Origin of the sequence: Falsiruegeria litorea R37 (assembly GCF_900172225.1) — a bacterium.
GTDB lineage: Bacteria > Pseudomonadota > Alphaproteobacteria > Rhodobacterales > Rhodobacteraceae > Falsiruegeria > Falsiruegeria litorea.
Genome location: NZ_FWFO01000001.1, coordinates 1759165 through 1874507, shown reverse-complemented (window position 1 = coordinate 1874507; position 115343 = coordinate 1759165). Strand labels below are relative to the sequence as shown.

Below are 115343 nucleotides of genomic sequence, written 5' to 3'. Positions count from 1 at the left end.
TGCTGTTCGTCGATGATGGCCAGCCGCAGGTCGTTGAACGCCACATCGGCCTGAAACACGGCATGGGTCCCGACAAGGATTTGAATGTCGCCGCGCTCCAACGCCGCCAGCTTCGCGCGTCGCTCCGCGCCTTTGTCGCGGCCCGTGAGCAGCTCCAGAACCACGCCCGCGTCCTCGGCCAGGGGCTGCAACGCCTCCAGATGCTGACGCGCCAGGATTTCCGTGGGCGCCATCATCACGCCCTGTCCACCCGCCTCGACCGCGACCAGCAGCGCCATGAAAGCCACCAGCGTCTTACCCGCGCCCACATCGCCCTGCAGCAGCCGGTTCATCCGCTGGCTTGAGGCCATATCCGCCGCAATCTCTTCGATCGCGCGGGCCTGGGCTCCGGTTGGTCGGTATGGCAGCTTGGACAAGACGCGCGATTGCAACTCGCCCGTGGCGACGCTGATCACACCACGCGTCTTGCGTTCGCGTTGCCGCGCAAGGGCCAGTGTCATCTGATGCGCCATCAACTCGTCATACGCCAGCCGCATCCGCGCTGGCGAAAATGGGCTGACATCATCCAGGCTTGAGGGGTGATGCGCGGCCTCCATCGCCATGGTCCAATCGGGCCAACCTTCGCGCTCCAGATGCGCGAGGTCGATCCATTCGGCCAGTTCCGGCGCGCGGGCCAGCGCGCTTTGCGCCGCCTTGTAAGCCGTCTTTTGCGTGACCCCCTGGGTCAGATGATACACCGGCTCGAACTCGGGGATATCGCCTGCCTCACCCACCGGCAGGATGTGATCGGGGTGAACCATCTGCGCCATCCCATCAAACAGCTCGAGTTTACCCGACACCACCCGCACCGCCCCCTGCGGCAGAACGCGGTTGAGGTAGTCCGAGCGCGCATGAAAGAACACCAGCTGGAAATCCATCTGCGCGTCATGCACGTGGATGCGGTACGCCCCGCCGCGATTGCGGGACGGGCGATGGCTGTCGACGGTGATCTCGACCGTCAGAGTGCTGGGTAGATCCGCGCCCTTGATCGTGTCGCGCCGGCGGCGATCCACCACCGCATAAGGCAGTGAAAACAACACGTCACGCGGTGTTTCGATATCCAGCGCGGCCAAGAGCTGCGCCGTTTTTGGGCCAACACCATCCAGTGTCTCAAGCCCCGCAAACAGCGGGTACAGAGGTTCAGGCCGTCCGCTCATAGCCCCTCGATCAGCTCCAGCCAGCCGTCTTCGTCCAAAGTCTGGATCCCCAAATCGGCGGCTTTCTTGGCCTTGGACCCTGCACCAGGCCCCGCCACCAGCAGGTCGGTTTTCTTGCTGACCGAGCCGGAAACCTTGGCCCCCAACGATTCCGCGCGGGCCTTTGCCTCGGCCCGGGTCATCTTTTCCAGCGTGCCCGTGAAGACGACGGTTTTGCCCGCGACGGGGCTGTCTTGCGTTGGCGCTTCGGGCGGCACGATGGTCAGATGGGTGCGCAAGGCATCAAAGGCCGCGCGTTCGTCCGCGTTGGCAAAGGCGTCCGACAGCGAAAGGCCCAGGGTCGCACCGATCCCGTCGATGCCTGTCAGGTCGGCCCAGGCGGCGGTGGCCTCGACCGGGATATTGGCCAGGGCCAGGGCCTTGTCGCGGGCCTCTTTCACGCGGGCCCGGCGACCTTCGGAATTGGCCGCGATCCGCTCTGCCTCTTCTGCCTCATCCGCTGCGCGATGCGCCAAGGCGGCTGGACGGGCCGTGTCGACGGCCTGCGCCATCGCGTCCCAATCCCCGTAATGCAGCGCCAGATCGCGCGCGCCGACTTCACCCACGTGGCGGATACCCAGGGCGAAGATCAGCCGGATCAACGGGATGGTGCGTTTTTCGTCGATTGCCGCGAACAGGTTGCTGGCCGAGGTATCGCCCCAGCCATCGCGGTTCTTAAGCCGCGCCAGAGTGGCTGCATCGCGAGCTTGCAGTGTAAAGATGTCTTCGGGCGTGCGGATCGGCAGCACCTCATCCCCATGAAACATCTCGATCTGTTTGGCACCCAGCCCTTCGATGTCGAAGGCCTTGCGCGAGACAAAATGTTTCAGTTTTTCAACGGCCTGCGCGGGACAGATGATCCCACCGGTGCATCGGCGCACGGCATCTCCCTCTTCGCGGGTCGCGGGGCTGCTGCATTCGGGGCATGTGGTTGGAAAGACGTAAGGCTGCGCTTGCTCCGGTCGCTTGCTAAGGTCCACATCGGCCACTTTGGGGATCACGTCACCTGCACGGTAGACCTGCACCCAATCGCCGACGCGGATGTCCTTGCCGCCCCGAATTTCATTGCCCGAGGCATCGCGGCCCTGGATGTAGTCCTCGTTGTGCAGCGTCGCATTCGAGACGACAACGCCGCCCACGGTGACCGGAGCCAGCCGCGCCACCGGGCTGATGGCACCCGTGCGGCCCACTTGAATGTCGATCTCCTCAAGCCGGGTCCAGGCCAGTTCGGCCGGGAATTTATGCGCAATCGCCCAACGAGGCGTGGTCGAGCGGAAGCCAAGCCGCGCCTGAAGGCCCAGATCGTTGACCTTGTAGACGACGCCGTCGATATCATAGCCAAGCGTCGCGCGCTGCTCTTCGATGTCATGGTAATGCGCGATCAACTCGGCAGGTGTGGCGCAGAGTTTCGTGAGCGGATTGGTCTGAAACCCCAGATCGGCCAGCTTTTCGATGGCCCCCATCTGCGTTTCCGCAAGCGGTGCGGACAGATCCCCCCAGGCATAGGCAAAGAACCGCAAAGGACGAGACTTGGTGATTTCCGCATCCAACTGCCGCAGCGATCCGGCTGCGGCGTTGCGTGGATTGGCAAAGGTTTTGCCGCCCCGCTCGGCCTGGCGCGCATTCAACGCGTCGAAATCCGGGTGGGACATATAGACCTCGCCCCGCACTTCGAGCACATTCGGCGCGTCCTGCAAAAGGTGTGGGATATCCGTGATCGTCCGGGCATTGGCGGTGACGTTTTCGCCCGTCTCGCCATCCCCCCGCGTGGCGGCCTGCACCAGAACACCCTGCTCATACCGCAGCGACAGGGACAGACCGTCGATTTTGGGTTCCGCTGTATAGGTCAGAGCATCTTTTGCCCCGAGCCCCAGGTACTTGCGAATCGATGTGTCAAAACCATCGACGTCTTCGTCATCAAAAGCGTTGCCCAGTGACAGCATCCGCACAACATGGGTGATCTTGGAAAACGCCTCGGCCGGGCCTGCACCCACCTGATCGGTCGGGCTGTCGTCGCGTTTGAGTTGGGGAAAGCGGTCCTCGATCGCTGTATTGCGCCGTTTCAGCGCATCATATTCTGCATCCGACATCACCGGATCGTCAGCAGTGTGATAGGCGGCGTTTGCCTGCCCCAGAAGATCCGCCAACCGGGCCAGTTCAGCGCTGGCTTGTTCCTCGGTCATGGCTTTGATGTCGGTGGTGTCTGTCACGGCCTCGCCCCAAACTTGATAGTAGGTCCAAGTGATAGGGCGAGGCCACGATCAGGTCCAGATGTCTTCATCGTGAGTGGTGGTGGCTGCCTGGACCAGCAGCCTGGGCTTGCCTGTGCCGATCACGCGCCAACGGCGAGGCGCGGATCGCTCATTTCATTGGGCTGCGGGTCGCGCAGCACATAGCCACGGCCCCAAACTGTCTCGATATAGTTTTCGCCGTCGGTTGCATTGCTGAGCTTTTTGCGCAGCTTGCAGATAAACACGTCGATGATCTTGAGTTCCGGCTCGTCCATGCCGCCATAGAGATGGTTAAGGAACATCTCCTTGGTCAGGGTCGTCCCCTTGCGCAGGCTCAGCAGCTCGAGCATCTGATATTCCTTGCCGGTCAGATGCACGGTCTGCCCGCCCACCTCGACCGTCTTGGCGTCCAGATTAACCGAAATCTTGCCGGTTTTGATGATCGATTGCGAATGTCCCTTGGATCGGCGGATGATCGCGTGAATGCGGGCCACCAGCTCTTCTCGGTGGAAAGGCTTGGTCAGATAGTCATCCGCGCCAAAGCCAAACCCCTTGATCTTGCTTTCGGTGTCATCAGCACCCGACAGGATCAGAATCGGCGTTTCGATTCGCGCCATGCGCAGCTGGCGCAGCACCTCGTGCCCGTTCATATCCGGCAGGTTCAGGTCCAGAAGGATCAGGTCATAGTCATACAACTTGGCCAGATCGATCCCCTCTTCGCCTAGGTCCGTTGCATATACGTTCAAGTTGGCATGCGTCAGCATCAACTCGATGCTCTTGGATGTTGTTGGATCGTCTTCAACAAGAAGTACGCGCATTTAATGTCTCCGCCTTAATCAGGTCCCGTCGTTGTGATTAACCGTGACGAATAAAGGTTAACCTCACGTTACCGTTAATGCAGTTATGGAAGATCAACTTAAAGTTGTCTATATTTTTTCAAAGCGGTCACTTTCAACGCATCTGCACCATGGTCTGCAACTGCTGACACCCAGCTGCTAAATTCCTCTTCACTCAGCCCATAGAGCTTCATCGCATCCGGCAGAGTGATCAACCCGTACAGCACCCCACGCACCACCGCGACTTTCCGTGACGCAACCCATCGTTGTGTCTCAGGCGGCGGTAAATCGGCCCGTGTCATGATGGATCCATCCGGCAGAGTTACTGATCTTGGCCCTTCCACTTTTCGCAAAAACATCACCTATCCCTTTTACTGACACCCAGACTCTGGATCAGCCTACTTAACGGGTGGTGAAACCGCCTCTTGAGAGTATGTAGGATTTTCTTATATTCCGCTGGTCTTTCCCCGTTTAAACAGGAGCCGCCCCATGGCGCTGGACACAGATGCACCGCTGAACTCGCTTGGATTTGCGAAACCCCCGTCGGAAACGCGGGTCGTTGTGGCCATGTCTGGGGGTGTCGACAGCTCGGTCGTGGCCGCGTACCTGTCCGATCAGGGCTATGACGTCGTGGGCGTGACGTTGCAGCTTTATGATCATGGCGCCGCCCTGGCCAAGAAAGGCGCCTGCTGTGCGGGCATCGACATCCATGATGCGCGCCGCGTGGCCGAGGAACGCGGCTTTCCCCACTACGTGCTGGATTACGAAAACATCTTCCAGGAAGCGGTGATCGACGAGTTCGCCGACAGCTATCTGGCAGGTGCCACCCCGGTGCCCTGCATTCGCTGCAACGAACGGGTAAAGTTCAAGGATCTGCTGGAAACCGCCAAGGATCTTGAGGCCGATTGCATGGCGACCGGCCACTACATCCAGCGCATGATGGGTGAAAACGGGCCTGAGCTGCATTCGGCCGAGGATGCCAACCGCGATCAGTCGTATTTCCTGTTCTCGACCACGCCGGAACAGCTGGATTACTTGCGCTTCCCTCTGGGCCACCTGCCCTCCAAGGATGCCACCCGCGAGATGGCGGCACAATATGGTCTGTCGGTCGCGGACAAACCCGACAGTCAGGACATCTGCTTTGTGCCCAACGGCAACTACGCCAGCGTGATCGAGAAACTGCGCCCCGGCGCGGCGGAACCCGGTCAGATCGTTCATGCGGATGGCCGCGTTCTGGGCGAGCACAACGGGGTCATCCACTACACCATCGGTCAACGCCGGGGTCTGGGCATCGGCGGCCTCAGCGAGCCGCTTTATGTGGTGAAACTGGACGTGGACACCAAGCAGGTCGTCGTCGGCCCCAAAGCGCTCCTATCGACCCGCACCATCCCCGTGCGCGAAATCAACTGGCTGGGGGATGAGCCGTTCACCTCGCAGACGGAATGGCATGTCTCAGTCAAGGTCCGCTCGACCCGCCCCCCGCGCGAGGCGATCATCCGTCCGCTCAGCGACACCACAGCCGAGGTCGAACTGCTGAGCCCCGAGGAAGGCGTGTCACCGGGTCAGGCCTGTGTGTTCTACGAAACCGACGGCAGCCGCATCTTTGGCGGCGGCTGGATCTGGCGCGGTTACTAGGCGTCGACAGGCTGTACCGCCTGCGTTCTGCGGTGCCGCGCCGAGCCGACAGGCGAGGCGCCCGGCCCAACCTAAGGAGATGTCCCGCAAGGGGCATCGACGATGGGCGGGAGGGCTTGTTTCCCTGTACCACCCAGGTACCTCACAGTAGGTCGGTGCCGCTGTCGAGCAGCACATATATCCCGGCGGCAATCATCACAAACGGCGCCAGGCGCTCAAACCGTTGTGTCCACGGGCCTGTCGCTCGTGCAGTAACCGCAAAGACCAACCCAATCGCCCCAAGGGCCAGAACCGCCACAATCGCACTGATTAGAGCCGCAATCCGGAAGAGCGGCGCAGAATCGGCCAGCACTGGCGCCATGACAGCGAAGCTGTCCATCGACAGGCTGAGAAACAGCAGGCTTGTCATCAGGAACGAACTGCCGCGCGAAAAGGTCTCGGTGTGCCCTCCGTCGTCACGGCGAAACTGCTGCCAAAGCCCACGCAGCCCCAATCCCACCGGGATCAGGCCCAGCAGGCCCACATTGCTCGGAACCAGTTGATCGGATCCCACGGCAACCACCATGGCAAGGGTCAAAATCACTGCTTGCGCGGCGGTGTAACCTGCGATGGCGCGCCATTTACCCACCACCAGCGACAGGGCCAAAAGCGCGGCAAGGTTGTCAATGTTGGTCAATAGCTGGGCAACGGCGGCCGAGACGCCAAAAGCGATCAGCTCCATCGCGTCAACTCTCTGGCAGTCGGCTCAGCACAGCCCGAGCAGCACGCAGGCCCGGCTGCTCGCCGCCCTGCCCCAGACGCTCCATCGTCACCCGCATGGCCTCTGTCTGCGCCTGAGGGTTGGCACGCACATCCGACAAAGCCCCCGCAATATTGCGGGGCAAACAAGCTGGACCAAGGCATTCAGGGATCACTCGGGTGTCGCTGACCAGATTGACCAGGGTCACGGTGTCGATCAGTGCCATGCTTTCCATGATCTTGTAGGTGAGCCAACTGAATTTGTAGGCGATCACCATCGGCGTTTGCGCGGCGGCCAGTTCCAGCGACACCGTGCCGGACGCCGCCAGAGCCAGGTCTGCCGTGGCAAAAGCTGCGCGCTTCTGCGTCGCCGCAGCATCGGCATCCTGCTTGTCCGAGGACAGCACCACCGGCTGTCCTGGCCAATGGGCTGTTTTCTGACGCACCAGCTCGGCCACATGTGGCGCAGTTGGGATGACAACACGCAGATCCGGGTTCCGGCTCAGGAAATCTTGCAAAGCGGCACCAAAGACATCCGCCAACCGCTCGACCTCGCTGCGGCGTGATCCCGGCAAAGCCAACAACACTGCCGCGTCCCCAAGCCCGTGTTCAGCGCGCAGCTGCGCAATGTCTGCCTCCGTGGCCTGCGGCTCGCCCACCACCGGATGGCCGACGAAATCGCACTCCATCCCTGCGCGTTCCATATAGGGCGGCTCGAACGGCAAAAGGGCGAGTACGTGATCGATGACCTTTGCCATCTTGTCGGCCCGCCTAGGGCGCCAGGCCCAGACACTGGGGGCCACATAGTGCACGGTGCGGATGTCACTGGCCTCTTTCACCAGCTTGGCCACCCGCAGGCTGAAATCGGGGCTGTCGATGGTGATCACCACATCCGGTTTCAGGTCCAGAATGGCCTGGGCCGTCTCGGCGATACGACGTTTGAGGTGAAAGTATTTGGGCAGAACCTCGGTCAGGCCCATGACGCTGAGTTCCTGCATCGGAAACTGGCTTTGCAGGCCTTGCGCTTCCATCAGCGGACCGCCGATGCCGTGAAACTCGACTTCGGGACGCAGGTGTCGCAGACCGGCCATCAGAGCGCCGCCCAGCCGGTCGCCCGAGGGTTCACCGGCAAGGACAAAGACGCGCATCAGGACGCGCGCTCCCGCACCCACAGGAACAGGCCCAATCGGTTGCATTCCGCCACCACGGCCTCGCGATCCAGAACCATGACGCCGCCTTTTTCGATGACAATCCCAGCCAGTCCCGCTGCCACCGCAGCAGTAACCGTGTCCGGCCCGATGGTGGGCAGGTCAACCCGACGATCCTGGCCCGGTTTGGGCAGCTTGATCATCACACCGCCGCCCGCGTCAGGGCGTTGGGTGAGCGATTGCAGCATCCAATTGGTGCCAAAGACGCCTTCGATCGCCAGCGCCTGCCCCCTGAGCACGACGCAGGCCTGGCCAATGTCGGTGGCCGCCATGGCGCGGACGATGCCGACGCCGCGATCTGCGTCTTTCTCGTCGATCTCTGACGGTTGCGCCTCGGTCAGCACACCAACCCGTGGCAACAGATCGGGCGCCAAGTCATGCGCGGCCAGAACCTCTAGTCCGGCTTGCTCAAAAATGCTGATCACGGCGCGCAAGGCCCCGTCGTCGCCAGAGACCAAAGCCTGCTGCAGGATCGGGATCAGCGGCAGGGTGGCCGCATCAATTCGCGCAGGATCAACCGCCGGGCGCCCAACGGATCCGGCCATGCAGATCCGGGTCACGCCACGCTCTTTCATCGCAACCAGCAGCGAACCCAGCGTTTCCAGGCGGAACGGCAGATCCACCTCAAGCGTGTCGGGTTCGAACCCTTCGAGCCCGCAGATCACGGGACGCTCTTCGAGACGTGCCACCAAATCGGTCGGAAGACCTCCGCCGCCTGCAATCAAAGCCAGCATGTTCAGTTCCCCGGTGTCAGGAAGGACCGGTCGGTATCGCCCACCACGAAATTCACGATCTCTTGCACGTATTCGCTGTCGAACTCATCGCTCATGCGTTGGATACGGTTCTGAAACGTGCCTTCACCCTGCGCCATCATCTGGAACGCGGCTCTGAGCGCAGTGATGTCGGCGCGCGGCACGCCCCGGCGTTTCAAACCAACCAGGTTCAACCCATGCAACTCGCCCCGCGGGGCCTGTACAAGACCGTATGGGATCACATCGTTGGTCACCATGGTCACGGCGCCAATGATCGCGCCCTTGCCGATGCGTACGAATTGATGCACGCCCGACAGACCACCGATGATCACGTTGTCCTCGATGATGCAGTGACCGGCGACAGCGGCCGAATTCACCACGATCACGTGGTTGCCGATCTGCACATCATGAGCAATGTGGCAGCCCGCCATGAACAGGTTGTCGTCGCCCACCTTGGTCAGGCCACCCCCCCCTTCGGTACCGGGGTTCATTGTGACATGTTCTCGGATGCGGTTGCGTCTACCGATCACCAGTGCGCATTTCTCGCCCTTGAACTTCAGGTCCTGCGGGATTTCACCGATCACCGAAAAAGAGAAGATGGTCGTGTCGTCGCCGATCTCGGTATCGCCGGTCACAACCACATGCGATTTCAGCTCGACCCTATCGCCAAGACGCACGTTGGGGCCGATGACACAGAACGGACCGACAATACAATCAGCGCCCAATTGTGCGCCCTCTTCAATCACCGCGCTAGGGTGTATCTGGGCCATGCCTCAGCCCTCTTGCCGGTCAATCATGGCGGTAAATTCGGCCTCGGCCGCAACCTCGTCGCCAACAACTGCCTTGCCGTGGAACTTGAAGATCTTGCCGCCTGGCTTGCCGCGCACGGTCGACACGTGCATTTCCAGAACATCACCCGGCACCACCTTGCGGCGGAATTTGCACTTTTCGATGTTCATGAAATAGATCAGCAGCTCGGTGTCGATCATGTCCATGCCTACGCCCAGCATCACACCTGCGGTCTGCGCCATCGCCTCAACGATCGTCACACCCGGCATGATCGGCGTGCCCGGAAAGTGGCCCTGGAAATGCGGCTCGTTCATGGTCACGTTCTTGATGCCGCGCGCTGATGTGAAGCCATCAATGTCTTCGACCCGGTCAACCAGCAGAAACGGATAGCGGTGCGGAAGAATGCGCTGGATCAGCTGGATGTCGGCGCTCTGAGTTTCAGTGGTCATGACGCAGGTGTCCTGTCTTAACTTTTTGTTGATATTTGACTAACAACCCCAGCCTGTTAGGGCAAGCTTTGCTATTGCTTGGCTTCGGGTGCGATCCGGCTCCCGTCGCCCAAGGCCACATCAACCCGCGAAATTGCAATCTCGGTGATGTCCGCAGTTGGGTCTGCCAGAATTACAGTGGATTGCTCAATCAGCACTGCGGCTCCCGCCTCGCGGCGCAGATCCTCAAGGATGGGCACAATCACCTGCAAGAACTCGGCCCGGGCAATATCGCCTTTTTGATTAAGCGCTTCGTACTTGCGTTTCTGCGTGGCGCGATGGCTTTGGACTTTTTGATCAAAAGCATCTGCCAAAACGCGGAACGAGTCGGCATCAATCGTATTGCGCCGCTCGGTCAATTCCTGCTCTTCCTGCTCGAGCTCGCCTTCGATGCGCCGATTTTCGGCGGCGAGCACAGCGCTTTCGGCATCGATCTCGTTGGCAACGCGCTGACCGAACTGCGACCTGGCAAACAGCGCCTCGATCGAGATCGTCAGGACCTGACTTTGCGCAACACCAAGTTGTTGGGCCTGCCCCGTTTGTGCTGCCCCCAGGCCCCAAAACACAAAACACAGGGCCAGAAAAAGACCCTGTGCGTTTGCGAAAGCGAAAATCCGCTTCATTCTCGTCTCAGAACCGGGCCTGAATGGTCAGGTCAAAGCTCTGTTCTTTGTCAAAGGTCTCTTTCTTCAGGGCCTTCGAGAAGTTGAACCGCAGCGGACCAAAGGCGGTGGTCCACAGGACCGAGAAGCCGATGACGTGACGGAACGAGCCACCCTCGCCCACGATCGTGCCACCTGCGGTGTTCACGTTCGACAGGTCCCACAGGTTACCAACGTCGTAGAAAACGCCACCACGGATACCCAGCTCTTCGGGCAGACCCAGCGGGAATTCGGCCTCAAGCCGGGCCACCGCATAGTAGTTGCCACCCAAAGCGTCGTCCTGACCGCCGGACAAATCACGCGGACCGATACCTGCGGGCTCAAAACCACGAAACACGTCTGGGCCAAAGATAAAGCGGTCGATGGTCCGGCTTGACCCGCTGCCCTGCCAGTTGAACGCACCCAGTTCCAGCGAGGCACGCAATGTCACTTCTTCATGCCAAACACGTGTTTGCGCGATGGTTTTGGCCGACGTCTTGAAGTATTTGTTGTCACCGCCCACGCCAGCAGCATCCAGCCCCAACTCAAAGCGAATGCCAGCATTGGGGTTCAGCCCCCCAAGTCGGCTGTCATAGACATAGGTTGCACCAAAAATGCTGGACGCGCGCTCGCCCTGCGCAATTTCCGACGTAATCACCGACCCGGTCGTTGTGTTGGAACGCGCCAACATCTCGCTGGCCTCCCAACGGTAACGCACCTGCAGGGTCGACAGCTCGCCTGTCCGGAACGTCAGGCCAGGGTTGAAGAATTTACGAGACGTGTCGTAGTTCGCAAAGCTCGAATTCCGCTCCGAGATCCCCAGATCCAGATCGAACCGCAGGTCACGTCCCAACAACTGCGGCTCTGAAAAGCCCAGAACATATTGCTCGGCGTCCTGCGCGGTCGACAGGGTAATCCCAAGCGTCTGACCACGGCCAAGGAAGTTCCTTTCGCTCAGGCCAATGGCGATACCAAAGCCGTCGTTGACCGAGTAGCTACCACCCAGGCTGAGCGAGCCGGTCGGCTGCTCTTCGACGTCGACGTCGACAAATACACGGTCTGGCGTTGACCCTTCGCGGGTTTCCACATTGGATTCAGCAAAAAACCCAAGTGCACGAATACGCTCGGCGCTTTCACGGATCTCACGCGGGTTGAACGGGTCCCCCTCGACCGAGCGGAACTGCTGACGAATCACGCGGTCCAAAGTGGTGGTATTGCCTTCGATGTCGATGCGCTCGACAAAGATGCGGGGGCCTTTGACCAAGGCAAATTCCACATCCAGCGTAAGGTCACGGTCGTTGCGGGTGATGCGCGGCTCAACCCGTAGAAAATCGACGCCATTGCGCAGTCCAAGACGTTCCTGACGCGCAATCGAGTTTTCAATGAGCGACGGCGAGTAGATTACACCTGGTTTGACTTTGAGCGCGTCCTGATATTCGGCGGCATTGACGCCAGCAATCTCGCTTATGGTCGTGATCTTGCCGAACGAGAACTGCTGCCCCTCTTGCACGTCCATCACCAGGAAAAAGGCATCACGCTCGCGGGTGAATTCGACGTTGGCGCTGTTGACGCGGAAGTCGATGTAACCACGTGACAGATAGAAATCGCGCAGAACCTGTTTGTCGAATTCAATCCGGTCGGCGATGAATGTGTCCGAGCGGATGAAGGCACGCAGAAAACCGGCCTGTTTCGTCTCGAGCACGCGCCGCAGGCGACGGTCGGAATAGGCCCGGTTGCCAACAAAGCTAACGCGCTCGATCTCGATGGTGTCGCCTTCGCTGATTTCAAACACCAGATCGACACGGTTGCCATCGCGACGAATGATGCGCGGCACAACAGTGGCGGCCACACGACCCTGCGCCGAGTAGATCTCGGCGATGGTCTGGGCGTCGCGTTCGGCCTGCTCGGGCGTGAACACACGGCGTGATTCCGATCCTACCGCCTCGACCAGGTTTTCGTCCTTGATCCGGCGGTTGCCTTCGAAATTGATCTTGTTGATTGTGGGATACTCGGTGACCTTGATGACCAGAGTGCTGCCGCGCGGAATGATTTCGACTGTCTCAAAAACGCCACTGTCAAGAATACGCTTGTAGGCGTCGTTCAACTGCCCCGCCGTGACACGCTGTCCACGCGCGATTCCCGCGCGGGTGACAATTGTCGACGTTTCGATCCGTTGATTGCCCTCAACCTGAACCGAATTGAAGGTGTAATTCTGGGCCGTGGCCTGAGACGGAAATACCGCAAAGGCCGCTGCAAAGACAAAGAAAAATACAAACAGTACCCGATACAACATGTAGGAGCCTGTAATCTGACAACCGCAGGATGTTCCCACGTCTCTCCCATTATTCATCTTATTATCAACCCGAATTTTTAGCAGACTTGGGAAGTTCACTAGCCGGATTGTGGCACGATGTCAAAACCAAGAAAAAGACACGCGGCCCAGAGGACCGCGTGTCTCGTGTCATACCAATTTGATGAGAATCAAAGGCTTCCCAGGTACGCTCCGAGCATGAGCGCAAATGCGATGGTGCCGAGATACAAGAGCCGGTCCCAGTTCAGTTCGAACAATAGGCTCAATCCGCGATACGATTGCTGCAGGGTTTGCATGGTCCCGATCCTCTGGTGTTCATCTTTCCCAGAAAATTAACCGGCGAATGTGGCAAGACTTGGGCACCTCTGCGGCGGCCTTGCGACCTCCTCTTTAACAGAAGAGGTCGTTACCCACAGAAAACACCATCAGGGAAAGCACCAGCATGATGCCGATGGACATCAAGATCCGCAGGGCCCGATCGCTTGGCGGTTTGCCTGAAACGGCCTCATACGCGTAGAACACCAGATGCCCGCCATCCAGAACCGGCACCGGAAAGAGATTGATCAACCCCACAGCAGTCGACAGCACGGCAATGAACCAAATAAAGCTTTGTGCGCCCTGGCTGGCCAATGCTCCCGATGTTTCGGCAATACCGATGGGCCCCGAAATGTTGCAGGTGCTGATCGCGCCGGTGATCATGTGCCAGACACCAGACAACGACCCTTCGATGATCCGCAGGGTCTGCGCCACCCCGCCCGTCAAGGCGTCGATGGGACCGGCAGCCTGGGTTGCAGGATCAAGCGCCATACCGCCCACGATGCCGATGCGCCAATGGGTCTTGAACCCGCCTTCGGCTTGCGGCTCATCCGTGCGGCGTGGAGCCAGCGCAAATTCCAGCATCGCGCCATCGCGCCATACATCCAGCAGCAGGACACGGCCGTCCGAGGTTTCCACGATGTCCTTGAGTTGCGAGAAGGCGTAAATCGGCTCGCCCTCAACCGCGGTGATCACGTCACCGGCCTTCAGCTCAATATCATAGGCCGCGCTGCGTGGAGCGACCTGTTGAATATAGGGCGGAAACAACCAAGGGCCGGTCACCGTCAGCGACTGCCCGTCGCGGGTTATCCCATAGTCCAACTGCGGTTGCGGCTCGAGCGCTTCGACAAAAGCGTCCCATTTTTCGGGTTCATCAAAGCTGGGTGTAGCAACCCCATTGATCGCTGTGATCTGGTCCCCAACCCGCAATTCCTGCACCGTATTGGGCAATGCCTTGAGTTCACCAACCGTCAGCGGGTCAGTTGCCTCGCCGCGGAACATGAAAATCGCCGCAAAAACCAGAATCGACATGATAAAGTTGAACACCGGGCCAGCGGCCACAGTGGCCGAGCGCGCCCAGAGGGGCGCACCGTGCATGGTGCGACGCAGCGTTTCGGGGTCTTCGATTGCCTCCATCGCTTCGGCATCCTTGCCGGATGCGGCGTTGGCGTCGCCCATGAATTTGACATAGCCGCCAAAGGGCAACAGCGCGACCTGCCAGCGGGTCCCGCGCTTGTCCACCCGGCTCCAGATCACCGGGCCAAAGCCAAGCGAGAAGACCTCGGGGTGAATACCGGACCAACGGCCCACGATGTAGTGGCCGTATTCATGCACAAAGACGATAACCGACAAGGCCAGCACAAAGGCCGCGATCGTGTAAATCGCGCCGCCGAATTGGGGGATCAAACCAAGAATATCCACGTTACCTACCTGCTCGCTGTGCCATTGCCTCGTCGGCCCATAGACGGGCCAGATGGTCTGTTTGGGTCACGTTATCAAGGGTCATTTGGGCATCAATAAGACCCGGATTGGCCTCAAATCGGTCCAATACCTGTTCAACCACGCACGCCATATCCAGAAAACCGATGCGCTCTGCAATAAAGGCATCCAGCGCGCGTTCCTTGGCGGCATTGAAAACTGCGCCCGACAACCCGCCCCGGTCCATCACCTCATAGGCCAGGCGCAGGGCCGGATACCGGGCATCCTCGGGCGCTTTGAAGTTCAGCTGACCCAGCTGTGCAAGGTCCAGTCGCGCGACGGGCAGATCCCGGCGTTCCGGCCAATGCAGCGCATAACCGATGGCGTGGCGCATATCAGGCGCACCAAGATGGGCCATCAAGGCGCCATCGCGGAAGCCCACCAGTGAATGAACCATGGATTCGGGGTGAATGATGACCTCGATCTGCGATGGATCGACACCAAAGAACTCTCGCGTTTCAATGACTTCGAGTGCCTTGTTGAACATCGATGCGCTGTCGATGGTGATCCGTTGCCCCATGTCCCAGTTCGGGTGATTGGATGCCTCAGCCAAGCTTGCATGTTCCAAGGCCTCAAGCGGCCAGTCGCGGAATGCACCGCCGCTGGCGGTGATTATGATCCGTTCGACGCTGGCCATATCTTCGCCCACCAGCGCCTGAAAGATCGCCGAATGCTCGCTGTCGACGGGCAACAACCGCGCGTCATGCTGCCGGGCGGTGTCCAGCACCAGCTGCCCGGCACATACCAGCGTTTCCTTGTTGGCCAGCGCCAGCGTGGCGCCTTGTTTCAGCGCCTCAAGCCCCGGAGCCAGACCCGCCGCGCCCACAATGGCCGACATGACCCAATCGGCAGGCCGCGCGCCCGCCTCGACCAGCGCTGCCTGCCCTGCTGCGGCCTCAATCCCGGTTCCGGCCAAGGCCGCGCGCAGGTCGTCCAGACGGTCGTCATAGGCGGTGATTGCAATGTCCGCCCTAAGCCGCTTTGCGTCCTCGGCCAAGAGCGCAATATTCGCGCCCCCGGTCAATGCCACGACGTCATAGGTGTTGGGATCGCGGGCGATCAGATCGACGGTGTTCTGTCCGATGGATCCTGTCGCCCCGAAAATCGAGACTTTCCGCATCACATATCTCCGGGTGCGTAAAGTAGCCCTGCAAGCAAGACAAACAAGGCCGCGCCCATCATGCCGTCAAAGCGATCCAGGAACCCGCCATGCCCCGGAATCAGGTTCGAGCTGTCCTTGATCCCGACCCGCCGCTTGAGCGCGCTTTCAGCCACATCGCCCGCTTGCGAGAACATCGAAGCCAGAACCGAAATGACAACCAGTCGAACGCCATAGCCACCATAGGCTGCAAAGGCCACTCCGACCAAAGCAGCCGCGATCCAGCCTCCGGCGGTGCCGGACCAGGTCTTTTTGGGACTGACTGCGGGCCAGAACTTGGGTCCACCAATGGCCTTGCCGGCAAAGTACCCGGCCACGTCTGTGGCCACGACCACACCGATCAGCCAGAGCATCCATTCAAAGCCCATATTTTCGCGGATCGAAATGAACCCCAGCCCTGCGCAGGTGATCCAGATGGCGAAGATGGCAAACAGCCCCCTGCGTGACCTGATTTGTCCAACGCCCACCAAGGCAGGTGCCAACAGCACAGGCAGTACAAATAGCGGCGGGATGTGATAGCTGAGCACGACGGCCGCCGCCGTTAGAATCCCCAGCTGAATGGCAACCTGCGGTTTGTCCGGATCAATCATCCGGGTCAGTTCCCAGATCATGATCCCGCACGCGGCTGCGATAAAGCTTTCAAACCACAAGCCGCCCAGCCAGACTTCGATGGCGCCGATGGCGACCAGAACGATGGCCGACCCTACACGTGCCGTCAGGTCGGCCCACCGTCCATCTTTCATGTCTTCACAGCCCCGAACCGGCGATCCCGACTGCCAAACCCACGGCACAGGCGCCCCAACTCTTCGGCGGTGAAATCCGGCCACAGCGTGTCGATGAATTCGTATTCTGAGTAAGCCGACTGCCACAGCAGGAAGTTCGATATACGCGCCTCGCCGCTGGTGCGGATGACCAGATCCGGGTCGGGCAACACCTGCGTGTCCAGATATTTGGGCAGCGTTTCCTCATCTACGTCATCCGGGTTCAGCTTGCCATCAGCCACGTCCTGCGCCAGCTGCTTGGTCGCACGGGCGACCTCATCCCGGCCGCCATAATTCAGCGCGATGGTCAGATGCACCCTGTCGTTGTTTTCAGTCAGCTCTTCGAGACTGTCCATCAGCTTGATCAACTTGGGATCCAGACGCAGCCTGTCGCCAATAAAGCGAACCCGAACACCTTCTTCGTCCAACGCCCGCGCTTCTTTCGTAATGTAGCGCCGGAACAGGCTCATCAGGCCGGCAACTTCGACCTGTGTTCGTTTCCAATTTTCCGTAGAAAAGGCAAAAATAGTCAAATATTTCACGCCGTAGTCGGGGCAAGCCTCGACCACTTCGCGGACACGTTTGGCACCGGCGTGATGGCCGAACAAACGGGGACGTCCCCGCGCCTGGGCCCAACGGCCGTTGCCATCCATGATGATGGCAACGTGACGTGGACCTGCGGGAAGGTCGGAATGTGGGTCTTTGGGCATAAATGAACCGTTCAGACCTGCATGATTTCGGCTTGCTTGGTTTCCAGAGCTTCGTCGACCATCTTGATCATCTTGTCGGTCAGCTCCTGCACCTCGGCTTCCCAGAATTTCTGGTCATCCTCGGACACGTCACCGTCGGACTTGGCCTTCTTGATCTGGTCCATCCCGTCGCGGCGCACGTTGCGCACAGAAACCCGCGCGTTTTCCGCGTAGCTGCCGGCGACTTTGGTCAGTTCGCGGCGACGTTCTTCGTTCAGCTCGGGGATGGGCAGCATGATGATGGTGCCGTTGAGCTGCGGGTTGATGCCCAGGCCGCTTTCGCGGATCGCCTTTTCGACCTTGCCCACCAACGACTTGTCCCAAACGTTGATTGTGACCATGCGCGGTTCCGGCACGTTAACGGTGCCCACCTGGTTGATCGGCGTCATCGAGCCATAAGCATCGACCATCACCGGCTCCAGCATCGAGCCCGAGGCTCGGCCCGTCCGCAAGGACGCAAATTCGGTTTTCAGATTGGCCATGGCGCCTTCCATGCGGCGCTCAAGGTCATCTGTATCAAGCATAAATTCGTCAGACATGCTGCCCACTCCCCTTAACAGGATTATCGGTTGCCAAAGCCTATAGCCTTAGCCGGATACCTTTGTATAGGTGCCCTTGCCCGCCAGAATGCCACGGAACCCACCCGGTTCGTCCAGTCCAAAGACAATCAGCGGCAAATTGTTGTCGCGCGCCAGTGCAATGGCCGAGGCGTCCATGACCTTGAGGCGCTTGGCCAGAACGTCGTCATAGCTGACCTCGTCATAGCGCACGGCATCGTCATTTGTCGCCGGGTCTTTATCATAAACGCCGTCGACGCCATTCTTGCCCATGAAGATCGCCTCGCAGGCCATTTCGTTGGCGCGAAGCGTGGCGGCGGTGTCGGTGGTAAAATACGGGTTGCCGGTGCCAGCCGCAAAGATACAGACCCGTTTCTTTTCCAGGTGACGCACGGCGCGGCGACGGATGTAGGGCTCGCAAACTTCGTCCATACGGATCGCCGAAATCACACGGGTGAACACGCCAAGCTCTTCGAGAGCGGATTGCATCCCCAGTGCGTTCATCACCGTGGCCAGCATGCCCATGTAATCAGCGGTGGTACGTTCCATCCCCTGGGCCGACCCGCTGAGGCCGCGGAAAATGTTGCCGCCGCCGATCACCATGCAGATCTCGACGCCCATATCGTGTACGGTTTTCACTTCTTGCGCGATGCGCTGAACGGTGGGTGGATGCAGGCCAAAGCCCTGGTCCCCCATCAATGCCTCCCCCGATATTTTCAGCATCACGCGTTTATAGGTTGTTTCGGTCTGCTCGTTCTCGGATGAAGAGGATGAGGTCATGTTGCGCTCCGGGCTCACACGGGGTTAATTTCCCGCGCAAAATGAAGGAAAAGGCCGTCAGGTTCAATGCGGCATGAGACAGGACAGGGCAGGAATTTCATGGGTCATCGGAAAAACACATGTCACTGCTGAGCCAACTGCCAGAAATCACCGACACCCGACCGATCCTGATCGCTGGCCCCACGGCCTCGGGCAAATCCGCCCTCGCGCTCGAGATTGCTGCGCGTCATGGGGGCGTGATCATCAATGCTGATGCCAGCCAGATCTATGACAGCTGGCGCGTGATCACCGCCTGCCCATCGGAAGAAGAAGAGGCCCAGGCGCCCCATCGCCTGTATCGCCACATCCCCTTTGATGCGACCTATTCCGCCGGGCATTGGTTGCGTGAGGTGACGCCTTTCCTGACCGGCCCTGACCGGCCCATCATCGTTGGGGGGACCGGTCTCTATTTCAATACGCTCACGCAGGGCATGGCCGCGATTCCCGCAACGCCCCCCGAAGTGCGCCACAGGGCCGATCAGATGACACGCGAAGCGTTGCTTGCTGAACTTGATCCGGAAACGACATCACGCATCGACGCGCTCAATCGCGCGCGGGTGCAGCGCGCGTGGGAGGTATTGACCGCGACGGGGCGTCCGCTGGCGGATTGGCAAGACGACACCCCGCCACCGATTCTGCCCCTGGATCAGGTGGTGCCGGTTGTTTTCGACGTCGAGAAAGGCTGGTTAAACGAACGCATCGCGCGGCGGTTCGACCTGATGCTGGACATGGGCGCACTGGACGAGGTTGAGGCCATGCGCGGCCGTTATGATCCGGCTTTGCCGTCCTGCAAGGCGATCGGAGTGCCCGAGTTGATGGCATATCTGGAAGGCGACATGACGCTCGACACGGCCCGCGGGCGGGCCACAATCGCCACCCGGCAGTTTGCCAAGCGTCAACGGACCTGGTTCCGGTCCCGGATGAAGGATTGGATTCGGATCACCCCTTAGGGTTCTTCCGCCATCGGTCACGCGGTTGTGATCGAACTGAGTGACGCGGGTCGAAATCATTGATTCCCCGGATTTTCCATGCTGTAGTTCGTGGTTAACGAGTGGGGCACTTTTTCGAACAACCTAATTGATGGCATTTAATCCAATCGAGTCGCCGCTGATCCGTCTGCGGTCCTTGGCGCAGATGACCCAAGCCGGGCACTGGCAGCTAGAGCTTCCACACGACCGCTCGGAACATGCACTGATCTGGCTGACACGGGGCCAGGGCACCGCGTTGCTGGATGGTGCAAAGGTCGGCCTGGGGGCACATAACGCAATGTTTGTTCCCTCGCGCAATTTGATGGCGGTTTCGTTGGGGCGGCAGGCCCTGGGCAACGTTTTGCTGATCCCCCCGGGAACCGCTCTGACCTTGCCAGAAGCACCGCTGCATCTGCGGATACTGGACGGGACGATTCAGGCCGAACTTACCAGCTTGTTTGACGCCATCCTGCGAGAGCAAGCCAGCGAACGCCCCTTGTCACAAAGCGCCATGCTTGCCTATTGCGGCCTGGTGGGCATCTGGTTGCGCCGCAACATCGAAACCACACCGACATCCCGCCGCGAGCTTGCATCGCGACGTCTTTCTCGCAGGTATTTCACTCAACTGACCGGGTCCTTTTCTGATGGCGGCAGCATGGCCGATCACGCGGCATCTCTTGGTGTGACGCCGACCCACTTGACCCGCGTATGCAAGGCGGAAACCGGCGAAACCGCCGCATCTTTGCTGACCGGTCGCATTCTGCATGCGGCACACCAATTACTAGGAGCGACAGAGGTCCCAATGCAGGACATCGCCCGCCATCTTGGCTTTGGAAGTGCCGCATATTTCACCACGTTCATACAACAACACACCGGGCAGTCTCCAAGAGAGCTAAGACGGTCGATCCAAATTGACCCGGCGTCCAATTGAAAAACATTCATAGAAAGCAAGTCGTTTTTTTGCGATCGAAATGTCGTTTTTTTGCACTGGAATGACGAAAGAGAACATTGACGTATCCCCAAATCTAGTGCGGAATGTCGTGCATGGGGAAATGTCACTTCCACAACAGATACATCCACGACGCAGAACGGCGCCGTTTGCCGGTTCGCGTGGTGTGAACTTCCAAAAACAAAAATGCGTCACAGGGAGAATTAGATGACACATAAAACACTCACAGGTGCACCCGTACATTGGGCCGCAGAAATGCACGCACAGGAATATCACAAAGGCGAATTGAACCGCCGTGAATTCCTGACCCGTGCTACTGGCCTAGGTGTCACCGCGGCCGCCGCCTATGGCATGATCGGCCTGCCCACACCTGTGGCAGCAGCTGAAGCCAAGCAAGGCGGCACCATGCGCATCCAGATGGAAGTGCGCGCACTGAAGGATCCGCGCACCTATGACTGGTCGCAGATCGCCAACTTCAGCCGTGGTGCGCTGGAATATCTGGTACAGTACAACTCGGACGGTACGTTCGAAGGCATGCTGCTGGAAAGCTGGGAAGTCAACGAAGACGCCACCGTCTACACCCTGAACGTCCGCAAAGGCGTCAAGTGGAACAACGGCGACGACTTTACCGCCGAAGACGTGGCCTTTAACGTGGCGCGCTGGTGCGACAAGAGCTCGGAAACCAACTCGATGGCGGGTCGTTTCGCCACGCTGGTCGACACCGAGACCGGTCAGGCCATCGAAGGCGGCATCGAAGTTGTTGACAGCCACACCCTCAAGCTGAACCTGCCTGCATCCGACATCTCGCTGATCCCGGGCATGGCCGACTATCCGGCGGCCATCGTTCACAAAAGCTTCAGCGAAAATGACCTACTCAACAACGTGGGCACCGGCCCCTACTCGATGCTCGAGCTCGAAGTGGGCGTGAAATCGGTTCTGGTCCGCAACGAGAACCACACCTGGTGGGGCGAAGCTGTCCACGGCCGTCCGCCGCTGGATCGGATCGAGTTCATCGACTACGGCACCGACCCGTCGGCCTGGCTGGCGGCGCTGGAATCCGACGAAGTCGACATGCTCTATGAATCGGTTGGTGAGTTCATCGACGTCATGGACGGCCTGGGCTATGCCAAGTCCGAAGTTGTAACCATGAACACCATCGTGATCCGTCCGAACCAGTTGGCCGAAGTGGACGGCATGAAGCCCTATGCGGACAAGCGCGTTCGTCAGGCGCTGCAGATGGCCGTCGACAACTCGGTTTGTCTGGAGCTGGGCTTTGGTGGCCGCGGCGCACCCGCCGAAAACCACCACGTCGGTCCGATCCACCCCGAGTATGCCGAACTGCCCGCTCAAAAGGTCGACCCCGAAGGCGCACGCAAGCTGATGGAAGAGGCCGGCATGGCCGATTTCGAGCACGAGCTGCTGTCGATCGACGACGACTGGCGCCGCAACACGACCGACGCCGTCGCCGCGCAGCTGCGTGACGCGGGCATCAAGGTCAAGCGGACCGTTCTGCCGGGCAACACCTTCTGGAACGACTGGGCCAAGTATCCCTACAGCTCGACCAACTGGAACCACCGTCCTCTGGGCGTGCAAATCTGGGCGCTGGCCTATAAGTCGGGCGAAGCGTGGAACGAGTTCGGCTGGGCCAACCCCGAGTTCGATGCTCTGCTGCAGGACGCACTGGCGATTGCCGACGCGGACAAGCGCCGCGAAGTGTCGGCCAAAGGCCAGGCCATGATCCAGGAAGAGGGCGTCACTGTTCAGCCTTACTGGCGTTCGCTCTATCGCCACATGAAAGAGGGTCTGGTGAATACTGACATGCATGTCTCGTTCGAGATGCACCTCTATAAATACGGTTGGGCAGCCTAAGCTGACCGCCTGAAAAATCTCCCAATCGGGGGGCCGGTCTTCGGCCCCCCTATCCAGCCGCAGACAGCCGAGTGCCAAGCACCGGTGTCAGAGGCCAGACAATGGTCCAAAACTGTACTGCGGATAGACCTGACCGACAGGGGCCATCATGGGACTGTTCATACTCCGACGGTTTGGCGTCATGGTGCTTACAGCGCTTTGCCTTACTTTCGTGGTCTTCTTTCTGACCAACCTTTATCCAAACCTGGAAAAACTCGCCAAGACCCAAGGCAACCAGCGCATGAGCGACGAACAAGTCGCCGCCTGGCTGGAAAATCGGGGCTATTCACAGCCATTGCTGGTGAAATATGGCCAGTGGCTGGGCGTCGCGCCTGGGTTCACCAATACACTGGCTGACGGCCAGGTGGTTGGAAACTGTGTCCGTCCCGGGGTCGCCCCCGAAGACACCGCCACATTCTGTGGCGTATTGCAGGGCGAATGGGGCCAATCCACAGTTTTCAAAGACGATGTGGGCAAAATCGTGTCCAAACGCCTGGGCAACACCGGCTACCTGATGTTCTGGGTTCTGGTGCTGATGATCCCCTCGGCGTTGATCGTGGGTGTCCTGGCCGGGATGAGAGAGGGATCCTTTCTGGATCGGTCGCTGTCTACCTTTTCGATCATAACCACGGCGACACCTGAATATGTGTCGGGTGTTATCTTCATCGCGATCTTCACCTCGTCCACCGTGGGCCTGAAATGGTTCAAGGGCACGGCGACTTCGGCGATGGACAATCCGACATTCGAGAACTTCTTCCTGCCGGTGCTGACCATTTCGCTTTATGGCATGGGCTATATCGCCCGGATGACGCGAGCCTCGATGACCGAGGTCATGACGGCGCAATACATCCGAACCGCGCGGCTTAAGGGGGTATCGTTCCCCAACATCGTGATGAAACACGCCCTGCGCAACGCGCTGATCGCGCCCTTTACCGTCATCATGCTGCAGTTCCCATGGCTGCTGAACGGCGTGGTGATCGTCGAGACCCTGTTCAACTACAAGGGCTTCGGCTGGGCACTGGTTCAGGCTGCGGGCAACAATGACATCCAGCTGCTGCTGGCGATCTCGGTCGTGTCGGTCTTTGTGGTGCTGTTCACGCAGCTCATCTCGGACATCGGCTATGTCTACCTCAACCCGCGCATCCGCATTTCGTAAGGGAGAAAAAGACTTATGGAACCCCTTTCGACAATGGAAATCATCGGACGCGTGCTGTATCAGTTCTCGTCCGTTTGGGTCGCGCTGATCCTTCTCTTTGCCCTGTCCGTCGCGTTCAAGCGTCGCCTGGGCCTTTATGGCAAACTCTTTGACAGCCCTATTGGCATGATCGGCTTTGGCCTTGTCATGTTCTGGGTCTTCACCGGCATCTTTGGGGCCATGGACCTGATCGTGACCCATGACCCGCTTAGCCAAGTTTCGGGCATGAAGAACAAGGTTCCGGGCACACCCCTACGTGGTGCCGAAGATGGCGAGTATGCCTGGTATCTGCTGGGCGGTGACAACCTCGCGCGTGATGTCTTCAGCCGCATGGTCAGCGGGGCCTGGATCGTGGTGCAGATCGCACCGCTAGCGACGCTCTTTGCCTTTATGGTCGGCATCACCCTGGGCCTGCCCGCAGGTTACTACGGTGGGCGTCTCGACACCTTCCTGTCGTTCCTCGCGAACCTGATCCTGGCCTTCCCGGTGATCTTGTTGTTCTACCTGCTGGTCACGCCCGAGATCGTGGCAACCGGTGTGCCGAACTACATGGCCGCCGTGCTGTTCATCTTCCCGATCGTGTTCATCGGCGTTCTGCTGAACTCGCGCTACTACACCCGCCCCAACTTCCGCACACCGCTGCTGATCGGGGTCTTGGGTGTTGCGATCTGGCTGTATCTGGCGCTGATCTCGACCAGCGGTTACGTGGTCAACAATGGCGACGTGGCGATCCCAGGCCTGCCTTCGGTGCTCGACCCGTTCGACATTCCGGGTGGCATTCTGGTGGTGTTTGTGTCGGTGGTCTTCGTCAACTCGCCTACGGTGTTCCGCATCGTGCGCGGCCTGGCGCTGGACATCAAAACCCGCGACTATGTAGCGGCGGCGCAAACGCGCGGCGAAGGTCCATGGTACATCATGCTGTGGGAGATCCTGCCCAACGCACGCGGGCCCCTGATCGTCGATTTCTGCCTGCGCATCGGCTATACCACCATCCTTCTGGGGACCTTGGGCTTCTTTGGCCTGGGCCTGCCGCCGGAAAGCCCCGACTGGGGATCGACCATCAACGAGGGCCGCAAGCTCTTGTCGATCTATCTGCACCCTGCCCTGCCGCCCGCCTTGGCGCTGCTGAGCCTGGTGCTGGGTCTGAACCTGCTGGCAGATGGTCTGCGCGAAGAAAGTCTGAAGGACTGATGTGATCGAGGCCGGGGGCGCTGCCCCCGGACCCCCGGAGTATTTTCGAAAAGATGAAGATGGGTTGATCCACCTTTGTCTGGGAGAAGCAAAATGAACAAAATGGCGGACTATGACGGCCCGATCCTGGAGATCGACAAGCTGTCCATCTCATTCTTTACCCGCCTGCGGGAAATCCCCGCCGTGATGGATTTCTCGGTCGCGGTGCAACCCGGCGAGGCCGTTGGTCTTGTGGGTGAATCCGGTTGCGGCAAATCCACCGTGGCCCTGGGAGTGATGCAGGACCTTGGCAAGAATGGCCGTGTCGTTGGTGGTACGATCAAATTCAAGGGCCGTGATCTGGCCGAGATGAGCGCCGAAGAGCTGCGCGACATTCGCGGCAACGAGATCGCGATGATCTATCAGGAGCCGATGGCCTCGCTGAACCCAGCGATGAAGATCGGCAGACAGCTGATGGAAGTGCCGATGATCCACGAAGGCGTGAGCAAGGAAGAAGCCTATGCCCGCGCTTTGGAAGTGGTCACCGACGTGCGCCTGCCCGACCCCGAGCGGATGCTGAATTCGTTCCCGCATCAGCTGTCGGGAGGCCAACAGCAGCGGATCGTCATTGCCATGGCGCTGATGTCGAAACCGGCGCTGCTCATCCTGGACGAACCCACAACCGCGCTCGACGTGACGGTCGAGGCCGCGGTGGTCGAACTGGTCAAGGATCTGGGCAAGAAATACGGCACCTCGATGCTGTTCATTTCGCACAACCTGGGTCTGGTTCTGGAAACCTGTGATCGGCTGTGCGTGATGTACTCGGGTGAGGCGGTCGAGCGCGGCTCGATCAAGGACGTCTTTGACGAGATGCAGCACCCCTATACGCAGGCGTTGTTCCGCTCGATCCCCCTGCCGGGGGCCGACAAGAACGCGCGCCCGCTGATCGCTATTCCGGGCAACTTCCCCCTGCCCCATGAACGCCCGCCCGGCTGCAACTTTGGCCCGCGCTGCGATTATTTCGAAGAAGGTCGCTGTGACGCGACCGACATCCTGATGGAGCCAGTGCCCGGCAACGACCGACACCACACCCGCTGCCTGAAGTTCCAGGAGATTGATTGGAACGCGCCTTTGGAGCTGGCCGACCAGAAAGAAAAGGGCGAGATCGGCAAGGTCGTCCTCAAGATGGACAACCTCAAGAAATACTATGAGGTCGCGGCCAACGCGCTGTTTGGCGGCGGCGAGACAAAGGTGGTCAAAGCCAACGAGACCCTGTCCTTCGAGGCGCGGGAATCCGAGACGCTGGCCATCGTGGGCGAATCCGGGTGCGGTAAGTCGACCTTTGCCAAGGTTCTGATGGGGTTGGAGACAGCCACCGATGGTCAGATCCTGCTGGACAACCGAAACATCGAAAGCCTGCCCATCGAAGAGCGTGACGCCAAGACCGTCGGCGAGGTTCAGATGGTGTTCCAGAACCCGTTTGACACGCTGAACCCGTCGATGACTGTGGGGCGGCAGATTATCCGCGCGCTGGAAATCTTTGGCATCGGCAATTCCGAGGCCGAGCGCAGGAAGCGGATGCTGGAACTGCTCGATCTGGTGAAACTGCCCCGCGCCTTTGCCGAGCGAATGCCCCGACAACTGTCAGGTGGTCAGAAACAGCGTGTTGGGATTGCCCGTGCCTTTGCTGGTGACGCGCGCATCGTTGTGGCGGATGAACCCGTCTCGGCCCTGGATGTGTCCGTGCAGGCGGCGGTGACCGACCTGTTGATGGAGATCCAGCGCGAGCAGAAAACAACGCTTCTGTTCATCTCGCATGACCTGTCGATCGTCCGCTACCTGTCGGACCGCGTCATGGTGATGTATCTGGGCCATGTGGTCGAGTTGGGCACCACCGATCAGGTTTTCAGCCCCCCCTATCACCCCTATACCGAGGCGCTGCTTTCTGCGGTTCCGATCGCCGATACATCGGTCGAGAAAGAGCACATCGTTCTAGAAGGCGATATCCCATCGGCCATGAACCCGCCGCCGGGATGCCCGTTCCAGACGCGCTGCCGCTGGAAGTCCGAAGTCGCAGGTGGCCTGTGCGAGAAAGAGGTGCCGCCGGTGCGAACCCTGGCCGAAGGGCATCAGGTAAAATGCCACCTCAGCGACGAAACGCTCGAGAAGATGCAGCCGGTCATCAAGATCGCGGCAGAGTAAGTCGTAACAACACAAATCGTGAAAGAGCGTCGGGATTTCTCGGCGCTCTTTTGCGTTGCGATGTGTCGAAACCAGATTGCGCTGACCTCACAATCCTATGATTTCTGCTTCAGCTCCGCTCAGCGTAAGCAGGCGTCACCCGATACACATGATGGCCTGAGCGCCAATTCCATTTTCAGGAGGCCGAAATTGCCCCGTAAGATAATCTCTCCTTTGGTACCGTCTTTGGTGGTGGCCAACATCCTTCTTGCCTCTACGGCCTTCGCGGACGAGGTCAAACTGAACACGCAACAGATCACCGATTTACTGGTGGGCAAAACGGTTCAGGGCCTGCACTTTGGCACGCACACGCGGCAGTACTTTGCTGAAAGCGGCTTGACCCTCTGGATCAAGAAAGGCGACTCAGCCCCGTCTGAGGCGCGCTACAAAATCGAAGACGACGCCTACTGCTCTAGCTGGAGCGGATTGTGGGCAGAGCCGGACTGGGGTTGTTTTTCGATTGTGCACGACGAGAAACAGGGTCTGTATTACTACATCGGCGACGACTTCCGTGCGCCTTTTGTCATCTCTGACGAGTTTTCGCTGTCTTTCTAATAGATTATCCCCGACCAGCAACTGGTACCGCTGGTCGGGGTCTGCTGCCAACCTGGGTCGCGTTGGCGGCGGCCCGGATGGGTTCGGGTCATCCTCCGGGCGCTGGCGCGGTCGGGGATGGGCCCCCCCGCGCCATTGGTTTACCCTTGGAGCGCGTGATTGCCGAAATACATGAACTCACTGTTCATGCCAGCGACTTCTCCCGCTTCCAATTTGAGCGACGCACTATCGAGCATCTTGTAGCTCTGTTGTCCCTTCACCCATTCATCCGCGTCCTGCAGGGTCGTGAGCGTATAAGACGTTGTCTCGCTCAGGTAATGTGTCGGGATGATCACTTTGGGTTTCAGCTTGGACACGATGTCGTCGCCCTGCCCGAAGCTCAGGATGTGCTGTGATCCATCCACTGGCAGGGTCAGCACATCGACCTGCCCGATGGCATCCCAGAACTCTTGCGGCGGGTTGTGGCGGTTGTCACCCCAGATCAGCGTGCGGATGCCACCCGTTTCCACCAGATAGACCACCATATCCATGTGGCCCACGTTGTTGGGCGGGCAGGCCTCGACCCCGAATTCGGCCAAGGCATTGGTCCAATTGTACCAGCCCGGCGCGACACAGGCGTGTTTGTCGGCAAATCCGGTGATCTTCAGGTCCGCAAACTCGAACTGTCCCGCCATCCGGTCCAGCACCATGGTCGACACCGGACGCTCGATGGCGTCGTGGTCGAAATGCGCGTGGGTGGACATGGTGATATCGACCGGGATCTGCGGAAACTCGTTCTTGAACCACAGCCCCCAAGCCCCCGACGGATCGTCACGCCAGGGATCGAACAGCACCGTCGCCCCATTGGGTGAGGTGATCTTGATCGCGCAGTGCCCGTAGTAGTCGATGCCCACAGCCCCGGTTGAAGCCTGCCCCGTGCTACCCTGCAGATCGACCACATGGTTGTTGTTGCCGGGTTGTTGCCAGGCCAGCGACTGCGCCTGCGCCGGTTTGGCCCCAATCAACCCGGCCGATGCGCCCACGCCCGCCGCCCCGGCGGCCATGAAGAACGAGCGCCGGGACAGGCCCGGGGCCATGTCATCTTTCTGGCCGTTCAGGATGGTGGGTTTCAGATCCTTGCGATCCATTTTTTGTCTCCCTGTTCTCAAGCCCCCCAAAGCGGGATGCTGGGAACAGGCTAGCCCCCAGTGAAACACAGGATCAGATCAGAAAAATCACGGGGAAATGTGGGGGGAATCCCCCTATTCGGCGATCACGAAATCGCAAGGAGATGGCTTCGCAGGTTCGACCCGCGCCCCTCCAACCCCAATTTCCGCCGAATGTTGTTGCGGTGAAAATCAATGGTCGAGGTTTCGCGCGACAGCGCCTTGGCGATGTCCTTGGTTGTCTTGCCCGCCATCACCATCTGCGCCACTTCGATCTCGGTGGGCGTCATGATGGCAAACGCCTCGGACAGTTGATCGGTCATGGCCGAGGTGATTTGGGCCAGGTTCTGTTCTGCCAGATCCAGATACGACCGCTGCGGCTCTGCCTGCCCGATCCGGTCGCGCAGCCGCTCGAAATAGGGCCAGACCATCGACCGCACCTGAGACAGGATTTCCTCGTCCCGTGCGCGGCGGTCATCCTCGACACTGCTGAGCAGAACGCGCAAGGCCGTGTTGGCCTCTTGCAAGGCGCGGGTGCGGTCATCGACGCGCTGTTCCAGATGTTCCATCGTCTCGGTCAGCTTCACCTCCAGCGCGCGGCGCAGGTAAACCTCTTGCAGCAAAGCCAAATCCTGCTCGACCAACCGCGCGAACTGGGCCAACCCCTCACGAAACAGCAGTGCCCGGCGGTTGCGGTCGCGGTCCAGCACACAGATGGTGCCAAAGATCGCCCCATCAGGCCATTTCAGCGGTAAGCCAATGTAGAACGACATGCCGTGGTCCAGATCCTCGTTGTCCTGCCAGCGGGGATCACAAGTGGCATCTTCGACCACCAGTTCGCCATCGTTTTCAAACACGCCCTGGCAATAGAGCTTGGGGTTGAGCCGAAACTCCATCCCCACCGGATAGGGGTTGTCGGGGTGTTCGCTGGTGACCAGGACCGAGTGTTCGGGGTCGTCCGTCTTCATAATCAGGCTGGCGGGCACATCCGCCAGACGGGCCACCAAATCGACCAGACGCTGCCAGTTCTTAAGCGTCTCGGGCGGGATATGGGGTACATCATGGGGCATTGGCGGACCTGCGAGCGTTGGGTAGTCTTTCCCCAACAGCCTAGGACCGCGTAAACGCAGCAATCAAGCGCGGCTTACGCCGCTCTGCGGCATAGCCTATTCATCCTCAAGCAGCGGCTCATATCTTTCGTCCGTCAGCGTTTTCAAGAACGCCACCAGCGCGTCAATCCTTTGGTCGCCCAACGCGGGCCCGTGGGTCAATTCCTTGACCGCCAAGTTCTGTGGCACCTCGGGCCAACGCCAGGGTTCGCCCGTCTCGGGGTTGATCTGGCGCGCTTTGGCTTTGGTGTTGTACTTGTTGTAGAACAGGATCACCGTGCGCAGGTCGTTGAACACCCCGTTGTGCATGTAAGGGCCGGTGACTGCCACGTTGCGCAACGTGGGCACCTTGAATTTGCCGCCTTGCGTCGGATCATCCACCAATGGGTTTGCAAGCAGCCCCAGGTCCAGCGTGCCCGCCGCAACGCCGTTCACGGCCCGCGCTTTCAGGTTCGGGGGCACGCCGATGTTGTGATAGGTGTAGTCGGTGAACGTCTCGGCCGGGTCAAGCGGGCTGGTCTTCAACTGGTGGCACTGGTTGCAGTTGGTGAACTGCTCGGAAAAGAACAGGACACGGCCCAGCTCCTCATCCCGCGTCAGTTCCACTTCGCCGCGCAGGTAACGGTCATACTTGCTGTCAAAGGGCGCAAATTGCTCGGTTGTTTCAAAGGCCGCAATGGCCTGGGTCATGGCGGCATAGGCCTGATCGGGTTGGGTCGTGACATCCACATCGAACAACGCCTGAAACGCAGAGACATAACTCGCGTCTTCGGCCAAACGCGCGGCGACGGCCGGTTTGCCTGCCATCCCCATCTCGATCGGGTTCAGCGGCGGCCCACCCGCCTGCCCGGCCAGATCCGGTTCACGCCCGTCCCAGAACATGCCCCCGACCCATTCACCGTCTTCGTTGAGGTGGAACGCAGGTGTAAGCGCCGCATAGCTCGCCGTTGGGGCATTGCGATCGCCCAGGGACACCCCGTCGTCGCCAAGCGAAACCGCCCTGCCCGCTTCCGTTTCGCGGGGGTCGGCAAACCCGGCTTCGGCGTTATGACAGCTGGCGCAAGACAGGGTGCGGTTGGCCGACAGGTTGGTGTCGAAAAACAACGCCTCGCCCAGGGCCTCGACACTGTCCAAGGGTGCGGCCGAGGCCTGCAACGTCGGAACAGCCACAGAAAAGACAGCGGCAAAGCAGAAACGGGACAAGGACATGCAAAGGGCTCCGAAGGGTCAGGCCATCAGTTAACCCAAAGCAACTACGCCGGAATTTGATCCAGCGCAATTCCCATGTGTTTTTGTCGGAAAACAGTCGAGCCGCCTCAGCTGCCCCAGATCTTTTTCACGTAGTTCTTGGTTTCTTTGTAGGGCGGCACACCACCATAGCGCTGGACCGCCTCGGGGCCTGCGTTATAGGCGGCCAAGGCCAGACGCCAGGATTTGAACTTGCGATACTGGCGCGACAGATACCGCGCCCCGCCGTCCAGGTTCTCATAGGGATCCTTGGGGTTCACCCCAAGCGAGCGCGCCGTGGCGGGCATCAGCTGAGCCAGGCCCAGGGCGCCCTTGTGCGATTTGGCGTGCGGGTTCCAGTTGCTTTCCTGCTGCACCAGACGCAGAAACAGCTCTTCGGGGACATTGTGGCGGCGCGCGGCCTTGCGCGCCATGTCCATGTATTCACCGCGATACTTACCGGTATAGCGCTTGTCGAAGGTGCCATATGCGCTTGGCGGTTTCAGTCGGGTAGAGTTTTCATATTGCGAGGCGCCGCGGGTATCCAAAAGCTTGGCTTGGTTACGAAAGATGTCGCGACGGTTCTTGTTCGAGAACATATCAGCATGGACCGGAACCGATGTCAGCCCTATCGACGCAATCACTATCCCAAGGCCAAGCCTGCGCATCTTCTTGTTGTCCTGATCGTTCAACCTCGACCGGGAATATACTTTGTTTTAACGCGATTGAAAGTACTGCCTTTAGGGTCGCGGTCTGTTGGCGGGATTTTGCACGGCTTTTGCCGGGTGATCTGATGTTTTAACCACGATGCAGGGCGTATAGGGTCAGTTGACCAATCGGATACAGATTCGATTCACCCAGACAAAAACAACACGGGGAAAACCATGGCTGGCTCAGTCAACAAAGTCATTCTCATCGGCAACCTGGGCCGCGACCCCGAGGTGCGGTCGTTCCAGAACGGCGGCAAGGTGTGCAACCTGCGCATCGCCACCTCGGAAACCTGGAAAGACCGCAACACCGGCGAACGCCGCGAGCGGACCGAGTGGCACTCGGTCGCGATCTTCAACGAAGGTCTGGTGCGCGTCGCCGAGCAGTATTTGCGCAAAGGCTCCAAGGTTTATGTCGAAGGACAGCTGCAAACCCGCAAATGGCAGGACCAGTCCGGCCAAGATCGCTATTCGACCGAGGTGGTGCTGCAAGGCTTCGGCTCGACCCTGACCATGCTGGACGGCCGCGATGGCGGCGGCAGCGGTGGCGGCGGCTATGGCGGCGGCGGCGGCCAGGGCGGTGGCTACGGCGGCGGCTATGACAGTGGCCCCGCAGGCGGCGGTGATCCCTACGGCGGCGGCGGCGCTCAAGGTGGCGGCGGTGGTCGCGCACCGGCATCGGGTGGTATCGACGACGACGAGATCCCGTTCTGATCAACACCTAGGAGGAACGCGATGACATGGTCCTTTTCCGTTGGCCGATTGCTCGGTTCGGACCTCAGGATCCATGTCACCTTCTTCCTTTTGCTCGCTTGGGTTGGCCTGAGGGCCTATTCAGATCAGGGCTGGCCAGGGGCGATTGAAAACATCGCTTTTGTGCTGGCCCTTTTTGCATGTGTTCTGGCGCATGAGTTTGGCCACGCCCTGATGGCGCGGCGCTATGGCATCAAGACGCCGGACATCACGCTGTTGCCCATCGGCGGGCTGGCGCGACTGGAACGGATGCCCGAAAAACCAGCACAAGAGATTGCCGTGGCCCTCGCCGGTCCTGCGGTGAATGTGGTGATCTGGGGCGTTCTGGTCCTGCTGGGTGCCTGGCCGAATTTCGACACGCTGGACACGATCGATACGCCGGTTGCGGATTTCATGTCGCGGCTGGCACTCGTGAACCTGTTTCTGGCGATCTTCAACATGATCCCGGCCTTTCCAATGGACGGCGGCCGGGTGTTTCGCGCGGCCCTGTGCCTGACGATGGATCGGGTGCGCGCCACACGCATTGCCTCGATCGCCGGTCAGGTGGTGGCCGTGCTGCTGGGATTTGGCGGGCTGATGACCGGCAATCCGGTACTGGTTCTGATCGCGGTTTTTGTCTTTGTTGCGGCCAATGCCGAAAATCAGGATGTTGCCATGCGGTCTGTCTCGCGCCGCCTGCTCGCGCGAGATGCGATGATCACCAGCTTTGAACGGCTGAGCCCGGACGACACGCTGACCATCACCGCAGACGCAGTGATCCGCACAACGCAGCACGAGTTTCCGGTGGTCGATGCCAAGGGGTATCTGCTGGGATTTGTCACCCGCGAGCGGCTGTTTCAGGTGCTGGCCGAGGACACCCCGCGCAGCACGTCCGTGCGCGAGATCATCGACACCAACATCCCGCGCGTCCCCCTGACCACCGGGTTGGAGGCCGTGCTGGATTCGCTGCACAAAGGCGCCGCCGCCGTGGCGGTTTGCACGTCGGACGGGCAATTGATCGGTTACATCACGCGTGAAAACGTTGGCGAGCTGATGATCATAAAAGGTCGCTGACCACGTTATAAATCAAACGGTTGCCAGCGCATCCTCGAGCACGTCGACAACGGCCGAGGGGGGCACGTCAGCGGTCACAAACGCCTCGCCAATGCCGCGCGCAAGGATAAAGCGCAGCTGCCCATCGACCACCTTCTTGTCCTGTCCCATCAAATCGACCAGCGCCTGCGCGTCCGGCAACTCACCGGGGATGTCGGCCAGATCGGTCTTCATCCCCATCGCCTTCAGATGCGCACGCACCCGGCTCGGGTCCTCTTGCGAGCAGAGCCCAAGACGAGACGACAGCTCAAACGCCAGGGCGCAGCCGATGGCCACACCTTCGCCGTGCAGCAGACGGTCGGAATAGCCGGTCGCCGCCTCAAGCGCGTGACAGAATGTGTGCCCGAGGTTCAGCAAAGCGCGGTCGCCCTGCTCTGTTTCGTCACGCGAAACGATGTCGGCCTTCATCTGAACCGAGCGCGTAACCGCCTCGACCCGGGCCGCCATGTCGCCTGTCGCCAAGACCGGGCCTTGCTGCTCCAGCCAGTCAAAGAAGTCTGCGTCGCCCAACAGGCCGTATTTCACGACCTCGCCGTAGCCGGCCAGGAAATCGCGCGCTGTCAGTGTGCCCAGAACAGCCGTATCCGCCAAAACCAGCGCGGGCTGGTGAAACGCCCCGATCAGGTTCTTGCCCGCAGGAGAATTGATGCCGGTCTTGCCGCCCACCGAACTGTCCACCTGCGCCAGCAGCGAGGTCGGGATCTGCACAAACCGCACCCCGCGCCGCAGAACAGCGGCGGCAAAGCCTGCCAGATCGCCAATCACGCCGCCGCCAAAAGCCACAACAATGTCATTCCGCTCGATCTTTTGCTCCAGCAGCCATTCAACCGCGCGGGTGAACTGCGGCCATCCCTTGGTGCTTTCGCCCGCAGGCAACGCCAGAGACACCATGTCGATCCCGGCCTTGGCCAGACCTGCGCGCAGGGCATCCAGATGCAGTTCGGCCACCGTTTCGTCCGTCAGAACGGCAACACGCGGGCGCGCCAGCAGCGGCGCGATCCAGTCTCCCGCCTGATCAATCAAGCCCGGCCCGATCTGCACATCATAGGACCGTTCGCCCAGATCGACGTGAACCACTTGCTGCATTTGCCCTTATCCTTGTTCGACAACATCGGGCCGGGTTTTCAGAACCTCGATCACCCGATCCACCATTTCCTCGATCGACGCCTCACCATCCGAGACGGCCGTCAGATCAGCCTGCGCATAAAGCGGCACGCGGGCCTCGTACAAGGCGCGCAACGTCGCACGCGGATCGGGCGTCCGCAGCAAGGGGCGCGTGTCCTTGTGCCGGACCCGGTTCCACAACACGTCCAGATCCGCCTTGAGCCAGACCGACGCACCACGTTCCGAAATCATCGCGCGGTTGTCGGGTGACAGAAACGCCCCGCCCCCGGTCGACAGTACACAGCGCTCCTCGTCCAGCAGCCGCCCGATCACCTGGCTTTCCTTGGCGCGAAAGAATGGCTCTCCATCGCGCTCAAAGATTTCGGGTATCGACATGTTGGCCGCTGATTCGATCTCGGCATCGCTATCGAGGAACGGAACCCCCAACCGCGCGGCCAAAGCCCGCCCCACGGCGGTCTTGCCGGCCCCCATCATACCTACCATGACTATGGTTTTCCGGACTTTAAGGTCATCCCGTACAGGGCTATGGGCCGTGTTATGCTCAATTTCACTCATTCTTCAGTGAATGACGTGATCTTGTGAAAAAGGCCAGTTATAACTTGGTCAAAAGAACAAATTGAGGCTGTGAGGCGTGATGGGTCGCTTGATCAAATTTCTGGTGTATGTCCTGTGTCTGTGTGTGATCGGATTGGTGGGATATGCTTACATCGGGCCGTTCTTTGGCGTCGATTTTTCGGCGCCACAAACCGAGATTACGCAACCGGTGATATTGAATGCGGACTAGCGCTTGTGTTTTTTGTTTATTTTTTCCGGCCGTCGGTTTGGCCCAACAACCGCTTTCTGCAATTGATTGGCTGAACCAAACGCCTCCGGTGAACCTGCCGGGCACGGTGCTGCTCGAACCGCCCGTCTCCAAGTCCGGCCTGCAGCCCGAGATCGAGGTGACCCCGCTTGAGGCATTGACACCGCCCCTGGGCCTGGTGGCGTCAAATGTGACGGGCCTGCCCGTAGACTTGTGGACCGGCAGCGATCCCGACCGCTTGGCCGAGATGATTGACCGCATCAACGTTCGCGGGTCCCCTGCGATGCAGACGCTGCTTTTCACACTGCTGCTGTCCGAAACCCGAACACCCCATGGCGCAGAAGCGGGCGAGGCGATGCTGCTGGCCCGCCTTGACCGCCTGATGCAATTGGGCGCAGTGGACCCCACCCAAGCGCTTGTGCAACTGGCTGGTCCCACTGACACCAAGGCCCGGTTTCAGCGCTGGTTCGATGCAACGTTGCTGACCGGAGACGAAGATCGCGCCTGCGGGGCGCTGATCGCGGCGCCGTTTCTGTCCAGCGATTACGCGGATCAGATCTTTTGCAAGGCCCGCCTGGGCGATTGGCAATCCGCTGCGCTGACTTTGGAAACCGCGCATGCCCTGGAACTGCTGGAGCCCGAGGAACTGGCGCTGCTGGATCGGTTTCTAAGCCCCGACATCTTTGAAGACGCCCCACCCCTGCCGCAACCGCAGCGGCCTGATGCGCTGACGTTCCGCCTGTTTGAAACCATTGGTGAACGGCTGCCAACCGCCTCGTTGCCGCGGGCTTTTGCAACTGCAGATTTGCGCGACGTGGCGGGTTGGAAGGCACAGCTTGAAGCGGCTGAACGCCTGACGCGCATCGGTGCACTGACCCCCAACCACTTGCTTGGCCTGTACACCGACCGGCAGGCTGCCGCATCGGGTGGCGTCTGGGACCGGGTGCGCGCCGTGCAGCGGTTTGAAACGGCACTTGGCACTGGAAACGAGACCGCGATTGGCAAAGCGTTGAACACTGTGTGGAAGGCGATGCAAGATGCTCAGCTGGAAGTTCCCTTTGCCGAGCTTTTTGCCGACCAGCTGGCGATCCAACGCTTCACCGATGCTGAGACCGCCAGTTTGGCCTGGCGTATTCGCCTGCTGGCCGGCACCTACGAGGATGCGGCACGCAAGCCGCCCAGCAATTCGCAGATGCACACGTTTCTGGCCGCATTGGCCCAAGGTGATCCAGGCCGTGCTTTTGCCCCGAACAAACAGGCACAGGCAATTGCCGATGGGTTTGCAGACGGGGCGGAATTGCCCGATAGCGTGCAACGTACACTCGACAACGGCCAATTGGGCGAAGCCATCCTGACTGCAATGGACCTCTTCACCCGGGGCGCGCGCGGCAATCCAGCCGATCTAACCGCCGCACTGGCATCCTTTCGCTTTGTCGGCCTGGAAGACACGGCCCGCCGTGCGGCCCTGCAACTGATGCTGTTGGGGCGGGGATAGGACTATGCGCGCACCGGCCACATCAGACCTATGGATTTCTGGGTTTCTAGAGGCACAAGCAGCCGAATTGGGCGCGGCAACCAACACGCAGCTGGCCTATGGCCGCGATCTCAAGGATTTCGCGGGTTGGATCGAGCGGCGCAAACATGATTTTGCCACCGCCGACCGAAACATGGTTGAGGCGTATCTGATCGACTGCGACGCTCAGGGGCTGGCCAAATCCACCCGCGCGCGCCGCCTGTCGGCGATCAAGCAGATCTATCGTTTTGCCTTTGAAGAGGGCTGGCGCCAAGACAACCCGGCGATCCAGATCAAGGGACCAGGGCGCGAGAAACGCCTGCCCAAAACGTTGGAAGTGGTCGAGGTCGACCGCCTTTTGGATGCCGCCCGCAACTCAGGTCGCACGTTGCAGGACCGGTTGCGCAACATCTGCCTGATGGAGCTGCTTTATGCCACCGGCATGCGCGTGACCGAGCTGGTGTCGCTGCCCGTCTCATCCGCACGCGGCGATCCGCGCATGCTGCTGATCCTGGGCAAAGGCGGCAAGGAACGGATGGTGCCGCTGTCGCCCCCGGCCCGCAACGCGCTGACCCTGTGGCTGGCCGCGCGGGATGAGCTTGAAGACAAGGCCGTGGCCAAAGGTGCAGGCCGGTCAAAGTACCTGTTTCCGTCGCGCGGCAAGCTGGGGCATCTGACACGTCACAGGTTTTATCTTCTGATCAAGGAGTTCGCGGTTCAGGGCGGCGTGTCACCTGACAAGGTCACTCCCCATACCCTGCGCCACGCCTTTGCCACGCATCTGCTGGCCAATGGCGCGGACCTGCGGTCAATCCAGACGTTGCTGGGCCACGCCGATGTGGCCACGACCGAGATCTACACCCATGTTCTGGACGAACGTCTGGCCGAGCTGGTTCTTGAACATCACCCGCTGGCGACCGAGAACGACAAGAAGAAGCTGGACTAACCCCTTGATTGCACACCCCACCAACCCCATAACGGGATGAGCATCAAGGATATATCTAGGACCAATGGACCCGACCCCTATCGTGATCGACAGCGCCTTTTGGATCAGCGCAGGCTCGATCCTGCTACTGCTTGTTTTATCTGGCTTTTTCTCAGGCTCGGAAACCGCATTGACGGCTTCATCCCGCGGCAAGCTGCGCGCCCAGGCCGACAAGGGATCTCGCGGCGCACAAAAGGCGCTGGACATCACCGAAGACAACGAACGCCTGATCGGCTCGGTCCTGCTCGGAAACAACTTGGTGAACATCCTCGCGGCGTCTCTGGCGACGGCCCTGTTTACGCGCCTGTTTGGCGAAAGCGGTGTGGCGCTTGCGACGCTGGTCATGACCCTGCTGGTTCTGGTCTTTGCCGAGGTGCTTCCCAAAACCTATGCCATCATCAACGCGGAAAAGGCGGCAGCTGCCGTGGCTCCGGTGATCAGTGTTCTGGTCACTCTGTTCTCTCCCATCGTCGGCGTCGTACGCGTGCTTGTGCGGGGCGTGCTGGGTCTGTTCGGAGTCAAAGTTGACCCGGACAGCCACATGCTTGCCGTGCGCGAGGAGATCGCGGGTGCCCTGCAACTGGGGCATTCTGAAGGTGTCGTCGAAAAAGAAGACCGCGACCGCATTCTGGGTGCGCTGGACCTGAGCGATCGTACGGTTGAAGAGATCATGCTGCACCGCTCCAAGATCGAGATGATCGACGCCGATGCCGCGCCCGAAGACATCCTGCAGCAGTGTCTGGAAAGCCCGCACACCCGCCTGCCCGTCTATCGAAACGAGCCAGAGAACATCATCGGACTTGTACATGCAAAGGACCTGTTTCGCTCGATGTACAACCAAGTGGGCGGTGCCGAAGGGGCTGCTGGTCGACTAAAGGACTTTGACGTCTCAAAAGTCGCCAATCCGCCCTACTTTGTCCCCGAGACAACTCCGCTGGATGACCAGATGCGTGAATTCCTGCGCATCCGCAGTCACTTTGCTCTGGTGGTTGACGAATACGGCTCGCTTCAGGGTCTGATCACCCTCGAGGATATTCTGGAAGAGATCGTGGGCGAGATCGCCGACGAGTTCGACATTGCCGAAGAGGATCAGATCGAAACCACCACCGACGGCCAGTATCTGGTCGAAGGCGCCATGACGATCCGCGACCTGAACCGCGCCACCGACTGGACCCTGCCCGACGATGAAGCCAACACTGTGGCTGGTCTGGTCATCCACGAGGCGCAGATGATCCCGACCGTGGGCCAGGTGTTTTCGTTCCACGGCTTCCGGTTCGAGGTGACAGCCCGCGAAGGCAACCGGATCACGGGGCTAAAAATCCGTCCGCTTTAATGTGGTTTGCCGTGCCGCTCGCACCAGGCGCGCACGGCTTTCATCCGATAACGCGACACCGGAATGACGCAGCCCGAGCGGGTCATGATCGTTGTGCCGCGCAATTCCAGCGCTTCATCGGTTGACACCCAGAACGAGCGGTGCGCCTGAATACCGTCATCGTCGGACACCTGCATCAACAGGTCGTTCATCCGCGCCCGCAAACGCAATGTGCCCATGGTCGTTTTGACCACCAGATAGTGTTCTTCGTTGCGCACGCAGCGCACACTGTCCATTGGCAGGCTGCGTCCCGCGATGCGAATGAAACGTGCTGCGTCATCCGAAGTCTCTGGCACATCGACAACGGCCTCGGGGCTGCGGGACAAGGGCAGCAGCCAAAGAAACGCGATCATCTCTGACACATGCGCGACAATAACGTTCTTGGCGACCCCGAATGCGCTCAAAGGACCGCTGCGCATCGGGACCAAAGACCCAAACACGTCGGGCACAAACTCCATCAACAGTGTGATCCCCGCGACCAGGGGCGCAGTCACCGCCGCCAAGGGCAAGGGAATGGAGAACAAGCGCCCCCAAAGCTTGAGCACCAACTCGCCCCATGGCAACACCAGCAGCAGATACAAGAAGATGCCCAAAATCCAATAAAACAGGCGCGCATTGACGTCAGGCAACGTCGGATACAGCAGAGGGTGCCCTGATGTCATGACCACGAGCAGAATTGCGCACAAAAACAGTACGTTTGGACTTAGGATAAAGGTCCGCAATTCACGGAACGTGAAATACACAACCTTTCCATTCGTGAGCAAAACTCGGTATTCGCGATTCTCGTCTTTCGTCATCTCGGCTCTCAAGGTGAAATTGGATCACCTCAGAGCAGTTTGTTTTCGTAGCATTAGACAATCAGCCCTCTGGGGCGGTCAGACTTGGTACTAGTGTGTTCTTGTCCCCCTCTTCAATGGGACTCTGACCGAAGAATTCCCACCCACCTCCTACTGGGTGGGAAGACGGCCCCGGGCGCACCACGATTTGCCCCCGGGGTCGGTTTGTTTCTGGGCCTATGCAATCAGCGACACCCCAAAGTCCCTTAGCGACACATCTTGTCGGATTCTGATTTGCGGTTCCATCGCATTCGGTCAAGGCTGTGGCCAAACTCTAGGAGGATTTTCATGAAAACCACCACTCGTGTGGCCGTCATTGGTGGCGGCGTCGTCGGCTGTTCCGTGCTCTATCACCTGACCAAGCTTGGCTGGTCCGACGTGATGCTGCTGGAACGGTCCGAGCTGACGTCGGGCTCTACCTGGCACGCGGCGGGCGGCTTTCACACTCTGAACGGCGATACCAACATGGCGGCGCTGCAGGGCTATACCATTCGCCTTTATAAAGAGCTGGAAGAGATCACCGGCATGTCCTGCGGGTTGCACCATGTGGGCGGCGTGACGTTGGCGGACAATCAGGACCGGTTCGACATGCTGCTGGCCGAACGCGCCAAACACCGGTTCATGGGGCTCGAGACCGAGATTGTTGGCCCGGATGAGATCAAGAAGATTGCACCCGTCACCAACACTGACGGCATCATCGGCGCGCTTTATGATCCGCTCGACGGTCACCTGGACCCATCCGGCACTACCCATGCCTACGCCAAGGCTGCGCGCATGGGCGGTGCGACGATCGAAACCCACTGCATGGTCCAGGAAACCAACCAGCGCGCCGACGGCACCTGGGACGTGGTCACCGACAAGGGCACGATCCACGCCGAACACATCGTCAACGCCGGCGGCCTGTGGGCACGTGAGGTGGGCGCGATGGCGGGCATCTATTTCCCGCTCCACCCGATGGAACACCAGTATCTGGTGACCGACAACATCCCCGAGATCGAGGCCATCATCGACGCCGGTGGCGAGCATCCGCATGTGATGGACCCGGCCGGCGAAAGCTATTTGCGGCAAGAGGGGCGCGGGCTTTGCATTGGCTTTTATGAACAGCCTTGCAAACCCTGGGCAGTGGACGGCACACCTTGGAACTTTGGGCACGAACTGCTGCCCGATGACTTTGACAAGATCACCGACAGCATCGAATTCGCCTATGAGCGCTTCCCCGTTCTGGCCAAGGCCGGTGTCAAATCGGTGATCCACGGCCCCTTCACATTTGCCCCGGATGGCAACCCGCTGGTCGGCCCGGTGCCCGGCGTGCAGAACTATTGGTCCGCCTGCGGTGTCATGGCGGGATTCAGCCAGGGTGGCGGCGTCGGTCTGACGCTGGCCCAGTGGATGATCGAGGGTGAGCCCGAGCGCGATGTCTTTGCCATGGATGTGGCCCGCTTTGGCGATTGGATCAGCCCCGGCTACACCCGTCCCAAGGTGATCGAAAACTATCAGAAACGGTTCTCTGTCGCCTACCCCAACGAGGAACTGCCCGCCGCACGACCCAACCGCACAACGCCGATGTATGACATCTTCACCGATCTGGGCGCGGTCTGGGGCCAGCAATACGGGCTAGAGGTGCCGAACTACTTTGCGCAAGGGGATGAGCCGGGCTATGAAACGCCGTCCTTCCGCCGCTCGGACGCGTTTGAAGCAACCGGGCGTGAAGTGCGTGCCGTGCGCCAAGGCGTCGGCATCAACGAGGTGCACAACTTTGGCAAATACCTGATCAAAGGCAAGAACGCGCGCGCCTGGCTGGACAAGATCATGGCCGGTCGCATTCCGCAGCCCGGCCGCCTGTCGCTGACACCGATGCTGTCGCCCAAAGGCAAGCTGATCGGGGATTTCACTGTGTCCTGCCTGAGCGAGGAAGAATTTCAACTCACCGCATCCTACGGCAGCCAGGCCTTCCACATGCGCTGGTTCCTGCAACATAAGGAACACGCCGTAACTATTGAAAACATAAGTGATAAACGAAACGGATTCCAGATCGCGGGTCCCAAAGCGTTAGAGGTTCTGCAGGCCTGCACCCGCGATGACGTTGCCTCGATGCGGTTCATGGATGTGCGTCACGTCACGATTGGCATGACCGACTGCATCGTGCAGCGTGTCAGCTATACCGGTGATCTGGGGTACGAGATCTATTGCGACCTGCTGTCCCAACGACAACTGTGGTGGACTCTGTGGGAGGCTGGTCAGCCACATGGCATGACGCCTTTTGGAATGCGCGCGATGATGTCCTTGCGGCTGGACAAGTTCTTTGGCTCGTGGATGTCCGAGTTCTCGCCCGACTACACTGCGGCAGAGACGGGTTTGGACCGCTTCATCAGCTTCAAAAAGAACGTGGATTTCATCGGTCGCGCCGCTGCCGAGGCGGATCGGGCCAATGGCACCGACCGCAAGCTGGTCGCGTTCGAGGTTGATGCCGATGATGCCGATGTGAATGCCTATGAGCCGATCTGGTTGGATGGCGTCGTTGTGGGCTTCTGCACCTCGGGCGGCTATTCGCATCACGCGCAAAAGTCGATTGCGCAGGGCTTCTTGCCCTCGGATCGTGTGGCCGACGGGCTGGAGGTCGAGATCGAAATCCTGGGCCACATGCGCAAAGCGCGCATGATCACCGAGCCACTGTTTGACGTGGACGGCGCGCGGATGCGTGGATGACAAGCGGCTCGTCCCGCGCCATTGTGGAGGGATGAGCAGAATACCCATCATCCTTCTGGCTGCCGGCCAGTCAAGCCGGATGCGCGGCACCGACAAGTTGTTGCAACAGGTGGACGGCGTTCCCCTGTTGCGCCATGCAGCCCAGATTGCGCTTGGCGCCGGACCAGTGATTGTGGCGCTGCCACCCGAACCGCACGACCGATACGCTGCGTTGGACGATTTGGGCGTGCAGAAGGTTCCGGTGCCAGACGCCGCCGAAGGGATGAACGCCAGCCTGCGCACGGCTATGCAACATCTGCCGCAAGACGCTCCTGCGGTGATCGTATTGCTTGCCGATCTGCCGGAACTGACGACAAATGACATCAAGAAGATCATGTATTCGGTTGAAAAAGAACGAGATTTCAATATCCATCGTGGAGCCACGCAAGATGGAAAGCCGGGTCATCCAGTCGCCTTTGATCGCAGTTTGTTCGAAGAACTGCGTGGTCTAAGTGGCGATGAAGGCGCGCAAACCGTCGTCAGGCGCCACAAGGACGCGGTCAAACTGATCCCGCTGGCGGGCAACCGCGCCCGGTTGGATCTGGACACGCCCGAAGCCTGGGCTGACTGGCGTGCAAACAAACAAACCTGAACACACAAAGACAGGGCGCAAAGCGCCCTGTCCTCTCACTCGCGTCCCCCTACCTACGCGAGCGGCTGCCGTCCCGGATCGGCCGGGACGGGCCCCCATTTTCGGCGTCAATGCGTCAGCAGATGCGCCTCGTGCTTTTTCAGCGAACGACGTGCGGCGGCATAGCCTTCGAGACCTTCGCGCTCTTTCAGCTCGGGGAAGAGCTCAAAGATTTCGTTGCGCTGCGCGTTGCCCAGACCGGCCAGCGAATGATCGCCCGGCTGGAAGCTCTCGGTCCAAGTGCCATCGGACAGGACAACCTCGTGCTGGTCGAACATGAAGTGGATGTAGGTCACCGAAGAAACGTCAACCACATCAACCCCTTCCAGGCCGGTTAGATACTTGGCCGCCACCAGAACCTCGCGGTCTTCGAAGTAGAGCGCGGTCTTGTCGTTGGCCACCAGAACACGGTGGTTCGGGCTGACCATCATGTCCCGCTCGGGCAGACCACCACCCAATGCGCCTTCGCGGATCAGGATCGGGTTCAGGTGCTCGGCACGGACCAAATCCTGACCGGTCATGGTTTTGGTGCCCAGCCACTTGATCTCTTGGATGCCATTGTCGCGGGTAATGATCCGATCACCGATCTTCAGATCCTCGACCCGACGCTCGCCTTTCGGCGTGGCAATCAGAGTACCCGGCGTAAAGCAGGGCACGATGACCTGTTCGATCTCACTGAACTCGGTCGTGCCGGTTTCAGCACCATCACTGTCAAAGAACCGAACCGTACCAGCCTCGGAGTCAGATGGATCGAATTCGACCGTCAGCGAGCCACCGGGGTTCACAGCTTCGGCTGCACCGGTCAGGTCCAGGATGTCGTTGTCCAGACCGTCGGTGTCTTCGCCACCGATGATCACCTCGCCCTGGCCTACGTTGACAAAGCTGTCGTTGCCGAACTGGCCGGACAGGATGTCGCCGCCGTCGCCAACAACGTCATTGCTGCCCGAGATCGTGTCGTCACCGTCGCCACCGACAACAATGTCGCGACCTTCGCCACCGTCCAGCATGTCGTTGCCTTCGCCACCGTCGATGGCATCGCCACCGCCGTTGCCAAAGACGGTGTCGTCACCCGTGCCGCCAAAGATCACGTCAGTGTCTTCTTCACCACGGACGCTGTCATCGCCACCACCGGCCAGGATTACATCCTGTTCACCGACAAGCGGCGGAACCGCATCGTCGCCATCGACCAGATCCCCTTCGGGGTCCCCAGTATAGGCAAGGTCGATAGTATCGTTGCCGGCGGTGCCTTCGACAACACCGTCAACACCTGTTACGACAGGCCCGTCACCCGGGTCCGATGTGGTCGTCGGCGCGCCGATGACATATACGTTTTCGATTTCCGAGAACTCAGCCGTACCAGCAACAGTAAGGTCATCGTTGTAGTATGTAACAGTGCCGGATTCACCTGACGGATCGGATTCGTCGTAGTCGACAACGGCCAGGCCGCGCGCGATCAGAACGTCGAAGTCGTCGCCGCCTTCGCCACCTTCGATGGTATCTCCGATGCCCGCGCCGATGGTGTCACGATCGTCACCACCAAAGACCATATCGGCATCATCACCGCCCAGGATGACATCATTGCCTTCTTCGCCGTACAGGGTGTCTTCGCCTGCGCCGCCGAGAATGGTGTCGTTCCCCGGTTCAATGGCAAGAGCTGCCGCATAGTCAGATGGCTTGACCATGCTGATGTCGCTGTCGCCATAGACAACATCGTTGCCTTCCTGACCTTCAAGCTGGTCTCCGCCGATGCCACCGAACAGGGTATCATCGCCAGTGCCGCCCAGGATGGTGTCGTTCCCCGAGCCGCCAGCAAGCTGGTCGTTGCCCGAGCCACCATCAATCGAGTCCGCCGTGCGGCCAATCGATGCAACACCGGTAAAGGCCGGGTCATAGGCCACGACAACGTCGTCGCCACCACCCGCAAAGATGGTGTCAGCACCGTCGCCTGCGTTCAGCGTGTCGTTGCCATCTTCACCGGTCAAAAGGTCATCGCCTTCGCCGGCATCGATGAAGTTGTCGCCCAGTCCGCCGTCCAGCGTATCGCCGCCTTCACCGCCAACAAGAGTGTCGGCCCCCAAGCCACCGATCAGCGAGTCATCGCCTTCGCTGCCATACAGCTTGTCGCTTCCGGCGCCGCCATCCAGTGTGTCGTTGCCTTCGCCGCCTTCGACATCGTCAAAGCCGATACCTGCGATCACCAAGTCATTGCCTTCGCGACCTTTGACGATGTCGTCACCAGCGCCCGAGATAACGGTATCGTTACCTGCGCCCGCATCGACCGCGTCACGCTGGTCACCGCGCGGCGTGCCACCCAGGTCTTCGAAGAAGTCCGATGGGGTCAGGCTTGCGATCGGCTCGTCCAGGAAGTTTTCGAAGCTGTCGAAATTGTCGATCCGGTCGCCTTCGGGATCGCCCAGATAGCTGGCGTCGATCAGATCATCGCCATCGCCACCTTCGACCACACCGTCCAGCTGCGGATCCACGATCACGACGTTTTCGATGTTGATGAAGGTCGTCGTTACACCGGTGCGGGTGTCGGTGTCGTCCAAATAGTAAACAACCCCGTTTTCCCCGTTGTCGGGATCATATTCGACCTCGGCGCGACCAAAGACACGCAGGGTGTCAAAGTCGTCGCCCCCTTCGTTGCCGTCGACGAACTGATCATCCTGGCCCACCACGATGATGGTGTCGCGATCGTCGCCACCAAAGGCTTGGTCGTTGCCTGGGCCGGTCGAGATCGTGTCGTTACCCGCACCACCATAGAGCGTATCCGTGCCGTCGTTGCCGATGACAGTGTCGTCACCGTCGTCGCCATACAACAAATCATCACCCGGGTTGCCGGTCAGATTGTCGTTGCCGTCGCCGCCGCGCATGGTGTCATTGCCGCGCCCTGCATCCAGAGTGTCGTTGCCACGACCACCCTGAACAACGTCGTCGCCTGCATCACCTTCGAGCAGATCGTCGCCGTCCTGGCCCAGGATGGTGTCGTCACCGTCCTCGCCGCTGACAGCGTCATCGCCGCCACCTGCAAAGACATAGTCGCTGTCCAAGCCGGCATCGATGGTGTCATTGCCGGTCTTGCCGACGATGATGTCCTGATCACCAACCTGCCCCGGCAGCAAAGCGTCGTCGTTGTCGACAAAATCGCCGTTCGGGTCGCCGTCATACAGCACATCGATGACATCATCCCCAAATGTGCCCTCAACGATCCCATCGGGATCAAGCGGTTCATCAATCAGGATGTTTTCGATTTCCTCGAAAACAATAATGTCACCCGTTGCCCCCACAACGGCCACACCGTCCTCTTGGTCTTCCGAGGTGTAGACAATGCCGACCGGGCCCAGACCGCGCAGATCAAGGGTGTCAAAGTCGTCACCGCCCGAACCACCGTCGACCTGGTCAAAGCCCTCGCCACCCAGGAAGGTGTCGCGGTCATCGCCACCGCTTAGCGTATCGTCGCCGTGACCGCCGATGATTTCGTCGTTGCCGACACCACCCATGATGCTGTCTTCGTCGATACCGCCATCCAGCGTATCGTCGCCTTCGTCACCCATCAGGACGTCGTCGTCGTCCTGACCCATGATCAGGTCATTGCCTTCGCCACCCGACAGGGTGTCCATGCCGTTGGTGACCTCAGGGTCGGGGTCACGCCCGTCCGAGCCATCGTCGGTGATATTGAGCACATCCGGGAAGATCGGGTCCAGACCGCCATAAATGGTGTCATCGCCTCCATCGCCGGTGATTTCGTCCGAGCCTTCACTGCCAACAATGACGTCAGCATCTTCACCACCCGAAATAGTGTCGTCGTCCAGACCACCATCGATGGTATCCGAACCGGCGCCACCCATGATCACGTCGGTGTCATCCCCAGTCGAGATGACGTCGTTGCCGTCGCCACCATCAACAGTATCGCGATCGTTTTCTACATCCGGGTCAGCGGGAACCGCAGGAAGACCTTGATAAGACGGGAAGCCGCGATCAGGCAGGTTGTCGGCATCGTCGCCGCCCGTGTCGATCACATCGTCACCGTCACCGCCGTCAACGCTGTCGTTGCCGTCGCCACCAGTCAGCGTGTCGTCGCCGCCCTGGCCGACCAGGGTGTCGTCCCCCTCGCCGCCGGTAAGGCTGTCATTGCCACCCTCGCCCGGATCACCACCACCGGTGCCGTCGTCATCGACCACGTCGAAGTAGACGTCTGTTACATCGATCTCGGACGCATTCGCCCCTGCTTGGTCATGGGTGATGGTCAGACGCGCTACTGGGCCCGGAATTGTGACCAGCACAGAGTAGTTGGAGTTGTCGGGGTTGGCGTAGCCGCCGTCACCTGTCGCTGTGTCGCCACCGGCAACGCCATCTTCGTCCGTGACCGACACGCCCAGGCCGCCGGAAACAACAACTGGGATCTGGTTGCCGTCTTCGTCATAGGCCATGATCTGAACTCGACCATCGCCATCGATGTCATTGACTCGGAACGAAACATTTTCGACCGCGTCCGAGAACTCGAGCTGATATGTGGCCGAGTTGGCCTGCCCGTTCAGTTCGGATTCCATCGCACTTGTATCAGTGGCCTCGGGGCCATTGGTGTCGATATTTCCGACGAATTGTTCCTGGGTCTGGAATTCGGTGTCCACGCCGCCCGATTGCTGTGTGACCGAGAAGGTCACGTCGACCGAGCCCGTGTTCTGCGTGAACCCGCCGCTCAGGTCATCGCCATCGTCGACCTGACCGCCATCATCCGGGTCAGGTGCCAGGTTCCATTCAAAGGTTTCACGAGTCGACGGGCTGGTCAGGCCCGGCGCGTCGCCATCACCGATCAGCAGGTCATCTCCGGCCTCGCCATTGACCGTATCATCGCCACCGCCAGCGTAAACGGTGTCGTCACCTTCGCCTGCGTCGATGCTGTCGTTGCCCGCACCGCCGTTGATAACGTCATCATCGGGACCATCTGCGGGGTTCGGCGCATCGCCACCATCCACAACATCGCCATCCGGGTCACCGTCATAGTCAACATCGATGATGTCATCGCCTTCGGTGCCTTCAACGATACCGTTGCCGCCACCACCGATGACCGGCTCATCCAGAACCGCCACATAATCGATGCCGCCATAGAAATGCTGGTCAAACTCATTTTCGACCACTTCGCGTGCGCCGATGGTAAAGGACTGCTCTTCGCCCGTGGTCACGTCGAGTGTCAGACCCTGGGTGTCACCGGTGACGGTTTCGGTTGTCCCCTGCGTGGTGTTTTCGACCAGAACAGCCACACCGGATTCCGACCACGAATACGACACGCGAACAATGTCGCCAGTGCCCACAAAGCCCTCTGAGGTGCTCAACAGGGATTCCGTACCCCCAGAGCGATGATAGACCTCAACAGCGCCGTTTTCCGTGACGCGAATTTCAAAGAACCCGCTGTCGGTTTCCGTGCCCTGCCCGCCGTCGCTCTCTTCGCCAGAATCTTCGACACCGCGGCTGACCACGGTTTCCGACCCTGCGTCGGTGGTATCAAAGCTGCGGAATTCAGTGATGATCGTACCCTGAGACAGGTCAAACGCCGCATCATCGCCATCATCAACGTCAAAGCGTTGGGTGCCGCTGTTGTCGGTGAACATCCACCCGGCCGAGAAATCAGGATCGTTTACGGGCGTGCCATCCTGTGCGATGCCATCCCCAAGGCCAGTGTCGCGGGTTTCAGCGGTTGGGCGGAAATCCCAAAGACCGATTACATTGGCCAGATACGGATTGTCAAAATTCGTTGCCATCACATTCTCCTTTGCGGTGCCAGCGACACCAAACCGCTTGACCGCGGAAACCTCCAAGTGAACCAAAGGCCGATGACCGTAAGCTCACTGGCGACTGCACCAACAGCACCTTGACCCAAACGAGAGAATGATCCCTGTCTTCATACAGACAGGAGCGCGATTGCCAATCAAGGCAATCACGGTGTGTTACCGTCACAAACAGCGTGGCAGCCGCTGCGCGAACACACATCCCCTCGCATCCGATCGGATGCTGAATTCGTGCGGTCGCCCCCGTGACCTACAGACATCGCCCCCCAGTTGGGCTAATCCATGAATACCGGACGCCCCAAAGCCGTCAAAGTGAAAAAAATTTTAGAAACAGCAGCTTTGGGCGGCGAATTGGAAATTAACCTTAGGTAATCCGTGTTAACCTTCTACCTTAGGTTGATGATTGTTTCCTCTTCTTGAGATTTTTTTCAAGCAACATGCCGCCTGCGTGCGCCAAAGAGCGTTGAGCGGGGATATCAGCGGTGATTTGGTGTCGTTTGTTTCCTCAACGAAAACAGTAAAGTGCTTTGCACAACCCATGGGACGAGCGCCCAACTGTGCCATCTTTTTGCCTCAGTTAACCTTAACGTGAGAACCAATTCTCCTATTCGTGGGCGGATTTTTGCAAAACAGAGAACAATTCGCCACAAAATCACTCGAATCAAACTCAAATGGGTCCAAATTTTGACAAGGGGGATTCGAACGTAAAACGGCCCCCTAAAGGGCCGTTCACTCCGAATATCATTTACGCTAGGTCAGCGGACCCGGGAAAGTGGCAGGCAACTGCCGTGCCGGTCCCGGGCACAAGGTCCGGCGGCGTTTTCCGACAGACCTCCTGCGCACGCGGACAGCGTTCGGCAAAAGCACACCCCTTGGGCGGGTTGATCGGGCTAGGAGGATCGCCCGAAACCTTGAGCGGCCGCACATACCCCTTTGATTTGCGCCGCGCCAGAGACGGAGCCGCCGACAACAGCGCCTGCGTGTAAGGATGCTGTGGCGCTTCGAACAGGGCCGAGGTCGGCCCGCTTTCCACGATCTTGCCCAGATACATCACCGCCACCTCGTCGCAGACATGGCGCACCACGCCCAGGTCGTGGCTGATGAACAGGTAGCTCAGCCCAAGCTTTTCTTTCAGCTCGGCCAGCAGGTTCAGGATCTGCGCTTGAATGGCCACGTCCAGCGCACTCACCGGCTCATCACAAACCAACAGTTTGGGGTTGGTCGTCAGCGCCCGCGCGATCGAGATCCGCTGCCGCTGCCCACCTGAAAACTGGTGTGGAAACAGGTTCAACTGATCGGGCCGCAGCCCCACCAGGGCAAACAGCTCTTCGACCTTGGCATGACGTTCCTCGGGGGTGCCAATCTCCATCAGGTCCATCGGCTCGCGCACGATGTCCACCACCCGTGCCCGCGGATTGAGCGAGGAATAGGGATCCTGAAAGATCAGCTGCACATCGCGGCGGCGCTGGCGCATCGCCTCGTCATCCAATTCCAGCAGATCTTCGCCTTCGAACAGCACCTGCCCGCCCGCCGCTTTGGTCAGCCGGATTGCGGCCATTGCCGTTGTCGTCTTGCCCGAGCCGCTCTCGCCCACGATGCCAAGCGCCTTGCCCGCCTCAAGCTGGAACGACACCCGACGGACCGCCTCCAGATGCGGACGTTCGGCAAAGAACGATGGTTTCGGCAAGGCGAAGCGCACCGTCAGGTCGCGGACCTCCATCAAAATGCTCATAGCCGGGCCTCCTCGATCCCGTGGCAGGCAACCGGGTGGTGGCCGTGGCTGCCCAACATCGGTTTTTCACGGGTGCAGCGGTCCTGCTTAAACGCACAGCGGTCAGCAAAGGCGCACCCCTGCCCCAACAGATGAAGAGGCGGCACAACGCCCGGAATTTCAGCCAAACGGTGATCATCACGACCAAGCGCGGGGATACAGTCGATGAGACCCCGAGCATAAGGATGCTGCGGATAGTCCAGCACATCATCGGCGCTGGCATCCTCGATCACCCGGCCCGCGTACATCACGGCCACCCGGTCCGCCATCTCGCTGATCGCGCCCATGTCGTGGGTGATCAGGATGATGGCAACGCCAAAGTCGCGCTGGATTTCATTCAGCAGGTCAAATATCTGCGCCTGAACCGTCACATCCAAAGCTGTGGTCGGCTCATCCGCGATCAGCACCTTGGGACGGCAGCTGACCGCCATGGCGATCATCACCCGCTGACGCATCCCACCCGACAATTGGTGCGGATAATCCTTAGCCCGTGTTTCGGGGCTGGGGATTCCGACCCGATCCAGCAAGGCAACTGCGTCCTTCAATGCCTGCGCCTTGTCGACCTTTTGATGCAGCATGATCGCCTCGGCGATCTGGTCGCCCACGGTGAATACCGGGTTGAGCGAGGTCATCGGCTCTTGAAAGATCATCGCCGCATCCGGCCCCCGCATCGCGCGCAGGCGCGCCGGGCTGGCGGTGGTCAGCTCCTCTCCGTTCAGGCGGATCGAGCCGCCCGCGATCTTGCCCGGCGGCGAAGGGATCAGCCCCATCACCGAGAGCGCGGTGATCGACTTGCCGCAGCCGGATTCCCCAACCACACCTAGCGTCTCGCCCTCGTTCACATGCATCGACACGGAATCCAGTGCCGTCACCTCGCCATAGCGCGTCCGAAAGGTCACGCGCAGGTCTTCGATTTCTAAAAGCGCGCTCATCTTTCCCTCAACTTCGGATTAAAGGCATCGTTCAGGCCATCGCCGATCAGACTGACGGCAAAGACGGTGAAAAAGATCGCAAGCCCCGGGAAGGTCACCGGCCACCAGGCGTCCAGGATGTATTCCCGGTTGGCACCGATCATCAGGCCCCAGCTCATCACATTGGGATCGCCCAGGCCTAGGAAGGACAGGCCCGCCTCGAACAGGATGGCGACCCCAATGGTCAGCGTCGCCGACACGATCAGCGGCGGCGCTGCGTTGGGCAGGATCACCTTCCAGATGATCCGCTTGTTGCGCGCGCCGATGGCGCGGGCGGCGGTGACATACTCCAGCTCCTTGATTTTCAGGAACTCGGCCCGTGTCAGACGCGCGGTCTGCGGCCAGCTGACAACACCGATGGCCAGAGCAATGGTCCAAAGCGACGGTGACAACAGCGTCACCAGCACCATGGCAAAGAGGAGCGCCGGCAGAACCTGAAAGAACTCGGTGATGCGCATCAGCAGGTTGTCGACCCAGCCGCCGTAATACCCAGCCAAAGCGCCCAGAGAGATGCCGATCACCATGGTCAGCGCGGCCGCGGCCAACCCCACGGCAAGCGTTGGACCGCCCCCGGTCAGCATGCCCGCAACGATATTGCGGCCCAGATAGTCGGTACCCAGGGGAAACTCGGGCGTCGCGCCGGGTGGCTCATGCGGCGCCCAGACGATGTCGAACGGGTCGCCGCCATAAAGAAAGGTGCCATAAAGCGTCGCGCCGACGATGGCCGTCAACATGATGACCCCGATAACGGCGGGAATGTTGCGCCGGAACATCCGCCACGCTTCAAGCGCGGGGCTTTCGGCCTTGAACTCGGTTACGGTTTGATCAGACATCACCGCCCCCTCAATCTTGGATCAGCCAGGCGATAGCTCAGATCCGTCAGAATATTAGCGACCACAACCATGAAAGAAGCAAAGAACAGAACCCCCATGATGGTCGGATAATCGCGCCGCAGAATGCTGTCGAAGGCCAGCCGCCCCATGCCGGGCCAGTTGAACACTGTCTCGACCAGCAGTGCGCCCGAAATCAGGTTGCCGAACTGCAGACCCGCAACCGTCAAGATCGGCAGCGCCGCGTTGCGCAAGGCGTGTTTGAACAGAACCGAGCCTTCGGACGCCCCCTTGGCCCGTGCTGTGCGGATGTAATCTGAGCCCAGAACTTCGAGCATCGAGGCCCGCGAAAGGCGCGCGTATTGCGCAAGATAGATGATCGCCAAGGTAAACGCCGGCAGGATCAGGTGGTGCAGCACGTCCAAAGCCCGCACAAAGAAACCCGCATCGCGCAGCTTGACCGATTGCATCCCCTCGACAGGAAAGATCGGCAGCACGCTGGCAAAGAGGATGATCAGCATGATCCCGGTCCAGAACACCGGCACCGCATAGCCGATTGTGGCAAAGACCGAGACAAAGGCGCTCATCGGTCCGTTGGGTTTGCGCGCCGCGATCACGCCCAGAAATACACCCAGGACAATCGACAACAGCTGCGCTGTGATCACCAACAGGATGGTCGGCCCGATCCGGTGCCCGATCAGCGTTGTGACCGGTTGGTTGAAGAAAAAGCTCTCGCCCAGATCAAACTGCGCCACGTTGGCAATGTAGATCCCCAGCTGGGTCAGGACCGGCTTGTTGAGCCCGTATTCCTCGCGGATGCTTTCCAGCATCTCTTCGGTCGCGCCGCCCATTTCGCCCGCGATGACAACCGCAGGATCGCCGGGGGCCAACCGGATGAGGAGGAAGTTCAGGACCACCACACCCAGCATGAGCAGCAAGCCGTAAAACAGGCGCCGCAATATGTATGACGTGTTCATAATTTGCCTCTCAACAACCAGGGCAGCGGATCAGCCGCCCTGGTTTGATGGGTGAGCCGATCACTCGGACCAGCTGACCTGATCCATCGGATGCATGGTGCCCCAGATGCCCGTGGGCACGTTCTGAAGCTTCTTGTCGTAGGCCGTGTGATACGGCAGCGCGTTGATCCAGTAGATCGGAAGATCAGCCGCCACCATCTGCTGGAACTCGGCATAAAGCGCCTTGCGTTTGGCCGGATCGGCTTCGACGGCTGCGGCGTTCAGGATCTCGTCGACCTTTTCGTTGGCATACTGCTGCGTGTTCGACCAGATCACGCCCTGACGGATGTTGGACGACAGATAGGTGCGGTGCACACCGATCACCGGGTCACCCCAATTGAACACCACATCCATGGACAGCTCAAAGTCATGCCCACCGACACGACCCGCCCAAGTTGGGAAATCCGGGGCCGCGCGCACGGTCACATTGATGCCGATCTTTTTCAGCTGCGACTTCATGTATTCCGCAAGGGATTGCTGCTGTTCCTTGGGACCGGGGATATAATCGATGGTCAGATCCATGCCATCGGCAAAACCCGCCTCGGCCATCAGCGCCTTGGCCTTGTCCAGATCGACATCATAGGCCGGGATCGTCTCGTCAAAGAACGGTGAGCTTTCGATGATCGGCCCACGCTGCGGGGCAGACACACCGCGATGCAGCGCCTTGGTGATGAACTCGCGATCCACGGCATAGGCAATCGCCTGACGTACACGTACATCGCTCAGCTTTTCGGACGCGGTGTTGAAGGCCAGCCAGTTGATCGGGCCAACAGCGGCGTAGCCATCCGTGGTGACGCCCAGATGCTCGGCCTTTTCCAGGCGTTTGATTTCCTGAGACCCAGCCATGAACGGATACATATCCGCCTCGCCGTTCTCCATCGCGATCAACAGGGCCGAGGGGTCCTTGATGATGCGGATGATGATCTCGTCCAGCTTGGGGCGGCCATCAATGAAGAAATTCGGGTTCTTCTTCATCACAACGGCTTCGCCCGGTGTGAACTCTTCCAACATGAACGGGCCGGACCCGACAGGTGCCGAGTTCGCAGGGTGTGATTTCGCGTCCTGCCCGTCGCCGTAGACGTGCTTGGGCAGAACTGGTGCCAAAGCGGGCGACAGGGCCAGCAGCAGCGCGGGGTGAGGCTGGCTGAGTTTGATGACAGCCGTATGGGCATCCGGTGTCTCGATCGACTCGACCGGTGCAAACATCGACTTGAAGGGGTGGTTTTCCTTGGTCGTCATGATCGAAAACGCAACATCCTCGGACGTGACCGGTTTGCCATCATGGAACGTGGCGTTTTGCACCAGGTTCAGCGTCACGCTCAGCCCATCTTCGCTGACCTCCCAGCTTTCGGCCAGATAGGGCTGCGGTTCCCAGTTTTCGTCATAGCGCAGCGGCGACGCAAAGATCTGAGTGGACGGGACAGCCGTTGCGATCCCCGATTGCACCGCACCGTTCAGGTGACGCGGCACCTGGGTCGAGGCGATCACAAGCGTCCCGCCATCTGCGAATGCAGGGGCCGTCAAACTGGTGACGGCAAGGGACACAGCGCCCAAAAGGCGTGTCATATGCTTCATGGTATTTTCCTCCCTTGCAGGTCCTTTGTGAACCTTACATGTCAGAGGCTAGCCAAGGCCGTAGTCACAGAAAACAGTTCTTTCTGTAGCGGAAAACTACATTTTATGCCGTTTTGCGCAATTCCGGCTGCATAATCAAATGATCAAAGGCGCGTTCAGCCTGCAATTCTCGGGTGATATTGCGCACTGCACTTACGATTGCAGATCCCTTCAAGCCCTCGACATAAGCAAGTCCAAGCGCAGGGGAAAAGAACGAATCCGAGATCGGCAAGGCCCGATATCCGTTGCGCCCGTCCCGGTCGTTGGGTCCACAGATGTTCAGAATCGAATATCCAAACTCACTAGCGACCAACCCGCGCAAAACCGAACTGGATTTGGTGGAATGCACAACGTTCGGCTCCAACCCCAGCTCTTCGAAGAGCGAACAAAAATATTCCTCAGTCAACGGCAGATCGAGCAGGATCATCGGCAGTTCTGCCAGATCTCGCAGACTGACCGAAGGTTTGTTGGCCAAGGGTGAGCTGTTGGGTAAAAGCGCCCAAGGGTGGGCCTCGAACAGTTGGTCAAACGGCAATCCTTTGACTGGGTCCTTTTGATAGGTCAGCGCCAAATCAACCCCACCAGAGTGCAGAAGGTCGGCCATGGTGTTCATGTCCCCTTCGGCCAATTCGATCCGGATACCCGGATAGCGTTGGGCCAAACGTGACAGAATGGGCGGCAGGACATAGGGCGCCGTTGGCGCATAACACCCCAAACGCAGGGTGCCGGTGGGATCTCCGGTCAGGGACATCAAATCGGATTCGAACACGCGCGCCGTGTCCAGAAAGGCCGACACACGGTCCCCCACCCGCTTGCCCACTTGCGTGGCCACGATCCCTTTTGCCGGCACCCGGCGGAACAGTTCAGCGCCCACACATTGCTCGATCATGTCGATCGCGGCGGTGATGGACGACTGTGAGATATTCATCTCGACTGCGGCTCGGGCAATAGACCCGTTGCGCAGCGCGGCATCGAAATAGCGCAGCTGCTTGAGCGTGAAATTCATCCGCTTCCCTCATTTTCTCCCTCAATGCTTGACAGTAATTCTATTTTACAGCGGATCAATCCCCAGCTAGGCCTAAACCCAATCGGGAGGGACACCATGTCGGAAATCACTGTATTTGCTGCACAAAAAATCATCACAATGGACCCCAGCAGGCCTGAGGCGACCCATGTGGCGGTTCAGGAGGGGAAAATTCTAGCCGTTGGCGGGGCCGATTGCGCCGAAGCCTGGGGATCGGTGACCCACGACAACAGCCTGGCTGATCACGTGCTGATGCCCGGTTTTGTCGAAGGCCACGCGCATATGATGGCCGGTTCAATGTGGCAGTTTGCTTATGCTGGGTACCATGACCGTATCGACCCGACCGGTAAGCTTCACAAAGGCATGACAGACATCAACGCCGTGGTGTCTCGCCTGCGCGACTATGCGTCCACCCTCCCCCCTGGTGAACCGGTCGTTGCTTGGGGGTTTGATCCCATTTTCCTGCCAACCGAACGTCTGAACCGTTCCCACCTGGACGGCATCTCTGAAGACCGGCCTGTGATGGTGATGTTTTCCAACTTCCACCTGATGTGTGTGAATTCGACCTGCCTTGAGATGGTGGGGTATTCACGAGAGTCGAACATCGAAGGCGTCCTTAAAGGCCCAGATGGTGAACCCACCGGCGAACTGCAGGAGATGGCGGCCATGTTCCCGGTGATGCGGCGCACGGGGTTGGATTTCCGCGGCCTGTCGCAGACCCCTGAAGCGGTCAGAACCTATGCAGATGTCTGCCGCCTGGCCGGCGTAACCACAATTACCGACCTGTTTTCGCATATGGAGGAAGAGGATCTTGAGGTTCTGACCGCCGTCACCGGGCAGGATGATTTTGGCCTGCGTCTGGTGCCCGTTCTGGCCGCGGTGGGCGCCCCACCGCAGGATATCGCTGACAAGGCCAACCGCTTGGGCAAACAATCCTCTGACAAGCTGCGGATGGGCGCGGTCAAGCTGATGACCGATGGCTCGATCCAGGGCTGGACAGCAAGGGTGAAATGGCCCGGCTATGTCGGCGGACACCCTAATGGACTGTGGAACACCCCACCCGAGCAGATCTTTGCGCTGTGTGAAACCATGCAGGCCAACGGCGTTCAGATGCATATTCACGTGAACGGGGACGAGGCGTCATCCGTCTCGCTTGACGCCCTCGAAGCTGCCTCGCGCAAGCACCCATGGCCTTCGGCCCGGCATGTTCTGCAGCACTGCCAGATGATGGGCCCCGATCAGTTCCGCCGCTGCGTCGAGATGAATGTCTGCACCAACATCTTCTCCAACCACATCTGGTACTTCGGCGATCAACACGCCGCGCTGACCATTGGCGAGGATCGCGCCACGCGTATGGATGCCGCTCGTTCGGCTTTGGACGCGGGCGTCAATGTGGCACTGCATTCCGATGCTCCCGTAACACCTTTAGGGCCGCTCTTCACCGCATGGTGCGCAGTGAACCGACAGACGATGACGGGCCGCACTCTGGGCGAAGAGCAGCGGATCACAGTCGATGAAGCTCTCTATGCGATCACGCTGGGTGCTGCCTACACACTGAACCTTGATGCCGAGATCGGCAGTATCGAAACCGGTAAACGGGCCGACTTTGCGGTCCTTGGCAATGACCCCACCGCCGTCGCCCCAATGGCGCTCAAGGATGTGCCGGTCAACGGCATCGTCTTTGGCGGTCAGGTGCAAATGAACTGATGCGCCTGCCCCTCACGGTGATCAGCGGCTATCTGGGCGCTGGCAAGACAACTTTGATCAACCGGTTATTGGCCGAGGATCACGGGCTGCGCCTGATGATCTTGGTCAATGACTTTGGCGCCATCAACATCGACGCTGCCCTGATCGAATCGCGTCAGGACGACACAATCTCGCTGTCCAATGGCTGTGTCTGCTGCACCATGGGGGCCGATCTTTATTTGGCGCTTGGGGATGCGCTGGACCGGACCCCACGCCCCGATCACCTGATTGTCGAGGCCAGCGGCATCGCCGATCCCGCCGCCATCGCCAATGCCGCAATCGCCGAGCCAGACCTGTCCTATGCCGGGATCATCACGCTGCTTGACGGGATGAACGGGGCCGATGTGTTGCGCGATCCGCTCATCGCGCCGCAGGTGGCGCAACAGATCAAGGTGGCGGATATGGTGCTGATGACCAAATCTGATGCGCCCTCTGCCAATTTGAGCAAAGCGTTGGCCGAGCACGGCCTGCGCAGCCCCAGCGCCTTGCAAGGGGATGCCCCGATTGCGCCGCTTCTGTCGGATGTTGTGCCCCTGCCCAAGGGGCGCCCGACAGCGTCTCATCCACTCTATGTGCAGTGGAACACTGAGACACCGGGTGATTTTGTTCGTTCACAGCTACAGGAACGCTTGGCCGCCCGGCCTGAAGGGCTCTACCGCGTCAAGGGATTTGTAACTGGCCCCGATGGGATGCATGAGGTGCATGTTGTGGGCAAACATGTCGACATCCGTGCGTCGACCGCAAAGACCCCAGCCCTGGTTGCCCTGGGCCTGTCAGACCGGCTGACCGCCGAGCAGATTGACAATTGGTGGTCAGGCCGCTGATCTGGCCACACTGATCACATCACCGAGGTTCCCATGTCCCGCACCGCCGCCCTGTCCTCTTGTGACACCCGTTTTGCCGATGGCCGGTTCTGGGCCGATCTGGAACGGCTGGTGTCGATGGAGACCGAAAGCCAGAAGCCGGACAATGTGGACGCGCTAATGCCGTACCTGACCGAAGCTCTGCCGCCGATGTTGCAGGCCCTGGGGTTCACTTGGTCGCTGCACGACAATCCCAATCCGGCGGGCTGCGCCTTTCTGGTCGCCGAGCGGATCGAAAACCCCGCCCTGCCCACTGTTCTGTCCTACGGCCATGGCGATGTCACCCATGGCCAGCGTCAGGACTGGCAAGAGGGGCTGGGGCCTTTTGCCCTGACCCACTTGGGCGACCGCGTTTATGGCCGGGGAAGCGCCGACAACAAAGGGCAGCATCTGATCAACCTGCATGCCTTAGCCTCTGTGATCGAAGCGCGCGGAAGCCTTGGGTTCAACGTCAAGCTGCTGATCGAAATGGGAGAGGAAATCGGCTCACCTGGCCTGCACGCCTTTTGCGCCGCCAATCAGGATCTGCTGAAAGCCGATGTCCTGATCGCGTCCGACGGGCCGCGCCTGCAACCGGATGTGCCGACCGTCTTCATGGGCGCGCGCGGGGGATTGAGCTTTGAACTGCGCGTCGATCTGCGCGAGGGTGCGCATCATTCGGGCAATTGGGGCGGTCTGCTCGCTGATCCGGCGATGATTCTGGCGCAGGCTCTGTCGACCATTACCGACGCGCGCGGACAGATCCGCATCCCCGAATGGCGCCCCACCAGCCTGACGCCTGCGATCCGGGAAACACTGGCCGCTTTGCCGTCTTTCGACGGATCAGACCCTGACATCGACCCGGATTGGGGAGAGTCAGGTCTAACCCCGGCCGAGCGGGTGTTTGGCTGGAACTCATTCGCCGTTCTGGCCATGCAATCGGGCAAGCCCGAGGCCCCGGTCAACGCCATTTCGGGCCATGCCTCGGCCACTTGTCAGCTGCGCTATGTGGTGGGAACGGACGCCGATAACATTCTGCCAAGCTTGCAAAAACACCTCGACGCGCACGGATACCAACAAGTTAAAATCCGACCCATGGACGGCGGCGCATTCCCGGCCACACGTTTGGATCCCGGCCACCCTTGGGCGCAATTCGCCATTCGCTCCATCGAGGCCACAACGGGCGCGCGCCCGCATGTGCTGCCGAATTTGGGCGGCTCACTGCCCAACGAGTGTTTCGCCGAGGTGCTTGGCCTGCCCACAATCTGGGTGCCGCATTCCTATCGCGGGTGTAATCAGCACGCCCCCAACGAGCATGTGCTGGCCTCGACCTGCCAGCAGGCCGGACGGGTGATGACGGGGCTGTTTTGGGACCTTGGCGATGCCGAAACACCCCATCCGCCAAAATAATCGCAACATTAAGAAACCTTAATCCTGCGAACAGGCAATCCACAGGTGGCGGGAATATTCCTTGTCTCAACCCCGGGGCACACCCCTGGGTCAATGACAGGAGATACCTATGAGCATTCGCAAAACCACCCGCTTTACCGCTGGCCTGCCCGGATGGGCGGGCGCCTCTGCCCTCTCGGCCTTGTTGCTGGCCTCGACCGCGCTGCCTGCTGCAGCCGACGAAGCGCTGGCCGATCTGGTCGAAGAGGTCGGCCCCTCGGTCGTGACCATCCTTGCCACTCAGGAGGCCACGACCGAGCCGGCCAGCATGAAAGGCCGTGGTCTGGAAAACCATCCGTTCGGCGAGTTCTTTCGCCAGTTCGGCATGCCCGAAGGCATGAAACCCGGCCCCCGTGGCCCGAGCCAAGGTCTGGGATCCGGCTTTATTCTCGAAGAGGATGGCCTGATCGTCACCAACCACCACGTGATCGACGGGGCCGACACCGTCACCGTGCGCCTGGCCGATGATCGCGAATTCGAGGCGACCGTCGTGGGCGCCGACCCGTTGACCGACCTGGCCGTGCTGCAGATCGACGCGGGCGGCCCCCTGCCCGCAGTCGAACTGGGCGACAGCGACGTGATCCGCGTGGGCGAAGACGTGGTCGCCGTGGGCAACCCGTTCGGCCTGAGCTCAACCGTCACCACCGGCATCGTATCGGCCAAGGGGCGCAACATTTCCGAAGGGCCCTATGCCGAGTTCATCCAGACGGATGCGGCGATCAACAAGGGCAATTCGGGCGGGCCGCTGTTCAACATGGACGGCGAAGTGATCGGCGTGAACTCGGCCATCTACTCGCCCACCGGCGGCTCGGTCGGTTTGGGCTTTGCGGTCACATCCAATATTGCCGAAACCATCGTGGCCGATCTGATCGACGACGGTCAGGTCGATCGCGGCTGGCTGGGCGTGTCGATCCAGAACGTCAGCCCCGACATCGCGGCAGCCTTGGGCCTGGATGGCGCAACCGGCGCGCTCGTCTCGGACGTTGTAACCGACAGCCCCGCAGACGGCGCGCTGAAATCGGGTGACGTGATCCTGAGCTTTGACGGCAAACCGGTGAAATCCAGTGCCGATCTGCCCCGCCTGGTCGGCGCGACCAAAACCGGCACCGACAGCACCATCGAGGTGCTCCGCAATGGCGAACCGGAACAGGTGACCGTGACCATCGGCACGCATCAGATGGCTTCGGCCCAGATCGAGCCGCAGGTTGACGAAACCTCGGGCAAGCAACTGGGTGTCACCGTTGCACCGCTGACCGACACCGCGCGAGCCGAGATCGGCATCAGCAAGGATGTCTCGGGCGTGGTCGTCACCTCGCTGAACCAAGAGGGCGCTGCGGCCAAGGCAGGTCTTCGCGTGGGCGATGTGATCGTGAAGCTGGGCAGCCAGGACACCCAAACGCCCAAAGAGCTAAAAGCGGCCCTGAAGAGCGAAAAAACCGATCCGGCATTGGTGCTGATCAATCGTGGCGGCAATCAGCTGTTTGTCGCGGTCGAGATCGCCTGATCCAACCTCACCACAGACGGGCGCGCGTGATGTACGGGGAGTTCGCCGCGCGCCCCATCGTTCAGCGACCGTGACCTGTCCCCAGGTCGCTGAACCGACCGGGCGCGCCCATCCGCGCCCGGTTCGCCCTCTTGACGCCGCCCGAAAAAAGCCCGCGTATATACCGGCAGAACAAGGATAATCCACGCATGAGCCGCCGCCTCCTCATCGTTGAAGACGACACCGACACCCGCGAGTTCCTGGCCAAAGGGTTTGCCGAGGAAGGGTTCACCGTCGAGACCGCGCCCGACGGGCGTGAGGGGCTGTATCACGCCACTGACGGTGGTTTTGACGCGATTGTGCTGGACCGGATGCTGCCGGGGTTGGATGGGCTGGCGCTGATCAAATCCATTCGGGCCGCCGGGCTGAAAACACCTGTTCTGATGCTGACCGCGATGAGCGCCGTCGATGAACGGGTCAAGGGCCTGCGCGCAGGCGCCGATGACTATCTGGTCAAACCGTTTTCGTTCCAGGAACTGCACGCTCGGATCGAAGCCCTATTGCGCCGCCCGCAAGACACAGAAGAGAGCGCGATGCTCACTTGCCGTGATCTGGAAATGGACTTGCTCAAGCGCCGCGTTACCCGTGGGGGACGCGAACTGACACTGACCCCCCGCGAATTCCAGATTCTGGAATTCTTCCTGCGCCGCAAAAACCGTGTGATCTCGCGCACCATGCTGCTCGAAGGTGTGTGGGAATATCATTTCGATCCCAACACCAACATCGTTGACGTCCATATCTCGAAACTCCGCCGCGCGGTGGATGATGGGGTTGATGCCCCGCTCATCGAAACCGTACGCGGCGCCGGCTACATGATGTCCGATGGCTAAGCCACTGATCTTATGGCGTAACGCCCGCACACGGTTGGTGTTGGCCAGCATGATTTTGAGCACCGCCCTGACCGCGCTTGTGCTGGGGCTGGTCTATGTCACCGCCAACCGCACCATCGAAAACGAGACGCGCAGCGTGGTGACTGCCGAACTGGCGGGCCTGCGCGACGAATACGAGCGCCTTGGCACCATCGGGTTGATGGCGGCCATCGACCGACGCGTCAAAGACGCCGCAGACCGCGACGCGCTCTATCTGCTCACTGACGCGTCAGGCAACGTGCTGGCCGGCAATCTTGCACGATGGCCAGACGGGATCGAACCCGGTTCGGGCTGGGTGAACCTGGACCTGACGCGCATGTCCTCGGGAGATGACGTGTCGATCTCGGCCGCCTCGATCCGCCTGCCCCTTTACGAACGTCTGCTGGTCGGGCGCGATGCCTCGGCCCGGCAACAATTCGACCGTGTGCTGCTGCGCTCTGTCGGCCTGGCGCTGTTGGCCGCCCTGGCGCTCAGCCTGCTGACCGGATGGCTGCTGACGCGGCTTGTGTTCTCGCGCCTGTCGGACATTGCGCAGACAGCGGATGACATCGTGTCTGGCGATCTGTCCCGGCGCATCCCGGTGCGCGGCAGCGGCGACGAATTCGACCAGATGGCGCAGACGCTGAATGACATGCTCGACAAGATCGAAGAGCTGATCGGCAACCTGCGCATGACCACAAACTCCATCGCGCATGACCTGCGCAGCCCCCTCAGCCGATTGCGGCAACGGGTCGAGCGTTTGACGGATCCCGAAAGCGTGGCGCCCGAGCGCGAGGTCGATGCGGCCCGTGCCCTGGCCGAAGTCGACCATCTGTTGCGCGTGTTTTCGCAACTGACCGAGATTTCGCGGGCCGAGGCGGGCTTGGGCCGGGACGAGTTCGAAGATGTAGACCTGGTGTCTCTGGTGCGGGATGTGACCGAATTCTATGAACCCGTGGCCCAGGATCAGGGCGTGACATTGAGCATTGAAGGCCAAGCGACCCCGATCCCCGGCCACAAACCGCTTCTGGCCCAGGCCCTGTCGAACCTGTTGGAAAACGCCCTGCGGTATGCCCCCGCTGGCAGCACGCTTACTGTCTCGCTTGATCAAGCTGACGACTGTGTCTCACTCACCGTCCGCGATCAAGGACCCGGCGTGCCCGACGATCAGTTGGACCGGCTGTCGCAGCCCTTTGTCACATTGGAACCTGCACGCAGCGACCAGAGTTCGGGCCTAGGGCTGGCCCTTGTCGCAGCCATCGCCCGGATGCACGGCGGCCAATTTGAAGCACGCAATTGCTCGCCTGGGCTGGCGACTTTGATCACGGTCGCCCGGTGAATGGGGACGGGTGACGCAACATCGCCCAGCCAAGAACGTTGCCTACCGCTCACCGTACCATCGCTGCTGTGGGATTGAAATCGAACGCATCGCCAGCCCATCTGACTTGCCAAACTAAGAAGCTGCTTCTGGTCCGTGAACAGAAAACGACGAATTGGGTTTCTTTATGAGACATTTGGCCAAGACCCGTTTTCATCCTGGAAACCACAGAGGATGCCATCGTAACTGCAAACACTGTTCCATCGCTTCAATCGCTACGCCAAAGCTTGCCTTAGCTTGTGACAGCAGGCCTCTCCACATGTTGAACCATGTCGGTTTGATTGCTGTTCGTCCACACTGGAGCACGCGGGTCGCATAATGACGCCCTTGCGGCAACAAACACCGTGCCGGTCAGTTCTCTGGGTCAGCCAATCACTGAAAGCAGTTCTGCATTTCGTCACTTCATCTTGCACGGTAACGCAGCATAGCCGCGAAACCTGAGACGACCGCCAGGGATGCGCCCCGGTCGCAGGCGATACTCGGGAAAGCGATCCAACAGCCGCCCAATGGCAATGCGCCCTTCCATCCGCGCAAGCGTGAGGCCAACGCAAACATGCGGTCCACCTGCAAAGGCCAGGTGTCGGTTCGGCTTGCGTGCGATGTCAAAACGCGTTGGGTCGTCAAAAACCGCCGGGTCGCGGTTGGCCGCGCCAATGCACAAGTGCAGGTTGGTGCCGGCGGGAATGGTGCGGCCATCCAGCTCGACCTCGGCGGTGGTTTCGCGATTGCCAAGCTGGTTGGGCGAACGGACGCGCAAGATTTCTTCGATCGCGGGGTTAAGCAGTGAGGGATCGTCCATTAGGCGCCGACGTTGATCCGGATGATCGTTGAGCAGCGCCAGGCCATTGCCGATCAGGTTCGTGGTTGTCTCGTGGCCCGCATTCAGAATGAAGATGCAATTCTGCAAAAGCTCGATTTCCGACAACTGTCCATCAGCGCCCTCTCCGGTGATCAAGCGGGTCAACACATCGGTTTCGATATCACCTGGCAAGGCCCGACGTCGGGCCACCAAGTCTTCGAGATAGGTTTTGAATTCTTCAACGGCTTTATGCCCTGTTGCCAGTTGTTCTTCGGTCAATGATGGCTCTAAAGCCCCAAGGATCGCAAGCGACCAATCCCTGAGCGGGCCACGTTCGGCCATCGGCACGTCCAGAAGGTTGCCGATGATCTGAATCGGGATGGTCGAGGCGAAGTCCTCGATCAAATCCACCTGATCCTTGCCTGCCAGCCCGTCCAACAGGTGATCAACCGTGGCGATCAGCCCCGGTTCCATTTTGGCAATCGCCCGAGGGGTCAGAGCCGATGTCATGATCTTGCGCACGCGGGTGTGCAGCGGCGGGTCGGAAAACACCAGCGAGGTTGTATGATGCTCGAACAGCGGCGATCCAACTCCGAACTTGGGACCAAAGGCAGCTTTTTTGTCCGAGGAATAGAGTTTTGTGTCGCGATAAATCCGGTCCAAGTCCGCGTGACGGCTGAGCAAGATGGATCCATCGGATTGAGGCAGCACCGGCGCATACGTCAACAGAGCGTCGTAGAAAGGGAACGGATCGTCCAGAAACCCATGCGGGGGGTTGGTCAAATCCAGCGAGGTCACCGACTCGGGTGGCAAAACGTTTGTCATCACTTCCCTCCAACTCCTGGCGCCATGCATAGGACAGGAAATTAGCCGACCGCAAGGTCAGGAAAGTCGCAGGGCCAAATGACGGCATCACACGCTGCGCTCGGCGGTTGGCGCTAGGGTCCTGAGCTCTTCTGTATTTCAGCTTTGCTATGTTGCCGCCGTCAGCGACCTTGGCCGAGGTTGCTGACGGGGCGGTGTATGGCGTCTGAGCCTTGTGGGTGTGACCACGTTTCCTAGCGAGCCAGCACCGTCTCTCTTCATCATCTCGAACTGTTGCATGTGGCCACGAAGGACCACGGATCAGTAGGAAGAGGGTATGAGCAAAGTAACACCGGCGGCAATTGTCGGAATAGATGTTAGTCGAGACTGGCTGGACCTTCACTGCCTGCCCAATGGCAAGCGTGTGAGGGTGCCCGAACAACATTGAGGGTCATAAGCAAGTTGCCGGACTGGCTCGGGACCTGGACGCGCTCGTTTGTTTCGAGGCCACTGGTGGTCAGGAATGGCGGTTATAGGCAACTTTGGATGGGACGGGTTTGGCAACACGGCAATTGCCGCCTGCACAGGTTAAAGCCTTCGCCGCCAGCCAAGGCAGATGGGCCAAGACTGACAGAATTGTCGCCGAACTGATTGCCCGGTTCATGGTGTTCCGGCCAGATGCCGGGCGCAGCCTTCCGCATGAAAAGTTACGTCTTCTCAGAGCCTTGGCGTCCAAACGTGGGCAGATCGTCGAAACACGCAGGCGGCTTCTGGCGCAGATCAAAGCGCACGGAAAGCTGGGATCATCTGAAGTGTTTGCAGATATGGATGCCGACGTGAAAGACCTTCTGGATCGTCAGATCGCTGAATTGGTAGCCCAGATCGAGCAAATTATCGCGGCTGATGAAAGCCTTGCGGAGACCTCCGAAATCTTACGCTCAGTTCCGGGCATTGGGCCTGTCGCCAGCACAATGCTCGTAGCGGTCCCTCTCGTGACATTTCCATTGGAAATGCACTGCCGGTCAATGAATGCCGGAACTTGGGCACATATCCGGCGAACAGGCCGCAGCTCTCACAGGCCTTGCTCCTATCGCGCACGACAGCGGTGCCCTTCGCGGGAAACGTGCCATTGGCGCAGGCAGAATGCTATTGCGCCACGTCCTATTCCAGGCCGTACTCGTTGCCAGCCACCACAATCCGGTTCTCAAGCCCTTCGCGGATCGCCTGCGTGCCGCCGGAAAGCCACACAAAGTTGTCATCACCGCTGTCGCTCGGAAACTCGTGACAATCGTTAATGCACTCTGCAATTCTCGCCAGATTTGGGCCTACCAGACCGTCTGAACAATACAGTTGCTAGCCATCGACAAAGCCCTGTACGTGAACAGGTTTGCCATAGCGATATCAGATTTGGGCGAAATCGGCACCCAAGCCGGGACCGCGCAAAGCGCGGCGCGCGGCCCAAGGCCGCTCGTGGTGCTGACGCAGTCAGGACCGCGCGGGCGCGGGAGCTTCCCCCCTTTGGCCAGACGCCAGGAAAATCCAAGCAAATCATCGAGCATCTCAAGGGATCGGGTAGCATTTCCATACCAGCTGTGCTCTGTGATCAGTTCCCCTATCGGCCAAATCAGCAGGGCACGCCATGTCAGACCCGGTTTCTTCGATCCGCAACCTTGGTCCCGCTTACGAGGAGAGCTGTAAGCGTGCAGGCATCTATTCGGCGCAAGAGCTACGGGATCTGGGCGCGGATGAGGCTTATGGCCGCCTGCTGCAGTCAGGCAGCAAACCGCATTTCATCGGTTATTACGTGCTGGTTATGGCGCTGCAGGGGCGACCCTGGAACGACTGCAAGGGCGAAGAGAAGAAGGCCCTGCGCAAGCGGTTCGACGCGATTGTGGCCGCGTCCTACGACAAGGGCCGCTCCGAATTCGAAGCGGCCCTTGATGCGATCGGTGTGATCGAGAAGCGGCGTTAGTTAGCCGACCAGCTCGAGACCCGAGAAGAAGTATGCGATCTCAACGGCCGCGGTTTCGGGGGCATCCGAACCGTGAACCGAGTTTTCGCCAACCGATTCAGCGAACTCGGCGCGGATGGTGCCAGCTGCTGCGTCTGCGGGGTTGGTCGCACCCATCACTTCGCGGTTCTTTGCGATGGCGCCTTCGCCTTCGAGAACCTGAGCAACGATCGGAGCCGACGCCATGAATTCGCACAGTTCGTCATAGAACGGACGCTCTTTGTGCACGGCATAGAACTCGCCCGCCTGCGCTTTGGTCAGGTGGATGCGCTTTTGTGCAACGATGCGCAGGCCAGCTTCTTCGAATTTGGCATTGATTGCGCCGGTCAGGTTGCGGCGGGTTGCATCGGGTTTGATGATCGAAAACGTGCGTTCCAGTGCCATGTTGGCCTCTCCTTGCTCTGGCGCCAGTGCGCCGAATAATCTGCGCGCCGCCTAACACGAGAAACTGCACAGGAAAAGTGATAATTTGCCCTGTAAACCACCCGTGCAGCTCTCTTGTCCATTCGCAACAAGCCGCTAAGGTTTGCTGCAGAACTTTTGTAACAACGTCTTGCAAGGGAATGCCATGCCCCGGTCAATCGAATACACCACGGTCGGGTCCGACGAACTATCCGAAATTCTGGCGATCTATCCTTTGGCTTTCCCGGACGAAGAATTGCGCCCCCTGGTCAAAGAACTGACGACCGGAGGGTGGTCCGTCCTATCAATCGCCGCGCGATGCGAGGGCGCATTGATTGGTCACTGCCTGTTCACCATCGAGCAGGAGGGAGCATTGCTTGGTCCTGTGTGCGTCACCCCCAACCAGCAATTTCGCGGTGTCGGGAGCAGCATGATCAAGACCGGTCTCAGACAGCTCGAAGGATTGGGCGTGCGCCAGGTCTTTGTGTTGGGCGATCCCAGCTATTACGGACGATTTGGCTTTCTGCCAGAACAGCGCATCACGCCACCCTGCCCAATCCCGAATGACTGGCAGGATGCATGGCGATCCATGACCCTATCGGATCGCCCCGCCTTGCCAGCGGGTCTCTTGCCAGTTGCCGCGCCGTGGCGCGCGCCAGCGCTGTGGACGGATTAGGTGGCCGTTCAGGCAACATCCGGCAGCGGCTCGACCCGGTCGACCCAGCGAACATAGAGCACCGAAAGCAGGCCCAACCCACTTGCCACCATCATCATCGACAGCACCAGATAAGGCGCGTTGGCCTCGGTCACCAAACCGCCCGTGGCCATAGTCAGCGCCGCCCCCAGGGCCACCGTCATCGCGCCCGAAAGCCCCGAAGCGCTGCCCGCCAGCTTGGGTCGCACGGACATCAACCCAACGGTGGCATTGGCCACGGTCAAGCCGTTTCCGAAGCCCACAAAGATCGCCGATCCGAAGAACACCCAGACCGACCCGGCCCCGCTGGCGAACAACAGCAACCCGATCAACGGGCCCACGGTTGCCACGATCCTCCCGATCAGGATCATCGTGGTCAGTTGCGTGCGTGCAGCCAATCGTCCTGTCACAAAATTGCCAACCATGAACCCGCCCGTGATGATGCCGATCCCAAGGCCCAGCATCGCCGGGCTCAGGTCAAACCAGGTTGCGGCCACCAAGGGCGCACCTGTGATGAAGGCATAGAACCCACCAATGGAGAACGCAGCGCAAAGCGCATAGCCCCAGAACCGGCGCGAGGCGAAGAGGTGCGGATATTGCCGGAATTGCGCGCCCAAGGTGGCGGACGGCTCGGTATTAGTCTCGCCCAGATCGCCCCACAAGAGCGCCAGCATCCCAAAGCCCATCACCGCATAAAGAACGAACCCCGACCGCCATCCAAACGCCATGTCCAGCGCCCCGCCCAACATGGGCCCCAACATCGGCGCCAGCGCCATGGTCATGGTGACATAGCCCAGCTTGCTCGCCGCCTCGTTCGGCGGGTGCATATCCCGGATCGCCGCGCGCGAGATCACTTGCCCCGCAATCACCGCGCCTTGCAGCATCCGCCATCCAAGGAACACCCAGACGTTTTCCGCAAGCACGCAGCCAACCGAGGCCACGGCAAAAATCGCCATCGAGATCAGCATCAACGGCCTCCGCCCATAGCGGTCAGACAAGGGCCCCATGATCAGCTGCAAGACCCCCGAGACGATCAGATAACCCGCAATGGACAGGTTGATCACCGCATAATCCGTCTCAAAATCCACCGCCATCTGCGTCAGCGACGGTAGGAACATGTTCAGCGACACCACCGCCAACGCCGATGCAAAGATCAACGTCACAAGATGCGGAGGAGTTTGCGCAGGTCGCATGTCACGGGCTTTCCGATTGGGGTTTCACGAGGGCTATCACCCTGAGACTGGACTGACCACCCTGCCCGGCGACTTACGCGCTAGCGGCGTCTTCAACCCTCTGTTATGAGCGGCATATGTTACGGATTCAGGATATCGTCTACGCGGTCGAGGGCCGCCCCCTGTTCGACGGCGCCAGCGCCACCATTCCAGATGGGCACAAGGTGGGGCTTGTCGGGCGCAACGGCACCGGCAAGACGACGCTGTTTCGCCTCATCCGGGGCGAATTGGCACTGGAATCGGGCGATATCGCCCTGCCCAAACGCGCCCGCATCGGGGGCGTCGCGCAAGAGGCGCCCGCCTCGGACGTCTCGCTGGTCGACACCGTTCTGGCGGCCGACACCGAGCGGACCGCGCTGATGGCCGAGGCCGAGACAGCGCAAGACCCGGCCCGAATTGCCGAAATTCAGACCCGCCTGGCCGACATCGACGCCTGGTCGGCCGAGGCGCGGGCCTCGTCCATCCTCAAGGGGCTTGGGTTTGACGACGAGGATCAGAAACGCCCCTGCGCCGATTTCTCGGGTGGGTGGCGGATGCGGGTCGCCTTGGCGGCGGTGCTGTTCTCGCAGCCCGACTTGCTGCTCTTGGACGAACCGACCAACTATCTGGACCTTGAGGGCGCGCTGTGGTTGGAAAGCTATCTGGCGAAGTACCCTCACACAGTGATCATCATCAGCCACGACCGGGGGTTGTTGAACCGGGCCGTGGGGGCGATCCTACACCTCGAGGATCGCAAGCTGACGCTATATCAGGGTCCCTACGACCAATTTGCCCGGCAACGTGCTGAGAAGCTGGCCCAGGCCGAGGCGATGGCCAAGAAGCAGGACGCCCGGCGCGCACATCTGCAATCATATGTGGACCGGTTCCGGTACAAGGCCGACAAGGCGAAACAGGCGCAATCGCGGCTCAAGGCGCTGGCGCGGATGCAGCCGATCAGCAGCCCGCAAGAGGCAGCCTTGCGGTCGTTCACCTTTCCCAACCCCGAGGAGCTGTCGCCCCCCATCATCAACCTTGAAGGCGGGATCACCGGCTATGGCGAGGTCGAGGTTCTGCGCAAGCTGAACCTGCGCATTGACCAGGATGACCGGATCGCCCTGCTGGGCAAGAACGGTCAGGGCAAGTCGACGCTTTCGAAGTTGCTGTCGGATCGTTTGCCCCTGATGGCGGGCAAGATGACGAAATCGTCCAAGCTGCGCATCGGCTTCTTTGCCCAGCATCAGGTTGACGAGCTCTATGTGGATGAAACCCCGCTCGACCACCTGCGTCGCCTGCGCCCGGCTGAAACCCCGGCGAAATGGCGGTCACGCTTGGCCGGTTTTGGCCTGAACGCGGATCAGGCCGACACCGTGGTGGGGCGTCTGTCGGGTGGGCAAAAAGCGCGGCTTAGCCTGCTGATTGCTACCATCGACGCGCCGCACATGCTGATCCTGGATGAGCCGACCAACCACCTGGATATCGAAAGCCGCGAGGCGCTGGTCGAGGCGCTGACGCAGTATTCGGGCGCCGTGATCCTGGTGACACACGACATGCACCTGCTCAGCCTGGTGGCGGACCGCCTGTGGCTGGTGTCGAACGGCACGGTCAAACCGTTTGACGACGATCTCGAAGCCTATCGGTCGCTTCTGCTTGCTCGCGACAAACCCAAAGCCAAGATCGAAAAGCCCAAACCCAAGCGCCCCTCGCGCGACGCGATTCTTGCCCTGCGCGCTGAGGTCCGCAAATGCGAAGAGCGAGTGGAAAAGCTGACCGACATGCACGACAAGCTGTCGGCGAAACTGGCTGATCCTGCGCTCTATGACGACGACAAGATCAGCGATCTGGAAACCTGGAACCGCAAGTTTGCCGAGGTAGTGGATGCGATGGACCGGGCCGAGACCCTGTGGCTGGACGCGCAAGAGAAACTCGAAGCCGCGGAGACCGCACAATGACGACACCGGTCAAAAACACGAGCGCCATGATCGCAGGGATGGAGCCGATGTTGGTCGACGGGACATTTGCCTTTGTGCCCTGGCCTGACGGCAAAGCTTGGCCCGAAGGCACTCGGGCCAGCTGTGTCGAGGACGAGGGCCTGTCGCTGGTCATCCCCGTTGATGCAGCACCCGACGATGCGGTCCCCATGCGCTGCATCACCTTGCAAGTGCACTCCTCTCTCGAAGGGGTCGGGCTGACCGCTGCAGTCTCGGCCGGGTTGGCAGCGGCAGGCATTCCGGCCAATGTAGTCGCTGGCTATCACCACGATCACGTCTATCTGCCCGCCGACAAGGCGGACCTTGCGATGGACATCCTGCGCCAGCTGCAGCAAGAGGCCGCAATATGATCGACATGGCCTTTCTGATCACCGCCTTCACCACGCTCTTTGTGGTCATCGACCCGCCTGGTCAGGCACCGATCTTCATGGCGCTGACCCAGGACATGGATGCGCGCACCCGCCGGGGCATCGCGATCCGTGCCTGCCTGACGGCGGCGGGCATCCTGGCCATGTTCGCAGCCTTTGGTGAGGCGGTGCTCGGCTTCGTCGGCATATCGATGCCGGCCTTCCGGGTCGCGGGGGGTGTGCTGCTGTTCCTGACCGCGATGGACATGCTGTTCGAACGCCGCACCAAACGCCGCGAAGACCGCGCCGAAGAGGAAGACCACACCGACCCATCCGTCTTTCCCCTTGGCATCCCGCTGATCGCTGGCCCCGGCTCGATCGCGACCATGATCCTGTTGGCCGGACAACACCCCGGCGTGCAAGGTCTGACTATGGTGATCGGCGTGATGCTTGCGGTAATGGCCGTGGTCCTGGCGCTTTATCTGGTGTCTGGCCCTCTGGCGCGGCTCTTGGGCAAGACCGGGCTCAACGTGGTCACGCGCCTTTTGGGCATGTTGCTGGCCGCTTTGTCAGTACAATTCATCTTGAGCGGTCTGCGGGACTTTGGCTTTGCGGCTTGAGCCCCCATATTCATTGGCAAAGGAGTGATCATGGACTTTGATGCCGACAGCGCTGCGCGATTGGGATATCTGGGCCTGCTGGGGGCTGCTGTTTTGATGTGGTTTGTCACTCAGAACCGGCAATCGCTTGGCAAAACCATGCAACAGGCGCTGGTTTGGGTGTTCATCTTTATCGGCGTCATTGCCGTCATTGGCCTGTGGGAGGACATCCGCAACACAACTGCTCCCACCGGTCGCATGACCACCACCGACAACAGCGTTGTCGTGCCTCGCGCACAGGACGGCCACTATTATTTGCAATTGCTGGTGAACGACAAACCCGTTGATTTCCTGGTCGACACGGGCGCCAGCCAAATTGTTCTAAGCCAGGACGATGCGACACGCATCGGAATTGAGTTGAACGATCTGAACTACTTTGGACGTGCTCTTACTGCGAACGGAGAAGTTCGCACCGCGCCGACCACGCTGAATACCGTGGTGCTCGGACCATTCGAAGACCGTGAACTAACGGCCTGGGTCAACGAAGGTGAGATGGATCAATCCCTTTTGGGGATGGAATATTTGCAAAGGTTCTCGAGCCTGGAAATTACGTCACAGGCTCTGACGCTGGCGCGCTAAGGTTCTTATTTGCACAGTTCGGGGGCCCGGTCCCGCTGATCCGCTTTCAACTGACGATGCAATCATGCTGTCGCCAAGGCCCCTTTATCAGGTCTCCAAGCAGACAGAATGGTTAGTTGAGCAGACGTATCCCCTTTTTTAGATTTAGTGTGTGTCACGTATTCAACCGTGTTAACTTTCTTGCAACCCTTAAGGGAAAACATCTTGACGCCGTGCAGTGTTGAGATAGCAATTTTCTTTAGCAACTTCGGAAGACATTTGTTTCGACGTTCATTTTCTTGAAGTGTGAAAAGGTTACAAATTGGGTCAAAAATTAGAAGCGCAGTACCAGGATCTGATTGACCTGGTTATCGCAGGCCACGCACGCGAATCCAGCTTCCGAGCCCTGTTGATACTGCTCAAAGGGGCCCCGGACAGCCGTGTTATCATTGAAGCACTTACGCAAATCACTCCTGTCTCTATCGAAACAGAAGCTCTGAAACGAGAAGCCGCCGATCTGTTGGAGCTTTCGGGCGAAGATGACCACGCGGATTTATGGCGACCGACACAGGAAACGGCGGACAATGTCGTTCACATCCAAAATCCGGAAACCCCTCTGCGCACGATCAATGCAAGCGGAGTAACCTTTGCGGACATCGGCGGGCTGGAAGACGTCAAAAAACAGGTTCGGCGACGCATCATCAACCCCTTCACCGGCAAGCGCGACCTGTTCCGCAAGTTCAAACGCAAGGCGGGCGGCGGCGTGCTGATGTACGGGCCGCCGGGATGCGGAAAAACAATGTTGGCCAAGGCGCTGGCTACGGAATGCAACGCCAGATTTTACAACATCCGAGCCTCGGATGTTTTGGACAAATATGTCGGCGTGGCTGAAAAAACGATCCGCGACATATTCGCAAACGCCCGCGCTCAGAAACCTGTCGTTCTGTTCTTCGACGAAGTCGAAGCCTTGGCGCAGCGCCGTCAAATGGACACCACAGCAAAGATCAACACAACCGTGTCGGCGCTTTTGACCGAAATGGATGGCTTCTCGGAAGACAATGATGGCGTATTGTTTCTGGGTGCCACAAACGTTCCATGGTCTCTGGACAGCGCATTTCGGCGACCTGGTCGATTTGATCGGTCCATCTTTGTTCCACCGCCCGACAAAGTGGCCCGTGGCTTTATCCTGGGACGCCTTTTGCAGGACCGGCCAACCGCGTCTGGATTGAATGTGGCGCAGATTGTCGACAAAACATCGGGATTATCAGGGGCTGATTTGTCAGCGGTGGTCGATACGGCAATCGATATCGCCATCGAAGATAGCGCATCGGTGACTGAACTTGAGCCTCTGAACAACGCGCATTTCAAAGAGGCTTTGAAAGAAGTGAAATCCTCGGTCGGCGAATGGCTGGGGCAAGCACGTAGCTTTGCAGATTATGCCAATCAGGATGGCATGTATGACGATTTGGCGGTTTTTTTGAAAAAATATGCGAGATAGATTTTGACGGACACGCACGAAGAAGGTCTCGGGACGGCACGCGCCTTGCTGGAAGCGGGCAACATCGAAGGCACCAAACGCATACTTGGCAAACTTCTTGAAAAGGATCCTGACAATTATCCGGCGACGGATCTGATGATCGAAGCCCTGACAAAACAAAGCGCACACAAAGAGGCGCTTGCCTATTGCGACAACTGGCTGTCCCGCCATCCCAATTCTGTGGGCATACATGTTTTCCGGTTCAAATCTCTGGCAAAGCTGGGGCGAACAAGGGATATGAAAGCCAGCCTGAAACAGTTTCGCACGACCTTTCCGCATGAAACCACCGCCATTTCCATCATGGAGATGTTTCAAGACGCGCAGAAAGGCAACGCGAACTCTTTTCGCAAGACGCTCGAAAAAGAATTCGGAGACGTGTCCTCTCCGGATCTGATCAAAGTGAAAGCCATCGCCCTGCACCAGGTCAACGACCTGTTCGAAGCGGACTATTATCTAAGCAAAGCGGTCGAGTTTTTCCCAAACGATGCAGAGCTTCTGGCTGCTATGGCTACAAATAGGTTCCAAATCGGGCGCCTGGCCAGTGCGCGCATGTATGCAGCCCGCAGTTTGGCCGCAGACCCAACACGACGGCGCATGGCCTTTCTCAGCCGGGCAACATGGCTGTTCTATTATCCTGGATTCTACCTCATTTTACTCGGCATGGCGGCGGCAATGCTACTTGGCGCCAGACTGAACAAAGTGGCAGCCGTGCTGATCTTTGTGATCTTGCTCAGTTTGATCCGAAGTGCCCTATCCCTCTTTCTCTTTCCGATCCTCATCCTTTTTGGGCTGTCAACTTCGCCGACGATTTCAGTTCTGATCATCGGCGCGATCGGTGTCTTTGTTCTTTCATTGTCAGACGCGTATTACAAAATGCTGTTTGGCCGGAAAAAGACAGTAAAGCTCAAAAAGTTCTGATCGGAGGCATTGATGACTGAACCGCTACGTCAATGGCAAGAAAGCCGAACCCTGAAAGGGCTGATCCCATGGCTATTGGCCTTTGCCGCCATCTTTGTGTTTGAGAGAAATCTGGAATACCGATTTGTTCGTCAGGGCCGCGATTTGGCAGGTTTGGCGGACAACGCCCTGTACCTGCACAGAACCACGCCTGAACTCTGCGTGAACCAGGCTGTCTATGCAAAACTGGGTAATCGGTACAAACTGGTGTCTATTGGCGCAGTGGCAGGCCAAACCGTCACTGCCAATGCCCAAGGGGTGGAAATAGTAGGCACGGTTACGAACCTAGGCGAAGACTGGAAAAAGGTCGCAATTTCAGAGATCGATGAAGGCAACATTCACACCATTCCATCGGGACATGTCCTGCTGATCAATACCGGGTTCAAGAAGGGCGATGACTCCAGCGGGTGGGGTGTCGCCGTCATTCCAAACAAGGATGTGGGCGCTTCGTTGACTCATTTCCTGATGACGCGTGATTTGACACGCATAGGGCAACCGGCCAAGGACCTAGGTGCGTGCCAACCGCGTACTGTGACGCGTTGATCGCAGCCTCAACCATCATGCTGCGGCATCAAGATTCTGACCGACAGCAGTCCCTGAGAGCACAGGAGGCGCCTGTGCACGGCGGCTAGCCGGACGTTCAAGCTTTCCGAGTGAAGCCTGCGTCTTACTGGCTTTGGTCGCGTGTCAACACAGCCGAAATCGGAGCAAGCGCCACGCGGTTGGCGCGATCCTGAAGGCCCCAAAGCAGCAAAGCCGACACTGTATCAGGGCGCACGCGGCCCAGCATGATGACGGCGCCCTCTTGACCAGCTCGGAACGCTGCTTGATCCAGGAACCGGCGCATCACCGTCGGCGTCTGCCCTGCCCCGTCGAAATCGCGGAATACCACGGCCGAAGGGACACCCGCCCGCGCTGCCAGTTTTTGCGCAGTGTTAAGACCGTTGTCCTGTGTAACCAAGCCGCGACCAGTTCCCCCGGCAATCGCGGCGACCTGATCAGATAAAGAACGATTGCCTTGAATCCCCGATCCCGTGCCTTCAAGAATGGCGACGGCCTCGGGCAAGGTTTCAAGCCAGACCGACATCGAAACTTCGGCGTCTTGCGCGGTTGCGGCGGCAGGCAAATCGGTCATGGCCAGAACCTCAAAACCCGCATCGCGATAGGTTTTCATCTTGTCGGCCGCGCCCGGCTTGGACGGGTCAATGGCAAAGGACAGCGGATAAGGAAACTCTTGTAGCGCTTCCAGCCCCAGAGAATCCGCATCGTCGATTAGCACAATCGCCATCAGCGGCTTGTCTTCGCTGTTCTCGAACGGAGCAGCATAAGCTTTGAGCGGGATCACATCCGGCGTTCCCTGCGCAGTGGCCACGTTGTCACGTTCCGTGAGGGGAACAACCGGCGTGCCGATGGTTGGGCTGGGTGCAGTACCCACCAGGCCGCCTTCGCTGGGGGCCTCGCCCTGCTCGGGCGCTTCGACGCCGGCCTCGGGCGTAGGCGCGTCGCCTTCTTGCGGGGCGGGCAGTTCTGCAGCCTGCGTGTCAGGATCAGGCGCAGTTTCCGTTTCCGGCGCCTCGGTTGCAGGGGCTGTCTCTGCCGTCCCGGGCTCGGCCTGTTTCGGTGCTGGTGCCTCAGGCGCGGTCTCTTCGTCTGTTTGCGACGTGCCGAAGCCCGTCCCCGTGTCTTCAACCGCCGGGGCAGTGGGTTGGCTAGGCTGCTCCACGACGCTGGGGGCCTGAGCCTGATCGTCGGGAGCAGGAAGTTCGGCGGAGGACGACGGCGCAACCGGTTCGTCCTCTTGGACCGTCACATCCGAAGAGTTCGTGGCCTGGGGCGAATCCAGACCGCCAGTTGCCGGGCCGACGGCGGGTTTGTCACCCGGTTGTGTTGCATCGTCATCAAGTGCAGCCAGATCGTCGCTCGTGGATGGGCCTGCATCCGGTGCGCGCGGCGCAATCTCGACCAGATCAGCATCCTTTCCCGCGGGGGCTTGGCCCGTATTCTGATCCGCAGTTGCTCCGGTTCCTGTGGCCTCGGGCGTGTTGGCCACCAGATCAGGCCGCTGCGGCAGGGGAAACGACAAAGACGAAATTGCCGCTGCGCCGGTTACCACAACGCCCCCGACCAGAAGTCCTCCGAAAAATCCGCGCATGGCTGCTTTGCCCCTTTTTGCCCGTTGCATTCCTGTCACCGTCTGAGCGGCGTTGATACCCGATACCATTTGCCCCGCGAAGCGCCCTTGACGCTGCCGTGCAAGCCTGAACATGTATACGCCAACACTATACTGCGGCTGAGGCTTTTGGCACCAGCCCCTAATGAACGGATCAACATGCTGCTGCTGATCGACAACTATGACAGTTTTACCTACAACCTCGTGCACTATCTGGGCGAGCTTGGGGCCGAGGTCGAAATTCACCGCAACGACGCCATCGACGTGCAACAGGCAATGGCGATGAACCCCGCCGGTATCTTGCTGAGCCCGGGGCCTTGCGATCCGGATCAGGCTGGCATTTGCCTGGCGCTGACCAAAGCGGCGGCTGAAACGCGTACCCCGTTGATGGGCGTATGTCTGGGCCATCAGACCATCGGACAAGCGTTCGGCGGCAATGTCGTGCGCTGCCACGAGATCGTTCATGGCAAGATGGGCACCATGTCCCACACCGGTAAAGGACTGTTTGCAGGGCTGCCGTCACCGTTCGAGGCGACGCGCTATCATTCGCTGGTCGTGGACCGTGCCACCCTGCCCGACTGCCTTGAAATCACAGCGGAATTGGAAGATGGCACCATCATGGGCCTGCAGCACAATGAGCTGCCCATTCATGGCGTACAGTTTCACCCGGAATCGATTGCATCCGAGCATGGGCATGCCCTGCTGCAAAACTTCCTCAACGACATGAAAGTCCCGGCATGAGTGACGCTCTGAAACCGCTGATCGGCGCGGCAGCCGAGCGTGCCCTGACCCGTGGCGAAGCAGAGACTGCCTTTGGCATCCTGTTCAACGGCGAGGCGACGCCGTCCCAGATCGGCGGCCTGCTGATGGCCCTGCGCACCCGTGGCGAGACGGTGGATGAATACGCCGCCGCCGCAGCTGTGATGCGTGCCAAATGCAACGCTGTGCGCGCGCCCGAGGGGGCGATGGATATTGTGGGCACCGGGGGTGATGGCAAGAACACGCTCAACATCTCGACCGCGACGGCCTTTGTGACGGCAGGTGCCGGCGTGGTCGTGGCCAAGCATGGCAATCGTAACCTGAGTTCGAAATCCGGCACTGCGGATCTGCAATCGCAGATGGGGATCAACGTGATGGTGGGCCCGGATGTGGTGGAACGGGCGCTGTCCGAGGCCGGGATCGGTTTCATGATGGCCCCAATGCATCACCCCGCGACCGCCCATGTGATGCCCACCCGCGCTGAACTGGGAACGCGGACGATCTTTAACATCCTTGGCCCACTGACCAACCCCGCGGGCGTCAAACGCCAGTTGACCGGCGCTTTCAGTCGCGATCTGATCCGCCCCATGGCGGAAACGCTGGGTTTGTTGGGATCGGATAGAGCATGGTTGGTTCATGGCTCGGACGGCACGGATGAGTTGACCATCACCGGCATCAGCTGGGTCGCCGCGCTTGAAGACGGCACCGTGAAAGAGGTCGAACTGCACCCCGAGGACGCGGGCCTGCCGGTTCATCCGTTTGCAGACATCGTCGGCGGCACACCCGAAGAAAACGCCGTAGCGTTCCGCGCCCTGCTGGATGGCGCGCCATCCGCCTATCGCGATGCGGTGCTGCTGAATTCTGCAGGCGCGTTGGTGGTTGCTGGGGCCGCATCGGACCTGCGCGAAGGCGTCGCCATGGCGGCCGAGAGCATCGATAGCGGCAAAGCCCAAGACAAGATCACCGCCCTGGCGCGGATTACACAAGGCACGACATGACCGACACTATCCTGGACAAAATCAAGGCCTACAAGCTGGAAGAAGTGGCCGCCGACAAGGCGCAAAAATCGCTGGACGAGCTTGAGGCCGAAGCCCGCGATGCAGGCCCCGTGCGCCCGTTTGCCAAAGCCCTGTTCGAGGCCAGCCGCGACGGTTATGGCCTGATTGCCGAGATCAAGAAAGCCAGCCCATCCAAGGGTTTGATCCGCCCCGAGTTCGATCCGCCAGCCTTGGCGCAGGCCTATGAGGCCGGTGGCGCGACCTGTCTGTCTGTACTGACCGACACGCCCAGCTTTCAGGGTGACAAATCATTTCTGACGGCCGCGCGCAACGCTTGCAGCCTGCCTGCGCTGCGCAAGGATTTCATGTATGATCCCTATCAGGTGGTCGAGGCCCGCGCGCTTGGCGGCGACTGCATCCTGATCATCATGGCCTCGGTCGAGGATGGCCAGGCCGCCGAGCTGGAACAGACCGCATTTGATTGGGGCATGGACGTGTTGATCGAGGTCCATGACGAGGCCGAGCTGGAGCGCGCCGAGCAGTTGAAAAGCCCCCTCATTGGGATCAACAATCGCAACCTCAAGACCTTTGAAACGACGCTGGACACCACCCGTCGCCTGTCAAAGCTGGTTTCGATCGACCGTACGATTGTCTGCGAAAGCGGCCTGAACACTCCCGCCGACCTCAGTGACATTGCCCGGTATGGCGCACGCTGCTTCCTGATCGGCGAAAGCCTGATGCGTCAGGATGATGTGACGGCCGCCACCCGCGAAATCCTGTCGAATCCGCTGGTTCCGGGGGCGATGTGATGGCGCTCACGCATTTTGACGGCAAGGGCGACGCGCATATGGTGGATGTGTCTGACAAGGACGTGACCTCCCGCATCGCCGTGGCGCGCGGATACATCAAGATGCAGAGCGAAACATTTGATATCATTTCAGAAGGTCGCGCCAAGAAGGGCGATGTTCTGGGCGTGGCGCGTCTGGCGGGCATCATGGGTGCCAAGAAAACCGCCGACCTGATCCCGCTGTGTCACCCCCTGCCGATCACCAAGGTTTCGGTCGAGATGGAGCTGGACGCGGATTTGCCCGGCGTCCGGATCGAGGCGACGGTCAAGACCACCGGCCAGACCGGCGTCGAGATGGAGGCGCTGACTGCGGTGTCGACCACCGCGCTCACGATCTATGACATGTCCAAAGCCGTCGACAAATCCATGGAGATCGGCGGCATTCACGTACAGCTGAAAGACGGCGGAAAATCAGGCCGTTACGAGGCGAAATGATCACCGTAGACGAAGCCCGCGCGCTGCTTTTGGATCTGGTTCAGACCGGCGATACTGAAGAGGTTCCGCTGGCCCGGGCCGCCACCCGGGTGTTGGCCAATGATGTCGCTGCCACGCGCGATCAGCCGCCATTTGCGGCCTCGTCTATGGACGGCTATGCGGTCAAGGCTGCCGAAGTCGAGCAGCACGCCATGTTCAAACTCATCGGCGAAGCTGCAGCCGGGCATGGATTTGACGGCACCGTTGGGGCTGGTCAGGCGGTGCGCATCTTTACCGGCGCGCCGATCCCGCAAGGGGCTGATTTTGTCGTTATTCAAGAAGATGTGGATCGCAAGGGTGATCTGATCACGATCTCGGACGATCCAGGGCCCAAGGACAATATCCGCCCCGCTGGCGTCGATTTCCGCGTTGGCGACACAATCTCCGCTCCGCGCCTCCTCCGGGCCGAGGATGTGGCGCTGATGGCGTCAATGAACATCCCCCGCGTACCGGTGCGCCGCAAGCCGGTGGTTGCCTTGATTTCGACCGGCGACGAATTGGTGATGCCTGGCGAGGTTCCGGGGCCGGATCAGATCATCGCGTCCAATACGTTTGGCTTGAAGGCGTTGTTCGAGCGTCACGGAGCCCATGTGCGCGTCCTGCCGATTGCCCGCGACACGGTCGCCTCGCTTGAGACCACCTTTGGCTTGGCACAAGGCGCCGATCTGGTCGTGACTATTGGCGGCGCTTCGGTTGGCGATCACGATCTGGTTGCTCAGACCACGCAGCAGCTGGGGATGGAGCGGTCGTTCTACAAAGTAAAGATGCGCCCGGGCAAACCGCTGATGGCCGGCCGATTGGCGGGGGCCGCCATGGTTGGCTTGCCAGGTAATCCTGTTTCTGCAATGGTTTGCGGCTATGTCTTCATCCTTCCGATGCTGCGCAAGATGTTGGGGCTAGGCGCAGTGGATGATGTGTTGATGACCGCGGCGCTAAGCCAGGACATTGCGCAAAACGGCCCCCGACAGCATTACATGCGCGCCCGCGTCGAGGGGGGACAGATCACCGTATTTGACAATCAGGACAGCTCGCTGTTGTCGGTGCTGTCAGAGTCAAATGCTCTGGCCGTACGTGCAGCAGATGACCCCGCACGCAACGCCGGAGAGACCTTGCACTACCTGCCGTTGTAAGGCCATGACAGAACAAGCGTTGACACAAAACAGGAACATGCGTAGAACAAACGTAAACGCATAGATCCTGAGGTGACGTGATGCTGACCAAGAAGCAACTGGATTTGTTGGAGTTTATTCACAAACGGCTCCAAGCGGACGGCGTCCCCCCCAGTTTCGACGAAATGAAGGTCGCGTTGGATTTGCGCAGCAAATCCGGCATCCACCGTCTGATCACTGCTTTGGAAGAGCGTGGGTTCATCCGGCGGTTGGCGCATCGGGCCCGCGCAATTGAGATTGTGAAGCTGCCCGAAAGCCTGGGTGGTGAACCCACGACCGGCTTTACCCCGCGCGTGATCGAAGGCGACCGGCCCGAAGCCGGGCGGCCCGCGAATTCGGAACCAATCACCATTCACGCGGTGGAACTGCCTGTCATGGGTCGCATCGCTGCCGGTGTCCCCATTGAGGCGATCAGCCAACAATCGCACCAAGTCGCGGTGCCGGGACAGATGCTTTCCGGTAGCGGTGAACACTATGCCCTTGAGGTCAAAGGGGATTCGATGATCGACGCCGGGATCAACGACGGCGACGTGGTGGTCATCCGCGAGACATCCACGGCCGACAACGGCGATATCGTCGTGGCCCTGGTCGAGGATCAAGAGGCAACGCTGAAACGGTTCTTCCGTCGCGGCAATGTCATCGCGCTCGAAGCAGCGAACCCAGCCTATGAAACGCGGATGTTCCCCGATGACAAGGTCAAGGTGCAGGGTCGTCTGGTTGGTCTGATCCGCACGTATTGATCGCTAGTCAGACAACGTATTCCACAAGCGGCGACCCGTGATCTGGGTCGCCGTTTTCATGCCTGCACTGGAAATCGACAGGCTGCCGGTCTCGCGCAGATTGAGCGGGTCGAACTGGTGACATGCTCCCTTGATCGCAGCCGGGACCGACGCAACCACAATTTGCCCCTCTTTACAGCTCTCAAACGAGGCCACGGCGCGTTTGCCGACCAAGTGAATGATCTCAATCCCTGCAACCGTCATGCGTCGTTGTTTGGCGGTGCCATCGGTCCATCTTGACGCAGCATGTGTCTGATCGGCCGCGTCGCCATCATTTTCCAGCCAGACCGTGGCAATGAACCCCGCGCCTTTGGGCTTGCTCAAAGCGCGCCCCTCTTGCGTCAACACCCCAATCAACCCCCCGGTGTCCGCAATCAGAACGTCGGGCCGCTCGGCCTGTGTCCACAGCAGAAAGGCAAGAACCGCAGGCCCCACGCCCAGCCACCGCAACCGCCCACGCCAAAGGATCAGCCACAATGCCCCCATCGACACCAAAGGCAGCACGACCCCCGGTGGGGACATGACCCGATGTTGCGCGCCTTCCATATCCGACACCCAGTGGGCCACACCAAGGATCCAGCGCAAGCCTGATCCCATAAGCTCCAACCCGATCCATTCCAGCCCCAAGGGCGCAAGGCACGCAGCCAGCACGGCGGCTGGAATCACCAGAACACCCATCAACGGAACAGACAGTAGGTTGGCCAGCAACCCATAGCTGGCGATGGTGTTGAAATGCGCGGCGCCAAAAGGTGCCGTGGCCAACCCGGCCACGGCCGAGCTGATCACGACCCCCAGGACAGGCTTCAACCACCCAGGCCCCAATGACCACTCCAGATCCCGCAGGGCTCCGAAGACTGCGATCAGGGCCGCCGTTGCTGCAAAGGACATTTGAAATCCCGGTCCCAGCAGGCTTTCAGGGCGCAGGATCAGAACGATTACCGCAGCCACAGCAACCGCCCGCAGCGACAAGGCTCGTCTGTCCACCAGAACCGCGCACAGCATCACTGCGACCATGACAAAGGCCCGTTCCGTCGCGACATTGCCGCCGGACAGTGCCAAATAGATTGCCGCTGCAACCAGGGCTCCGATTGCGGCTATCTTTTTCACCGGAATGCGCAAGGCAAGTGACGGGACCAGCGACAAGCCCGTCCTCAAGGCGCCAAAGACAAAGGCGGTGAGCAACCCCATATGCAAACCCGAGATCGCCAGAAGATGGGCTAGATTGCTGGTACGCAAGTCTCGTAGTGTCTCTTGACTGACCGCGCTGCGGTCGCCCGTTGTAATCGCGGCGGCAAATCCCCCAACCTCACCTGGCAGAATGGATTGGATATGGCGCGAAGCCGAAAGACGCAGCCGGTAAATCCAGACACTCCAATCGCGGTGATCGGGTGCAGCGGCCCTGAGCACCGGCACTCGTGTGTAGCCCACTGCCCCAAGCTCCAAGAACCATGCATGCCGACGAAAATCAAAACCTCCAGGCTCAACCGGCCCTTGCGGCGGCGACAAGTGACCTGTGGTCATGATGAAGTCACCAGGTGTCAGCACCGGTGAGGTTCCATGCAAGGAAAGACGCACTTTGCGGGGCGTTTCACTAGGAGACACACGATCCATCCGCACATGATCCAATGTGATCCGCACTGCATCTGATGCCGAACGGTCGATGGCAATCACCCGCCCCTCGACCGGCCCATAATATCGCCAATCCAAAACCGGCCCCGAGATCCAATGCGCACGCGCGCCTGCCAGCACAAACCCCAAAGAGATCAGAGAGATACAGGCGATAAGTGGTGTCCACAAGTCCGCGTGACGAAGCGCCCGGTGCATCCCTGCAAAGGCCGTCGTCAGCAGCAAGGGATAGGCCCACCATTCTGGTTCGGATTTCAGCAAGAAATACAGACCGATCCCGGCGCCCAGGCATACGGGCATCCAGGGGAACAGGTATCCGCGCTGCTCTTGCAACGCGGCCTCGGCCTGCACCAGAAAGCGCATGCTTGCTCCTATCCGTCCGTCTGGTTAGACAGGCGCAAACGTTACCGCCACCATAGTTACCAAAAGGTAAATGCCGCCCATGCCCGATCAGGTCGTCACCCGTTTCGCCCCATCCCCCACCGGTTTCCTCCACATCGGGGGCGCACGCACCGCGCTGTTCAACTGGCTGTATGCCCGGGGCCGTGGCGGCAAGTTCCTGTTGCGGATCGAAGATACCGACCGAGAACGCTCGACGCCCGAGGCAACCGCGGCAATCCTGCAAGGCATGGGCTGGCTGGGCCTGGATCATGATGGAGAGGTGGTCAGCCAATTCGAAGGTGCCGCACGGCACGCCGAGGTGGCCAATCACCTGCTGGCCGAGGGCAAAGCATACAAGTGTTTCTCGACCCAAGAGGAAATCGCTGCCTTCCGCGATGCGGCCCGGGCCGAGGGAAAATCCACTCTGTTCCGCAGCCCGTGGCGGGATGCGGATGCTGCAAGCCACCCCGACGCGCCGTTTGTAATCCGGATCAAGGCGCCGCAGGACGGCGCGACCGTGATCCGTGATCAGGTCCAGGGCGATGTCACCATCCGCAACGATCAGTTGGACGACATGATCCTGCTGCGCAGCGACGGCACGCCGGTCTACATGCTGGCCGTGGTCATCGACGATCACGACATGGGCGTGACCCATGTGATCCGCGGTGACGACCACCTGAACAACGCCGCGCGTCAGATGATGATTTATGAGGCGATGGGATGGGACGTGCCGGTTTGGGCGCATATCCCGCTGATCCACGGGCCCGACGGCAAGAAACTGTCGAAACGACACGGCGCGCTTGGGGCTCAGGAATACCAGGCGATGGGATACCCCGCCGCAGGCATGCGCAACTACCTGGCCCGCCTGGGATGGAGCCATGGCGATGATGAATTCTTTACCGACGCGCAAGCGCGTGAATGGTTCGATCTGGATGGAATCGGCAAAAGCCCGGCGCGGTTTGACACCAAGAAATTGGAAAACCTGTGTGGTCAGCACATCGCAATCGCTGATGATGCTGCATTGCGGCAAGAGATTCAGGGTTATTTGGCAGCGGCAAATCAGCCTGCTCTCACGGAAACACAATCCGGTGATTTGGAACGTGCGATGTATTGCCTCAAGGATCGGGCACGTACTTTCCCGGAACTCCTTGAAAAGGCTCACTTTGCACTGACGTCTCGCCCGATCGAGCAGGACGCGAAGGCGGCGAAAGCGCTTGCATCGGTATCCAATGGTATACTGAATGAATTGACGCCGCAGTTGCAAAATGTTAGCTGGACCCGAGACGATCTGGAGGCCTCTCTGAACGGCTTTGCCGAAGCACGAGAGACGAAGTTCGGAAAACTGGCCGGCCCACTGAGGGCTGCGTTGGCAGGACGAGCAGTAACACCTTCGGTTTTTGACATGATGCTGGTGTTGGGCAAAGACGAAAGCCTGGCGCGGCTTCAGGATGCAGCGGAAAAAGCCCAGTCTTCATAAACGGGTAACGCTGCACAGATACGACGGACCTGCGCGACAGCCGCGCAGGCGCTGCCCGCACGATCACGGCGCCGATGTTTGACCGCATTGGCGCATTTCGTGCCAGTACAGAGGAAGGGACATCTATGACCGAGAGCAAGAAATCAGCCACTCTGAGCCTGAATGGCGAATCCTACGAGTTGCCTATTTTCTCTCCGACCACCGGTCCGGACGTCATCGACATTCGCAAGCTTTACGGCACTGCGGGTGTGTTCACCTATGACCCCGGCTTTACCTCGACCGCAAGCTGCGACAGCACCATCACCTACATCGACGGTGAAAAGGGCGAGTTGCTGCACCGCGGTTACCCGATTGATCAACTGGCAGGTAAATCGCACTTCCTGGAAGTGTGCTATCTGTTGCTTTACGGTGAACTGCCGGCGGCTGCGGACCTGGAAAAGTTCGAAAGCACCATCACCCGCCACACCATGCTGCACGAGCAGATGCACAACTTCTTCCGCGGGTTCCGCCGCGATGCGCATCCGATGGCGATCATGGTGGGTGTGGTTGGCGCCATGTCGGCATTCTATCACGACTCGACCGACATCGCGGACCCGCGCCAGCGCGAGATCGCCTCGCACCGCCTGATTGCCAAGATGCCGACCATTGCGGCTATGGCGTATAAATATTCAATCGGTCAGCCGTTCGTCTTCCCGCGCAATGATCTGGATTATGCTTCGAACTTCCTGCGCATGTGCTTTGCCGTGCCGGCCGAAGACTATGAGGTGAATCCGATCCTGAGTCGTGCGATGGACCGCATCTTTACCCTGCATGCGGACCACGAGCAGAACGCCTCGACCTCGACCGTGCGTCTGGCGTCGTCCTCGGGTGCCAACCCGTTTGCCTGCATCGCGGCTGGTATCGCCTGCCTCTGGGGCCCGGCTCACGGTGGCGCCAACCAGGCGTGCCTGGAGATGCTCAAGGAAATTGGAACCCCCGATCGTATCCCCGAGTTCATCGCCCGCGCCAAGGACAAGAACGATCCGTTCCGCCTGATGGGCTTTGGTCACCGGGTCTACAAGAACTTTGACCCGCGTGCGACCGTGATGAAGCAATCGGCGGATGAGGTTCTGGATCTGCTGGGTGTCGAAAACAACCCGCTGCTGCAGGTTGCCAAAGAGCTGGAACAGGTCGCTCTGAACGACCCCTACTTTGCTGAGAAGAAGCTGTTCCCGAACGTCGACTTCTATTCGGGCATCATCCTCGAGGCGATGGGTTTCCCGACGTCGATGTTCACCCCGATCTTTGCGCTGTCGCGCACCGTGGGCTGGATCTCGCAGTGGAAAGAAATGATCGGCGATCCGCAGAACAAGATCGGCCGCCCGCGCCAGTTGTATCTGGGCTCGACCGAACGCGACTACGTCGACATCGAAAACCGCTGAGTATCGACCGGTACAATTTCAGGCCCCCGCATGTTTCATGCGGGGGTTATTTTTGTTCAACAGAGTGTTTCCGAAAAAATTGTCATATTGGATAATAAATCTCCCAACTCCATTGACGCAAATTAGCGTCGCACCTTAAAACTCTGAAACAAAGTTCTTTCCCGGAGATTCTATTCGATGTGGTTGTTGGTATTGCTTGGTCTTGGCGCGGTTGCCGGAGCGGTTTCTCTTGGAAATGATGACGATGGAACCGGATCAGCAGACCCGGTTTCCCCTGATCCCACCACAGACGAGGACACCCAGAACGGAACTCAAGGAAACGACCTTATGCAGGGCAACCTGCTGGACGACGTTTTTAACGGCCTGAATGGCAACGACACCCTGCTTGGCGACGAAGGCAACGATACGCTTAACGGCAACAGCGGCAATGACCAGCTGCGCGGCGCAACCGGCGACGATCTGCTGCGTGGCGGACCGGGCAACGACCGTCTGTGGGGCGACGACGGAGCGGACACGTTGCGCGGCAGTCTGGGCTTTGACGTTCTCAATGGCGGGGAAGGCGGCGACCTGTTGGATGGCGGGTTTGGCAACGATGATCTGAATGGCCAAGCTGGCAATGACCGTCTTGAAGGCGGCGCAGGCGAAGATACCCTGGAAGGCGGATCAGGCGACGATACTTTGTTGGGTGAAGGTGACGTGGACCTGTTGGCCGGGGGCCTTGGAAACGATTCCCTGGACGGCGGTGCCTCAGCCAACCTCCTGCTTGGCGAAGAGGGCGATGACACGCTCCAGGGCGGCGGCGACGTTGATCTGATGATTGGGGGCAACGGCGCGGACAGCCTGACAGGCGGTGCCGGAACCGACGCTCTGGACGGCAATGCGGGGTCTGACACGCTCATCGGTGGCGATGGCGATGACGTCCTGTATGGCGGTGACTTCTACGCGCGCGAACTGACGGTCGAAGAATGGAGCCGCGTGCTCAAGAGCGCCGACCCCGATTTTGCGATGAACCTGCTTAGGGCCTCACCGGATCCGACGGATGACAATGCCCCTGACCTTTTGGATGGCGGCGACGGCAACGATACCCTGGGCGCAGCAAGCGGCGACACCGTGATCACCGGCAGCGGGAACGATGTCGTTCTGTACTGGGGCGATGGCAGCGAGGTGGTTCGCATAACCGACTTCAACAGCAGCGAAGACATCTTCATCTTTCAACGCGAAGGTCTGGCAACAAACCCACCCAACTTTTCGCTGCAAAACAACGACGACGGCGGCCAGACATTGCTGGAAAACGGACGCCCGATTGTCGAATTTGAACGAGGCGGCGTGCATTTGGACCAGATACTGGTCAACGATCCGATCTCCCGCTGACCGCTCGGCCCCCCGGTTTTAGTTTAGGTTCCGGATAAAACGCGGTCAGAACAGAGAAAGCTGGTCACCGGGCTGTTCCGGCACGGCAAACAGATCCGTTCGCAAAGGTGGGGTTTTCTGAACCAGCCCCAGCCTTTTGGTTGCCATGTCAAAGCGCTGCGCCACCATCTCGGCATAGTGCCCCTCGCCCCGCATTCGGTGCCCCCACCGCGGGTCATAATCGCGCCCGCCGTGCATCTCACGCAGGCGCGCCATAACGCGGTCGAACCGATTTGGCTCATGCTCCGCCAACCATTCCTGCCATAGTTCGGACACCTCGCGCGGTAGGCGCAGCATGATCCAACTGGCGGCATCAGCGCCAGCGTCCTTGCCTGCGGCCAGCAACGCCTCAAGCTCGTGATCTGTCAAACCCGGTACCAGCGGAGAGGTCATGACCCGCACGGGCACCCCTGCCCCGGTCAACGCTCGGATGACCCGCAACCGTTGGATCGGCCCGGGCGCACGGGGCTCCATCCTGCGGGACAACCCAGGATCAAGCGTCGTGAGTGATATCCCCACACGGACAAGCCCTCGCGCTGCCATCGGCGCCAGAACATCCATGTCCCGTTCGATCAACGTTCCCTTGGTAACAATGGCGACGGGATGGTTGAACTCGGCCAACACCCGCAAGCAATCGCGCACGATCCCCCTGTCACGCTCAATCGGTTGATAGGGGTCGGTGTTGGTTCCAATCGCAATCGGAGCAACCTTGTAGCGACGCGCACTCAATTCTTTGCGCAAGACCTCGGCGGCATTGGCGCGCGCGATCAATTTCGTCTCAAAATCCAACCCCGGTGAGAGACCCAAGTAGGCATGTGTAGGACGCGCAAAGCAATAGCTGCATCCATGTTCACACCCACGGTACGGATTGATTGATCGGTCAAAAGGCAAATCCGGAGACCGGTTGTACGTGATCAAACTGCGAGCGATTTCATTCGAAACCTCGGTGCGTAACGGTGGCAATGCGTTTTCCGCCGTCCAGCCATCGTCGAAACCATCACGCGTCGTGGTCTCATACCGCCCCGTTGCGTTCGACGTGGTTCCGCGTCCACGTACCTCACTCCCCAGCAGCTTTTCTGTTTCGAACCGTTCCATTCCATGGGACTAGAACAAAATAGGAACATTTGCAATTGGCAAACAGGTGCATCTTTCTGCAACGCAGCATAAACCCCTGATTCCTTGGGTATTTCATGCGCCGCTACATGGTCGCCAATCCTCAAAAGATTCGCTGAAGACAAGCGAAGCAATACAGGATCCGGCGACATGATATGCATCATTTCAAACATCATTCTGCGAATTTCTCATTATCAATCCTGCATTTTCATCCCTATAGGTCGGTTGCAGAACCGTCTGTGTCGCAACTGACGCAGTCGAAACGCGGCCAAACGGCAAAAACAGAAAAAACGGCCATCAGTCGGGCGCGCCCCGCACAGCTTAAGGAATCGCACCATGTCGGAAGAAGATGACATCATCCTGTCGGAACTCGACGACGAAGAACTGGTCCAACAGATGTTCGACGACCTTTATGACGGTCTCAAGGAAGAGATCGAAGAAGGCGTCAACATTCTGCTCGAACGCAAATGGATGCCATACGACATCCTGACCAAAGCTCTGGTTGGCGGCATGACCATCGTGGGCGCAGACTTCCGCGACGGCATCCTGTTTGTGCCTGAGGTTCTGTTGGCGGCAAACGCGATGAAGGGTGGCATGCACATCCTGAAACCGCTGCTGGCTGAAACCGGCGCGCCGCGCGTCGGCAAGATGGTCATCGGCACCGTCAAAGGCGACATCCACGACATCGGCAAAAACCTGGTGTCGATGATGATGGAAGGCGCAGGCTTTGAAGTGGTCGATCTGGGCATCAACAACCCGGTCGAAAACTACCTGGAAGCTCTGGAAAACGAAGAGCCCGACATCCTGGGCATGTCCGCCCTGCTGACCACCACCATGCCCTACATGAAGGTGGTGATCGACACGATGGTCGAACAGGGCATTCGGGACGACTATATCGTTCTGGTGGGCGGCGCGCCCCTGAACGAAGAATTCGGCAAAGCAATCGGCGCAGACGCCTATTGCCGTGATGCTGCTGTTGCCGTGGAAACCGCCAAGGATTTCGTCGGTCGCAAGCACAACCAACTCAGCGCCTGAGCCGATGGCCAGACGCAGCAGAACGGCTCGCCCCGAACGGCGGGCCGTTTTGCGTGCAACGGGTCGCTCGTTGCAGGACCAAAGCCTGACAGACAAGGGGCTGGCCCCGCCCGAGCGCAAGACCGGTCGCATCTTGCTAATCGCCTGCGGGGCGCTCGCGCGTGAAATTCTGGCAGTGAAAGAGCGCAACGGCTGGGATCACATGGACCTGACCTGCTTGCCTGCAATCCTGCACATCCAACCTGACCGCATCACCGAAGCGGTCGAAGACGCCGTAGAGCGCCACAGGCAGGTCTATGATCAAGTCTTTGTCGTATATGCCGATTGCGGCACCGGTGGGCATCTACAGTCAGCCTGCGAACGCTTGGGCGTCGAGATGGTCAAAGGCCCGCACTGCTATTCATTCTTCGAGGGCAACGATGTCTTTGATGCCCGCAAGGACGACGAGACCACCGCCTTCTACCTGACGGATTTCCTGGCGCGTCAATTTGATGCCTTTATCTGGAAGCCCATGGGACTGGATCGCCACCCCGAGTTGCTGGACATGTATTTCGGCAACTACACCAAGGTGGTCTATCAGGCACAGATCGACGATCCGGTGTTAACGGAACGCGCCCGCGAGATTGCCGAGCGCATGGGGCTGGAGTTCGAGCGGCGCTTTACCGGATATGGCGATCTGGAGACCACCATGGCTGTCTGGGCGAAGCGCCCCCCTGATTAGGCCGCGGCCAGCGCAACCTCGTTGATCCGCTCGATCATCGACCGCACGCCGTTCGAACGCTGCGCCGAGAGATGCTCGTTGAGGCCAAGACGCCCCAACTCTGCGCGCGCGTCCACCTGCCCGACTTGGGCCACAGGAACGCCATTGTAAAGCGCCCGCAAGACGGCGATCAGCCCGCGCACGATCAGCGCATCGCTGTCCCCGTCGAACTGAAAGACACCGTTTTCGATCTTGGGCTGCAACCACACCTGGCTGGCGCAGCCGTGCACCTTGGTCGCGGGCACTTTGAACGCCTCATCGAGGGGCACCATTGCCTTGCCCTGATCGATCACATGGCGATACCGATCTTCCCAATCGTCCAGGAATTCAAAGTCTTCCACCAGTTCTTCGAACGCCTCAGTGGCCATGGCTTGCATCCTTCCTCTAGTCAGGCTGTGACCTAAGCCGCCCTGCGGGTCCTGTCCAGACCCACGATGGCTTTTCAACGCGTCTCAGATGCGGTAACCGATAACAACGAAAAGACTTGCAACAAAGACGACAGTACGGGGCCGGCATGATGAACAAACCTCTCGCAGTTCTTTTGATCGCGGGCCTGACAGTGTCGGCATGTGGCGGCTGGCGCGACTCGCGGGTCAACCCGACCAACTGGTTTGGCGGCAGCACCTCTGCTCCGATTGAAAGCACGGCAACGGCCAACACCAATCCGCTGATCCCCGAATCCCGACGCAGCATCTTTGCGCGCCCCGAGGAAGAGGATCGCAGCATCCCGATCACCAAAGTGACCGAGATGCAGATTGATCCGACCACCAGCGGAGCCATCATCCAGGTCGTCGGCGTTGCCAATCGCCAAGGCGCCTATGACGCCGAGCTGCGCCTGACCCCGGCCGAGGACGACGCCGACAAGGGCGTTTTGACCTACACGTTCTATGTGACCTATCCCGAGACGGCGACACCGCAGGGCCCCGAGCGCACGCGCACCATCCGTCAGGCGATCAGCCTTTCGCGCCAGGATCTGCAAAACATCCGTCTGATCCGGGTGGTCGGGCAGGAAAACGTACGTGAATCTCGGCGGCGCGGTTAACCGCGCCCACCCTGCCTAGTTCAGCGAGACAACCTTTACAGCCTGCCCCTTGGCCGTGAGTGCAATCTCGCCTTCACACAGGCGCATCGCATCTTCGCCAAAGACTTCATACCGCCATCCGCTGAGTGCCGGTACATCACGCATCCCTGCCGCAATCGCGTCCAGGTCCGAGCTTGGCGCAATCAGCTTGGCCGCAACGCCTGCGCTTTCGGTTTTGGACTTCAGCAGCACGCGCAGCAGATCGGCGAGCGCCGGATTGACCTGCAGCTTGTCACGGCTCTTGTCGATCTTGGGGTGGTTTTCCGGCGGGCAGTCGACACCGCGTTTCACCGCAGCCAGAATCCCCTCGGAAATCGCGCCCTTGCGCGCCTCGCGCAGCAAAAGGCGCGAATTGCCAAGGTCCGAGCCACTGCGCGGCTTGGTCGACGCCAATTCAACCAGCGCGTCGTCCTTGAACACCCGGTTGCGCGGGACATTGTTGGCCTGGGCATATTCTTCGCGGAATTGCGCCAATTCCCGGACGACGGCCAGGAACTTGCCCGACGTCGTGCGTGTTTTCACGCGCTTCCAGGCATCTTCGGGGCGAATGTCATAGGTCGCCGGAGATGTCAGGATAGTAAGCTCTTCGGTGACCCATCGGCTGCGACCGGATTTTTCCAGCTCGGCCGCCAAATATTCATAGATCTTACGCAGGTGGGTTACATCCGCCAGGGCATAGGTCTGTTGTGCTTTGCTCAGCGGGCGGCGCGACCAGTCCGTAAAGCGCGAGGTCTTGTCGAGCCCCTGCTTGCAGATCTTGCGCACCAGCGTCTCGTACCCCACCTGTTCGCCAAAGCCGCAGACCATGGCGGCGACTTGCGTGTCAAACAGCGGCTCGGGGAACACCTGCGCGTCGATCCAGAAGATCTCCAGATCCTGGCGCGCGGCATGGAACACCTTGACCACATCCGTGTTTCGAAACAGCTCGTGCAGCGGCTCCAGCGACATCCCCTCGGCCAATGGGTCGACCAAAACAGCGTTTTCATCGCCCTCCCCTGGATAGGCCAGCTGCACCAGGCACAGCTTGGAATAATACGTTCGTTCGCGCAGGAACTCGGTATCTACAGTGACATAGGGGTGTTGGGCTGCCGCTGAACAAAAGTCGGCAAGGTCTTGCGTCGTAGTGAGGGTTTTCATCCGGCCAGTATATTTTTCTTGTTGTTTCTACGCCTTCGCCCCGGCGCTTCAGGGTCATTGTTACAATCTTAAGACTAATCACAAGACTGTGTAAATCCGCTGGCCCGAGATTGGCGAAAATCTCACCCCAAGTGAACCGGAGTGCTGTTTTTTTCAGCAAAACGGCGCAAAACCGCCGGGTAAAGGCGGTGTTCTTGCGTCAAGACCCGTGCTGCCAGCGTGTCTGGCGTGTCCCCTTCCAGAACCGGCACCCGCGCCTGCCCCAGAATTGGGCCGTCATCCAAGGCCGCCGTTACTTCGTGCACGCTGCATCCATGCTCGGCATCGCCCGCCTCGAGCGCGCGGGCGTGGGTATTGAGGCCCTTGTATTTCGGCAAAAGCGAGGGGTGGATGTTCAGCATCCGTCCCTGGAATTGCGAAACAAAATCCCCGGTCAGCACCCGCATGAAGCCCGCCAGACAAACGATGTCCGGCTCTGCCGCCAGAATGGGTTTGATCAACTCAGCCTCGAATGCTGCGCGGTCGCCTTTGAACGGGCGATGATCCACCCAAGCGGTTGCGACACCGCGCTCGGCCGCCTTTTTCAACCCGCCTGCGTGTTCGTCATTGGACAGAACCAGGCAAGGGCGCGCCGGATGGTCGCCCACCATACTGTCGAGCAGGGCCACCATGTTGGAGCCCCCGCCCGAAATCAGGATCGCAACGCGCTTGTGGCTCACAGCAACTGGCCCGAATAGGCCACGCCCGGTGTGCCGGTCACAGTGCCCAGGCGGGATACAGCTTCGCCTGCTTCGCTCAGCAGCGCGGTCAGCGCATCGGCCTGCTCGGGGTCACAGACGACGATCATGCCAATGCCGCAGTTGAAGGTCTTGAGCATCTCAGCCACTACAATGCCACCGGTTTCGGCCATCCATTCGAACACGGGCGGCAGGTCCCAGGTGTTCAGATCGATCTCGGCGCCCATCTCGTCGGGCAGAACGCGCGGCAGGTTCTCGGTCAGACCACCGCCGGTGATATGGGCCAAGGCATGCACCCCACCCGCGCGGATCGCGTCCAGTACGGATTTCACATAGAGCCGCGTAGGGGTCAGCAGCACCTCGCCCACGGTGCCGTCGCCAAACGGGCAATCCGAATCCCACGTCAGGCCCGACACTTCGACCAGCTTGCGCACCAGCGAATAACCGTTGGAATGCACACCATCAGACGCCAGTCCCAGCAGCACGTCGCCCTCGGCGACACCGGCGGGCAAGGCCGCGCCGCGTTCCATCGCGCCGACCGAAAAGCCCGCAAGGTCAAAGTCACCTTCGGGGTACATGCCAGGCATCTCAGCCGTTTCGCCCCCGATCAGCGCACAGTTCGAACGAACACAGCCCTCGGCAATGCCTTCGATGATGCGCGCAGCGGTTTCGGTTTCCAGCTTTCCAGTGGCAAAATAGTCCAGGAAAAACAGCGGCTCAGCACCCTGACAAACCAGGTCGTTGACGCACATGGCGACCAGATCGATGCCCACACCGTCAACCACACCGGTGTCGATGGCGATCCGCAGCTTGGTGCCGACACCATCGGTGGCGCCCACCAGGATTGGGTCATTGTAACCGGCATCTTTGAGGTCAAAGAGCGCACCAAAACCACCCAGGCCACTCATCACGCCCGAACGATTGGTGCGCTTGGCGGCGGGCTTGATCCGGTCGACCAACGCGTTACCTGCATCAATATCCACGCCTGCTTCGGCGTAGGTCATCCCGTTCTTGCCCGCTGTCATCGGTCCATCCTCATGAGTTGCTTGCGCGCGGGTTAGTCGATTGTGGCCTTGCATGCAACGGTCACGGGTGACGCGGGTGGAAATAGCCGGTTTCCCGGAACCACGGAGGGCGGAAAATTTTTGCCGATGGCGCCGCGATAAACCTTGGCGGCGCAAAGACTTTGTTGTAACCACCGCCTGTTCCTGGGGGATTAGCTCAATTGGTTAGAGCAGAGCGCTCATAACGCTTTGGCTGGGGGTTCAAGTCCCTCATCCCCTAGGAAGATCGCCTCTTTGATGCGCCCCTTGTCACTGCAGGGCCCATTGGTCGATGACTTTTGGGGCAAAATCGGCCATACTTGCAGCATTTAAGCAAGGCGTTTTGAAATGAAGCAAGCGATCGTCATTCTACACGGCATGGGAGAGCAGATTCCCATGCAGACACTCAACTCTTTCGTAGATGCGGTTTGGACCACGGACAAATCTTTAGTCAATCAGAGCAAGCCTGACCCGAACACCGGAGCCGACCGGAGCCAAAACGCTTCCTGGTCCAAACCCGACAATCGCAACAACTCCAGCGAATTGCGTCGGATCACGACCGAGCGGGATGAGGCAGGCAACTATACCGATTTTTATGAGTACTACTGGGCCCATTTGATGCATGGCACGACCTGGGAACATGTCCAAAGCTGGATTGTAGATCTGTTGCTGAGAAACCCGTTCAAGCGTGTCCCGCACAGAGTTCTGCACGCCTGGGTGGTTCTGTGGCTCATTGCTGCGGTGACGGCGTATTTCACACTCAAGGGGATGTTGCCGTCAGACGGAGCAAAACCCACAACGACACGTGCGATCCTATCTGGCGTCGGCGGCTTGATCGTGGCCAGTTTTGTATCGAACGTGTTGATCAAGCGCTTTGGCGACGTGGCCCGCTATGTCAAGGCCTTGCCTCCCAACGTCGACCGCCGACAAGAGATCCGACATCACGGGGTCGCGTTGCTGCAACGACTGATCGATTCCGGAGATTACGACCGGATCGTCGTAGTGGCGCATTCTTTGGGAACGATTGTGGCGTACGACATCCTGTCCATGCTCTTTGTGGACAATAACCAGCTGGACGACCCGACCATCTTGTCTCGGGGCCAACAACCCGAACGCGAAAAGCTTGAGGATATGATCCGCGACGCGGCCGGCCTGCCACTGTCGACTGGCGCAAATGGATCCGGCCGACCGATGGATGTGACGGCGTACCAGGCTCAGCAGGCAAAGGCCCTTGCCGAGTTCCGCGCGCAAGGTGGATCGTGGATCATTTCGGATTTCATCACTCTTGGATCGCCCCTGGCCCACGCCGAATTCCTGATGTCGGAAAGTCACGCAGATCTGCGCAAACGACAGGCAGACCGGCTTTTGCCCACCTGTCCACCGATGCCTGAATATGACGGCACCACCAAGCTGCGCCACATCACCTATGATCGTAGCGGCTCTCGCAACAGGACACCTCAGGATCCCCGTACCTCTCACCACGCGGCACCGTTTGCCTATACACGCTGGACCAACCTTTATTCCGACGAAAAACTGCTGCTGACGGGCGATTTGATTTCAGGCCCTGTTGCACCGACCTTTGGTGCCGACTTGAATGGCACCACCGTTTGCGGAATTCGCGATGTCGGTGTCCTGCCAGCCTTGAGCCAGGATGGCACCGTGGCCGCAGGACATCGGCGCACTTTCTTTTCGCACAACAATTACTGGGCCTCCGACAAAGGCAGCGACACCGATCACCCCGAGGTGCCCCATCACATCGCCGAGCTGCGCCGCGCGCTGGCCATCCTGCAACCCTGACCCCAAAGGTGACACATGCGCTTTGTCGAACGAGATCGAGTAGCCCCACCCAAATGGTTCGATAGTGAAGACGCACATCACAACCGAAGAATGTTGCTCGACTACTTCGGCATGGACGAGAAAAGCCTGAGCCAGACCCGCAGTTTTGAGCCAGTCGAATTTTCTTATGCAACCACCGATGAGGTGATGGAAGTACTATACAGTCTGTTCACGGGTCGTTGCGCTTTTTGCGAAAGCGAACTGTCCAAGGGAATGAGTGTTCACCGCTTTCGCCCACCCTCCAGCGCCACACCGGTGTCCGACACCAGCAAAGCCCACCTTTATTATGCCTGGCTTGCCGAGGCCTGGCAGAACCTCTACCCGATCTGCGACGACTGCCGCCCAGAAAACCCCTTTTACTTCCCCGTCACCTCGAACCGCCGCGCACCACTGCCCCGTCGAGATGAACTCGGAGATTTTAGCCAACGTTACGATGGCCGTTGGCCCAGTTTTCCACTGGACGAAAACCCGGTGCTGGTCGATCCCTGCTATGACCGCAAGCTGTGGCGGCATTTCAGATTGTTCCCCCAGGGGCTGCTGGACGGCCGCGACCGGCGCGGCCGCGAGACGATTGAACACTTCGACCTGAACCGCTCTGACCTTCAGGCCGCGAGAGAGGCGACATTCCAATGGGGGATCGAACGCGCCAAGGAATACCTGATGAACGCCAACGCCACGGCACCAACGGCGTTACTGGATTCCGGCCGCGTGCCGCATTTCGGCAGCTGGCGGATTGCCCTGCGTGAACTTCTGGGCAATGCCCTTGGCCGCGCTCGCCCGTCCGACAACCTTGAACGCGAAATGAACCGGCTCAAGGACCTGCCCGACGCCATGGACCGCTTTGACGATGCCATCGCGCAGCTGGCAGCAGCGGAAAAACAGTGGTACGTGGACGACGCCATCAACCCCGAAGAACAGACGCGCGCAGGCATGGGCGTCAGGGATCGCACGTATGGCTTGCCCAGCAAGGTTGAGATCCGCAACTACAAGTCCTTGGAAAAGATTGAGGTGTCCCTGCCCGATCCACCCAAGAACAAGCCGCGCACGGCCCCGTCCCTCTTGATCCTGGGGGAAAATGCCGCTGGAAAGAGCACGATCCTCGAAGCGATTGCCCTCGCCCTCATGGAGCCGGGCACCCGGCGGGCCTTGCGTGGATTGGACCCGAACAAGATGGTTCTGGACCCCAAGTATCTGGGTGGCGACGCCGACCCGTTGGACCTGGCCCAGGTTCTTGTTTCCTATGGGGATACGGACGACAAGACCCTGACCATTCGTCGCGCGCAGGACAACGCGCTTGCCGGGTTCCAGGACGACGGGATCAAGAACGCCCTGCCCGTCTTTGCCTATGGGGCGTTCAGGCAATATCTGACCTCGGAGCGTCGCCATGTACGCCACCGCCACGTGCGTTCCTTGTTTGAGCCGGACGAATTGCTGTCGAACCCGGAAAAATGGCTGGTGCGGTTGAACAACGACGATTTCGAAATGGTCGCGCGTGCGCTGCGTGATGTGTTCAGCATCGAGGGCGGGTTTGACGTGCTCGAACGCAACGACAGCGAGGTTTACATCGTGGGCGCCATCGGGGCGCAGCCCGATGGGCGTAAGACCCGGACACCGCTGTCTCTGGTGTCGTCGGGGTTTCGGTCGGTGCTGGCGATGCTCTGCGATGTCATGCACGGCCTGATGAACAAGAAGATCAACCCGTCATTTCAGACGCTGGACACCGCGCGCGGGTTGGTGCTGATTGATGAGGTCGAAGCGCATCTGCATCCGCGCTGGAAGGTGTCGATCATGTCCGGATTGCGCAGCGCCCTGCCCGGTGTCTGCTTCATCGCCACCTCGCACGATCCGCTCTGCCTGCGTGGAATGGGCAAGGACGAGGTTTTGGTGCTGGAACGGATCAAGGAAGAGAGCGAACAGGGTTTGCCGGTGCACACGCAAACGTTGGTGAACCTGCCCGACAACAAGGATTGGACCATCCAGCAATTGCTCACGGCCGATTTCTTTCAGTTGCAATCCACAGAAGGCAGCGAGGCCCGCAAGCAGCAGGCCAAGGTTGAGGACAAGCTGGCCCGTGGTGTGCGCCCCGAAGATGACGAAGCGGTGCGTGCCTATCTGTCCGAGATGAGCGCCGCCCTGCCCATCGGTGACACCGAGGTTCACCGTCTGGTGCAAGAGGCCATCGCCGAATTTCTGGAGCGGCGCGCCAAGGTGACACAGAACAAATTGCGCGAGTTGCGCGCCGAAACCAAGCAGCGCATCCTAGCCGCGCTCGAGGGGGTGTGATGCGGTTTGTTCAACGCAGCAATGAGGTGCCCGAGACATTCGAGGCACGGGCCAAGGCAGAATACGACGACGTTGTGGTCCATCGCAATGACCCGACCAAGACCAAGAGCTTTACCTTCAAGACCTACAAGCGGCCTGAGATCAAACAGCTCTTGCAGGACATGTTCCGCGGCAAATGCGCCTATTGCGAAACGTTCTATTCCGCAGCACAGCCGATGGATGTCGAGCACTACCGCCCCAAGGGCGCCGTATCCGAGGACGACAGCCACGAGGGCTATTGGTGGTTGGCGATGAAGTGGGACAACCTGCTGCCGTCCTGCATCGACTGCAACCGCAAGCGCAAGCAGATCACACCGGTGGGGGATGTGCGCCAAGTCGCGTTGATCCAGAACGGCACGCCGGATTTCAGCCAAGGGGCGGTTCAATCCTCGGGCAAAAAGGACAGCTTTCCGATCACCGACACTGGCGAGCGGGTCTTTGACGCGCCGTCTGGGGCCAAGGATAACTTGGCCGCGGTGTCCGGCCCCGGTTTGCTGCAGGAAGAGCCGCTGCTGCTGAACCCCTGCAATGATCAGCCAGAGGATCATCTGAGGCATCATTTCACATCCGCGGTTCAAGACGGGGCTGGCAACACCCCTGCCCCGGTGTCGTTCATGCTGCCCGCAAAACTGCCAGGGGACGCAGAGGATACGTTTCGCGGTGATGATGACTTGAGCCTGAAGGGCGCCGTTTCGATCCATGTCTACGGTCTCAACCGGCTGGACCTGGTACAGGCAAGGACCGAGCTGTTGCGGCGGCTGGAGTTCCTGAAATCGGTCATCATCCAACTGCATGCACTGGCGGACGAAATCGAAGCGGCCACGTCGACGGAACCGCTAGTTACCGTCCTTCTGGACAAAAGCGGTCGGAAGATTCGCGCCCTGGCTGATCAGATCACCGACGAGATAACCGTTATGGCCAGGGACGAGGCGCCCTATTCCAGCATGGTTCAGGCCTGGCGCAAGACGTTCATGGACGAGTTGGCGGGCCCGGCGGCTTAGGGAGGAAGGCGCAGGCCCTGGCGTCGGCGCAGTTGGAAGCCCTGTTCTTGCCTGCGCGGGAAAGGGCGCGCACTCTTGCCGTGTGAGCGTCAGCGCCCGATCACGATGTCGGCGCAAAGGCCTCCAAGCTCTTCACTTTCCCCCAAACGCAAGGTTCCACCATGCGCGCGCGCAATGTCGGCGACGATTGCCAGCCCCAACCCCACGCCAGAGCCCATGTTCTGATTGCGGGCGGGGTCAAGACGCGAAAACGGTTTGATCGCCTCACCTCGCAGATCAGCCGGGATGCCGGGGCCGTCATCTTCGACCCTGACCCGCAGCGATTTCTGGGTCATCACCACGCTGACCTGCGCCCGCGTGCCGTATCGCACGGCGTTCCCGATCAGGTTTTCCACGGCTCTGCGCATGGCCAGCGGCCGAAGCTGTATCTCACCTTCGACGTCACACTCTCCTAACATCACATCGCGCCCGGCGCGTTTTGCGTCCTCGACTATCTTGCGGATGAGATCGCCGGGATCGACCCGCTCGGGCTCTGCCTCGGATGCGCCGCGCGAGAACTCCAGAAACGCGTCAAGCAACTGCTGCATCTCATCCACATCCTTGAGCAGCAGCTCGGCGTCCTCCTCGTCCAGCATCGACAACCCCAGCTTGAGCCGCGTTAACGGCGTACGCAGATCGTGGCTGACCCCCGACAGCATCAATGTGCGTTGCTCGATTTGCCGTTCAATCCGGGCGCGCATGTCCAAGAACGCACTCCCGGCCGCCCGCACCTCGATCGCGCCCGAAGGCCAATAGGGCACGTTTCGCCCCCGACCAAAGGCCTGTGCCGCCTTGGACAAACGGGTGATCGGTCGAAGTTGGTTGCGCATATAGAGAAACGAAATCGTCGTCATCAAAACGCCGAAGAACACCATGGTCACAATCAACTGATGCGGAGCCGCAGGCGACAGCCGACGGCGGTCGAATGACACTTCGACTGGCCCCAGGTCACTGTCGATGTAGACCTGCGCCAGACGACTGTCGCTGAGCGCAACGGCCAACGTCCCCTCAAGCCGGTTGTGAAAGGTCTGCGTCACGATCCGCCCGGTATAGTCATACCAACGGCGGGTGTCGTGGTTTGGCACAGCATCATCGTTCAGAAATCGCACCTGCATCTGCAACGCTGCCAAAAATGGCCGCATCGCCCCCAACATCTCATTCTGAGTTCCGGCGCGTTCGGCCTGATCCCCGATCATCTCGATCTCGCGCACAATGGTCAGCGTCATCTGTTTGGTGACGTCTTCCAGGTTGCGCTGAATGAACGCGACCGAAACCACCAGCTGCAGCACGATGACAGGCAGAACCAGGATCAGCGCAGCCCGGCCATACAGGCTGCGCGGCATATATTGTTTGAGCCAACGGAAAGACATGCGCTAAGCCTAGCGGGCAGCCAAGCTGAGAGAAAGAGAAGATGATTCAAGCACCAGACGATTTTGATCCCCCCGTTGGTCAGCCAATACAACTGGCGTCCGGTGTCCGCCGCATCCTGGCGCCCAACCCCTCGCCGATGACCTATCGCGGCACCAACACCTATCTCATCGGCAACCGAGAGCTGGCGGTCATCGACCCTGGCCCGACGTCCGAGGCCCATCTAGAGGCAATCCTGGCGGCACTCGAGCCGGGCCAAAGCATCAGCCACATTATCGTAACCCACACTCATGTGGACCATTCCCCGCTCGCCGCGCCACTGTCCAAGCAGACCGGCGCCCAGATCTGGGCCTTTGGCGGACCCGAGGCGGGTCGGAGCGCTGTGATGACCGAATTGGCGCAGGCCGGACTGGCTGGCGGCGGCGAAGGCATCGACACGGGGTTCCGTCCGGACATTACGGTCGCGGACGGAGAGATGATCGGAGGCGACGACTGGTCGCTTGAGGTAATTCACACCCCCGGCCACCTGGGCAACCACATCGCGCTGGCCCTGGGGGATGCATGTTTCACCGCCGACCACGTCATGGGATGGGCCAGTTCACTTGTCTCGCCTCCGGACGGAGATTTGACCGATTTCATGGAGGCCTGCGCCCGTCTGCGCGCCCGCGACTGGTCAGTGTTCCACCCCGGCCACGGTGCCCCGATCAATGACCCGGCGGGGCGATTGGATTGGCTGATTGAGCACCGACAGATGCGCGAGGCCCAAATCCTGACCGCGCTGGACCACGGCCCCGCCACAGCCCGCGGTCTGGCAGAGCGAATTTACACTGAAACACCACCTGCCTTGCTCCCCGCAGCCGAGCGGAACGTCTTTGCCCACCTGGTGGATCTGGTCGGAAAATCCAAGGTGAAGCCAACCGGTCAGCTCTCGACAACAACCGAGTTTTCCAAGCTCTGAACGACCTTCGAAAGTGTGGACAAAAAAGTTTTTGAAATCGGCAAAAACCCTCTGGACGGTCGAAAGTCCCATTGCTATACGGCGCGAACCGTTCCGGCGTAGCTCAGCGGTAGAGCAGTTGACTGTTAATCAATTGGTCGTAGGTTCGATCCCTACCGCCGGAGCCATAAAAAGCCCTTAAGTCGCAAAGACTTGAGGGTTTTTTTGCGTTTTGATCCACAGGTTTGGAAAATGGCTCACGGCGTGAGGCAGCGCAAGCCTTCTGCGACTACCCCAGGCCAAGCAAACTCAAAGAGATCAAGGACCTGTGTCAAATGGTGCCTGGGTCCACTCCAGCGTGGAAAGGCTTCACAGGGCTTGCCAAGCCCGCGCAGCGATTGGCCTGCGCGTCGTGTCACCGCTCTACAGGCCAACGAAACAGCATGTGAACAACGTAATAAGATAACCTCAAACACAGGAGGCGTCCAGCATGTGTAACGTGCTGATATTGGGCGGTTTTTGGGGAATTGGCTCCGGCGGTAGGGATCGAACCTACGACCAATTGATTAACAGTCAACTGCTCTACCGCTGAGCTACGCCGGAACGGTGCACGCCGTATAGCAACCGCATTTCGGGACGTCCAGAGGCGATTTGAAGAATTTTTGCGCACCTCAGAAAAGTCATTTCAGTGATCCCTTCGTCATGACTACTCCGTCATATCAGGGCCTCTGGTTGGGCAATGACAACATTCTGTTCGCCCCGCGGACTTCGTAACGCTGGTGGACATATCCCGATCCAGCCTTCGAACCGTTACGCCCTCTTTGGGCTGACACCGTTGCGAAGCAGTCCAAGTCTCGCGGGAAACGGGGGGAGCTGCTGGTGTCGAATATCGACATTGGAAAGTAGTTCTAAGGGTGTTCAAACCGGCGTTGAAAACTGCCGTTCACAATCATAGGATCCAAGAAAATTGTCTAGAATGGTTGTTTTGGAGAAATGGAACTTATGTTCGGATCAATTTTGGCGCACCTTGCGGCCCATAGCATTTTGATAACCTTTGTAGGTGGTTTCATCACCCTTATTGGCGCGGCGCTGACAAGTTACGACGGAAAACTTCAAGCCTCTCGTACAAATCTCGAACTGAAGGAGCACGTTTCCGAACAAGGAGAGCAAACGAGACAACAAGGGCAGGAAAGTGCCCAGCTGCTCGTCGACCAGATTGAAGCTCCTCGGTATTCCGAGTTCCACGCTGCGTTTCTCAAACGGTTCAGTGATCCTGTGAAAGTCATTGCGATTGAAAGCCAAGCGTACCCGGCCTTGGTGCAGATCATGAAAGAACGAGGTACTACAACCCTCTCCCACGAATTTGTAAGTGAGTTCTATGAGAGGGCCACAGTTTCTGATGAGTACGTCCAGCGATTGACCCAAAACCTTTATGAATTCGTTTTCGGATCGGGACAGAGCACCAGCGCAACCCCGCAAGCCTTGGAGACATACGAAAAACTTCGTGATCTCATCGCAGCTGCTGACGGACCAGATTGGCCAAAACATGTTGCAGGTTTCGACTTAGAGGATGGCTTAGATGCAATCGTCGCAAGCGTCGGGGTTTTGGTAGATGTGTCTACTACAAAGGAGGATTGGCTGATTGCCGAAATCGTATCCGACTATCGTCGGCACAAAGACATTTGGGGAATGGCTATTCCAGTGGCCTATACGTACCGACTGCTACAGGGGGCTCTCCTGCTCTCTGGGGACATAACTGACAAAGGCGATTTCTTCGTTTTTGGTTCTGGCATCACGCTCAATACATACACGACACCGGGCATCAGAGGCTTAAGCGCGACACCCCTCAGTGTTTCCCACCGCAAGTTCTTCGAAGACATTCACCGTAAGGCCGTGGAAGAAGGCCGACAACGCTAACCACTTCGTTGCCGATTGTAAGGACGTCACCCTGTGGGTAGATAGCAGCCATCCCTAAGCTTCGTCCGACCTGAGGTGGTCTAGTGCACGTCATCTACGCGACATGTGTCTGTGGGCACTCCGGTGCCATTCGGGACGCCGCAGCCATCGAAGCACAAAAATCTATGAGACCCATCCGCGCCCGCTGCACCAAGTGTGGCGTGGCGAACCGATTCCGCACGGTGCTGTCCTATGATGCCGAGGGTAATCCGATGGATTCGGCTCGGCCGAGTTCAACGTCCAGCGGCAAGCCGATTACCTACGATGGGCAAAAACGAGTTGCTGCAACTATCTGTGTTCCAATTTGCAAAAATCTGTGTCGCGCCACATACACACATGGATGGAAATTGTTATTTTTCAAACCTTTAATCAATAAATGTAAAAAACATTCACATCCACTCTTGCATCCACGCCCCCAGTCCCCATCTTGTTCAATGTGAAAGGCATTCACATAAACCTTGATCTGGAGAGACTGACAATGACCTCAATGACCGACCCCGTTGCCACACCGTCAAACCCGGGCTGGCTGCGACGTTCAGAAGCATGGCTCGACCGGAAGGGTTCTGTCGCCTGGTATGCGGCAATGATCCTCGGCTTTGTCGTCTTCTGGCCGATTGGCCTTGCCCTTCTATTGCACATGATATGGAGTGACCGAATGTACAGCAAATCCTGGAGCGACTGCAGCTATTCCCGGAAAAGCAAAAGCCGGAACACCATGCGCCAGACCGGCAACACCGCCTTTGACAGCTACAAGGCCGACACGCTGGCCCGCCTGGAGCAGGAGCAAGTGGACTTTGAAGCATTCCTCGAGCGTCTGCGTGAAGCCAAGGACAAATCCGAGTTCGACCAGTTCATGAACGACCGGGCACGCGAAGCGGCCAACGATGACGACAAAAAGGACGACGTGGCCTAAACCTCAGCCCCTTCCCCAACCGCGGTCCCCGCAAGTTTTGCGGGGACTTGGGTTTCCCCCTTTCCTCCCCCCCCCGGATATTGAGCGAGATGACACATCTTCCCCACCCCGATCACCAACCTGAGTTCTATGAAACCGTCGCGATGAAGCGGCTGTTTGCCTGGATCCTCGACAGCTGCATCATCCTGGCGCTGAGCCTGGTTGCCGTACTGATGACCGCCTTTGTCGGCCTGTTTGTGTGGCCGCTGCTGTATCTGGCGATCGGCTTTGTCTATCGTGTGGCGACCATCGCCAGCGGGTCGGCCACTTGGGGTATGCGGTTTGTCGGGATCGAGCTGCGCGACGCCTATGGTGCGCGTCTGGATGGCGGCTTGGCCCTGGCTCATACGGCCGGGTATACTTTTTCGATGGCCCTGCCCGTCTTGCAGGTGATTTCGGTCATCATGATGCTGACCAGCGCCCGCGCCCAAGGATTGACCGACGCCTTTCTGGGCACCGTCGCCCTGAACCGCCGCGCCGTGGCTTGAGCCAGGAACCTGAGCCTCGGGCATACCGGGGCTCTGCCCGTCTTTGGCCGCGCGCCCGGAATTGCAATCACGCAAGGGGCTCGACGAAAGGCTTTTGCAATCGCCACTTGGCGGCTTTGGGATCGGTTGTTATCATCCCTGGAAACCGCGAGCCGCTTTATGAGTTTTTGATGCGCCACACGCTGCCGATTGTTCCACAGTTTTATGTGACGGCTCCACAACCCTGCCCCTATCTTGAAAACCGGATGGAGCGGAAATTGTTCACCGCCTTGCAGGGCGAAGGCGCTGATCAATTGAACAATGCCTTGTCCCGGCAGGGCTTTCGACGGTCGCAGAACGTGCTTTATCGCCCCTCTTGTGCAGATTGCGCGGCGTGCCTGTCGGCGCGTATCAAAGTCAGCGATTTTGCCGCCAACAAGAGCCAACGCCGTGCGCTGCGGCGCAATGCGCATCTGGGGCGCCGGGCGACCTCGCCCTGGGCCACGGACGAGCAGTATGAGCTCTTTCGCCGCTACCTGGACATCCGCCACGCCGATGGGGGCATGGCAGACATGGATGTGTTCGAATTTGCCGCCATGATCGAGGAAACACCGATCCGCAGCCGGGTCATCGAATACTGCGACCGGGAAACCGATGCCCTGGCGGCTGTGAGCCTGACCGATGTGCTCGAGGATGGGTTGAGCATGGTCTATTCCTTTTATGAACCCGAATTGCGCAGCAGTTCGTTGGGCACCTTCATGATCCTCGATCATATCGAAATCGCGCGCGAGGCGAACCTGCCCTATGTCTATCTGGGCTATTGGGTGCCCGAGAGCCCCAAGATGGGCTACAAGGCGCGGTTTTCCGGGCTCGAGGTTTATGTAGGCGGGGAATGGACGCAGATGAAGAATCCAGAGGAGTATGAGTCTGCCTCGCACCCGCTGTCCACCGACCCGATTGCCGAACAGGTCGCCAATATCCAGTTGCCCGACCGGCGCGCGCCCTGACCTGACATGCCCCAACAACTTTTTGCCATTGCCCTTGTGGTGCCTGACTATGATGCGGCACTGGCGTTTTATGTAGACCGGCTGGGCTTCACGCTGGATCAGGACGAGGATCTGGGCGGGAGCAAGCGTTGGGTTCGGATAACGCCGCCGGGCGGCGTGGCCGGATCGATCATACTGGCCAAGGCGGATGGCCAGCAGCAAGCGGCCGCGATTGGCAACCAGACAGGCGGACGCGTTGGGTTCTTTCTAACCACCGATGATTTCGCCCGCGATTATGCCATGATGCTGGCGCAGGGTGTCGAGTTCGAAGAAAAACCGCGCCATGAACCTTATGGCACAGTCGCAGTCTGGCGCGATCCATTTGGCAATCGGTGGGATTTGCTGGAGTTTTCCTGAAGCCTCCACGCTTGAGGGCAAACCAAGCGCTCCCGCCCGTCGTCGATGCCCCTTGCGGGCCACCTCCTCCCGTTGGGCCGAGCGCCTCGCTTGTGGCTCGACGCGGCACCGCAGAACGCTCGCCGTCCTTGATGGTCGTGACCGGTACTGTTTGGCGGCGCAACGTCACCGTTACCCATTCAAAACAGACATGTCACTGTATGACAGGAGAGAGATCAGGCGAAATGGGAGAGGCACATGACCGAGATCACCACCCTTCAGGTCCGCAAGACGAACCTGAACGAGCTTGAGGTTAGCACGACCCACAGCCCTGATGACCTGCGCGCAAAGATCCTTGTGCGGATCGAACGTTTTGGCTTGACCGCAAACAACATCACTTACGGTGTCGTGGGTGACCGGATCGGCTATTGGAAATTCTTCCCCACTGCAGACACCACATTCGGCGTCATCCCGGTTTGGGGCATCGGTATCGTCGAAGAAAGCGGCCTACCCGAGATCGCAGCCGGAGAACGGCTCTATGGCTATTGGCCGATGGGCAGCCATGCCGTACTTGAACCTGGCCGCATTGACGAGACACGGTTTTTCGACGCCTCGGAACACCGCAAGGACCTTGCCGCCGTATACAACCGCTATTTGCGCCTGTCGAACGATCCGCAGGACGATCCCGCCACCGACGACATGCGCATGGTGCTCTGGCCGCTTTATGCGACCTCATTCTGCCTTTATGACTTTGCTCTGGCCGGGGAATGGTATGGCGCCGAACAGGTGCTTATCGTCTCGGCCTCGTCCAAAACCGGTATCGGGACGGGGTACGCCTTTCAGGCTGATCCGAGTGCCCCCAAGATCATCGGGCTGACCTCGGCCGGAAACAAGGCCAAGGTCGATGCGCTCAAGCTGTATGATCAAGTGCTGACCTATGACCAGATCGAGGCCGGGTTGGACAACGTTCCGACCCTGATCATCGATATGTCCGGCTCTGGCCCGGTGATCTCGCGCCTGCACCAGCACTTGGGTGACAACATGCGCTTCACCAGCCACGTGGGCCTGACGCATTATTCCGAGGCCGGGATGGGGGACGGTTACATTCGCGAGCGGTCCGAGATGTTCTTTGCCCCTGGCCACATTGCCAAACGCAATGCCGATTGGGGACCGGGTGAGTTTGAGCGTCGTTCGGGCGCCTTCTGGACGAAAGCCATGCACAAAAGCGCGGACTGGCTGACGCTGGATCACGCTCAAGGCGAGGCCCAAGCCGTATCCGCTTATCGCCAGGTATTGGCGGGTAAAACCCCGGCAGATCACGCATGGACAATTTCTCTGAGCGATTGATTGGCCGTTTCACTTGGCGGGGGCGGATTGCCCCTGCTGTTTTGGGATTGAGATATCGTCATCTCGAATCCTCTCGGGCGCCTCACCCACCTGAAAATACTCACACAGGAAATGCCACCATCCAACCAAGGGCGTTCCGAAAGCTTGCACTATTTGCAATATGTTGATTTGATTGTTTTGGGGAGAAAACCAAATGAAATTAATGAACATATTTACGGCTTTGGTCGCTGTCAGCTTCGTTGCCGTGTCTGCGGAGATGTCCGAGGCAAAAGACAAGGGCAACAAGCCAAAGGGAAACAAAGTCAAGGTCGAGGGAAAACCGGGAAAAGGTTCCAAGACGGTGCCCCCGGGACAGATCAAACGGTATACGCGCGGGGCAAAATTGCCAGCCGACTTGAAATATACGGATATCGGGGACCTCTCCAAATGGAAGCTGAAAGCACCTGGAAAAGGCAACCGTTATGTGCAGGTTGGGGATGAAATCCTTGAAGTCACAGACGACATGTCCACCGTCGTCGATGCCGTTGGTATTGTCGGTGATTTGCTGAAATAAATCCGGATCAGTGCATCTGAGCGTCCAGACGAAAAGAGGCGACCACAAAGTGGCTGTTGCCAATGGATTGCAAAATCCGCTTTGCGATCAATTCCGAATTTTCCCGCACAGCAGACATTGTACCGTTGATGTTAATCAAAAAAGGGGGCCCTAGGGCCCCCTTTGTGTGTTTGTCGATGTGTACGTTCGTCAGTTCGGGATCAGGTCCGGGATGATGGTCACGATGCTGGGGAACGTCCACAACAGTGCGAGACCCGCCACTTGGATCAGCACAAACGGCAGGATCCCGCGGTAGATATGCCCTGTCGTAACCTCCTTTGGTGCCACACCGCGTAGGTAGAACAGCGCGAACCCAAAGGGTGGCGTTAGGAACGAGGTCTGCAGGTTCACCGCCACCATGATCGTGACCCATTTCGGATCAAACGACCCGCCATAGATCACCGGGCCCACAATCGGGATCACGATGTAGATGATCTCGAGGAAGTCGAGCACAAATCCCAGGATGAAGAGCACCAGCATCACGATCAGGAAAACCGTGAACTCGTTGTCGAAACTCTTCAGGAATTGCTGGATGTAATGCTCGCCACCGAACGAGATGACCACCAGGTTGAGCAGCTGCGAGCCGATCAGAATGGTGAAGACCATTGACGTCACCTTGGCCGTTTCGCGCACGACCGGGGTCAGGACCCCGCCACCGTACAGAACCCAGCAGCCAAAGATCAGACCAAACAGCGCATAGAGGTACGCCGCATAGGCCACGAAGAAGGCAATCCAGCTTTCGACGCTTACGCCATCCTGGTTGATCCGCAGGTCAAAGTTGATGCCCACAAGGATACAGATCAGGATCGCGAAGGTGGACATGATGATCACCTTGCCGGAACGTCCGTCGTCCTGCAGCTTGCGATAGGCCGCCAGCATGATGGCCCCACCTGCCCCAAGCGCCGCAGCCGGTGTCGGGTTGGTGATGCCGCCCAGGATCGAACCCAGAACCGCGATGATCAGAACCAGCGGTGGGAAGACCACCCGGATCAGCTCATTCTTGGTGGCCCGCAGAGCGGCCTCTTTACAGCCATAGAGCGTGATGACCGCCGGAATGGCCAGCATCACCGCCATCACGCCCGAGGACGTGGTGGGCTTCACAAAGAGGATGTCCACCAACACCATCAGCAAAAGGCCAATGGACCCCACGATCAGCGGTTTGGTGTCCTTGGACGGCGCGATGCCACGGCCCAGGATCAGGGTCAGACCCAAAAGCACGGCCAGAACCGCCAGCCCCGAACCGATCGGCGCGGCTGCGTCGATCTTGGCCTGGAGCGCCTCGGCGATCTGTTCGTCGCTCAGGCGTTCACTTTGCGTGACGCCACCTGCATCGTTGATCGCCTGTTGCTCGGTCAGGGCGGCATCCCACGCCTCTTGCCCGTGCAGTTCGATCATCGACGACTGACATTCAGGACCCACGTTGGTGCGCAGGCTGGCGCCTTCGCCGATGTCCGAGAAGGCCGAGACAGTGATGTCCTGCGATCCGATCAGGCCAACGCTGCCCAGCAGGAACGCGCCACCAACCAGGCCGATGGGCGCCGCGAGGAACCACAGCAGACCCTCGTTGCGGGTGATCGGCTCGCTGTTCGAGCTGCCCATGGCAACGGCCGGCGCCTTGTCCGGGTTCAGCATCGCATAGCCGAATGCATAAAGCGCATAGAGCAGTGCCAGCATGATCCCCGGCAGCAATGCCGCCTGGAACAGGGTCCCCACGGACACAACCGCAGGCTTGCCAAGATAGGTCAACGCATCGGTACAACCCGCTGCAACCGCACGACTTTCCTGCGCCGCCGAATAGAGGTCACCGGCCAGGGTCCCCAGCAGAACGATCACGATCGAGGGCGGAATGATCTGCCCCAACGTGCCTGATGCCGCGATGACACCCGTTGCCAGTTCGGGCGAATACCCGTTCCGCAACATGGTCGGCAACGCCAGCAGACCCATCGTGACAACAGTTGCGCCCACGATACCGGTCGAAGCGGCCAGAAAGGCCCCCACGACAACAATCGACACCGCCAGACCGCCGGGCAGCGGGCCAAAGACGCGCGCCATGGTGGTCAGCAGATCGTCCGCGATCTTGGACCGTTCCAGCGTGATGCCCATCAGGACGAACATCAGAACCGCCAACAGGGTTTCAATCGACTGACCCGCCAGAACCCGTTCGTTGATGCGGTTCACGATGAACGAGACGTTGCGATCCATCGCAACTTCCCACCCCTTGGGGAAGACCGCCTCGGCCACCCTGGGTAACTCCGGATACCTGAAGACCGAGATCGAGTCCGGCTTGACGCCGGAATTGACCAGATCACGATAGACCGTCGACGAGGTGTCGATAGCCTGGTGGATCAGCAGCCCCGCGCTGTCGAGCGCGGCGATGATACCGAAGGAGATGATCCCGGCGCCACCGATGGCAAAGGCCACCGGAAAGCCGGACAGAATGCCCCCGAAGAGACAAAAGAAAACAATAATGAGGCCGACTTCGACGCCATCAAGACCGAATAGCATAGCTCAGGTTCCTATTCTCAATGAGCGCCTTCATAGGCTTCTTCACCCTCTCCAAGGCTGTCCTTGTCGAGGTATTTGTTTTCACTGCCTTCACCTTCGATGAACTCAAGATACGAGCGGCAGAAGAAGGCAATCGCGTGCAGAAAGACCAATCCGGCAAAAGCCACCAGCAAAATCTTGAAGATGAAGTAGGCAGTGAAGCCGTTGGGCGAAAAGCCGATGGTCTCCACGTTCCACCGCATCGCCCGCGATTTCAGCAGCAGACGGTCCAGCGTGTCACTGGCCGACGGCTTCGGCACGATCAGGTGACGCCACATGAAGTACCAGCCATACATCCAGATCAACACGGCGGTGGGGATCATGAAGAAGATCGAACCAAACATGTCGATGACCTTCTTTGTGCGGAAGCGCACTGCCGAATAGATCAGGTCAACGCGAACGTGACCGCCCTGAACAAAGGTGTAAGTCACACAAAGAGCGACCACCAAAGCGTTGTAAAGCTTCAGTTCTTCGGCATACCAACTGATGTCGAACTGAAGCGGAACACCAAAGCCGAACACAATATCGGGACGGGTGAAAATCCGCTGCATGAAGACGATGATGATCTGTTGCAGAACCATCAGCAGACCGGCCCAGGCAAAGAAGCGGCCAACCGTGTTGGCGAACCCTTCGAGGACGCGCACGCAACCCCACATGAATTGGTTGCGGATCATGCCGATGATGGTGATCACCAGGACAATGACAAAGACGGCAAAGAAGAACTCCACCGATCCCCCGTAATAAACGAAGCGCATGACCGCTTCCTTGTTGGACCAGTCCAGCCACAGCGACGGGTTCGCAATGGCGTATCCAATGTTCAAAAATGCTTCGGCCAGGTTTTGCAGCGTCCACAGCAACCCATTCCATAGGGCGCCGAACGCCGAGCCGATGCTCGCAGTACTCTCTTCCTGCATGGTGTCCCCCAGTATATTCCCCGTGACCCATCTTCGGGGTCTGCTCAGGCAGTGCCGGGTGCACTGCAAAAGAGGCCCCGATGCGGGGCCTCTTTCGTGTCACATGATGGCTTAGCCGCCCAGAACGCGAATACGCTGCTGAACGTAGTAACCGTCCGACTTGTTGATCCAGGACGCCGAGTTCGCCAGCGACTCTTCGAACGAACCACGGATCTTTGCAAAGATCTCGTCGCCCATGTTCTCGTCCATAACCTCTGCCGACGCTTTGCCGAACGCATCCCAGACATCGTCCGAGAATTGCAGGGTCTTGACGCCTTGCGCCTGCAGACGGGCCAGTGCGGCACCGTTGTTGGCCAGGGTTTCCGACAACTGGTAGTGGGTCACGGCCATCGACGCGTTGCGCAGGATTGCCTGGTGCTGCGGTGTCAGGTCGTTCCAAACGTCCAGGTTGACCGAAGCGGCCAGAGCCGAGCCCGGCTCGTGGAAGCCCGCAGTGTAGTAGACTTTGGCAACTTCCTGGAAGCCGGCGCGTTCGTCAGCCATCGGGCCAACCCACTCCAGACCGTCCAGAGCACCCGACGACAGCGCCTGATACAGTTCGCCACCGGGGATGTTCTGCACGGATGCGCCCAGTTTACCCAGAACCTTGCCACCCAGACCCGGCATACGGAACTTCAGACCGTTGAAGTCAGCGGCCGAGTTGATTTCCTTGCGGAACCAGCCACCGGACTGCGAGCCCGAGTTACCGGCCAG

100 protein-coding genes, 3 tRNA genes and 1 pseudogene (2 of these 104 only partly in view) are annotated in these 115343 nt (G+C 59.5%); 58 read left to right on the top strand and 46 right to left on the bottom strand.

Annotated features, from left to right (window positions below; translation table 11 throughout):
• The 4 genes from recG to sciP all read right to left on the bottom strand — a co-directional run.
• Window positions 1–1196, bottom strand: partial view of an ATP-dependent DNA helicase RecG gene (gene recG, locus TRL7639_RS09195; RefSeq protein WP_085795398.1) — the 5' portion only. The gene continues 895 nt to the left of window position 1, outside the view; 1196 of the gene's 2091 nt are visible here — the first part of the coding sequence; the start codon lies at window positions 1194–1196; its stop codon lies off the left edge, out of view.
• The gene (gene ligA, locus TRL7639_RS09190) at window positions 1193–3418 is read right to left on the bottom strand and encodes an NAD-dependent DNA ligase LigA (protein ID WP_085796342.1); all 2226 of its coding nucleotides are present in this window, start codon (window positions 3416–3418) and stop codon (window positions 1193–1195) included. The genes recG and ligA overlap by 4 nt, the downstream gene beginning before the upstream one ends.
• 149 nt (window positions 3419–3567) lie before the next feature.
• Window positions 3568–4284, bottom strand: coding sequence for a response regulator transcription factor CtrA (gene ctrA / locus TRL7639_RS09185; protein ID WP_085795397.1), 717 nt, complete (start codon window positions 4282–4284; stop codon window positions 3568–3570).
• A 98-nt stretch (window positions 4285–4382) separates the two neighbouring features.
• The gene (gene sciP, locus TRL7639_RS09180) at window positions 4383–4661 is read right to left on the bottom strand and encodes a CtrA inhibitor SciP (protein ID WP_085795396.1); all 279 of its coding nucleotides are present in this window, start codon (window positions 4659–4661) and stop codon (window positions 4383–4385) included.
• A gap of 130 nt (window positions 4662–4791) precedes the next feature.
• On the opposite strand from sciP, the gene mnmA reads away from it, so the two are divergent.
• A complete protein-coding gene (gene mnmA / locus TRL7639_RS09175; protein WP_085795395.1) occupies window positions 4792–5937 on the top strand; it encodes a tRNA 2-thiouridine(34) synthase MnmA in 1146 nt (381 codons plus the stop codon).
• A gap of 142 nt (window positions 5938–6079) precedes the next feature.
• Here mnmA and TRL7639_RS09170 read toward each other — a convergent pair whose 3' ends face one another.
• From TRL7639_RS09170 to pyrH, 13 genes are all read right to left on the bottom strand, one after another.
• Complete coding sequence (locus TRL7639_RS09170) at window positions 6080–6658, bottom strand: cadmium resistance transporter (RefSeq protein ID WP_085795394.1); 579 nt, start codon at window positions 6656–6658, stop codon at window positions 6080–6082.
• Between the two features lie 4 nt (window positions 6659–6662).
• Entirely contained in the window at window positions 6663–7823 is a 1161-nt protein-coding gene (lpxB, locus tag TRL7639_RS09165; RefSeq protein WP_085795393.1) for a lipid-A-disaccharide synthase, read from the bottom strand.
• On the bottom strand, window positions 7823–8617 hold the full coding sequence (locus TRL7639_RS09160; RefSeq protein WP_085795392.1) for an LpxI family protein: 795 nt from the start codon (window positions 8615–8617) through the stop codon (window positions 7823–7825). The genes lpxB and TRL7639_RS09160 overlap by 1 nt, the downstream gene beginning before the upstream one ends.
• A 2-nt stretch (window positions 8618–8619) precedes the next feature.
• The gene (gene lpxA, locus TRL7639_RS09155; RefSeq protein WP_085795391.1) at window positions 8620–9405 is read right to left on the bottom strand and encodes an acyl-ACP--UDP-N-acetylglucosamine O-acyltransferase; all 786 of its coding nucleotides are present in this window, start codon (window positions 9403–9405) and stop codon (window positions 8620–8622) included.
• A gap of 3 nt (window positions 9406–9408) precedes the next feature.
• Window positions 9409–9873: a 3-hydroxyacyl-ACP dehydratase FabZ gene (fabZ, locus tag TRL7639_RS09150; RefSeq protein ID WP_085795390.1), complete on the bottom strand. Its 465-nt coding sequence runs from the start codon at window positions 9871–9873 to the stop codon at window positions 9409–9411.
• Between the two features lie 71 nt (window positions 9874–9944).
• Window positions 9945–10535: an OmpH/Skp family outer membrane protein gene (locus TRL7639_RS09145; RefSeq protein ID WP_085795389.1), complete on the bottom strand. Its 591-nt coding sequence runs from the start codon at window positions 10533–10535 to the stop codon at window positions 9945–9947.
• A 7-nt stretch (window positions 10536–10542) separates the two neighbouring features.
• Window positions 10543–12846: an outer membrane protein assembly factor BamA gene (gene bamA / locus TRL7639_RS09140; RefSeq protein WP_370808760.1), complete on the bottom strand. Its 2304-nt coding sequence runs from the start codon at window positions 12844–12846 to the stop codon at window positions 10543–10545.
• Between the two features lie 408 nt (window positions 12847–13254).
• The gene (rseP, locus tag TRL7639_RS09135) at window positions 13255–14601 is read right to left on the bottom strand and encodes an RIP metalloprotease RseP (RefSeq protein WP_085795387.1); all 1347 of its coding nucleotides are present in this window, start codon (window positions 14599–14601) and stop codon (window positions 13255–13257) included.
• A 1-nt stretch (window position 14602) separates the two neighbouring features.
• Complete coding sequence (gene dxr, locus TRL7639_RS09130) at window positions 14603–15778, bottom strand: 1-deoxy-D-xylulose-5-phosphate reductoisomerase (RefSeq protein ID WP_085795386.1); 1176 nt, start codon at window positions 15776–15778, stop codon at window positions 14603–14605.
• Window positions 15778–16560, bottom strand: coding sequence for a phosphatidate cytidylyltransferase (locus tag TRL7639_RS09125; RefSeq protein WP_085795385.1), 783 nt, complete (start codon window positions 16558–16560; stop codon window positions 15778–15780). Before TRL7639_RS09125 ends, dxr begins: the two co-directional genes overlap by 1 nt.
• Complete coding sequence (gene uppS, locus TRL7639_RS09120) at window positions 16557–17288, bottom strand: undecaprenyl pyrophosphate synthase (RefSeq protein WP_085795384.1); 732 nt, start codon at window positions 17286–17288, stop codon at window positions 16557–16559. The genes TRL7639_RS09125 and uppS overlap by 4 nt, the downstream gene beginning before the upstream one ends.
• A gap of 11 nt (window positions 17289–17299) precedes the next feature.
• Window positions 17300–17866, bottom strand: coding sequence for a ribosome recycling factor (frr, locus tag TRL7639_RS09115; protein ID WP_085795383.1), 567 nt, complete (start codon window positions 17864–17866; stop codon window positions 17300–17302).
• A 48-nt stretch (window positions 17867–17914) separates the two neighbouring features.
• Window positions 17915–18664: a UMP kinase gene (gene pyrH, locus TRL7639_RS09110; protein ID WP_085795382.1), complete on the bottom strand. Its 750-nt coding sequence runs from the start codon at window positions 18662–18664 to the stop codon at window positions 17915–17917.
• 119 nt (window positions 18665–18783) lie between these two features.
• Between pyrH and miaA the strand changes: the two genes are divergently transcribed.
• From miaA to TRL7639_RS09075, 7 genes are all read left to right on the top strand, one after another.
• On the top strand, window positions 18784–19653 hold the full coding sequence (gene miaA, locus TRL7639_RS09105) for a tRNA (adenosine(37)-N6)-dimethylallyltransferase MiaA (protein ID WP_085795381.1): 870 nt from the start codon (window positions 18784–18786) through the stop codon (window positions 19651–19653).
• A 130-nt stretch (window positions 19654–19783) separates the two neighbouring features.
• The gene (locus TRL7639_RS09100) at window positions 19784–20602 is read left to right on the top strand and encodes a helix-turn-helix transcriptional regulator (protein ID WP_085795380.1); all 819 of its coding nucleotides are present in this window, start codon (window positions 19784–19786) and stop codon (window positions 20600–20602) included.
• A gap of 225 nt (window positions 20603–20827) precedes the next feature.
• Window positions 20828–22489: an ABC transporter substrate-binding protein gene (locus tag TRL7639_RS09095; RefSeq protein ID WP_085795379.1), complete on the top strand. Its 1662-nt coding sequence runs from the start codon at window positions 20828–20830 to the stop codon at window positions 22487–22489.
• A 148-nt stretch (window positions 22490–22637) separates the two neighbouring features.
• The gene (locus TRL7639_RS09090) at window positions 22638–23684 is read left to right on the top strand and encodes an ABC transporter permease (protein WP_085795378.1); all 1047 of its coding nucleotides are present in this window, start codon (window positions 22638–22640) and stop codon (window positions 23682–23684) included.
• Window positions 23685–23699: 15 nt separating this feature from the next.
• A complete protein-coding gene (locus tag TRL7639_RS09085) occupies window positions 23700–24914 on the top strand; it encodes an ABC transporter permease (protein ID WP_085795377.1) in 1215 nt (404 codons plus the stop codon).
• 93 nt (window positions 24915–25007) lie between these two features.
• A complete protein-coding gene (locus TRL7639_RS09080) occupies window positions 25008–27095 on the top strand; it encodes a dipeptide ABC transporter ATP-binding protein (RefSeq protein ID WP_085795376.1) in 2088 nt (695 codons plus the stop codon).
• 189 nt (window positions 27096–27284) lie between these two features.
• The gene (locus tag TRL7639_RS09075) at window positions 27285–27689 is read left to right on the top strand and encodes a hypothetical protein (RefSeq protein WP_133057633.1); all 405 of its coding nucleotides are present in this window, start codon (window positions 27285–27287) and stop codon (window positions 27687–27689) included.
• A 140-nt stretch (window positions 27690–27829) separates the two neighbouring features.
• Here the strand turns inward: TRL7639_RS09075 and TRL7639_RS09070 are convergent, their stop codons facing one another.
• From TRL7639_RS09070 to TRL7639_RS09055, 4 genes are all read right to left on the bottom strand, one after another.
• Window positions 27830–28816, bottom strand: coding sequence for an MBL fold metallo-hydrolase (locus TRL7639_RS09070; RefSeq protein ID WP_085795374.1), 987 nt, complete (start codon window positions 28814–28816; stop codon window positions 27830–27832).
• Between the two features lie 125 nt (window positions 28817–28941).
• Entirely contained in the window at window positions 28942–29904 is a 963-nt protein-coding gene (locus tag TRL7639_RS09065; RefSeq protein ID WP_085795373.1) for a LuxR C-terminal-related transcriptional regulator, read from the bottom strand.
• Window positions 29905–30000: 96 nt separating this feature from the next.
• Window positions 30001–31152 (bottom strand): cytochrome-c peroxidase, encoded by a 1152-nt coding sequence (locus tag TRL7639_RS09060; RefSeq protein ID WP_085795372.1) that lies wholly within the window; start codon window positions 31150–31152, stop codon window positions 30001–30003.
• A 107-nt stretch (window positions 31153–31259) separates the two neighbouring features.
• Window positions 31260–31838, bottom strand: coding sequence for a lytic transglycosylase domain-containing protein (locus TRL7639_RS09055; protein ID WP_085796341.1), 579 nt, complete (start codon window positions 31836–31838; stop codon window positions 31260–31262).
• Window positions 31839–32054: 216 nt separating this feature from the next.
• Here TRL7639_RS09055 and ssb point away from each other — a divergent pair, with 216 nt between their 5' ends.
• Both ssb and TRL7639_RS09045 read left to right on the top strand, forming a co-directional pair.
• The gene (gene ssb, locus TRL7639_RS09050) at window positions 32055–32591 is read left to right on the top strand and encodes a single-stranded DNA-binding protein (protein ID WP_085795371.1); all 537 of its coding nucleotides are present in this window, start codon (window positions 32055–32057) and stop codon (window positions 32589–32591) included.
• A 21-nt stretch (window positions 32592–32612) separates the two neighbouring features.
• A complete protein-coding gene (locus tag TRL7639_RS09045; protein ID WP_085795370.1) occupies window positions 32613–33683 on the top strand; it encodes a site-2 protease family protein in 1071 nt (356 codons plus the stop codon).
• 12 nt (window positions 33684–33695) lie between these two features.
• Here the strand turns inward: TRL7639_RS09045 and aroB are convergent, their stop codons facing one another.
• Together aroB and TRL7639_RS09035 are read right to left on the bottom strand one after the other, a co-directional pair.
• A complete protein-coding gene (gene aroB, locus TRL7639_RS09040) occupies window positions 33696–34808 on the bottom strand; it encodes a 3-dehydroquinate synthase (protein WP_085795369.1) in 1113 nt (370 codons plus the stop codon).
• Between the two features lie 6 nt (window positions 34809–34814).
• Window positions 34815–35402: a shikimate kinase gene (locus TRL7639_RS09035; protein ID WP_085795368.1), complete on the bottom strand. Its 588-nt coding sequence runs from the start codon at window positions 35400–35402 to the stop codon at window positions 34815–34817.
• Between the two features lie 79 nt (window positions 35403–35481).
• Here TRL7639_RS09035 and TRL7639_RS23080 point away from each other — a divergent pair, with 79 nt between their 5' ends.
• From TRL7639_RS23080 to TRL7639_RS09020, 4 genes are all read left to right on the top strand, one after another.
• Window positions 35482–35631 (top strand): hypothetical protein, encoded by a 150-nt coding sequence (locus tag TRL7639_RS23080; protein WP_165759784.1) that lies wholly within the window; start codon window positions 35482–35484, stop codon window positions 35629–35631.
• Window positions 35621–37144, top strand: a complete 1524-nt coding sequence (locus TRL7639_RS09030) for a hypothetical protein (RefSeq protein ID WP_085795367.1) — start codon at window positions 35621–35623, stop codon at window positions 37142–37144. Before TRL7639_RS23080 ends, TRL7639_RS09030 begins: the two co-directional genes overlap by 11 nt.
• A 4-nt stretch (window positions 37145–37148) precedes the next feature.
• On the top strand, window positions 37149–38108 hold the full coding sequence (locus TRL7639_RS09025) for a site-specific tyrosine recombinase XerD (RefSeq protein ID WP_085795366.1): 960 nt from the start codon (window positions 37149–37151) through the stop codon (window positions 38106–38108).
• Between the two features lie 64 nt (window positions 38109–38172).
• Window positions 38173–39480, top strand: a complete 1308-nt coding sequence (locus TRL7639_RS09020) for an HlyC/CorC family transporter (protein ID WP_085795365.1) — start codon at window positions 38173–38175, stop codon at window positions 39478–39480.
• Here TRL7639_RS09020 and TRL7639_RS09015 read toward each other — a convergent pair.
• On the bottom strand, window positions 39477–40181 hold the full coding sequence (locus tag TRL7639_RS09015; RefSeq protein ID WP_165759783.1) for a LytTR family DNA-binding domain-containing protein: 705 nt from the start codon (window positions 40179–40181) through the stop codon (window positions 39477–39479). The genes TRL7639_RS09020 and TRL7639_RS09015 overlap by 4 nt on opposite strands.
• Window positions 40182–40643: 462 nt before the next feature.
• On the opposite strand from TRL7639_RS09015, the gene TRL7639_RS09010 reads away from it, so the two are divergent.
• Window positions 40644–43061: a GcvT family protein gene (locus TRL7639_RS09010; RefSeq protein WP_085795363.1), complete on the top strand. Its 2418-nt coding sequence runs from the start codon at window positions 40644–40646 to the stop codon at window positions 43059–43061.
• Between the two features lie 31 nt (window positions 43062–43092).
• Entirely contained in the window at window positions 43093–43692 is a 600-nt protein-coding gene (locus tag TRL7639_RS09005) for a nucleotidyltransferase family protein (RefSeq protein ID WP_085795362.1), read from the top strand.
• A 107-nt stretch (window positions 43693–43799) separates the two neighbouring features.
• Here TRL7639_RS09005 and TRL7639_RS23480 read toward each other — a convergent pair whose 3' ends face one another.
• The 7 genes from TRL7639_RS23480 to TRL7639_RS08965 all read right to left on the bottom strand — a co-directional run bounded on the left by TRL7639_RS23480 (window position 43800) and on the right by TRL7639_RS08965 (window position 56725).
• Window positions 43800–49490: a Hint domain-containing protein gene (locus TRL7639_RS23480; RefSeq protein WP_306456280.1), complete on the bottom strand. Its 5691-nt coding sequence runs from the start codon at window positions 49488–49490 to the stop codon at window positions 43800–43802.
• Window positions 49491–50262: 772 nt separating this feature from the next.
• Entirely contained in the window at window positions 50263–51249 is a 987-nt protein-coding gene (locus TRL7639_RS08990; RefSeq protein ID WP_085795361.1) for an ABC transporter ATP-binding protein, read from the bottom strand.
• The gene (locus tag TRL7639_RS08985) at window positions 51246–52220 is read right to left on the bottom strand and encodes an ABC transporter ATP-binding protein (protein ID WP_085795360.1); all 975 of its coding nucleotides are present in this window, start codon (window positions 52218–52220) and stop codon (window positions 51246–51248) included. The genes TRL7639_RS08990 and TRL7639_RS08985 overlap by 4 nt, the downstream gene beginning before the upstream one ends.
• Complete coding sequence (locus TRL7639_RS08980) at window positions 52217–53092, bottom strand: ABC transporter permease (RefSeq protein ID WP_085795359.1); 876 nt, start codon at window positions 53090–53092, stop codon at window positions 52217–52219. Before TRL7639_RS08980 ends, TRL7639_RS08985 begins: the two co-directional genes overlap by 4 nt.
• On the bottom strand, window positions 53092–54066 hold the full coding sequence (locus TRL7639_RS08975; RefSeq protein ID WP_085795358.1) for an ABC transporter permease: 975 nt from the start codon (window positions 54064–54066) through the stop codon (window positions 53092–53094). The genes TRL7639_RS08980 and TRL7639_RS08975 overlap by 1 nt, the downstream gene beginning before the upstream one ends.
• 60 nt (window positions 54067–54126) lie before the next feature.
• Window positions 54127–55680 (bottom strand): ABC transporter substrate-binding protein, encoded by a 1554-nt coding sequence (locus TRL7639_RS08970; RefSeq protein WP_110647117.1) that lies wholly within the window; start codon window positions 55678–55680, stop codon window positions 54127–54129.
• Window positions 55681–55783: 103 nt separating this feature from the next.
• A complete protein-coding gene (locus tag TRL7639_RS08965; protein ID WP_085795357.1) occupies window positions 55784–56725 on the bottom strand; it encodes a LysR family transcriptional regulator in 942 nt (313 codons plus the stop codon).
• Window positions 56726–56821: 96 nt separating this feature from the next.
• Here TRL7639_RS08965 and TRL7639_RS08960 point away from each other — a divergent pair, with 96 nt between their 5' ends.
• The 6 genes from TRL7639_RS08960 to TRL7639_RS08935 all read left to right on the top strand — a co-directional run bounded on the left by TRL7639_RS08960 (window position 56822) and on the right by TRL7639_RS08935 (window position 64510).
• A complete protein-coding gene (locus TRL7639_RS08960; protein WP_085795356.1) occupies window positions 56822–58450 on the top strand; it encodes an amidohydrolase in 1629 nt (542 codons plus the stop codon).
• Window positions 58450–59313 (top strand): CobW family GTP-binding protein, encoded by an 864-nt coding sequence (locus tag TRL7639_RS08955; RefSeq protein ID WP_306456279.1) that lies wholly within the window; start codon window positions 58450–58452, stop codon window positions 59311–59313. The genes TRL7639_RS08960 and TRL7639_RS08955 overlap by 1 nt, the downstream gene beginning before the upstream one ends.
• 33 nt (window positions 59314–59346) lie before the next feature.
• Entirely contained in the window at window positions 59347–60741 is a 1395-nt protein-coding gene (locus TRL7639_RS08950; protein ID WP_085795354.1) for a M20 family metallopeptidase, read from the top strand.
• A gap of 109 nt (window positions 60742–60850) precedes the next feature.
• On the top strand, window positions 60851–62284 hold the full coding sequence (locus tag TRL7639_RS08945; RefSeq protein WP_085795353.1) for a Do family serine endopeptidase: 1434 nt from the start codon (window positions 60851–60853) through the stop codon (window positions 62282–62284).
• Between the two features lie 188 nt (window positions 62285–62472).
• Window positions 62473–63153, top strand: a complete 681-nt coding sequence (locus tag TRL7639_RS08940) for a response regulator transcription factor (protein WP_085795352.1) — start codon at window positions 62473–62475, stop codon at window positions 63151–63153.
• Between the two features lie 49 nt (window positions 63154–63202).
• Entirely contained in the window at window positions 63203–64510 is a 1308-nt protein-coding gene (locus tag TRL7639_RS08935) for a sensor histidine kinase (RefSeq protein ID WP_235820293.1), read from the top strand.
• A gap of 436 nt (window positions 64511–64946) precedes the next feature.
• Here the strand turns inward: TRL7639_RS08935 and TRL7639_RS08930 are convergent, their stop codons facing one another.
• Window positions 64947–66173, bottom strand: coding sequence for a cytochrome P450 (locus tag TRL7639_RS08930; protein WP_085795350.1), 1227 nt, complete (start codon window positions 66171–66173; stop codon window positions 64947–64949).
• Window positions 66174–66694: 521 nt separating this feature from the next.
• On the opposite strand from TRL7639_RS08930, the pseudogene TRL7639_RS23560 reads away from it, so the two are divergent.
• The 3 genes and pseudogenes from TRL7639_RS23560 to TRL7639_RS08915 form a co-directional block, all read left to right on the top strand.
• Window positions 66695–66931, top strand: a pseudogene (locus TRL7639_RS23560) (IS110 family transposase); the annotation flags it as partial.
• Window positions 66932–67181: 250 nt separating this feature from the next.
• The gene (locus tag TRL7639_RS23555) at window positions 67182–67493 is read left to right on the top strand and encodes a transposase (protein WP_207559647.1); all 312 of its coding nucleotides are present in this window, start codon (window positions 67182–67184) and stop codon (window positions 67491–67493) included.
• 298 nt (window positions 67494–67791) lie between these two features.
• A complete protein-coding gene (locus tag TRL7639_RS08915; RefSeq protein ID WP_085795348.1) occupies window positions 67792–68124 on the top strand; it encodes a TfoX/Sxy family protein in 333 nt (110 codons plus the stop codon).
• Here the strand turns inward: TRL7639_RS08915 and ndk are convergent, their stop codons facing one another.
• Window positions 68125–68547 (bottom strand): nucleoside-diphosphate kinase, encoded by a 423-nt coding sequence (gene ndk / locus TRL7639_RS08910; RefSeq protein ID WP_085795347.1) that lies wholly within the window; start codon window positions 68545–68547, stop codon window positions 68125–68127.
• Window positions 68548–68731: 184 nt separating this feature from the next.
• Here ndk and TRL7639_RS08905 point away from each other — a divergent pair, with 184 nt between their 5' ends.
• Window positions 68732–69241, top strand: a complete 510-nt coding sequence (locus TRL7639_RS08905; RefSeq protein ID WP_085795346.1) for a GNAT family N-acetyltransferase — start codon at window positions 68732–68734, stop codon at window positions 69239–69241.
• An 8-nt stretch (window positions 69242–69249) separates the two neighbouring features.
• On the opposite strand, the gene TRL7639_RS08900 is transcribed toward TRL7639_RS08905, so the two are convergent.
• Entirely contained in the window at window positions 69250–70452 is a 1203-nt protein-coding gene (locus TRL7639_RS08900; protein WP_085795345.1) for a multidrug effflux MFS transporter, read from the bottom strand.
• 116 nt (window positions 70453–70568) lie between these two features.
• On the opposite strand from TRL7639_RS08900, the gene TRL7639_RS08895 reads away from it, so the two are divergent.
• The 7 genes from TRL7639_RS08895 (at window position 70569) to TRL7639_RS08865 (ending at window position 77059) form a co-directional block, all read left to right on the top strand.
• Window positions 70569–72419 carry an ABC-F family ATP-binding cassette domain-containing protein gene (locus TRL7639_RS08895; RefSeq protein ID WP_085795344.1) on the top strand — a complete coding sequence of 617 codons (1851 nt, stop codon included), beginning with the start codon at window positions 70569–70571 and terminating at the stop codon, window positions 72417–72419.
• The gene (locus TRL7639_RS08890) at window positions 72416–72808 is read left to right on the top strand and encodes an ACT domain-containing protein (RefSeq protein WP_085795343.1); all 393 of its coding nucleotides are present in this window, start codon (window positions 72416–72418) and stop codon (window positions 72806–72808) included. Before TRL7639_RS08895 ends, TRL7639_RS08890 begins: the two co-directional genes overlap by 4 nt.
• Window positions 72805–73425 (top strand): MarC family protein, encoded by a 621-nt coding sequence (locus TRL7639_RS08885; protein ID WP_085795342.1) that lies wholly within the window; start codon window positions 72805–72807, stop codon window positions 73423–73425. The genes TRL7639_RS08890 and TRL7639_RS08885 overlap by 4 nt, the downstream gene beginning before the upstream one ends.
• Window positions 73426–73455: 30 nt before the next feature.
• The gene (locus TRL7639_RS08880; RefSeq protein ID WP_085795341.1) at window positions 73456–74043 is read left to right on the top strand and encodes a retropepsin-like aspartic protease family protein; all 588 of its coding nucleotides are present in this window, start codon (window positions 73456–73458) and stop codon (window positions 74041–74043) included.
• 301 nt (window positions 74044–74344) lie between these two features.
• A complete protein-coding gene (locus tag TRL7639_RS08875; RefSeq protein ID WP_085795340.1) occupies window positions 74345–75520 on the top strand; it encodes an ATP-binding protein in 1176 nt (391 codons plus the stop codon).
• A gap of 45 nt (window positions 75521–75565) precedes the next feature.
• A complete protein-coding gene (locus tag TRL7639_RS08870) occupies window positions 75566–76477 on the top strand; it encodes a tetratricopeptide repeat protein (protein WP_133057632.1) in 912 nt (303 codons plus the stop codon).
• Between the two features lie 12 nt (window positions 76478–76489).
• Window positions 76490–77059: a hypothetical protein gene (locus tag TRL7639_RS08865; RefSeq protein ID WP_085795338.1), complete on the top strand. Its 570-nt coding sequence runs from the start codon at window positions 76490–76492 to the stop codon at window positions 77057–77059.
• Between the two features lie 124 nt (window positions 77060–77183).
• Here TRL7639_RS08865 and TRL7639_RS08860 read toward each other — a convergent pair whose 3' ends face one another.
• Window positions 77184–78668 (bottom strand): divergent polysaccharide deacetylase family protein, encoded by a 1485-nt coding sequence (locus TRL7639_RS08860; RefSeq protein ID WP_085795337.1) that lies wholly within the window; start codon window positions 78666–78668, stop codon window positions 77184–77186.
• Window positions 78669–78845: 177 nt separating this feature from the next.
• Between TRL7639_RS08860 and TRL7639_RS08855 the strand changes: the two genes are divergently transcribed.
• The 6 genes from TRL7639_RS08855 (at window position 78846) to lexA (ending at window position 83673) form a co-directional block, all read left to right on the top strand.
• Window positions 78846–79427, top strand: coding sequence for an anthranilate synthase component II (locus TRL7639_RS08855; protein ID WP_085795336.1), 582 nt, complete (start codon window positions 78846–78848; stop codon window positions 79425–79427).
• A complete protein-coding gene (gene trpD, locus TRL7639_RS08850) occupies window positions 79424–80443 on the top strand; it encodes an anthranilate phosphoribosyltransferase (RefSeq protein ID WP_085795335.1) in 1020 nt (339 codons plus the stop codon). The genes TRL7639_RS08855 and trpD overlap by 4 nt, the downstream gene beginning before the upstream one ends.
• Window positions 80440–81252 (top strand): indole-3-glycerol phosphate synthase TrpC, encoded by an 813-nt coding sequence (gene trpC / locus TRL7639_RS08845; protein WP_085795334.1) that lies wholly within the window; start codon window positions 80440–80442, stop codon window positions 81250–81252. Before trpD ends, trpC begins: the two co-directional genes overlap by 4 nt.
• Complete coding sequence (gene moaC, locus TRL7639_RS08840; protein WP_085795333.1) at window positions 81252–81725, top strand: cyclic pyranopterin monophosphate synthase MoaC; 474 nt, start codon at window positions 81252–81254, stop codon at window positions 81723–81725. The genes trpC and moaC overlap by 1 nt, the downstream gene beginning before the upstream one ends.
• Window positions 81722–82894: a molybdopterin molybdotransferase MoeA gene (locus TRL7639_RS08835; protein WP_085795332.1), complete on the top strand. Its 1173-nt coding sequence runs from the start codon at window positions 81722–81724 to the stop codon at window positions 82892–82894. Before moaC ends, TRL7639_RS08835 begins: the two co-directional genes overlap by 4 nt.
• 80 nt (window positions 82895–82974) lie before the next feature.
• Window positions 82975–83673, top strand: a complete 699-nt coding sequence (lexA, locus tag TRL7639_RS08830; RefSeq protein WP_085795331.1) for a transcriptional repressor LexA — start codon at window positions 82975–82977, stop codon at window positions 83671–83673.
• Window positions 83674–83676: 3 nt separating this feature from the next.
• Here the strand turns inward: lexA and TRL7639_RS08825 are convergent, their stop codons facing one another.
• On the bottom strand, window positions 83677–85701 hold the full coding sequence (locus tag TRL7639_RS08825) for a ComEC/Rec2 family competence protein (RefSeq protein WP_085795330.1): 2025 nt from the start codon (window positions 85699–85701) through the stop codon (window positions 83677–83679).
• 79 nt (window positions 85702–85780) lie between these two features.
• Here TRL7639_RS08825 and gltX point away from each other — a divergent pair, with 79 nt between their 5' ends.
• The 3 genes from gltX to TRL7639_RS08810 all read left to right on the top strand — a co-directional run bounded on the left by gltX (window position 85781) and on the right by TRL7639_RS08810 (window position 89988).
• Complete coding sequence (gene gltX, locus TRL7639_RS08820) at window positions 85781–87196, top strand: glutamate--tRNA ligase (RefSeq protein WP_085796337.1); 1416 nt, start codon at window positions 85781–85783, stop codon at window positions 87194–87196.
• A gap of 125 nt (window positions 87197–87321) precedes the next feature.
• Window positions 87322–88617, top strand: a complete 1296-nt coding sequence (gltA, locus tag TRL7639_RS08815; RefSeq protein WP_085795329.1) for a citrate synthase — start codon at window positions 87322–87324, stop codon at window positions 88615–88617.
• A gap of 177 nt (window positions 88618–88794) precedes the next feature.
• On the top strand, window positions 88795–89988 hold the full coding sequence (locus TRL7639_RS08810) for a calcium-binding protein (protein WP_085795328.1): 1194 nt from the start codon (window positions 88795–88797) through the stop codon (window positions 89986–89988).
• Between the two features lie 45 nt (window positions 89989–90033).
• On the opposite strand, the gene TRL7639_RS08805 is transcribed toward TRL7639_RS08810, so the two are convergent.
• Window positions 90034–91122, bottom strand: a complete 1089-nt coding sequence (locus tag TRL7639_RS08805) for a PA0069 family radical SAM protein (protein ID WP_085795327.1) — start codon at window positions 91120–91122, stop codon at window positions 90034–90036.
• Between the two features lie 354 nt (window positions 91123–91476).
• Between TRL7639_RS08805 and TRL7639_RS08800 the strand changes: the two genes are divergently transcribed.
• Together TRL7639_RS08800 and TRL7639_RS08795 are read left to right on the top strand one after the other, a co-directional pair.
• Window positions 91477–92175 carry a cobalamin B12-binding domain-containing protein gene (locus TRL7639_RS08800; protein WP_085795326.1) on the top strand — a complete coding sequence of 233 codons (699 nt, stop codon included), beginning with the start codon at window positions 91477–91479 and terminating at the stop codon, window positions 92173–92175.
• A 4-nt stretch (window positions 92176–92179) separates the two neighbouring features.
• Entirely contained in the window at window positions 92180–92896 is a 717-nt protein-coding gene (locus TRL7639_RS08795) for a DUF1638 domain-containing protein (protein ID WP_085795325.1), read from the top strand.
• Here TRL7639_RS08795 and TRL7639_RS08790 read toward each other — a convergent pair.
• Window positions 92893–93303: a SufE family protein gene (locus TRL7639_RS08790; protein ID WP_085796336.1), complete on the bottom strand. Its 411-nt coding sequence runs from the start codon at window positions 93301–93303 to the stop codon at window positions 92893–92895. The two genes, TRL7639_RS08795 and TRL7639_RS08790, sit on opposite strands and share 4 nt — an antisense overlap.
• 149 nt (window positions 93304–93452) lie before the next feature.
• Between TRL7639_RS08790 and TRL7639_RS08785 the strand changes: the two genes are divergently transcribed.
• Entirely contained in the window at window positions 93453–93977 is a 525-nt protein-coding gene (locus TRL7639_RS08785; protein ID WP_085796335.1) for a hypothetical protein, read from the top strand.
• A 15-nt stretch (window positions 93978–93992) separates the two neighbouring features.
• On the opposite strand, the gene rnd is transcribed toward TRL7639_RS08785, so the two are convergent.
• The 3 genes from rnd to purM all read right to left on the bottom strand — a co-directional run bounded on the left by rnd (window position 93993) and on the right by purM (window position 96915).
• Complete coding sequence (rnd, locus tag TRL7639_RS08780) at window positions 93993–95153, bottom strand: ribonuclease D (RefSeq protein WP_085795324.1); 1161 nt, start codon at window positions 95151–95153, stop codon at window positions 93993–93995.
• 122 nt (window positions 95154–95275) lie between these two features.
• Window positions 95276–95872, bottom strand: a complete 597-nt coding sequence (gene purN, locus TRL7639_RS08775; RefSeq protein ID WP_085795323.1) for a phosphoribosylglycinamide formyltransferase — start codon at window positions 95870–95872, stop codon at window positions 95276–95278.
• On the bottom strand, window positions 95869–96915 hold the full coding sequence (gene purM, locus TRL7639_RS08770; protein ID WP_085795322.1) for a phosphoribosylformylglycinamidine cyclo-ligase: 1047 nt from the start codon (window positions 96913–96915) through the stop codon (window positions 95869–95871). Before purM ends, purN begins: the two co-directional genes overlap by 4 nt.
• A gap of 185 nt (window positions 96916–97100) precedes the next feature.
• Between purM and TRL7639_RS08765 the strand changes: the two genes are divergently transcribed.
• The 4 genes from TRL7639_RS08765 (at window position 97101) to TRL7639_RS08750 (ending at window position 102092) form a co-directional block, all read left to right on the top strand.
• Window positions 97101–97174: transfer RNA gene (locus TRL7639_RS08765), tRNA-Ile, on the top strand.
• 107 nt (window positions 97175–97281) lie between these two features.
• Window positions 97282–98730, top strand: a complete 1449-nt coding sequence (locus TRL7639_RS08760) for a hypothetical protein (RefSeq protein WP_085795321.1) — start codon at window positions 97282–97284, stop codon at window positions 98728–98730.
• A gap of 15 nt (window positions 98731–98745) precedes the next feature.
• Window positions 98746–101052 (top strand): AAA family ATPase, encoded by a 2307-nt coding sequence (locus TRL7639_RS08755; protein ID WP_085795320.1) that lies wholly within the window; start codon window positions 98746–98748, stop codon window positions 101050–101052.
• Window positions 101052–102092, top strand: coding sequence for an HNH endonuclease (locus tag TRL7639_RS08750; RefSeq protein ID WP_085795319.1), 1041 nt, complete (start codon window positions 101052–101054; stop codon window positions 102090–102092). The genes TRL7639_RS08755 and TRL7639_RS08750 overlap by 1 nt, the downstream gene beginning before the upstream one ends.
• An 89-nt stretch (window positions 102093–102181) precedes the next feature.
• Here the strand turns inward: TRL7639_RS08750 and TRL7639_RS08745 are convergent, their stop codons facing one another.
• A complete protein-coding gene (locus tag TRL7639_RS08745) occupies window positions 102182–103501 on the bottom strand; it encodes an ATP-binding protein (RefSeq protein ID WP_085795318.1) in 1320 nt (439 codons plus the stop codon).
• Window positions 103502–103545: 44 nt separating this feature from the next.
• Here TRL7639_RS08745 and TRL7639_RS08740 point away from each other — a divergent pair, with 44 nt between their 5' ends.
• A complete protein-coding gene (locus TRL7639_RS08740; RefSeq protein ID WP_085796334.1) occupies window positions 103546–104457 on the top strand; it encodes an MBL fold metallo-hydrolase in 912 nt (303 codons plus the stop codon).
• Between the two features lie 92 nt (window positions 104458–104549).
• Window positions 104550–104624: transfer RNA gene (locus TRL7639_RS08735), tRNA-Asn, on the top strand.
• A 340-nt stretch (window positions 104625–104964) separates the two neighbouring features.
• On the opposite strand, the gene TRL7639_RS08730 is transcribed toward TRL7639_RS08735, so the two are convergent.
• A tRNA-Asn gene (locus TRL7639_RS08730) sits at window positions 104965–105039 on the bottom strand.
• Window positions 105040–105429: 390 nt separating this feature from the next.
• On the opposite strand from TRL7639_RS08730, the gene TRL7639_RS08725 reads away from it, so the two are divergent.
• The 7 genes from TRL7639_RS08725 to TRL7639_RS08690 all read left to right on the top strand — a co-directional run bounded on the left by TRL7639_RS08725 (window position 105430) and on the right by TRL7639_RS08690 (window position 111093).
• Window positions 105430–106353, top strand: a complete 924-nt coding sequence (locus TRL7639_RS08725; RefSeq protein ID WP_085795317.1) for a hypothetical protein — start codon at window positions 105430–105432, stop codon at window positions 106351–106353.
• Between the two features lie 517 nt (window positions 106354–106870).
• On the top strand, window positions 106871–107305 hold the full coding sequence (locus TRL7639_RS08720; RefSeq protein WP_085795316.1) for a DUF2852 domain-containing protein: 435 nt from the start codon (window positions 106871–106873) through the stop codon (window positions 107303–107305).
• Window positions 107306–107394: 89 nt separating this feature from the next.
• Window positions 107395–107832, top strand: coding sequence for an RDD family protein (locus TRL7639_RS08715; RefSeq protein WP_085795315.1), 438 nt, complete (start codon window positions 107395–107397; stop codon window positions 107830–107832).
• 170 nt (window positions 107833–108002) lie between these two features.
• A complete protein-coding gene (locus tag TRL7639_RS08710) occupies window positions 108003–108818 on the top strand; it encodes an arginyltransferase (protein ID WP_085796333.1) in 816 nt (271 codons plus the stop codon).
• A gap of 6 nt (window positions 108819–108824) precedes the next feature.
• Entirely contained in the window at window positions 108825–109214 is a 390-nt protein-coding gene (locus TRL7639_RS08705; RefSeq protein ID WP_085795314.1) for a VOC family protein, read from the top strand.
• A 237-nt stretch (window positions 109215–109451) separates the two neighbouring features.
• Window positions 109452–110540: a DUF2855 family protein gene (locus tag TRL7639_RS08700; RefSeq protein ID WP_085795313.1), complete on the top strand. Its 1089-nt coding sequence runs from the start codon at window positions 109452–109454 to the stop codon at window positions 110538–110540.
• Window positions 110541–110733: 193 nt separating this feature from the next.
• Window positions 110734–111093 (top strand): hypothetical protein, encoded by a 360-nt coding sequence (locus TRL7639_RS08690; RefSeq protein WP_133057631.1) that lies wholly within the window; start codon window positions 110734–110736, stop codon window positions 111091–111093.
• Window positions 111094–111282: 189 nt separating this feature from the next.
• Here TRL7639_RS08690 and TRL7639_RS08685 read toward each other — a convergent pair whose 3' ends face one another.
• The 3 genes from TRL7639_RS08685 to TRL7639_RS08675 form a co-directional block, all read right to left on the bottom strand.
• Complete coding sequence (locus TRL7639_RS08685) at window positions 111283–113637, bottom strand: TRAP transporter large permease (protein WP_085795310.1); 2355 nt, start codon at window positions 113635–113637, stop codon at window positions 111283–111285.
• 17 nt (window positions 113638–113654) lie between these two features.
• Window positions 113655–114590, bottom strand: a complete 936-nt coding sequence (locus TRL7639_RS08680) for a TRAP transporter small permease subunit (protein WP_085795309.1) — start codon at window positions 114588–114590, stop codon at window positions 113655–113657.
• Between the two features lie 111 nt (window positions 114591–114701).
• Window positions 114702–115343, bottom strand: partial view of a TRAP transporter substrate-binding protein gene (locus TRL7639_RS08675; RefSeq protein WP_085796332.1) — the 3' portion only. 444 nt of this gene lie beyond the right edge of the window; the window shows 642 of its 1086 coding nt (coding positions 445–1086); its start codon lies beyond the right edge, outside the window; its stop codon occupies window positions 114702–114704.

Excerpts from the sequence above, each read along its gene's own strand:
- ligA (WP_085796342.1), bottom strand. The coding sequence starts at position 3,418 with ATGACCGAGGAACAAGCCAGCGCTGAACTGGCCCGGTTGGCGGATCTT.
- ctrA (WP_085795397.1), bottom strand. The coding sequence starts at position 4,284 with ATGCGCGTACTTCTTGTTGAAGACGATCCAACAACATCCAAGAGCATC.
- sciP (WP_085795396.1), bottom strand. The coding sequence starts at position 4,661 with ATGTTTTTGCGAAAAGTGGAAGGGCCAAGATCAGTAACTCTGCCGGAT.
- mnmA (WP_085795395.1), top strand. The coding sequence starts at position 4,792 with ATGGCGCTGGACACAGATGCACCGCTGAACTCGCTTGGATTTGCGAAA.
- TRL7639_RS09170 (WP_085795394.1), bottom strand. The coding sequence starts at position 6,658 with ATGGAGCTGATCGCTTTTGGCGTCTCGGCCGCCGTTGCCCAGCTATTG.
- lpxB (WP_085795393.1), bottom strand. The coding sequence starts at position 7,823 with ATGCGCGTCTTTGTCCTTGCCGGTGAACCCTCGGGCGACCGGCTGGGC.
- TRL7639_RS09160 (WP_085795392.1), bottom strand. The coding sequence starts at position 8,617 with ATGCTGGCTTTGATTGCAGGCGGCGGAGGTCTTCCGACCGATTTGGTG.
- lpxA (WP_085795391.1), bottom strand. The coding sequence starts at position 9,405 with ATGGCCCAGATACACCCTAGCGCGGTGATTGAAGAGGGCGCACAATTG.
- fabZ (WP_085795390.1), bottom strand. The coding sequence starts at position 9,873 with ATGACCACTGAAACTCAGAGCGCCGACATCCAGCTGATCCAGCGCATT.
- TRL7639_RS09145 (WP_085795389.1), bottom strand. The coding sequence starts at position 10,535 with ATGAAGCGGATTTTCGCTTTCGCAAACGCACAGGGTCTTTTTCTGGCC.
- bamA (WP_370808760.1), bottom strand. The coding sequence starts at position 12,846 with ATGTTGTATCGGGTACTGTTTGTATTTTTCTTTGTCTTTGCAGCGGCC.
- dxr (WP_085795386.1), bottom strand. The coding sequence starts at position 15,778 with ATGCGGAAAGTCTCGATTTTCGGGGCGACAGGATCCATCGGACAGAAC.
- TRL7639_RS09125 (WP_085795385.1), bottom strand. The coding sequence starts at position 16,560 with ATGAAAGATGGACGGTGGGCCGACCTGACGGCACGTGTAGGGTCGGCC.
- uppS (WP_085795384.1), bottom strand. The coding sequence starts at position 17,288 with ATGCCCAAAGACCCACATTCCGACCTTCCCGCAGGTCCACGTCACGTT.
- frr (WP_085795383.1), bottom strand. The coding sequence starts at position 17,866 with ATGTCTGACGAATTTATGCTTGATACAGATGACCTTGAGCGCCGCATG.
- pyrH (WP_085795382.1), bottom strand. The coding sequence starts at position 18,664 with ATGACCTCATCCTCTTCATCCGAGAACGAGCAGACCGAAACAACCTAT.
- miaA (WP_085795381.1), top strand. The coding sequence starts at position 18,784 with ATGTCACTGCTGAGCCAACTGCCAGAAATCACCGACACCCGACCGATC.
- TRL7639_RS09100 (WP_085795380.1), top strand. The coding sequence starts at position 19,784 with ATGGCATTTAATCCAATCGAGTCGCCGCTGATCCGTCTGCGGTCCTTG.
- TRL7639_RS09095 (WP_085795379.1), top strand. The coding sequence starts at position 20,828 with ATGACACATAAAACACTCACAGGTGCACCCGTACATTGGGCCGCAGAA.
- TRL7639_RS09090 (WP_085795378.1), top strand. The coding sequence starts at position 22,638 with ATGGGACTGTTCATACTCCGACGGTTTGGCGTCATGGTGCTTACAGCG.
- TRL7639_RS09085 (WP_085795377.1), top strand. The coding sequence starts at position 23,700 with ATGGAACCCCTTTCGACAATGGAAATCATCGGACGCGTGCTGTATCAG.
- TRL7639_RS09080 (WP_085795376.1), top strand. The coding sequence starts at position 25,008 with ATGAACAAAATGGCGGACTATGACGGCCCGATCCTGGAGATCGACAAG.
- TRL7639_RS09070 (WP_085795374.1), bottom strand. The coding sequence starts at position 28,816 with ATGGATCGCAAGGATCTGAAACCCACCATCCTGAACGGCCAGAAAGAT.
- TRL7639_RS09065 (WP_085795373.1), bottom strand. The coding sequence starts at position 29,904 with ATGCCCCATGATGTACCCCATATCCCGCCCGAGACGCTTAAGAACTGG.
- TRL7639_RS09060 (WP_085795372.1), bottom strand. The coding sequence starts at position 31,152 with ATGTCCTTGTCCCGTTTCTGCTTTGCCGCTGTCTTTTCTGTGGCTGTT.
- TRL7639_RS09055 (WP_085796341.1), bottom strand. The coding sequence starts at position 31,838 with ATGCGCAGGCTTGGCCTTGGGATAGTGATTGCGTCGATAGGGCTGACA.
- ssb (WP_085795371.1), top strand. The coding sequence starts at position 32,055 with ATGGCTGGCTCAGTCAACAAAGTCATTCTCATCGGCAACCTGGGCCGC.
- TRL7639_RS09045 (WP_085795370.1), top strand. The coding sequence starts at position 32,613 with ATGACATGGTCCTTTTCCGTTGGCCGATTGCTCGGTTCGGACCTCAGG.
- aroB (WP_085795369.1), bottom strand. The coding sequence starts at position 34,808 with ATGCAGCAAGTGGTTCACGTCGATCTGGGCGAACGGTCCTATGATGTG.
- TRL7639_RS09035 (WP_085795368.1), bottom strand. The coding sequence starts at position 35,402 with ATGAGTGAAATTGAGCATAACACGGCCCATAGCCCTGTACGGGATGAC.
- TRL7639_RS23080 (WP_165759784.1), top strand. The coding sequence starts at position 35,482 with ATGGGTCGCTTGATCAAATTTCTGGTGTATGTCCTGTGTCTGTGTGTG.
- TRL7639_RS09030 (WP_085795367.1), top strand. The coding sequence starts at position 35,621 with ATGCGGACTAGCGCTTGTGTTTTTTGTTTATTTTTTCCGGCCGTCGGT.
- TRL7639_RS09025 (WP_085795366.1), top strand. The coding sequence starts at position 37,149 with ATGCGCGCACCGGCCACATCAGACCTATGGATTTCTGGGTTTCTAGAG.
- TRL7639_RS09020 (WP_085795365.1), top strand. The coding sequence starts at position 38,173 with ATGGACCCGACCCCTATCGTGATCGACAGCGCCTTTTGGATCAGCGCA.
- TRL7639_RS09015 (WP_165759783.1), bottom strand. The coding sequence starts at position 40,181 with ATGACATCAGGGCACCCTCTGCTGTATCCGACGTTGCCTGACGTCAAT.
- TRL7639_RS09010 (WP_085795363.1), top strand. The coding sequence starts at position 40,644 with ATGAAAACCACCACTCGTGTGGCCGTCATTGGTGGCGGCGTCGTCGGC.
- TRL7639_RS09005 (WP_085795362.1), top strand. The coding sequence starts at position 43,093 with ATGAGCAGAATACCCATCATCCTTCTGGCTGCCGGCCAGTCAAGCCGG.
- TRL7639_RS23480 (WP_306456280.1), bottom strand. The coding sequence starts at position 49,490 with ATGGCAACGAATTTTGACAATCCGTATCTGGCCAATGTAATCGGTCTT.
- TRL7639_RS08990 (WP_085795361.1), bottom strand. The coding sequence starts at position 51,249 with ATGAGCATTTTGATGGAGGTCCGCGACCTGACGGTGCGCTTCGCCTTG.
- TRL7639_RS08985 (WP_085795360.1), bottom strand. The coding sequence starts at position 52,220 with ATGAGCGCGCTTTTAGAAATCGAAGACCTGCGCGTGACCTTTCGGACG.
- TRL7639_RS08980 (WP_085795359.1), bottom strand. The coding sequence starts at position 53,092 with ATGTCTGATCAAACCGTAACCGAGTTCAAGGCCGAAAGCCCCGCGCTT.
- TRL7639_RS08975 (WP_085795358.1), bottom strand. The coding sequence starts at position 54,066 with ATGAACACGTCATACATATTGCGGCGCCTGTTTTACGGCTTGCTGCTC.
- TRL7639_RS08970 (WP_110647117.1), bottom strand. The coding sequence starts at position 55,680 with ATGAAGCATATGACACGCCTTTTGGGCGCTGTGTCCCTTGCCGTCACC.
- TRL7639_RS08965 (WP_085795357.1), bottom strand. The coding sequence starts at position 56,725 with ATGAATTTCACGCTCAAGCAGCTGCGCTATTTCGATGCCGCGCTGCGC.
- TRL7639_RS08960 (WP_085795356.1), top strand. The coding sequence starts at position 56,822 with ATGTCGGAAATCACTGTATTTGCTGCACAAAAAATCATCACAATGGAC.
- TRL7639_RS08955 (WP_306456279.1), top strand. The coding sequence starts at position 58,450 with ATGCGCCTGCCCCTCACGGTGATCAGCGGCTATCTGGGCGCTGGCAAG.
- TRL7639_RS08950 (WP_085795354.1), top strand. The coding sequence starts at position 59,347 with ATGTCCCGCACCGCCGCCCTGTCCTCTTGTGACACCCGTTTTGCCGAT.
- TRL7639_RS08945 (WP_085795353.1), top strand. The coding sequence starts at position 60,851 with ATGAGCATTCGCAAAACCACCCGCTTTACCGCTGGCCTGCCCGGATGG.
- TRL7639_RS08940 (WP_085795352.1), top strand. The coding sequence starts at position 62,473 with ATGAGCCGCCGCCTCCTCATCGTTGAAGACGACACCGACACCCGCGAG.
- TRL7639_RS08935 (WP_235820293.1), top strand. The coding sequence starts at position 63,203 with ATGATTTTGAGCACCGCCCTGACCGCGCTTGTGCTGGGGCTGGTCTAT.
- TRL7639_RS08930 (WP_085795350.1), bottom strand. The coding sequence starts at position 66,173 with ATGACAAACGTTTTGCCACCCGAGTCGGTGACCTCGCTGGATTTGACC.
- TRL7639_RS23555 (WP_207559647.1), top strand. The coding sequence starts at position 67,182 with ATGCCGGAACTTGGGCACATATCCGGCGAACAGGCCGCAGCTCTCACA.
- TRL7639_RS08915 (WP_085795348.1), top strand. The coding sequence starts at position 67,792 with ATGTCAGACCCGGTTTCTTCGATCCGCAACCTTGGTCCCGCTTACGAG.
- ndk (WP_085795347.1), bottom strand. The coding sequence starts at position 68,547 with ATGGCACTGGAACGCACGTTTTCGATCATCAAACCCGATGCAACCCGC.
- TRL7639_RS08905 (WP_085795346.1), top strand. The coding sequence starts at position 68,732 with ATGCCCCGGTCAATCGAATACACCACGGTCGGGTCCGACGAACTATCC.
- TRL7639_RS08900 (WP_085795345.1), bottom strand. The coding sequence starts at position 70,452 with ATGCGACCTGCGCAAACTCCTCCGCATCTTGTGACGTTGATCTTTGCA.
- TRL7639_RS08895 (WP_085795344.1), top strand. The coding sequence starts at position 70,569 with ATGTTACGGATTCAGGATATCGTCTACGCGGTCGAGGGCCGCCCCCTG.
- TRL7639_RS08890 (WP_085795343.1), top strand. The coding sequence starts at position 72,416 with ATGACGACACCGGTCAAAAACACGAGCGCCATGATCGCAGGGATGGAG.
- TRL7639_RS08885 (WP_085795342.1), top strand. The coding sequence starts at position 72,805 with ATGATCGACATGGCCTTTCTGATCACCGCCTTCACCACGCTCTTTGTG.
- TRL7639_RS08880 (WP_085795341.1), top strand. The coding sequence starts at position 73,456 with ATGGACTTTGATGCCGACAGCGCTGCGCGATTGGGATATCTGGGCCTG.
- TRL7639_RS08865 (WP_085795338.1), top strand. The coding sequence starts at position 76,490 with ATGACTGAACCGCTACGTCAATGGCAAGAAAGCCGAACCCTGAAAGGG.
- TRL7639_RS08860 (WP_085795337.1), bottom strand. The coding sequence starts at position 78,668 with ATGCGCGGATTTTTCGGAGGACTTCTGGTCGGGGGCGTTGTGGTAACC.
- TRL7639_RS08855 (WP_085795336.1), top strand. The coding sequence starts at position 78,846 with ATGCTGCTGCTGATCGACAACTATGACAGTTTTACCTACAACCTCGTG.
- trpD (WP_085795335.1), top strand. The coding sequence starts at position 79,424 with ATGAGTGACGCTCTGAAACCGCTGATCGGCGCGGCAGCCGAGCGTGCC.
- trpC (WP_085795334.1), top strand. The coding sequence starts at position 80,440 with ATGACCGACACTATCCTGGACAAAATCAAGGCCTACAAGCTGGAAGAA.
- moaC (WP_085795333.1), top strand. The coding sequence starts at position 81,252 with ATGGCGCTCACGCATTTTGACGGCAAGGGCGACGCGCATATGGTGGAT.
- TRL7639_RS08835 (WP_085795332.1), top strand. The coding sequence starts at position 81,722 with ATGATCACCGTAGACGAAGCCCGCGCGCTGCTTTTGGATCTGGTTCAG.
- lexA (WP_085795331.1), top strand. The coding sequence starts at position 82,975 with ATGCTGACCAAGAAGCAACTGGATTTGTTGGAGTTTATTCACAAACGG.
- TRL7639_RS08825 (WP_085795330.1), bottom strand. The coding sequence starts at position 85,701 with ATGCGCTTTCTGGTGCAGGCCGAGGCCGCGTTGCAAGAGCAGCGCGGA.
- gltX (WP_085796337.1), top strand. The coding sequence starts at position 85,781 with ATGCCCGATCAGGTCGTCACCCGTTTCGCCCCATCCCCCACCGGTTTC.
- gltA (WP_085795329.1), top strand. The coding sequence starts at position 87,322 with ATGACCGAGAGCAAGAAATCAGCCACTCTGAGCCTGAATGGCGAATCC.
- TRL7639_RS08810 (WP_085795328.1), top strand. The coding sequence starts at position 88,795 with ATGTGGTTGTTGGTATTGCTTGGTCTTGGCGCGGTTGCCGGAGCGGTT.
- TRL7639_RS08805 (WP_085795327.1), bottom strand. The coding sequence starts at position 91,122 with ATGGAACGGTTCGAAACAGAAAAGCTGCTGGGGAGTGAGGTACGTGGA.
- TRL7639_RS08800 (WP_085795326.1), top strand. The coding sequence starts at position 91,477 with ATGTCGGAAGAAGATGACATCATCCTGTCGGAACTCGACGACGAAGAA.
- TRL7639_RS08795 (WP_085795325.1), top strand. The coding sequence starts at position 92,180 with ATGGCCAGACGCAGCAGAACGGCTCGCCCCGAACGGCGGGCCGTTTTG.
- TRL7639_RS08790 (WP_085796336.1), bottom strand. The coding sequence starts at position 93,303 with ATGGCCACTGAGGCGTTCGAAGAACTGGTGGAAGACTTTGAATTCCTG.
- TRL7639_RS08785 (WP_085796335.1), top strand. The coding sequence starts at position 93,453 with ATGAACAAACCTCTCGCAGTTCTTTTGATCGCGGGCCTGACAGTGTCG.
- rnd (WP_085795324.1), bottom strand. The coding sequence starts at position 95,153 with ATGAAAACCCTCACTACGACGCAAGACCTTGCCGACTTTTGTTCAGCG.
- purM (WP_085795322.1), bottom strand. The coding sequence starts at position 96,915 with ATGACAGCGGGCAAGAACGGGATGACCTACGCCGAAGCAGGCGTGGAT.
- TRL7639_RS08760 (WP_085795321.1), top strand. The coding sequence starts at position 97,282 with ATGAAGCAAGCGATCGTCATTCTACACGGCATGGGAGAGCAGATTCCC.
- TRL7639_RS08755 (WP_085795320.1), top strand. The coding sequence starts at position 98,746 with ATGCGCTTTGTCGAACGAGATCGAGTAGCCCCACCCAAATGGTTCGAT.
- TRL7639_RS08750 (WP_085795319.1), top strand. The coding sequence starts at position 101,052 with ATGCGGTTTGTTCAACGCAGCAATGAGGTGCCCGAGACATTCGAGGCA.
- TRL7639_RS08745 (WP_085795318.1), bottom strand. The coding sequence starts at position 103,501 with ATGTCTTTCCGTTGGCTCAAACAATATATGCCGCGCAGCCTGTATGGC.
- TRL7639_RS08725 (WP_085795317.1), top strand. The coding sequence starts at position 105,430 with ATGGAACTTATGTTCGGATCAATTTTGGCGCACCTTGCGGCCCATAGC.
- TRL7639_RS08720 (WP_085795316.1), top strand. The coding sequence starts at position 106,871 with ATGACCTCAATGACCGACCCCGTTGCCACACCGTCAAACCCGGGCTGG.
- TRL7639_RS08715 (WP_085795315.1), top strand. The coding sequence starts at position 107,395 with ATGACACATCTTCCCCACCCCGATCACCAACCTGAGTTCTATGAAACC.
- TRL7639_RS08710 (WP_085796333.1), top strand. The coding sequence starts at position 108,003 with ATGCGCCACACGCTGCCGATTGTTCCACAGTTTTATGTGACGGCTCCA.
- TRL7639_RS08705 (WP_085795314.1), top strand. The coding sequence starts at position 108,825 with ATGCCCCAACAACTTTTTGCCATTGCCCTTGTGGTGCCTGACTATGAT.
- TRL7639_RS08700 (WP_085795313.1), top strand. The coding sequence starts at position 109,452 with ATGACCGAGATCACCACCCTTCAGGTCCGCAAGACGAACCTGAACGAG.
- TRL7639_RS08690 (WP_133057631.1), top strand. The coding sequence starts at position 110,734 with ATGAAATTAATGAACATATTTACGGCTTTGGTCGCTGTCAGCTTCGTT.
- TRL7639_RS08685 (WP_085795310.1), bottom strand. The coding sequence starts at position 113,637 with ATGCTATTCGGTCTTGATGGCGTCGAAGTCGGCCTCATTATTGTTTTC.
- TRL7639_RS08680 (WP_085795309.1), bottom strand. The coding sequence starts at position 114,590 with ATGCAGGAAGAGAGTACTGCGAGCATCGGCTCGGCGTTCGGCGCCCTA.